Source organism: Oceanithermus profundus DSM 14977, assembly GCF_000183745.1.
In the GTDB taxonomy this organism is placed as follows: Bacteria; Deinococcota; Deinococci; order Deinococcales; family Marinithermaceae; genus Oceanithermus; species Oceanithermus profundus.
Genome location: NC_014761.1, coordinates 2,054,011 through 2,165,142, shown reverse-complemented (window position 1 = coordinate 2,165,142; position 111,132 = coordinate 2,054,011). Strand labels below are relative to the sequence as shown.

General features: G+C 70.6%; 105 protein-coding genes, 2 tRNA genes and 1 other RNA gene (2 of these 108 cut by a window edge). 40 read left to right on the top strand and 68 right to left on the bottom strand.

Going from position 1 to position 111,132, the window contains the following annotated elements; translation table 11 throughout:
- Positions 1–92, top strand: the end of a protein-coding gene (gene lspA, locus OCEPR_RS10715; RefSeq protein WP_013458745.1) for a signal peptidase II. Its footprint begins 337 nt before the window's first position; the window shows 92 of its 429 coding nt (coding positions 338–429); its start codon lies beyond the left edge, outside the window; the stop codon is at positions 90–92.
- 3 nt (positions 93–95) lie between these two features.
- On the opposite strand, the gene OCEPR_RS10710 is transcribed toward lspA, so the two are convergent.
- The 4 genes from OCEPR_RS10710 to OCEPR_RS10695 form a co-directional block, all read right to left on the bottom strand.
- Entirely contained in the window at positions 96–1,196 is a 1,101-nt protein-coding gene (locus tag OCEPR_RS10710) for a sensor histidine kinase (RefSeq protein WP_013458744.1), read from the bottom strand.
- 44 nt (positions 1,197–1,240) lie between these two features.
- Positions 1,241–1,960 (bottom strand): hypothetical protein, encoded by a 720-nt coding sequence (locus tag OCEPR_RS10705; RefSeq protein ID WP_013458743.1) that lies wholly within the window; start codon positions 1,958–1,960, stop codon positions 1,241–1,243.
- Between the two features lie 154 nt (positions 1,961–2,114).
- Positions 2,115–2,825, bottom strand: a complete 711-nt coding sequence (locus tag OCEPR_RS13065) for a ferritin-like domain-containing protein (protein WP_013458742.1) — start codon at positions 2,823–2,825, stop codon at positions 2,115–2,117.
- A gap of 137 nt (positions 2,826–2,962) precedes the next feature.
- On the bottom strand, positions 2,963–4,111 hold the full coding sequence (locus OCEPR_RS10695; RefSeq protein ID WP_013458741.1) for a pyridoxal phosphate-dependent aminotransferase: 1,149 nt from the start codon (positions 4,109–4,111) through the stop codon (positions 2,963–2,965).
- A gap of 165 nt (positions 4,112–4,276) precedes the next feature.
- On the opposite strand from OCEPR_RS10695, the gene OCEPR_RS10690 reads away from it, so the two are divergent.
- Positions 4,277–4,816: a transposase gene (locus tag OCEPR_RS10690; protein ID WP_013458740.1), complete on the top strand. Its 540-nt coding sequence runs from the start codon at positions 4,277–4,279 to the stop codon at positions 4,814–4,816.
- A 45-nt stretch (positions 4,817–4,861) separates the two neighbouring features.
- On the opposite strand, the gene OCEPR_RS10685 is transcribed toward OCEPR_RS10690, so the two are convergent.
- From OCEPR_RS10685 to OCEPR_RS10675, 3 genes are all read right to left on the bottom strand, one after another.
- Positions 4,862–5,689 (bottom strand): ABC transporter permease, encoded by an 828-nt coding sequence (locus tag OCEPR_RS10685; protein ID WP_013458739.1) that lies wholly within the window; start codon positions 5,687–5,689, stop codon positions 4,862–4,864.
- Positions 5,686–6,477 (bottom strand): ABC transporter ATP-binding protein, encoded by a 792-nt coding sequence (locus tag OCEPR_RS10680; RefSeq protein ID WP_013458738.1) that lies wholly within the window; start codon positions 6,475–6,477, stop codon positions 5,686–5,688. Before OCEPR_RS10680 ends, OCEPR_RS10685 begins: the two co-directional genes overlap by 4 nt.
- Positions 6,478–6,618: 141 nt before the next feature.
- Entirely contained in the window at positions 6,619–7,635 is a 1,017-nt protein-coding gene (locus OCEPR_RS10675) for an aldo/keto reductase (RefSeq protein WP_013458737.1), read from the bottom strand.
- A 39-nt stretch (positions 7,636–7,674) separates the two neighbouring features.
- Here OCEPR_RS10675 and ndk point away from each other — a divergent pair, with 39 nt between their 5' ends.
- Complete coding sequence (gene ndk / locus OCEPR_RS10670) at positions 7,675–8,091, top strand: nucleoside-diphosphate kinase (protein ID WP_013458736.1); 417 nt, start codon at positions 7,675–7,677, stop codon at positions 8,089–8,091.
- Between the two features lie 52 nt (positions 8,092–8,143).
- Here ndk and OCEPR_RS10665 read toward each other — a convergent pair whose 3' ends face one another.
- The 4 genes from OCEPR_RS10665 to OCEPR_RS10650 all read right to left on the bottom strand — a co-directional run bounded on the left by OCEPR_RS10665 (position 8,144) and on the right by OCEPR_RS10650 (position 14,492).
- Positions 8,144–9,646 (bottom strand): alpha-amylase family glycosyl hydrolase, encoded by a 1,503-nt coding sequence (locus OCEPR_RS10665; protein WP_013458735.1) that lies wholly within the window; start codon positions 9,644–9,646, stop codon positions 8,144–8,146.
- A gap of 436 nt (positions 9,647–10,082) precedes the next feature.
- The gene (locus OCEPR_RS10660; RefSeq protein WP_013458734.1) at positions 10,083–10,796 is read right to left on the bottom strand and encodes an ABC transporter permease; all 714 of its coding nucleotides are present in this window, start codon (positions 10,794–10,796) and stop codon (positions 10,083–10,085) included.
- A 697-nt stretch (positions 10,797–11,493) separates the two neighbouring features.
- Complete coding sequence (locus tag OCEPR_RS10655) at positions 11,494–11,865, bottom strand: endonuclease domain-containing protein (RefSeq protein ID WP_222829117.1); 372 nt, start codon at positions 11,863–11,865, stop codon at positions 11,494–11,496.
- A 452-nt stretch (positions 11,866–12,317) separates the two neighbouring features.
- Positions 12,318–14,492 (bottom strand): primosomal protein N' family DNA-binding protein, encoded by a 2,175-nt coding sequence (locus OCEPR_RS10650; RefSeq protein ID WP_013458732.1) that lies wholly within the window; start codon positions 14,490–14,492, stop codon positions 12,318–12,320.
- 33 nt (positions 14,493–14,525) lie between these two features.
- Between OCEPR_RS10650 and OCEPR_RS10645 the strand changes: the two genes are divergently transcribed.
- Positions 14,526–15,218 carry an aspartate/glutamate racemase family protein gene (locus tag OCEPR_RS10645; protein ID WP_013458731.1) on the top strand — a complete coding sequence of 231 codons (693 nt, stop codon included), beginning with the start codon at positions 14,526–14,528 and terminating at the stop codon, positions 15,216–15,218.
- Positions 15,218–16,300, top strand: coding sequence for an MFS transporter (locus OCEPR_RS10640; RefSeq protein ID WP_013458730.1), 1,083 nt, complete (start codon positions 15,218–15,220; stop codon positions 16,298–16,300). Before OCEPR_RS10645 ends, OCEPR_RS10640 begins: the two co-directional genes overlap by 1 nt.
- Here the strand turns inward: OCEPR_RS10640 and OCEPR_RS10635 are convergent.
- The 3 genes from OCEPR_RS10635 to OCEPR_RS13060 all read right to left on the bottom strand — a co-directional run bounded on the left by OCEPR_RS10635 (position 16,245) and on the right by OCEPR_RS13060 (position 17,946).
- Entirely contained in the window at positions 16,245–17,237 is a 993-nt protein-coding gene (locus OCEPR_RS10635; RefSeq protein ID WP_013458729.1) for a M23 family metallopeptidase, read from the bottom strand. The two genes, OCEPR_RS10640 and OCEPR_RS10635, sit on opposite strands and share 56 nt — an antisense overlap.
- Positions 17,234–17,701, bottom strand: a complete 468-nt coding sequence (locus OCEPR_RS10630; RefSeq protein ID WP_013458728.1) for a PaaI family thioesterase — start codon at positions 17,699–17,701, stop codon at positions 17,234–17,236. The genes OCEPR_RS10635 and OCEPR_RS10630 overlap by 4 nt, the downstream gene beginning before the upstream one ends.
- A gap of 95 nt (positions 17,702–17,796) precedes the next feature.
- Positions 17,797–17,946 carry a hypothetical protein gene (locus OCEPR_RS13060; RefSeq protein ID WP_013458727.1) on the bottom strand — a complete coding sequence of 50 codons (150 nt, stop codon included), beginning with the start codon at positions 17,944–17,946 and terminating at the stop codon, positions 17,797–17,799.
- Positions 17,947–18,114: 168 nt separating this feature from the next.
- Here OCEPR_RS13060 and OCEPR_RS10625 point away from each other — a divergent pair, with 168 nt between their 5' ends.
- Complete coding sequence (locus OCEPR_RS10625; protein ID WP_013458726.1) at positions 18,115–18,924, top strand: carboxypeptidase regulatory-like domain-containing protein; 810 nt, start codon at positions 18,115–18,117, stop codon at positions 18,922–18,924.
- Positions 18,925–19,022: 98 nt separating this feature from the next.
- Complete coding sequence (locus tag OCEPR_RS10620) at positions 19,023–20,081, top strand: MFS transporter (RefSeq protein WP_013458725.1); 1,059 nt, start codon at positions 19,023–19,025, stop codon at positions 20,079–20,081.
- On the opposite strand, the gene OCEPR_RS10615 is transcribed toward OCEPR_RS10620, so the two are convergent.
- Positions 20,078–21,148 (bottom strand): enolase C-terminal domain-like protein, encoded by a 1,071-nt coding sequence (locus OCEPR_RS10615; protein WP_013458724.1) that lies wholly within the window; start codon positions 21,146–21,148, stop codon positions 20,078–20,080. The genes OCEPR_RS10620 and OCEPR_RS10615 overlap by 4 nt on opposite strands.
- Positions 21,145–21,876: a DEAD/DEAH box helicase family protein gene (locus OCEPR_RS10610; protein WP_049773551.1), complete on the bottom strand. Its 732-nt coding sequence runs from the start codon at positions 21,874–21,876 to the stop codon at positions 21,145–21,147. Before OCEPR_RS10610 ends, OCEPR_RS10615 begins: the two co-directional genes overlap by 4 nt.
- A 96-nt stretch (positions 21,877–21,972) precedes the next feature.
- Between OCEPR_RS10610 and OCEPR_RS10605 the strand changes: the two genes are divergently transcribed.
- Both OCEPR_RS10605 and OCEPR_RS10600 read left to right on the top strand, forming a co-directional pair.
- Positions 21,973–23,064: a hypothetical protein gene (locus OCEPR_RS10605; protein WP_041554234.1), complete on the top strand. Its 1,092-nt coding sequence runs from the start codon at positions 21,973–21,975 to the stop codon at positions 23,062–23,064.
- 72 nt (positions 23,065–23,136) lie between these two features.
- A complete protein-coding gene (locus OCEPR_RS10600; protein ID WP_013458721.1) occupies positions 23,137–23,934 on the top strand; it encodes a chlorite dismutase family protein in 798 nt (265 codons plus the stop codon).
- A gap of 3 nt (positions 23,935–23,937) precedes the next feature.
- On the opposite strand, the gene OCEPR_RS10595 is transcribed toward OCEPR_RS10600, so the two are convergent.
- Genes OCEPR_RS10595 through OCEPR_RS10580 form a run of 4 tightly spaced genes read right to left on the bottom strand, consistent with a single transcriptional unit; the run spans position 23,938 to position 27,790 of the window.
- Positions 23,938–24,732, bottom strand: a complete 795-nt coding sequence (locus tag OCEPR_RS10595) for an SDR family NAD(P)-dependent oxidoreductase (RefSeq protein WP_013458720.1) — start codon at positions 24,730–24,732, stop codon at positions 23,938–23,940.
- Positions 24,725–26,203 carry an FGGY-family carbohydrate kinase gene (locus tag OCEPR_RS10590; protein ID WP_013458719.1) on the bottom strand — a complete coding sequence of 493 codons (1,479 nt, stop codon included), beginning with the start codon at positions 26,201–26,203 and terminating at the stop codon, positions 24,725–24,727. The genes OCEPR_RS10595 and OCEPR_RS10590 overlap by 8 nt, the downstream gene beginning before the upstream one ends.
- On the bottom strand, positions 26,200–27,018 hold the full coding sequence (locus tag OCEPR_RS10585; RefSeq protein ID WP_013458718.1) for a BtpA/SgcQ family protein: 819 nt from the start codon (positions 27,016–27,018) through the stop codon (positions 26,200–26,202). Before OCEPR_RS10585 ends, OCEPR_RS10590 begins: the two co-directional genes overlap by 4 nt.
- Positions 27,019–27,034: 16 nt before the next feature.
- Positions 27,035–27,790, bottom strand: a complete 756-nt coding sequence (locus OCEPR_RS10580; RefSeq protein ID WP_013458717.1) for a DeoR/GlpR family DNA-binding transcription regulator — start codon at positions 27,788–27,790, stop codon at positions 27,035–27,037.
- Positions 27,791–27,939: 149 nt separating this feature from the next.
- Here OCEPR_RS10580 and OCEPR_RS10575 point away from each other — a divergent pair.
- A tRNA-Ser gene (locus OCEPR_RS10575) sits at positions 27,940–28,030 on the top strand.
- A gap of 11 nt (positions 28,031–28,041) precedes the next feature.
- A tRNA-Ser gene (locus OCEPR_RS10570) sits at positions 28,042–28,133 on the top strand.
- 51 nt (positions 28,134–28,184) lie between these two features.
- On the opposite strand, the gene OCEPR_RS10565 is transcribed toward OCEPR_RS10570, so the two are convergent.
- Together OCEPR_RS10565 and OCEPR_RS10560 are read right to left on the bottom strand one after the other, a co-directional pair.
- On the bottom strand, positions 28,185–28,850 hold the full coding sequence (locus tag OCEPR_RS10565) for an RNA-binding protein (RefSeq protein WP_013458716.1): 666 nt from the start codon (positions 28,848–28,850) through the stop codon (positions 28,185–28,187).
- A gap of 4 nt (positions 28,851–28,854) precedes the next feature.
- Complete coding sequence (locus OCEPR_RS10560; protein ID WP_013458715.1) at positions 28,855–29,574, bottom strand: class I SAM-dependent methyltransferase; 720 nt, start codon at positions 29,572–29,574, stop codon at positions 28,855–28,857.
- A gap of 57 nt (positions 29,575–29,631) precedes the next feature.
- Here OCEPR_RS10560 and OCEPR_RS10555 point away from each other — a divergent pair, with 57 nt between their 5' ends.
- Both OCEPR_RS10555 and OCEPR_RS10550 read left to right on the top strand, forming a co-directional pair.
- Positions 29,632–30,498 carry a KaiC domain-containing protein gene (locus OCEPR_RS10555; RefSeq protein WP_013458714.1) on the top strand — a complete coding sequence of 289 codons (867 nt, stop codon included), beginning with the start codon at positions 29,632–29,634 and terminating at the stop codon, positions 30,496–30,498.
- 13 nt (positions 30,499–30,511) lie between these two features.
- Positions 30,512–31,675, top strand: coding sequence for an O-antigen ligase family protein (locus OCEPR_RS10550; protein WP_013458713.1), 1,164 nt, complete (start codon positions 30,512–30,514; stop codon positions 31,673–31,675).
- On the opposite strand, the gene OCEPR_RS10545 is transcribed toward OCEPR_RS10550, so the two are convergent.
- From OCEPR_RS10545 to OCEPR_RS10520, 6 genes are read right to left on the bottom strand one after another with little or no spacing between them, the layout of a single operon-like run.
- Entirely contained in the window at positions 31,610–32,824 is a 1,215-nt protein-coding gene (locus tag OCEPR_RS10545) for a polysaccharide deacetylase family protein (protein WP_013458712.1), read from the bottom strand. The genes OCEPR_RS10550 and OCEPR_RS10545 overlap by 66 nt on opposite strands.
- A complete protein-coding gene (locus OCEPR_RS13055) occupies positions 32,821–33,918 on the bottom strand; it encodes an MGDG synthase family glycosyltransferase (protein ID WP_013458711.1) in 1,098 nt (365 codons plus the stop codon). Before OCEPR_RS13055 ends, OCEPR_RS10545 begins: the two co-directional genes overlap by 4 nt.
- Complete coding sequence (locus OCEPR_RS10535; RefSeq protein WP_013458710.1) at positions 33,915–35,048, bottom strand: LptF/LptG family permease; 1,134 nt, start codon at positions 35,046–35,048, stop codon at positions 33,915–33,917. Before OCEPR_RS10535 ends, OCEPR_RS13055 begins: the two co-directional genes overlap by 4 nt.
- Positions 35,049–35,465 carry a 3-hydroxyacyl-ACP dehydratase FabZ gene (gene fabZ, locus OCEPR_RS10530; RefSeq protein ID WP_013458709.1) on the bottom strand — a complete coding sequence of 139 codons (417 nt, stop codon included), beginning with the start codon at positions 35,463–35,465 and terminating at the stop codon, positions 35,049–35,051.
- 9 nt (positions 35,466–35,474) lie between these two features.
- Positions 35,475–36,509 carry a rod shape-determining protein gene (mreB, locus tag OCEPR_RS10525; RefSeq protein ID WP_013458708.1) on the bottom strand — a complete coding sequence of 345 codons (1,035 nt, stop codon included), beginning with the start codon at positions 36,507–36,509 and terminating at the stop codon, positions 35,475–35,477.
- Between the two features lie 44 nt (positions 36,510–36,553).
- Positions 36,554–37,183, bottom strand: a complete 630-nt coding sequence (locus OCEPR_RS10520; RefSeq protein ID WP_013458707.1) for an MBL fold metallo-hydrolase — start codon at positions 37,181–37,183, stop codon at positions 36,554–36,556.
- An 88-nt stretch (positions 37,184–37,271) separates the two neighbouring features.
- On the opposite strand from OCEPR_RS10520, the gene OCEPR_RS10515 reads away from it, so the two are divergent.
- The gene (locus OCEPR_RS10515) at positions 37,272–37,745 is read left to right on the top strand and encodes an Hsp20/alpha crystallin family protein (protein WP_013458706.1); all 474 of its coding nucleotides are present in this window, start codon (positions 37,272–37,274) and stop codon (positions 37,743–37,745) included.
- 57 nt (positions 37,746–37,802) lie between these two features.
- Here the strand turns inward: OCEPR_RS10515 and OCEPR_RS10510 are convergent, their stop codons facing one another.
- Positions 37,803–38,564, bottom strand: coding sequence for a 3-hydroxybutyrate dehydrogenase (locus tag OCEPR_RS10510; RefSeq protein WP_013458705.1), 762 nt, complete (start codon positions 38,562–38,564; stop codon positions 37,803–37,805).
- Positions 38,565–38,605: 41 nt separating this feature from the next.
- Between OCEPR_RS10510 and OCEPR_RS10505 the strand changes: the two genes are divergently transcribed.
- The 7 genes from OCEPR_RS10505 to OCEPR_RS10475 all read left to right on the top strand — a co-directional run bounded on the left by OCEPR_RS10505 (position 38,606) and on the right by OCEPR_RS10475 (position 47,546).
- Complete coding sequence (locus tag OCEPR_RS10505; RefSeq protein ID WP_013458704.1) at positions 38,606–39,391, top strand: SDR family NAD(P)-dependent oxidoreductase; 786 nt, start codon at positions 38,606–38,608, stop codon at positions 39,389–39,391.
- Between the two features lie 131 nt (positions 39,392–39,522).
- The gene (locus OCEPR_RS10500; RefSeq protein WP_013458703.1) at positions 39,523–41,304 is read left to right on the top strand and encodes an ABC transporter substrate-binding protein; all 1,782 of its coding nucleotides are present in this window, start codon (positions 39,523–39,525) and stop codon (positions 41,302–41,304) included.
- A 120-nt stretch (positions 41,305–41,424) separates the two neighbouring features.
- Entirely contained in the window at positions 41,425–42,450 is a 1,026-nt protein-coding gene (locus OCEPR_RS10495; protein WP_013458702.1) for an ABC transporter permease, read from the top strand.
- 10 nt (positions 42,451–42,460) lie between these two features.
- Positions 42,461–43,489: an ABC transporter permease gene (locus OCEPR_RS10490; RefSeq protein WP_013458701.1), complete on the top strand. Its 1,029-nt coding sequence runs from the start codon at positions 42,461–42,463 to the stop codon at positions 43,487–43,489.
- Between the two features lie 195 nt (positions 43,490–43,684).
- The gene (locus OCEPR_RS10485) at positions 43,685–45,463 is read left to right on the top strand and encodes an ABC transporter substrate-binding protein (RefSeq protein ID WP_013458700.1); all 1,779 of its coding nucleotides are present in this window, start codon (positions 43,685–43,687) and stop codon (positions 45,461–45,463) included.
- A gap of 51 nt (positions 45,464–45,514) precedes the next feature.
- Positions 45,515–46,540 carry an ABC transporter permease gene (locus OCEPR_RS10480; protein ID WP_013458699.1) on the top strand — a complete coding sequence of 342 codons (1,026 nt, stop codon included), beginning with the start codon at positions 45,515–45,517 and terminating at the stop codon, positions 46,538–46,540.
- Entirely contained in the window at positions 46,533–47,546 is a 1,014-nt protein-coding gene (locus OCEPR_RS10475) for an ABC transporter permease (protein ID WP_013458698.1), read from the top strand. Before OCEPR_RS10480 ends, OCEPR_RS10475 begins: the two co-directional genes overlap by 8 nt.
- 30 nt (positions 47,547–47,576) lie before the next feature.
- Here the strand turns inward: OCEPR_RS10475 and OCEPR_RS10470 are convergent, their stop codons facing one another.
- Positions 47,577–48,293, bottom strand: a complete 717-nt coding sequence (locus tag OCEPR_RS10470; protein WP_013458697.1) for a gamma-glutamyl-gamma-aminobutyrate hydrolase family protein — start codon at positions 48,291–48,293, stop codon at positions 47,577–47,579.
- 34 nt (positions 48,294–48,327) lie between these two features.
- Between OCEPR_RS10470 and lysA the strand changes: the two genes are divergently transcribed.
- Entirely contained in the window at positions 48,328–49,512 is a 1,185-nt protein-coding gene (gene lysA / locus OCEPR_RS10465; protein ID WP_013458696.1) for a diaminopimelate decarboxylase, read from the top strand.
- 8 nt (positions 49,513–49,520) lie between these two features.
- Here lysA and OCEPR_RS10460 read toward each other — a convergent pair whose 3' ends face one another.
- The 5 genes from OCEPR_RS10460 to OCEPR_RS10440 all read right to left on the bottom strand — a co-directional run bounded on the left by OCEPR_RS10460 (position 49,521) and on the right by OCEPR_RS10440 (position 55,036).
- Positions 49,521–51,854 carry a penicillin acylase family protein gene (locus OCEPR_RS10460; RefSeq protein WP_013458695.1) on the bottom strand — a complete coding sequence of 778 codons (2,334 nt, stop codon included), beginning with the start codon at positions 51,852–51,854 and terminating at the stop codon, positions 49,521–49,523.
- A gap of 79 nt (positions 51,855–51,933) precedes the next feature.
- Positions 51,934–52,158: a hypothetical protein gene (locus OCEPR_RS10455; RefSeq protein WP_013458694.1), complete on the bottom strand. Its 225-nt coding sequence runs from the start codon at positions 52,156–52,158 to the stop codon at positions 51,934–51,936.
- Positions 52,155–53,348 (bottom strand): alanyl-tRNA editing protein, encoded by a 1,194-nt coding sequence (locus tag OCEPR_RS10450; protein WP_013458693.1) that lies wholly within the window; start codon positions 53,346–53,348, stop codon positions 52,155–52,157. Before OCEPR_RS10450 ends, OCEPR_RS10455 begins: the two co-directional genes overlap by 4 nt.
- A gap of 60 nt (positions 53,349–53,408) precedes the next feature.
- Positions 53,409–53,807: a type II secretion system protein gene (locus OCEPR_RS10445; protein ID WP_013458692.1), complete on the bottom strand. Its 399-nt coding sequence runs from the start codon at positions 53,805–53,807 to the stop codon at positions 53,409–53,411.
- Between the two features lie 59 nt (positions 53,808–53,866).
- A complete protein-coding gene (locus tag OCEPR_RS10440) occupies positions 53,867–55,036 on the bottom strand; it encodes an acyl-CoA dehydrogenase family protein (RefSeq protein WP_013458691.1) in 1,170 nt (389 codons plus the stop codon).
- Positions 55,037–55,212: 176 nt separating this feature from the next.
- On the opposite strand from OCEPR_RS10440, the gene OCEPR_RS10435 reads away from it, so the two are divergent.
- From OCEPR_RS10435 to OCEPR_RS10390, 10 genes are all read left to right on the top strand, one after another.
- Complete coding sequence (locus tag OCEPR_RS10435; RefSeq protein WP_013458690.1) at positions 55,213–55,593, top strand: S1 RNA-binding domain-containing protein; 381 nt, start codon at positions 55,213–55,215, stop codon at positions 55,591–55,593.
- A gap of 102 nt (positions 55,594–55,695) precedes the next feature.
- Complete coding sequence (locus OCEPR_RS10430) at positions 55,696–56,517, top strand: ABC transporter substrate-binding protein (RefSeq protein ID WP_013458689.1); 822 nt, start codon at positions 55,696–55,698, stop codon at positions 56,515–56,517.
- A complete protein-coding gene (locus OCEPR_RS10425) occupies positions 56,518–57,165 on the top strand; it encodes an ABC transporter permease (protein ID WP_013458688.1) in 648 nt (215 codons plus the stop codon).
- Complete coding sequence (locus tag OCEPR_RS10420; protein WP_013458687.1) at positions 57,162–57,836, top strand: ATP-binding cassette domain-containing protein; 675 nt, start codon at positions 57,162–57,164, stop codon at positions 57,834–57,836. The genes OCEPR_RS10425 and OCEPR_RS10420 overlap by 4 nt, the downstream gene beginning before the upstream one ends.
- A 7-nt stretch (positions 57,837–57,843) precedes the next feature.
- Entirely contained in the window at positions 57,844–58,176 is a 333-nt protein-coding gene (locus tag OCEPR_RS10415; protein ID WP_013458686.1) for a winged helix-turn-helix domain-containing protein, read from the top strand.
- Between the two features lie 193 nt (positions 58,177–58,369).
- Entirely contained in the window at positions 58,370–58,876 is a 507-nt protein-coding gene (locus OCEPR_RS10410) for a DUF11 domain-containing protein (protein WP_013458685.1), read from the top strand.
- A gap of 20 nt (positions 58,877–58,896) precedes the next feature.
- A complete protein-coding gene (locus tag OCEPR_RS10405; RefSeq protein WP_013458684.1) occupies positions 58,897–61,677 on the top strand; it encodes a DUF11 domain-containing protein in 2,781 nt (926 codons plus the stop codon).
- 62 nt (positions 61,678–61,739) lie between these two features.
- Positions 61,740–64,430: a DUF11 domain-containing protein gene (locus OCEPR_RS10400; protein WP_013458683.1), complete on the top strand. Its 2,691-nt coding sequence runs from the start codon at positions 61,740–61,742 to the stop codon at positions 64,428–64,430.
- Complete coding sequence (locus OCEPR_RS10395) at positions 64,427–69,871, top strand: hypothetical protein (RefSeq protein WP_013458682.1); 5,445 nt, start codon at positions 64,427–64,429, stop codon at positions 69,869–69,871. The genes OCEPR_RS10400 and OCEPR_RS10395 overlap by 4 nt, the downstream gene beginning before the upstream one ends.
- A gap of 8 nt (positions 69,872–69,879) precedes the next feature.
- Entirely contained in the window at positions 69,880–74,643 is a 4,764-nt protein-coding gene (locus OCEPR_RS10390) for a right-handed parallel beta-helix repeat-containing protein (RefSeq protein WP_041554227.1), read from the top strand.
- Positions 74,644–74,652: 9 nt separating this feature from the next.
- Here the strand turns inward: OCEPR_RS10390 and OCEPR_RS10385 are convergent, their stop codons facing one another.
- From OCEPR_RS10385 to OCEPR_RS10360, 6 genes are read right to left on the bottom strand one after another with little or no spacing between them, the layout of a single operon-like run.
- On the bottom strand, positions 74,653–75,444 hold the full coding sequence (locus OCEPR_RS10385) for a DUF4388 domain-containing protein (RefSeq protein ID WP_013458680.1): 792 nt from the start codon (positions 75,442–75,444) through the stop codon (positions 74,653–74,655).
- Positions 75,445–75,463: 19 nt separating this feature from the next.
- On the bottom strand, positions 75,464–76,267 hold the full coding sequence (locus OCEPR_RS10380; RefSeq protein ID WP_013458679.1) for a fructosamine kinase family protein: 804 nt from the start codon (positions 76,265–76,267) through the stop codon (positions 75,464–75,466).
- Complete coding sequence (locus OCEPR_RS10375) at positions 76,245–76,730, bottom strand: low molecular weight protein-tyrosine-phosphatase (protein ID WP_013458678.1); 486 nt, start codon at positions 76,728–76,730, stop codon at positions 76,245–76,247. The genes OCEPR_RS10380 and OCEPR_RS10375 overlap by 23 nt, the downstream gene beginning before the upstream one ends.
- Positions 76,731–76,742: 12 nt before the next feature.
- The gene (locus OCEPR_RS10370; protein WP_013458677.1) at positions 76,743–77,549 is read right to left on the bottom strand and encodes a TlpA disulfide reductase family protein; all 807 of its coding nucleotides are present in this window, start codon (positions 77,547–77,549) and stop codon (positions 76,743–76,745) included.
- A complete protein-coding gene (locus OCEPR_RS10365; RefSeq protein WP_083804321.1) occupies positions 77,549–78,055 on the bottom strand; it encodes a TlpA family protein disulfide reductase in 507 nt (168 codons plus the stop codon). The genes OCEPR_RS10370 and OCEPR_RS10365 overlap by 1 nt, the downstream gene beginning before the upstream one ends.
- A 37-nt stretch (positions 78,056–78,092) precedes the next feature.
- Positions 78,093–78,599, bottom strand: coding sequence for a TlpA family protein disulfide reductase (locus tag OCEPR_RS10360; RefSeq protein WP_013458675.1), 507 nt, complete (start codon positions 78,597–78,599; stop codon positions 78,093–78,095).
- 83 nt (positions 78,600–78,682) lie between these two features.
- Here OCEPR_RS10360 and OCEPR_RS10355 point away from each other — a divergent pair, with 83 nt between their 5' ends.
- Both OCEPR_RS10355 and OCEPR_RS10350 read left to right on the top strand, forming a co-directional pair.
- Positions 78,683–78,886 carry a CopZ family metallochaperone gene (locus OCEPR_RS10355; protein WP_013458674.1) on the top strand — a complete coding sequence of 68 codons (204 nt, stop codon included), beginning with the start codon at positions 78,683–78,685 and terminating at the stop codon, positions 78,884–78,886.
- A 9-nt stretch (positions 78,887–78,895) separates the two neighbouring features.
- The gene (locus OCEPR_RS10350; RefSeq protein WP_013458673.1) at positions 78,896–79,183 is read left to right on the top strand and encodes a metal-sensitive transcriptional regulator; all 288 of its coding nucleotides are present in this window, start codon (positions 78,896–78,898) and stop codon (positions 79,181–79,183) included.
- On the opposite strand, the gene OCEPR_RS10345 is transcribed toward OCEPR_RS10350, so the two are convergent.
- Genes OCEPR_RS10345 through dnaX form a run of 4 tightly spaced genes read right to left on the bottom strand, consistent with a single transcriptional unit; the run spans position 79,180 to position 83,890 of the window.
- Complete coding sequence (locus OCEPR_RS10345; protein WP_013458672.1) at positions 79,180–79,668, bottom strand: TlpA family protein disulfide reductase; 489 nt, start codon at positions 79,666–79,668, stop codon at positions 79,180–79,182. The two genes, OCEPR_RS10350 and OCEPR_RS10345, sit on opposite strands and share 4 nt — an antisense overlap.
- Before the next feature lie 5 nt (positions 79,669–79,673).
- Positions 79,674–81,005, bottom strand: a complete 1,332-nt coding sequence (locus OCEPR_RS10340) for an FAD-dependent oxidoreductase (RefSeq protein WP_013458671.1) — start codon at positions 81,003–81,005, stop codon at positions 79,674–79,676.
- Between the two features lie 9 nt (positions 81,006–81,014).
- A complete protein-coding gene (locus OCEPR_RS10335; RefSeq protein WP_013458670.1) occupies positions 81,015–82,001 on the bottom strand; it encodes an NAD-dependent epimerase/dehydratase family protein in 987 nt (328 codons plus the stop codon).
- Positions 82,002–82,051: 50 nt separating this feature from the next.
- Complete coding sequence (dnaX, locus tag OCEPR_RS10330) at positions 82,052–83,890, bottom strand: DNA polymerase III subunit gamma/tau (protein WP_041554225.1); 1,839 nt, start codon at positions 83,888–83,890, stop codon at positions 82,052–82,054.
- Between the two features lie 66 nt (positions 83,891–83,956).
- On the opposite strand from dnaX, the gene OCEPR_RS10325 reads away from it, so the two are divergent.
- On the top strand, positions 83,957–84,367 hold the full coding sequence (locus tag OCEPR_RS10325) for a CBS domain-containing protein (RefSeq protein ID WP_013458668.1): 411 nt from the start codon (positions 83,957–83,959) through the stop codon (positions 84,365–84,367).
- Between the two features lie 11 nt (positions 84,368–84,378).
- On the opposite strand, the gene ffs is transcribed toward OCEPR_RS10325, so the two are convergent.
- From ffs to OCEPR_RS10280, 10 genes are all read right to left on the bottom strand, one after another.
- An RNA gene (gene ffs / locus OCEPR_RS12060) (signal recognition particle sRNA small type) lies at positions 84,379–84,472 on the bottom strand.
- Between the two features lie 63 nt (positions 84,473–84,535).
- Complete coding sequence (locus tag OCEPR_RS10320) at positions 84,536–85,183, bottom strand: CPBP family intramembrane glutamic endopeptidase (protein ID WP_013458667.1); 648 nt, start codon at positions 85,181–85,183, stop codon at positions 84,536–84,538.
- 29 nt (positions 85,184–85,212) lie between these two features.
- Positions 85,213–85,407, bottom strand: coding sequence for a HepT-like ribonuclease domain-containing protein (locus tag OCEPR_RS12590; RefSeq protein WP_281004416.1), 195 nt, complete (start codon positions 85,405–85,407; stop codon positions 85,213–85,215).
- Positions 85,408–85,561: 154 nt separating this feature from the next.
- Positions 85,562–85,855 carry a nucleotidyltransferase family protein gene (locus OCEPR_RS10310; RefSeq protein WP_013458666.1) on the bottom strand — a complete coding sequence of 98 codons (294 nt, stop codon included), beginning with the start codon at positions 85,853–85,855 and terminating at the stop codon, positions 85,562–85,564.
- A gap of 95 nt (positions 85,856–85,950) precedes the next feature.
- On the bottom strand, positions 85,951–87,504 hold the full coding sequence (gene pruA, locus OCEPR_RS10305; protein WP_013458665.1) for an L-glutamate gamma-semialdehyde dehydrogenase: 1,554 nt from the start codon (positions 87,502–87,504) through the stop codon (positions 85,951–85,953).
- 16 nt (positions 87,505–87,520) lie between these two features.
- Complete coding sequence (locus tag OCEPR_RS10300) at positions 87,521–88,447, bottom strand: proline dehydrogenase family protein (RefSeq protein WP_013458664.1); 927 nt, start codon at positions 88,445–88,447, stop codon at positions 87,521–87,523.
- On the bottom strand, positions 88,438–89,094 hold the full coding sequence (locus OCEPR_RS10295) for a GntR family transcriptional regulator (RefSeq protein WP_013458663.1): 657 nt from the start codon (positions 89,092–89,094) through the stop codon (positions 88,438–88,440). Before OCEPR_RS10295 ends, OCEPR_RS10300 begins: the two co-directional genes overlap by 10 nt.
- Positions 89,095–89,169: 75 nt before the next feature.
- Positions 89,170–89,643: a cyclic pyranopterin monophosphate synthase MoaC gene (moaC, locus tag OCEPR_RS10290; RefSeq protein WP_013458662.1), complete on the bottom strand. Its 474-nt coding sequence runs from the start codon at positions 89,641–89,643 to the stop codon at positions 89,170–89,172.
- A gap of 10 nt (positions 89,644–89,653) precedes the next feature.
- Entirely contained in the window at positions 89,654–90,424 is a 771-nt protein-coding gene (locus OCEPR_RS10285) for an ABC transporter permease (RefSeq protein ID WP_013458661.1), read from the bottom strand.
- Entirely contained in the window at positions 90,417–91,325 is a 909-nt protein-coding gene (locus tag OCEPR_RS10280) for an ABC transporter ATP-binding protein (RefSeq protein ID WP_013458660.1), read from the bottom strand. The genes OCEPR_RS10285 and OCEPR_RS10280 overlap by 8 nt, the downstream gene beginning before the upstream one ends.
- A gap of 62 nt (positions 91,326–91,387) precedes the next feature.
- On the opposite strand from OCEPR_RS10280, the gene OCEPR_RS10275 reads away from it, so the two are divergent.
- The 4 genes from OCEPR_RS10275 to topA all read left to right on the top strand — a co-directional run bounded on the left by OCEPR_RS10275 (position 91,388) and on the right by topA (position 95,513).
- Entirely contained in the window at positions 91,388–91,825 is a 438-nt protein-coding gene (locus OCEPR_RS10275; protein WP_013458659.1) for a hypothetical protein, read from the top strand.
- On the top strand, positions 91,822–92,469 hold the full coding sequence (locus tag OCEPR_RS10270; RefSeq protein ID WP_013458658.1) for a DUF502 domain-containing protein: 648 nt from the start codon (positions 91,822–91,824) through the stop codon (positions 92,467–92,469). Before OCEPR_RS10275 ends, OCEPR_RS10270 begins: the two co-directional genes overlap by 4 nt.
- A 33-nt stretch (positions 92,470–92,502) precedes the next feature.
- Positions 92,503–92,958, top strand: a complete 456-nt coding sequence (locus OCEPR_RS10265) for a c-type cytochrome (protein ID WP_013458657.1) — start codon at positions 92,503–92,505, stop codon at positions 92,956–92,958.
- Positions 92,959–93,035: 77 nt separating this feature from the next.
- On the top strand, positions 93,036–95,513 hold the full coding sequence (gene topA / locus OCEPR_RS10260; protein ID WP_013458656.1) for a type I DNA topoisomerase: 2,478 nt from the start codon (positions 93,036–93,038) through the stop codon (positions 95,511–95,513).
- On the opposite strand, the gene OCEPR_RS12585 is transcribed toward topA, so the two are convergent.
- From OCEPR_RS12585 to OCEPR_RS10225, 9 genes are all read right to left on the bottom strand, one after another.
- Positions 95,514–97,268 carry an ATP-dependent nuclease gene (locus OCEPR_RS12585; RefSeq protein WP_013458655.1) on the bottom strand — a complete coding sequence of 585 codons (1,755 nt, stop codon included), beginning with the start codon at positions 97,266–97,268 and terminating at the stop codon, positions 95,514–95,516.
- Entirely contained in the window at positions 97,262–97,492 is a 231-nt protein-coding gene (locus tag OCEPR_RS12580) for a hypothetical protein (RefSeq protein ID WP_013458654.1), read from the bottom strand. Before OCEPR_RS12580 ends, OCEPR_RS12585 begins: the two co-directional genes overlap by 7 nt.
- Before the next feature lie 98 nt (positions 97,493–97,590).
- Positions 97,591–98,826: a molybdopterin molybdotransferase MoeA gene (locus tag OCEPR_RS10255; protein ID WP_013458653.1), complete on the bottom strand. Its 1,236-nt coding sequence runs from the start codon at positions 98,824–98,826 to the stop codon at positions 97,591–97,593.
- Positions 98,827–98,887: 61 nt separating this feature from the next.
- Positions 98,888–99,697 (bottom strand): enoyl-ACP reductase FabI, encoded by an 810-nt coding sequence (locus OCEPR_RS10250; protein WP_013458652.1) that lies wholly within the window; start codon positions 99,695–99,697, stop codon positions 98,888–98,890.
- A gap of 15 nt (positions 99,698–99,712) precedes the next feature.
- Entirely contained in the window at positions 99,713–101,827 is a 2,115-nt protein-coding gene (fdhF, locus tag OCEPR_RS10245) for a formate dehydrogenase subunit alpha (RefSeq protein ID WP_013458651.1), read from the bottom strand.
- A 94-nt stretch (positions 101,828–101,921) separates the two neighbouring features.
- A complete protein-coding gene (locus OCEPR_RS10240; RefSeq protein ID WP_013458650.1) occupies positions 101,922–102,575 on the bottom strand; it encodes a 2Fe-2S iron-sulfur cluster-binding protein in 654 nt (217 codons plus the stop codon).
- On the bottom strand, positions 102,572–104,110 hold the full coding sequence (locus tag OCEPR_RS10235) for an NADH-ubiquinone oxidoreductase-F iron-sulfur binding region domain-containing protein (protein ID WP_041554222.1): 1,539 nt from the start codon (positions 104,108–104,110) through the stop codon (positions 102,572–102,574). The genes OCEPR_RS10240 and OCEPR_RS10235 overlap by 4 nt, the downstream gene beginning before the upstream one ends.
- Before the next feature lie 940 nt (positions 104,111–105,050).
- The gene (locus tag OCEPR_RS10230; protein ID WP_013458648.1) at positions 105,051–106,964 is read right to left on the bottom strand and encodes a DNA gyrase/topoisomerase IV subunit B; all 1,914 of its coding nucleotides are present in this window, start codon (positions 106,962–106,964) and stop codon (positions 105,051–105,053) included.
- Positions 106,965–107,107: 143 nt separating this feature from the next.
- Entirely contained in the window at positions 107,108–107,614 is a 507-nt protein-coding gene (locus OCEPR_RS10225) for a hypothetical protein (protein ID WP_013458647.1), read from the bottom strand.
- 149 nt (positions 107,615–107,763) lie between these two features.
- Here OCEPR_RS10225 and OCEPR_RS10220 point away from each other — a divergent pair, with 149 nt between their 5' ends.
- Entirely contained in the window at positions 107,764–108,654 is an 891-nt protein-coding gene (locus tag OCEPR_RS10220; protein ID WP_013458646.1) for a hypothetical protein, read from the top strand.
- Positions 108,655–108,700: 46 nt separating this feature from the next.
- Here the strand turns inward: OCEPR_RS10220 and trpD are convergent, their stop codons facing one another.
- The 4 genes in view from trpD to trpE are tightly spaced (at most 33 nt apart) and all read right to left on the bottom strand, a layout consistent with a single transcriptional unit that may run on beyond the window.
- The gene (gene trpD, locus OCEPR_RS10215; RefSeq protein ID WP_013458645.1) at positions 108,701–109,705 is read right to left on the bottom strand and encodes an anthranilate phosphoribosyltransferase; all 1,005 of its coding nucleotides are present in this window, start codon (positions 109,703–109,705) and stop codon (positions 108,701–108,703) included.
- A complete protein-coding gene (locus OCEPR_RS10210) occupies positions 109,702–110,379 on the bottom strand; it encodes an anthranilate synthase component II (RefSeq protein ID WP_013458644.1) in 678 nt (225 codons plus the stop codon). Before OCEPR_RS10210 ends, trpD begins: the two co-directional genes overlap by 4 nt.
- Complete coding sequence (locus OCEPR_RS12575) at positions 110,376–110,777, bottom strand: four helix bundle protein (protein ID WP_013458643.1); 402 nt, start codon at positions 110,775–110,777, stop codon at positions 110,376–110,378. Before OCEPR_RS12575 ends, OCEPR_RS10210 begins: the two co-directional genes overlap by 4 nt.
- 33 nt (positions 110,778–110,810) lie before the next feature.
- Positions 110,811–111,132 carry the 3' portion of an anthranilate synthase component I gene (trpE, locus tag OCEPR_RS10205; RefSeq protein WP_013458642.1) on the bottom strand. Its footprint extends 1,082 nt past the window's final position, so only the last 322 of its 1,404 coding nucleotides appear in the window; the start codon falls outside the window, past its right edge — the gene reads right to left on this strand; it ends in the stop codon at positions 110,811–110,813.

Below are 111,132 nucleotides of genomic sequence, written 5' to 3'. Positions count from 1 at the left end.
CCGGCCTCTGGCCGGTCTTCAACCTCGCCGACAGCTTCGTGGTCGTGGGGGTCGTGCTGTTGCTGTTACCCTGGGGCCGGGCGCGGAGCTGAGGCTCAGCCCGTCTCGGCCGCCGGAACGCAGACCCGGAAGACCGCACCGCCGCCCTCGCGGCTCTCCACCGTCGCCTCGCCCCCGTGGGCCTCGGTGATGGCGCGAACGATCGCCAGCCCCAGCCCCGAACCCCCGGAGCTGCGCGAACGCGCGGGGTCCGCCCGGTAGAAGCGGTCGAAGACCCGCGGCCGGTCCGCCTCGGGGATGCCCGGGCCGTCGTCGGCCACCCAGAGGCAGGCGCGCCCGTCTTCGAGGCGGCAGCCCAGGCGCACCCGCGTGCGGGCGTGGCGCAGGGCGTTGTCGATCAGGTTGAAGACGACCTGGCGCAGGCGCGCCGGGTCGATCCGCGCGGGCGCGGGTTCGAGGTCGAGCTCGAGCGCGACCCCCCGCGCCTCGGCGCTGGCGGCGAAGGCCTCGGCGCTCTTCGCCAACAGCTCGGCCAGGTCGTAGGGCACGGGCTCGAGCGCCAGCCCTCCCGACTCGGCGAGCGAGAGCAGCCGCAGGTCGCCGACCAGCAGCGCCAGGTGGTCCACCTCCTCCACCAGGCGTTCCAGGGTCTCGGGGTCGGGGTCGAGCATGCCGTCGGCCAGAGCCTCGAGTTCGCCCTTGAGCACCTGCAGCGGCGTGCGCAGCTCGTGGGCGATGTCGGCGACGCGCCGCCGGTCCAGCTCCTCTTCGGTCTGCAGGCGCTCGGCCAGCTCGTTGAAGGCGCGGGCCAGCTCGGCCAGCTCGTCGCGCCCGCGCACCCGGGCGCGGGCGTCGCGGTCGCCCTCGGCGTAGCGGCGCGTGGCCCGGGTCAGTTCGCTGACCGGGCGGGTCATCCGCCAGGCCAGCCAGCCGCCCACGCCCAGCGCCACCACGAGCGCGATCAGCGCCGCGCGCAGGTTGGCCTCGCGCAGCTCGCGCAAGAGCCGCTGCTGTTCTTCGAAGAAGCGCGGGGGCTTCGCCGGGGGGTGCTGCCCCTCGATCGCCCGCGGCAGGTCGCGGTCGAGGAAGCGGTGCACCCGCTGCTGCTGGGCCTGCCAGACCAGGGCGGCGGTGATGCCGCTGGCGAAGAGGGCCACCAGCGCGAAGGCCAGCACCAGCCGCGAGGCCAGCTTCACGCTGCACCTCGCGGCCGGTGGGGAAAGGTGGACATGCCCTCAGTCTAGCGGCCCGGACGCTGGGGCCCCGCCCCCGGATGGGCGGGGCGTTCCTGCGGGCCGTGGGGGCGGCGCGGCTTCTGGAAGCCGTGGCCCCGGTCTCCCGGGCGCTGCGGCGCGCCGAAGCCCGCGGCGGGGTTCAGGCCCGCGGGCCGGTTCAGCATCCGCTCGACGCGCACGTCCAGGTTGGCGCGCAGGCGCTCCGCCTGCTGCGCGCTGATCACGCCCAGCTCGAGCAGCTGGTCGATGCGCGCCTCCTCCAGCGCCCGCAGCTGCGCCTTCAGCACCCCCACGTCGCCGCCGCTGCGCGCCACCAGCTCCGCCAGGGTGGGGCCTTCGAGCGCCAGCTTGCGCGCCTGCAGGCGCGCCTTCAGGCTCTCGTAGCGCAGTTCGGGCAGCTTGCCCGCGCGGTAGGCCTCCTCGAGCCGTTCGAGTTGCACCTCGAGCACCTTGCGCTGGAACTCGAGCGGCTCCATCCCGCTCGCCTCGATCAGGGCGCGCAGCCCGCCCTGCCGGTACGCGGCGCGCAGTTCCTCGGCGCTCTTGCCCAGCACCTCGGCCAGTGCCTCCAGGCGCGCCCCGCCCTGCAGCTCCGCCGCCGGGCCCACGGGCCGTTTCGCGGGCGCGCCCGCGCCGGGCGCCGCCGCCGGACCCACGGCCAGCGCCAGCCCCAGCGCCAGCCCGACGGCCATCACGGTACCTGCCTTCCTCCAGCTTCGTTTCATGACGACCTCCCTTTCTTCGGGGGCGGTGCCCCCACGTGCGCCTTTACTTTAGGCACGCGCCGGTGAAGGGGCCGCGAAGGGAGCGTGAAGGTTCGTTCACGAACCGCGGGCCCCCGTAGGGGCCCGCGCAGGAGATGCAGATCGAAGGGGCGGGTTAGTGACCGGAGCCGGCTCGGGGGCCCGCACCGCCGTGGGGGCCGTGGCCCTGACCTTGGCCCTGCTGCTGGCAGTCCTGCCCGCCGTGGTTGCCCTGACCCTGACCCCGCTGGGACGCGAAGGTGTCGTGGAGCTCCTGCATCTGCTCGGGGCTCAGGGTGCCGCCGTTCTCGGCGGCCAGCGAGAAGGCCGGCAGGTGGCGCTCCTGCGAGGCGGCGCGCAGGTGGTCGAAGACCTGCACCAGGTTGGGGTAGTCCTTCACCGCTTCCATCAGCCGGTCGTACATGGCCACGTTGGCCACCTCGCCCTCGGCCCAGGCCTTCGCCGCGTCTTCCAGGCTTTCGGGCGCGCTGACCTGGCCCAGGTAGGGGTTCTCCGCGGGGTAGTCGACGCCGTAGCGGTCGAGCTGGCGCTTCAGGGCCTCGATGTGCTTGGCCTCCGCCTTGCGGATGCTCACGTAGGGCTCGACCTCGCCGTACTTCTCGATCACCGCGGTGTACATCGCGTAGGCGGCGTACTCGCCTTCGGGACCGGTCAGCGCCTCGAGCAGCGCGTTCTTCGCCTCCTCGCTGAGCGGCTGGGTCTGCACCTGGGCGTACCCCGCCCCCGCGCCGGGGCCCTTGCCCTGACCCATCTGCGCGAAACCGAACCCGAGACCGAGGACCAAGCTGCCTGCTGCCAGTGTAAGGATCATCGTTTGTTTCTTCATCGTCTTCCTCCCTTGGGCCCTTGGGGCCCGCTTGCTACGGTCCCCAGGGTAGGGGGGTGCCCGCGAAGGTTGCGCGAAGGAAGTGTGAACGAACGAAGAAGGCGGCCCGGAGGCCGCCTGCGGTCCGCACGGAAAACTCAGAACAGCCCGGCCAGCCGCTCCAGCGCCCGCTCCAGGTTTTCGTCCGAGGTGGCGTAGCTCATGCGCACGTGCCCCGGGGCCACGAAGTCGGTGCCCGGCACGACCACCACCCGCGCCCGGTCGAGCATGATCTCGGCCGCCTTCAGCTCGTCTTCGTGGATCCGCCGCACGTCGGGCATCACGTAGAAGGCCCCGTGGGGCATGGGGGTGGGCAGGCCCAGCTCTTCGAGTCCCTTCACGAAGAAGTCGCGCCGGCGGCGGAAGGCCGCCTTGGCCTTTTCGATGAAGGCCCGGCTCTCGGGGCTTTCGAGCGCGGCGATGGTCGCCCACTGGGCGAAGGTGGTGGGGTGGGTGACCGACTGCCCCTGGATCTTGGTCATCGCGGTGATGATCTCCTTGGGCCCCGCCGCCCAGCCGATGCGCCAGCCAGTCATGGCGTAGCTCTTGGCCGCGCCGCCCACGGTGATCGTCCACTCGGGGGCGTCGCGGCCGGGCGAGTAGGCCTCGCCCTCGTAGATCAGGTGTTCGTAGATCTCGTCGGAGACCAGGAAGACGCCGCGATCGTTCGCCAGGCGGGCGAGCCCCTGCAGCAGCTCGGGCGGGTAGACCGCGCCGGTGGGGTTGGAGGGCGAGTTGACCACGATGGCCTTGGTGCGCTCCGTGACCGCCGCGGCCACGCGCTCCAGCTCGGGCACGAAGCCGGTCTCGGCCGTGCTCTTCACCACCACCGGCACGCCGCCCGCGAGCTCCACCTGGGCCGAGTAGCTGACCCAGAAGGGGGCGAGCAGGATCACCTCGTCGCCGGGGTCGAGGATGGCCTGGAAGAGGTTGTAGAGCACGCCCTTGCCGCCCGCGCCCACGGTGATCTGGTCGGGGGCGTAGGAGAGGCCGTTCTCGCGCTCGAACTTGCGCGCCAGCGCCTCGCGCAGCTCGGGGATGCCCGCGGGCGGGGTGTACTTGGTCTTGCCCTCGGCCAGGGCCTGGCAGGCGGCGTCCTTGACGTGCTGGGGGGTGTCGAAGTCGGGCTCGCCGGCGGTGAGGGCGATCACGTCCACGCCCTGGCGCCGGAGCTCGAGCGCCCGGGCGTTCATGGCCACGGTGGAGCTGGGCTTCAATGCTTGTGCGCGTTTGGACAAGCGGCTCATGCTGCAAGTATATACGAAGGCCCCGGCCGCCCGCCGGACCGGGTACAAGCGCGGGGGAGGCTCCAGGCCGTGCGGGTCCCGCTTTCCCGGCCGGCCGCACGCAGGCCAATGAATATGCACAGCCTTTTCGCTGCAAGCCCGGCCTTCTCTTTAAAATAATTGTATATGAAGCAACGCCGCAGGTCCTTGCGCTTGCCGCACCACGACTACGCGGCCCCGGGAGCGTATTTTGTGACGCTGGTGACCCACGAGCGCGCGTCGATCTTCGGCCGGATCGAAGCAGGGCGGGTAAGGCTTTGCGAGCCGGGGCGGATCGCGCGGGAGGAATGGTTCCGCACCGCGGAGCTGCGCAGCAACGTCGTGTTGTTCGCCGAAGAGTTCGTGGTCATGCCCAACCACGTGCACGGCGTCGTCCGCATCGTCGAACGCGCCGCCGTTCCGGTAGGGGCGCAGCGCGCTGCGCCCCTACCGCGGTCTGCGGTCGCGCCGGGCTCGCTCGGCGCCATCGTGCGCGCCTACAAGTCCGCGGTCACCCGGCGCATCAACCGGCTTCGCGGCACTCCCGGGGCCCCGGTGTGGCAGCGGAACTACTGGGAGCACGTCGTCCGCAGCGAGCACGCCCTGGCGGCCGTCCGGCGCTACATCGCCGAAAATCCGTTTCGCTGGCACCTCGACGTTTACAACCCCGATCGCCGCCTGGGTTAGGCGCCCTTGGCGATCGGGCCGAAGTCGGCCTACCCGCCTCTTCTTTTACCCCGTCCGCTTCAGCTTCCCCGTCCGTTTGGCCCAGAGCTCGACCAAGCCAAAGATCCACAGCCCCAGGGGCACGAGGACCACGCCCATCAGCGCCAGGACCAAAAGTTCGTGGGTCACCGCGCCGAGCGGCGCGCCCGCCAGCGTGCCCGCCTCGGTGAGCGGCCGGTCGAGGCCCATCAGCTTGCGCGCGGCCGCGAGGGCGTAGGTGGCGGGCGAGAGGACCGAGAGCGGTTGCACCCAGGCGGGCAGCACCTCGACCGGGTAGTAGATGCCGCTCACCAGCAGCAGCACCCCCTGCACGATGTTCGTGGCCTGGGCGCCGTTCTCGGGGCTGAGCACCGGCAGGATCGCCGCCACCAGCCCCAGCCCCATGAAGGCCACGCTGGCCACCAGCAGCACCACCAGCACGCCCCAGAGGTTGGCTCCAGCGAAGCTGAGGTGGACGAAGAGGAGCAGGCCCACCATGATCACGATCGTGCGCACCACGCTGTAGGCCACGGCGAAGAGGCTCACCCCCAGCAGGTGGGTGAGGCGGTGCACCGGGGCCATGAAGGTGTACTCGAGCGTCCCCTCCCAGCGCTCGTAGCTGATCGAGTTGCTGATCTCCTGGAACATCGCCGAGAGGAAGCTCCACAGCAGCACCCCCAGCACCAGCGTCAGGGTGAGCCGCTCGTCGCCGGCGGCGACGCCGATCAGCGCGATCGTCGCCGAGTTGACCAGCGCGTAGAAGGTGAAGACGACGACCCAGGAGAAGTAACGCCGGGTCAGGTGAAAGTCGCGGAAGACGAAGGCCCACAAGGGGCGCAGGAAAGCGGGAATCATACGACCTCCTCGGCTGCGGCGGGCGCGAAGCCCTCGCCGGTCAGGCGGATGAAAGCCTCCTCCAGGTCGGCCGCGTCCGCCCGTCGTTTCAGTTCGTCCGCGCTCCCCTCGGCCACCAGCCGCCCGCGCGCCAGAAAGCCGATGCGCGCCGCCAGCCGTTCGGCCTCGGCCATGTCGTGGGTGGTAAGCAGGATCGTCGTGCCACGCTCGGCGCGCAGCTCCTCGAGGAAGCGCTGCACCTCGCGCTTGCTCGCGGGGTCGAGGCCGGTGGTGGGCTCGTCCAGCAGCAACAGCGGCGGGTCGTGCAGCAGGGCGCGGGCGATGGCGATCTTCTGCTGCATGCCCCGGCTCATCTCCTCGAGCGGGTCGTGGAAGCGGCGCGGCTCGAGCCCCAGCCGCTCGAGGATCCCGCGCGCCTTCTTCTCGGCCGCCGCGGGCTCGAGGCCGTAGAGCTGGGCGGCGTAGAGCAGGTTCTCGCGGGCCGAGAGCTTCTTGTAGAAGGCGGCGTCCACGCTCACCCGGCCGATGCGGCGGCGCACCTCCGCCTCGCCGCCGGGCAGGGGGCGGCCCAGCACCCGCACCCGGCCGCCGTCGGGCAAGAGCAGGGTGGCGAGGATGCGGATCAGCGTGCTCTTGCCCGAGCCGTTGGGGCCCAGAAGGGCGTAGGTCTCGCCCTCGTCCACGTAGAAGCTCACGCCGTCCAGGGCGCGTTCGGTCTTGCGCGCGCCGAACCAGCCCTGCCGGCTGGAAAACGTCTTTTTCAAATCGTCCACTTCGATCGTCCGCACGGTTCCTCCCAAACGAAACGGCGGCCCGAAGGCCGCCGGCAGGCTCGAAAATCTACGGCGCGTACCTTTCGGGTACAGGGTGCGGTTTAAGCGCGTTGCATCCGGATCATCACGTCACCTCGAGTTCCAGCCTAGCACACCTCAGACCTCCAGCTCGGTGCGCCAGCGCTCCCAGTCGGAGACCTCGTCGAGCCGGGCCACCTCTTCGGGGGCGAGCTCGAGCTCCGCCGCGGGCAGCAGCCCGGCCAGCTGCTCGGGGGTGTTGGCCCCCACGATCGGCGCGGCCACGTAGGGCCGCGAAAGCAGCCAGGCCAGCGCCACCTGCGCCGGGGTGGCTCCGTGGGCGGCGGCCACCTCCTCGAGCGCCGCCAGGATGCGCCAGTTCTTTTCGCTGAAGAAGCGGCGGCGGATCCCCTCGGCCCGCACCGATTCGGGCGCGGGGGCGTCCGGCCGGTACTTGCCGGTAAGGAAGCCGCCCGCCAGCGGCGAGTAGGGGAAGACCCCCAGGCCGTAGGTCTCGGCCACCCGCGCCAGCTCGCGCTCGAAGTGGGCGCGCACCGGGTCGGCGATCGAGTAGTGCGGCTGCAGCGCCACCGGCGCCACCAGCCCGCGCCGGTCGGCGGCCCAGAGGGCCTGCATCGTGCGCCAGGCCGAGAAGTTGGAGACCCCCACGTAGCGCACCAGCCCCTTCTGCACCAGCTCGGTCATCGCCGCCAGGCTCTCCTCGACGGGCACCCGGTTGTCCACCCAGTGCATCCAGTAGATGTCGATCCAGTCGGTGTTCAGCCGCTCCAGGCTGGCCTCCACCGCCCGCAGGATCCAGCCCCGGCCCAGCCCCTCCTCCTGGTAGGGCGAGCCGCGCCCGCGCCGCCCCTCCTCGCCCATGGGGCCGCGCACCTTGGTGGAGATCAGCACCCGCTCGCGCACGCCCGGGTTCGCGGCCAGCCAGCGGCCGACCACCCGCTCGGCCACCCCGCCGGGGTTGCCCGCAGCCCAGTTGGAGTAGATGTCGGCGGTGTCGATGAAGTTCCCACCGGCCTCGACGTAGCGGTCGAGGATGGCGAAGCTCGTCGCTTCGTCGGCGGTCCAGCCGAACTGCATCGTGCCCAGGGCCAGGGGGTAGGTGAAGAGTCCGCTCGTTCCGGCTTGACGGTACATGGCTCCAGCCTAGCAGAGCGCATGTAGAATGGAGCCGCTATGGAACGCACCTTCGCCATGATCAAACCCGACGGCGTGCGCCGCGGCCTGACCGGAAAAATCATCCAGCGCCTCGAGGACAAGGGCTTCAAGATCGTCGCCCTCAAGAAGATGCGCATCAGCTTCGACCTCGCCGAGGAGCACTACGGCGAGCACAAGGAGAAGCCCTTCTTCAAACCGCTGGTCGAGTTCATCACCAGCGGGCCGGTGGTGGCCATGGTGCTCGAGGGGCCGGGGGTGATCGCCGAGCTGCGCAAGATGATGGGCGCCACCAACCCCGCCGACGCCCTGCCCGGCACGATCCGCGGCGACTTCGCCACCACCATCGACGAGAACGTCATCCACGGCTCGGCGAACGAGGCCGACGCCGAGCGCGAGATCGCGCTCTTCTTCCGCCCCGAAGAGTTTGTAAGCTGAGCCGCCGAACGCGGCCGCCGGGGAGGGCGCGCCCTCCCCGGTTTTCGTCGCCCTAGTCGCCGGGGCCTACGAAGTACACCTCGGCGGCGTAGGGCTCCAGGGCGAGCGCGAGCGCCGCGAGCTCGCGGCCCCGCAGCGTCCGGCGCTCCCCGGAAAGCAGCGCCCGCAGGGTGTAGACGCCGTCCGGCTCGAGCCCCAGCGGCTCCAGCGGCAGGGCCACCTCGAAGGCGGCCGGCCGCTCCGAGAAGTTGACGGCAACGAGCGCCGCGTCGCTTGGCGCGTGGCGCAGGTAGGCCAGCGCCGCGTCGCCGCTTTTCCAGACGTCGCGGATCCCGCCCCGCACGAGCGCCGCGTGCCGCCGGCGGGCGGTGAGGAGCGTGCGGTAGAAGGCCTCGAGCGCCCGGTCGCCGCCCGACCAGTCCACCCGTACGTCGCCGGCGTAGGGGTCCGTCTTCGCCCCCAGTTCCTGCCCGGCGTGGAGCACCGGCACCCCGGGCAGCGTGTACAGCAGCACCGCCAGCGCCCTGGCCCGCTGCGGGAAGGCCAGCGCCGCCCGCGGGGTGTCGTGGTTCTCCAGGAAGTTGGCCCGCAGCGCCCCGTGCTCGGTGCGCCGCGCCTGCACCCGGCGCACGAACGTGGCCGAGTCCACCGCGCCGTAGAGCGCGTCGTTGAGCGGGCTGGACACGAGCCTTCCGTTCGCCGGCGAGCCGTCGGGCACCACGTAAAAGTACCCCTCCTGCGCGTTTCCACCCAAAAAGCCGATGAAGGGGTAGCCGTAGGAAGCCTCGCAGACCTCGTCGAAGAGGGGCGGGTCGCCGGCGTCGCTCGCACCCCAGAAGAAGCCGGGCCCCGGCAGCTCGCAGACCAGCACCGCGTCGGGGTTGGCCTCGCGGACGGCGCGTTTGACCGCGCGCAGGAGCTCGAGGCGGCTGTGGTCGCCCGTCACCCGGGCCGGGTCGTAGTTGTTCTGCGGCGAGTCCACCCGCCAACCGTCGATGCCGTAGGTTTCCACGTAGTGACGGGCCACCTCCGCGAAGTAGCGGATCGCCTCGGGGTTCGTCGCGTCGATGGCCCAGCCCCAGTCGGGGAAGGGGTAGTAGCGCTGCATCGTGCCGTCGTCGCCCCGCAGGATCCAGTCGCGGTGCTCGTCCCAGACGACGCTCCCCTCGGCGGTCAGCGAGGTGACGAGGTCCAGAAGCACCCGGATTCCCTGCGCGTGGGCCGCATCGACGAGGCTTTTCAAGTCTTCCCCGCCGCCGAACCGCGGGTGGATCCGGTAGTAGTCCTTGATCAGGTAGTGGTGGTTGTCGCCCAACAGGTCTTCCCAGATCGGGGTGAGGTAGAGGACGCTCACCCCCAGCTCCGCGAGCCGCGGCAGGTCCGCCTCCAGGTCCGCGAACGCCCGGTTCGGGTAGTACTCCAGGTTGGTCTCGTAGATCACCGCGCCCGCGAGCCGGTTGCCGCCGTCCGGCCCGGGCGCCGCGTCGCCGCAGGCGACGGGAACCAGAACCAGGCCCAGCACCAGCGCCAGGCGAACCCACCGCACGGGTTGCATGTCCGCAGTCTACGCCCGCGGGCAAAGCCGCACCGCAACCTCCGGTCGGCCTTGCCTTCCTCCACGAGCGCGAACCCGAACCTGCCCCGGTAAGGCCCCGGATCACGTCCGGGACAGGGCCCGAACCTCGATCCGCGGGGCTCAGAACTTTGATCTTGGCGTTGGGGTGCTCAGCAGCACCCGCGAGACCCCGGATCGCGCGCCCTTTGGGCGCTTGTCCGGGGTGACGAACAGGAAAAATAAACTCGTCGTTCCGGACAAGGGGGCCGCAGGGCTCCCGCGATCCCGGGTCAAGCCCGGGACAGGTCCGGAACCTCGCCGCGCGCGCAAGAATACGCGACCCGCTCGGCAAACGCGGACCACGCACCACGTACTACGCACCACGTACTACGCACCACGTACTACGCACCACGTACTACTACGCACCACGCACCCCTTAGTACCCCACCTCCCCGTTCGCCGCCAGCCGCCGCACGGCCTCCAGAAACATGGCCGCCGCCAGGCCCGCGGCGGTGTAGACCATCAGCATCACCAGGATCTGGTAGCGCGCGGCAATCAGCGGGCTCACCCCGGCCAAGATCTGCCCGGTCATCAGGCCGGGAATGGAGACGATCCCCACGGCGAAGAGGCCGTTGGTGGCGGGAATGAGCGCCGCCTTGTAGGCCAGCGCCCGCGCTTGCTGTGGATCCCTGCCCTCCTTGCGCTCCGAAAAGAAGCGCTCCGCCGCCAGGCTAACCGCGTTCATGGCGTTGGAAAACGCCATCCCGCCCAGCGGAATCAGCACCGAGGGGCTGTACCAGGGGTCGGGCCTGAGCACCAGCTGGGTGGCCACCGCCAGCGCCAGCCCGCCGCCGCCGATAACGCCGATCAGGGCGTAGGGGTAGAGCCTGAGCCGCTTCTTCGTCTCGGTCCGCAGGGCGATCCAGCCCGCCGCCAGCGCCATCAGCGCCAGCACGCCCAGCACCACCGCCGCGTACTCGGTCTTGAAGATGTAGGCCAGCACGTAGCCCACCAAGAGGAGCTGCGCCAGCATGCGCGAAAGCGCCACCCACGGCGTCCTCCGGTCGCCCGACCAGCTGACGTACCACCAGGCCACCAGCAGCGCCAGCGCCAGCGGATACAAAAGCCGCACCAGCGGAATCTCGGTCATGCCCTCAGCCTACGCCCACGCCATCGGAAAAATGACCTGTCGGGTATCGATCGGCTATCTTTTGTGCCCCCGGGCAAGAGCAGTTCGTCACCCCAGCGAAAACCAGGGTCCAGACCGGGTCATCAACCTACGACCAGTTTTTATTGTCCGGCAGTTTTCTCCCTCCCCTTGGGGAGGGTTGGGGAGGGGGTTGTTGATGATGCATGGCCAAACGCCCGGTTTTTGATTCGGGGCCTGCCTGCATAATATTTCTTTGCTCTCATCCAGCTGAACAACCCCCCTCCGGCCTGCGGCCACCTCCCCCAAGGGGGAGGCTTGCCCCCTCTCAGAACCGAGCTGCTTTGCCATTACGCGGCCGTCATTCTTTTCCCTCCCCTCGGGGAGGGTTGGGGAGGGGGTTGTTGGTGATGCAAAGACTAAACGTCCTGCTCTTGTTGCGTAAACCACATCCGGTTGCTGTCAGCGACTAAGTCTTGGCTCCACCCCCGGCATGGACCCCGGATCAAGCCCGGGGCAGGCTCCCGGATCAAGTCCGGGGATACGAAATGGGGTAAACAACCCCCCTCCGGCCCGCGGCCAACTCCCCCGAGGGGGAGGCTTGTTCCTTCCCGGAGCAGAGCCACTTTGGTATTAAGCGGCCGTCTTTTTTTCCTCCCTCCCCTGGGGGAGGGCTGAGGTGGGGGTTGTCGGCGCTGAATTACACGGAAAGCCGCTCGGTTATCAGGCGGTAGATCACCTCGCAAACCCACTCCGCTTCTTTCATTACCTGCTCGTTGGTAAAGCGCACCACTTTGTAGCCGTATTCGGCCAGGGCGGCGTCGCGCTGGGCGTCTTTTGTTCGGCTTGCTTCTTCCAGGTAGTGGCTGTCGCCGTCAATCTCAACGACTATTTTGGCGTCGCGCAGCTCAAAGTCGACGATGTAATCGAGCATAGGCCTTTGCCGGTAGACCTTGACGCCCTTAAGTTGTTTCAGCCGCCTTAAGCAAGCAAACCAGAGCTTCTTCTCCGGTTCGGTCGGGTTCTTGCGCAGCTTCCGGGCCAGAGTCACAAGGTCTTTGCGGTAAGGCACGGGCACTTACTGAAGACTAACCCACCTGGGCTGAAACCAAGCGCCAGCTTTAGCGGCTTAGGTTGACTTGACGAGCCAATAACCCCCCTCCGGCCTGCGGCCACCTCCCCCAAGGGGGAGGCATGTTGCTGCCCAGAACTGAGCCGCTTTGACATTTAACGGCCATTTTTTTTGGCTTTCTTCTCTCGGGAGAATGGCGGCTTATTCACGCTGCGTTCGCGGGCGTGATGTTTCTCTCCCTCCCCCTGGGGGAGGGCCGGGGAGGGGGTTGTGGGCGATGCAAGGCCCAAACGCCCTGCTCTCGTTGTGTAACCCCCAACGGGTTGCTGTCCGCGACTAAATCCCGTCTCCGCGCCCGGCATGGACCCCGGATCAAGCCCGGGGCAGGCCCTGAATCAAGTTCAGGGATACGGAATCGTGCAGGTTGCTTTGCATCGCGAAGGGATTTGAAATCAATCCTCTAACAGCCCCACGAACCCCACCGGATCCGGGTCGAGGCGGAGACGGGCGCCTTTGGGGGGTGGTAAATCAGATAGCCAGTCGCGGAGCAAATCGGGCTCGGGGGCGCGGAGGATGAGGTGGAAGACGTAGCGGCCGCGGATGCGGGGGACCGGGGCCGGGGCGGGGCCGAGGAGGGGCGCAAAGGGTGCGGTTTCCAGGTAGTCGCCCAGGCGTTTCTGCAGAAATTCGGCCGCATCCATGGCCGCGGCGCGGGCGGTGGCCTCCTGGCGGTGGCTGAACTCGAGCACCACCATCCGCACCGCCGGCGGGTAGCCGAGCATGCGCCGGAGCACCAGTTCGGTCTCGGGCACGCCGGTCACGTCGCCTTCGATTAGGGCCTCGACCGCCGGATGGTCGGGCTCGAAGGTCTGCAGGGCGATCAGCGGGCTGCGGGTGGGGTGCAGGTCGGCGAGCTGCCACAAAAGGCGGTGGTAGCGCTCGGGGGCGCGGAAGTCGGAGGCGGGCAGGAACCCCTCGGCGTAGGGGAGCAGGATGAGCGCCAGCTCCGGGGGCGCGGGGGTACGCAGGAGGGCGGTGGTGCCCACCACCGCGCCGGGTTCGCCGCGCTGGAGGGGGGTTAGGTCGTCCTTGCGCTCGGCCGAGTACTGGTAGACGGGCAGCTCGGGCAGGCGCCGCTGGATCTCCTCGGCCACCCACTGCACCCCGGGGCCCGAGTAGCCGAAGACCTCGCCGCCGCAGGCGGGGCAGACCTCGGGGGCGGGCTCGCTGTGGCCGCACTGGTGGCAGACGAGGCGGCCGCGGCGGCCGGGCTTGTGGAAGCGCAGCGGCAGGTCGCAGTTGGGGCAGATCGGCTGCCAGTCGCAGCTCTTGCAGAAGAGGCGGCCCGAGTAGCCGCGGCGGGCGACCAGCACCAGCGCCTGGCGGCCCTTTTCGGGCACCTGGGCCAGGAGCTCGACGGCGCGGCCGCTGAGCGGCCAGCCGCGTTCGCGGCGCAGGTCGATGGGCAGCACCCGGGTGCGCGGGGGGCGCACCAGGAGGCCCGGCTTTTCCACCACCTCGACGGCGGGGGTGAGGCTCAGGTAGTAAAGCTCGGCGCCCAGCAGTTCGGCGCGCAGCTCGGCCAGGTGCACCGCGTGGGCGCGGCTGCCGGAGGCGAGCTTGTAGGAGTCGGAGCCCTCGTCCATCACCACGATGCGCCGCCAGCGGCGGGGCATGAGCAGCGCCTGGTAGCTGCCCAGGACCACCGGCGGCTTTTCGCGCCACAGGGCCCGGCGCAGCTCCGGGCTCTGGCCGCCGTGGAAGGGCAGCGCCGGCGGGGGCCAGCGGTCGTAGGCCCGCTCCAGCACGTAGCGCTCGGGGAAGAGGACCAGCGTTTCACCCTCCGAGGCGAGCCCGGCGGCGAGCTGCAGCCGCTCCGCCCAGCGGCCGCCGTTGATACGCGGCGGCGGCTCGGGCACCGGCAGCGGCTCGAGCGCCGGGCCGGCGGGGGCCGGCGGGGCGAGCTCCAGCTCCACCTCGCGCCAGCCGGCGTAGCCCTTCTCGACGAGCGCCCGCACCACCCCGGGCCCCACCCCGGCGGCGGCGGCGAGCGCGGTCTGGCTCTCGGCCTCGCCCAGAGCGCGCAGGGTCTCGAGCGCCGCTTGCTGCTTGGGGGTCAGCTTCTCCGTCGGTTCGCGCAGCGGAACCAGTGTCTTGCGCGTGGGCTTTTGCTCGCGCACCCGCTCCTCGAGCACGCCCCCCTCGCGCAGCTCGTCGAGGAGCGCGGGGTCCAGCTCGGCGGCGTCGCGCCACAGCGTCAACCCGGTCAGGTCCGGCCGCGCGGCCCCGTCCACCAGCCGCACCTCGTGGCGGAGCGGCGGCTCCAGGAAGGGGACCAGGTCGGCGAGCAGCTGCCCCGCAGGGGTGAAGTAGTGCGCGGCGGCGCGCCCCAGGAAGGCGATCCCGGCCTCGTCGAGGAAGGGTTCCTCGTCCAGGTAGCCGATCGCGTGGCGCAAGGCGAAGTCGCCTTCGGCCGCGTCCTCCACGCCCACGACCACCCCCACCCGCACCCCCTTGCGAAAGGGCACGGCCACCCGCAGGCCGGGGGCCGGGGCGCGGGCGCAGCCCTCGGGCGCCAGGTAGCTGAGCGGGCCCAGGGGCAGCGGGAGGAGTACGGAGAGGCGCATCCGCCCTCAGGATACCGGCCGTAGAATGGGCGCATGGAGATCATCGGCGTGCTGGGGGGCATGAGCTGGCCATCGACGCTCGAGTACTACCGGCTCATGAACGAGGCCGCGGCCCGGCGACTGGGGCCGGACCGCTCGGCCGAGATCTTGCTCTACTCGCTCGACTGGGCGCGGATCGAGCGCCTGCAGCACGCCGGCGACTGGGACGCGCTGGCCGAGGAGCTGATCACCGGAGCCCGGCGGCTGGTGCTGGGGGGCGCGGGCTTCTTGGTGATCGCCACCAACACCATGCACAAGGTGGCGGAGGCGGTGGGGGCGGTGAGCGGGCTCGAGGTGCTGCACATCGCCGACGCCACCGCCCGGGCGCTGCAGGCGGCGGGGGTGCGCCGCGCCGGGCTTTTGGGCACCCGCTTCACCATGGAGGAGCCCTTCCTGCGCGACAAACTCGCGGGCTGGGGGCTGGAGGTGTTGGTGCCCGGGCCCGCCGACCGCGAGGCCGTCCACCGCATCATTTACGACGAACTGGTTCAGGGAGAGATCCGCGAGGAATCGCGCCGGGTCTACCGCCGGGTGATGGCGCGGCTCGCGGAGCGCGGGGCCGAGGGGATCGTCCTCGGCTGCACCGAGATCGGCCTGCTGGTGGGGCCCGAAGACGCCCCGGTGCCCGTCTTCGACACCACCCGCATCCACGCCGAGGCGGCGGTGGCGCGGGCGCTCGGGGGCTGATGCGCGCCGCGCTGGCCCGCTGGGCGGTGGTGGGGGCGGGCTTCTTTCTCTTCGGCAACCTCTACGCCCCGCAGCCGCTCTTGCCGGCGCTCGAGCGCGGCTGGAACGCCGCGGCGGGGGCGGCGGGCCCGGGGATGAGCGCCCCCATGCTGGGCCTGGTGCTGGGCTCGTTGCTCTGGCCCCGCACCGGCCTGCGGGCGGGGGCGATGCTGGCGCTGGGCGCGCTGGGCGTCGCCCTCTTCGCGGCGCTGGGGGCCTGGGCCCCGGGCCCCTACGCCTGGGCGGCGCTGCGGCTGGGCGAGGGCCTGGCCGCGGCCGCGGTGCCCGGGGCGTCGTTCGCGCTCCTGCCCCGGCTCTTTGGGTCCCGCGCGGCGGCGGCCGCCGGCTGGCTGGTGGCCGCCAACACCGTGGGCGGGGCGCTGGGGCGGGCGGGGGCGGGCGCGCTGGCGGAGCGGTTCGGCCCCGCCGGGGCGCTGGTGCTGCTGGCGCTGCCGTTGGTGGGGCTCGCCTGGGCGGCGCTGCCGCTCGAGGGCGGCTTCACCCGCGGCGAGGCGCGCGTGCCCGCCGGCGCGGGGCCGCTGCTCGCGTTCGGGGCGGGGCTTCTTTTCGCCAACCTCTTCGTGGCCAACCTGATGCCCTACCGGCTCGAGGCCGCGGGCTACGGCCTGGCGGCGCTGGGGGCGTTCTACCTTGTCTACCTGGGCGGCACCGCGGGGGCGCTTCTGGCGGGAACGCTGGCGGGGCGGTTGGGGCCGGTGCGGGCGGGGGCGGCGGCGCTGGGGGCGGCGGCCGCGGGCACGGCGCTGCTCGCCTCCCGGCCGCTCGCGGGGTTCGCGCTGCTGCTCGCCGGCCTCTTCGGCCTGCACGCCCTCGGCGGGGCCGCGGCGGGCCGCCGGGGGGCGGGGACCAGCGGCGCCTACGTGAGCGCCTACTACCTGGGCGGGGGGCTGGCGGGCCTCGTCTACCCCTTCTTCCTGCCCCGGCCCTTCGGCTGGGCGCTGGGCTTCGTGGGGGCGCTCCTGCTGCTCACGGCCGGCCTGCTGCCGCGGGCGCTAGCGCCCGCCAGAACCCGGGACGGGTGAAGACCGCGGGGTCGGTCGTCTGGCCCAGGAGCCGCACCTCCCAGTGCAGGTGGGGGCCGGTCACCAACCCGGTCGCGCCCACGTAGCCGAGCAGGTCGCCCCGCGCCACCTCCTGGCCCGGCTCGACGAGCCGCCGGGAGAGGTGGTAGTAGCCGCTGCAGACCCCCCGGCCGTGGCGCAGAACCACGGCGTTGCCGCGCACGTAGAGCTCGTCCGAGAGCCCCACCACCCCCGCGGCGGGGGCGTAGACGGGGGTGCCCTCGCCTGCGCGCAGGTCCACGCCGCCGTGCCAGCCGCCGGGGCGGCCGTTGTAGCTGCGGCGGGTGCCGAAGGCCGAGGTCTCCTCGACCTTGTCCAGCGGCCAGCGCCAGGGCCCGTTCCAGCGCAGCTCCGGCGTCCAGGGACCGCAGGCCTCGAGCAGCCGCGCCTTCTCGGCGCGGATCTTCTCGCGGTCCAACAGGGCGTTCTTCTCCTCGCTGAGCACGATGTTCTCGCGGGCGTAGCCGCCGGCGAGGACCAGCAGCTCGCCCTTCAGGCCCGAGCCCTCGAGCACGAAGGGGTGGAGGCCCGGCCGGGCGTCGGCCGGCACCGGCACCAGCGCCCGGCCGCTCGCGGCCGGCACCTCCAGCCCGAAGACCCGCACCGCCGTCACGCCCTCGGGCAGCCGGAAGACCGCGGGCCGCCCCTGGACCGGCGGCCAGGAGGCAACCTCGAGCCCCCAGTCGGCGGGCCAGGAAGGGTCCGAGGGGATGACCAGCCGCTGGCCGGCGCGGATCCGGTTGACGTCCTCGATGCCGTTGGCGGCGGCCAGGGCCTCGAGCGGCACCCCGTAGGTCCGGGCGATGCGGTAGAGGGTCTCGCCCGGCCGGACGACGTGCACCGGGGCCGCGGCCAGCGCCAGCCCGAGCGCGAGCGGCAGCCAGGCCCAGCGCCTCATCGCCCGGCCATCGTCTCGGGCATCCGCACCAGCACCGCGTGCCCCTTGGCGACGAGCTTTTCGCCGGCGAACATCTCGGTGTCGACGACGACCTTGCGCTCCTTCACCTCGACCGCCCGCCCCACGAGCCTGAGCTCCACGCCCAGCGGCGTGGGGGCCAGGTAGTCGACCTCCAGGTGGGCGGTCACGAAGCGGGGGGCCTGTTCGCTGCCGGGTTCCTTGCCCTCGGCCCGCATTTTGAAGATCGCCGCCGAGCCGGTGGAGTGGCAGTCGATCAGGCTGGCGATCAGGCCGCCGTAGACGAAGCCGGGGATGGCGGTGTGGTAGGGCTCGGGGGTGAAGCGGCTCTCGGTGAGCTCGCCCGCGGGGTAGGTCTTGAGCTGGTAGCCGTGGGGGTTGAGGCGGCCGCAGCCGTAGCAGTGGGCCACGTCGTCGGGGTAGGTGTCCTGTATGGCGATCCGCATACGTCTAGGCTACCGCTCCCCGGGGGCGCGGGTGGCCGCGCAAAAGCTACCGGCCGCGTGCGCGGCCGGCGTAGGCATGTATGTATGAAAGCGGGTTACCACTCGAGGCTCATCAGCTCCTGATAGATGCGCTGCTTGTTTTCCTCGTCGATGCGGCGGGCGTCCTCGGAGTCGAAGTCGATCTCGAACAGCGCCTCGGCCTCCTGATGGGCGTACTCCTGGTAGGTTCCGGGTTCTTGCATCATCGTGGACCTCCTTCTTCCTTAACCTCAGGTTAAGGAGCCCTTCATCTCCGCGGTACCCCCGAATGAGGGCCCCCAAACGGGGGTAGTGCGCCCGGTACAGATGCCCCCCGCGATCCCGCTAGATTGGAGGCGTAGAACCCATGCGGCGCACTGGAGGTGAGCGAATGTATGTATAAGAAGCTTGGATTTCTTTCGGTACTTGCGGTATTGGCTCTGGCCCTCTCGGCGTGCGGCGGCGTCGCCGTGCCCCGCGGCACCGCCACCCTCAGCGGCACGGTGGTCGACGCCACGACGGGGCTGGCGCTCGCGGGCGCCAAGGCCTGCTTCGTCTACAACGGCGCCCTGACCGAGATCTGCGACGTCACCGACGCCAACGGCGCCTTCGTACTGCAGCTCCTGCCCGCCGGCGACCACGCGGTCCAGGTGAGCAAGACCGGCTACACCACGGCCCGCGAGAACGTGCAGCTGGCGGCCGGCGCCACCACCACGATCCGGGTGGCGCTCAACCCGGGGCTGAACAGCGGCGAGCTGCGCATCGTGCTCAGCTGGGGCGCCGACCCCAGCGACCTCGACTCGCACCTCTGGGTTCCCCAGGGCACCGGCTACTACGAGGTGTACTTCAACGACCAGGGCGACTGCAGCGCCGACCCCTGGGCCTGCCTGGACGTGGACGACACCACCAGCTACGGCCCCGAGACGATCACGATCGCCCAGCTGCAAAGCGGCACCTACAGCTACGCGGTGCACTGGTACGCGGGCACGGGTTCCTGGGCCGGCTCCGAAGCGGTGGTGCGCGTCTACGACTCCGGCGGATTGATCGCCACCTACACCGCGCCGAACAACGCGAACGAGCCGGGGGCGTCCGGGGCGGAGTGGTGGTACGTCTTCGACCTGACCGGCACCACCCTGACGCCGAAGAACACGCTGAGCACGAACCCGCCCCACACCTCCGCGGTGACCTCGCTCGGCGTCAAGTAGCCCCTTAGGCCCTCCGCAAGGCCCCGGCGCGCCCGGGGCCTCGTTTTGCCGCCGGCGCCGCGGACCGGTAGACTGGGAGGGCTGCACTTCTGGACGCCATGAACGCCACGACGCGCTACACCCTCGCCAGCCTGATCCTCCTCTTCGGACTTGGTTTCTTCGTGGCCACCCCGGGGGCGGTGCTTCCTTTCTGGCGCGCCGAGTTCGGGATCCTGGGCGAGATGGCCGCGTTCTTCAACCTGCAGCTCCTGGGCCTGCTGCTGGGCGTGGGCCTGGCCACGCGCCTCCGCCGCCGCCACCCCGTCGTGCCGCTCAGCGCCGCGGTGCTGGCCGCGGCCTACCTAGCCATGGGCCTCGCCCCTTCCTTCGCCTGGGTCGTGGCCGCGGCGGGGGTGGGGGGCGTGGCCCAGGGGGTGCTCAACGTGCACGCCAACGGCCTGGTGGGCGAGCTGCACCCGCGCACCCGGGTGCTGATGCTCAACCGGGTGAACGCCGCCTTCGGCGTCGGGGCCGTCGTCGCCCCGCTCTGGCTCACCTGGCTGCCCTGGCGCCTCGGCTTCGTGCTGGCGGCGCTGGGCTGGCTGGCGGCCGCGGGAATGGCCTGGGGCGCCCCCGAGGTGCGGGAGCGCGTGGGCCGGCTGTCGCTGGGACTGCTGCGCCGGGCGCTGCCGCTTTTGGGCGCGGTGGGCCTCTACGTCGCCGTCGAGGCCTCGATCTCGGCCTGGAGCGGGACCTACCTGACCGAGCTGGGCTACCCGGTGCGGCTCGCGGGGGCGCTGCTCGCCGGGTACTGGCTGCTGCTCACGGCCAGCCGCCTGGGGCTCGCCCGCTGGGTTGCGGCCGACCCGCTGGGGCGGCTCTACCGGCTGACCCTCGCGAGCCTGGCCGTCCTCCTGGCGCTGGCCTGGCCGCCGCTCGCCCCGCTCTTTCCGCTGGTGGCCGTCTTCTACGGGCCGATCTTCGGCACCAGCTTCGCGGCGCTGCAGGGCCGCTTCGGCCAGGAGCTGACCGCGGGGATGTTCTACGCCGCGGCCGTGGGAGGGACGCTCGGCCCCGCGCTCTTCGCGGCGCTGCCGGGGCCGCGCTGGATCCCACTGGGCTTCGTGGTGCTGGGGGCGCTGCTGCTGCTGGCGCTGCGGCGGGCGCGCGAGGTCTAGAGGGCCCAGCGGGCGAAGGCGGTTTCGCTGAAGCCGAAGGCGAGGTCCCGCCGCTCGAGCCACCCCTCGCGAATCGGGGGGAAGGGCGCGAAACCGCCCGTGGCGAGCAGGTGGAAGGCCAGCTCGCTGGGCCGGGTGACGGCCGCGTGGAAGGCGAGGGCCGCGGCGCGGGCGGCCCCGAAGCCGCTCATCGCCTGGGAGCCGATCATCGCCTCCTTGCCGGCGGCCCGGGCGCGGTCCAGCATCTCCAGGCTGGGGCCGAAGCCGCTGCGGGCGGGTTTGACGTTGAGGACGTCGAAGGTGTCCAGCTCGAGCTCGCGTTCCAGGTCGCGCAGGGTGAAGGCCGCGTCGTCGGCGATCAGGGGCAGGACCCCCCGCCGCCGCAGCGCCGCCCGGGCGCGGACGCGTTCGACGGGCAGGGGCTCCTCGACCATCGTCACCCCCAGCGCCCGCCAGCGCTCGAGCACCTCGGCGGCGGCCCGCGGGGCGAGGGTCTCGTTGGCGTCGACGTAGACCTCGGCGTCGGGGAAGGCCTCCACCAGGGCGCGGATGCGCGCCTCGTCCTCGGCGGCGCGGCCCGAGGTCTTGAGCTTGAAGACGCGCACCCCCCGGGCGTGGGCGAAGCCGGCGCTCGCGAGCGTCGCTTCCACGTCCCCCTGCCCCACGATGAAGCTCACCCGCACGCGCTCCCGCCCGGCGGGCAGGAGGTCCAGCGGGTCGCGGCCCAGCGCCGCGGCGCGGGCCTCGAAGAGGGCCATCTCCAGCCCCGCCTTGGCCGCGAGGTTGCCGGGGAGGCGGGCGAGGACGCGCCGCACCGCTTCGGCGCTGGAGACGTCGACCTCCCGCAGCCGGGGCTCGAGCCATTCCAGCGCGGCGCGCACGCTTCCCAGGGTCTCGCCGTAGATCGTGGGGCGCACGGTCACCTCGCCGCGGCCCACCGCGCCGCCTTCGAGCGTGACCTCGACGAGGGCGTGCTCGAGGGCGTCCATCCGCTTGCCCGCGCCCCAGCGCAGCTCCGCGGCCAGGGGGATGCGGAAGGGGCGCAGGCGCAGTTCGCGCAGCCTCACGCTTCCTCCAGCCAGGCGCGCACCCGGTCCGCGGCGGCTTCGGGGTTTAGGGCGGCGGTGTCGAGGAAAAGCGCCCGCTCCGAGCCCGCGAGCGCGCGGCGGGGACCGTCGGGGTGGTAGTGCTTTTGTTCTTCGGCAACGATCTTGAGTTTTTCGATCAGCGCCTCCAGCGGGTGGCCGCGGCCGAGCAGCCGGTCGAGCTCGCCCTGCGGCAGCACCCCCTCGGCCAGCTCGCGGAACCGCGCCGCCTCCTCGCGGCGCACCGCGACCCGGTCGAAGCCCTCGCCCCGGCCCAGCAGGCGCTCGAGCCGCACCGCGGCGGGGGCCTCGAGCACGACGAAGCGGGCTTCGGCGAAGCGTTCGCGGGCGAAGCGCACCTCGGCCTCGCCCCGGAGCCCGTCGAAGACGAGCGGCCAGACGGGCTCGGCGTAGCCGGCGGCCAGCGCCTCGGCGATCCCGCCCGGGTGTTCGGCGCGCCAGCGCGCGGTGAGCGCGAAGCGCTGGGCGCGGTCGAGCCGCGCCGGGTCGGCCCCCAGGCGGGGCAGCAGGTAGCGGTCGACCAGCTCGCGGCGGCCCGGCAGCGTCGGCCAGCCGAGGGCGCGGGTGAAGCTGGTCTTGCCCACCCCGGTCAGCCCCACGACGATCAGCAGGGGCAGCTCGGGCAGGGGGCGGGCGTTCGGGGCGGGTTCGAAGTGCAGGACCGGCGACACAGGGACATTATGCCCCATCCGTTTGAGGGTAGGCGGCGTCGCCTGGATCGCGTACACTGTAATCCGGAGGTATCGATGAGAAAATTTTCAAAATGGTGGTTAGGCAGTGCCGTATTGATCCTCGCGCTGGCGGCGTGCAGCGCCCAGATCAAGCCCCAGGCCACGCAGGCCGACTTCGACCGCTCGGTGCAGGAGTACCAGGCCGACCTGGGCACCGTCGTCGCCGCGGCCGGGCAGGATCTGGCGCTCCAGGCGCTGGGGGCCACCCCCGGCGGCGCCCCCGGGCTGCCCACCGGGGCCCTAGTCGCGAACCTGATGAACCTCGGCGCGGGGCCGGTTTCGCCCGCCGACGCCCTCAAACTCCTGGGCGGGCTGGCCCCCCTCGCCGACCAGAACCTCGAGCGCGGCAAGTGGGACTACGACCCCTCCTCGCCCGGCTGGGTCCTGGACGCGAGCTACACCGGCAACGACCTGATCCTCACCTGGCCCTTCGACGACGCCGACGGCGTGAGCCACACCGCGTCGCTGACCTTCGACTGGGACAACAACGGCACCCCCACCGTGGACGTGCGTGAGGCCAACGGCATCACCAGCGAAATGCCGCAGGACATGACGGTCACCCTCGCGGTGGACGGCAGCGCCGCGGGCAGCCTGCGCGGGCAGTTCGCCTGGTACGACTGCGGCGGCACCCCGATCGCCGAGCCCACCAGCGTGGTCGTCAGCGGCAGCGCGGGCGTGAACGACCGCGTCGAGTTCACCTTCAATCTCAGCGCCAGCGACACCCGCATCCGCACGAGCGGCAGCTTCTCGGTAACCGCCGGCGGCGACAGCGGCAGCCTTTCCTGGGACGTCTGGGCCGACGGCACCATGCAGCGCGACGCCAGCTGCTTCAGCACCGGCTTCGACACCAGCGCGGGCCACGTCAACTTCCAGACCGCCGAAACGGCGAACGGCTCCAGCTCCAGCTTCGAGTTCAACACCGACTTCGCCCTCAACTTCGACGCCGGCGGGAACCCCACCTCGGCCGTCCTCACGAACGGCTTCGTCAAGGTGGACGGCGCCGTCGCCCTCACCTTCTCGGGCACCCTCGACGACGCCAACGGCAACTGCGTGCCCGGCGAGAACGTCAGCCTCGTCTTCGCCGACGGCTCGCTGACGCTCGAGCAGTACCTGATCGCCCAGGGCGCGACCCCTGGCTGCAACTAGACCCCGGGAACGACCGCGAGCCGGCGCGAGCCGGCTCACTTTCTTTTCGGCCCCGCCCCCTAGAATGCGGGCATGGCCGAACGCCCCAAGCGACCCGAAAAGAAGCTGCGCGAGTACAGCGAGAAGACGACCCGCCGCATGACCGACCTGGACCCGGCCGGGCTGGTGCTCGACAAGCCCCCCGACCGCGCCCGCCGGCAGTTCATGAACTACGCCTTCTTCAAGCTCGACCCCGCCTTCCGCCGGCTCGAGCCCAGCGAGATCGAGGCCGCCAAGGACGAGTTCGCCGCGGTGGTGGAGCGGTGGGCCGGCCGCGAGGGCTTCATCGTGCGCACCTACTCGCTCGTGGGCCTCCGGGCCGACACCGACTTCATGATCTGGCGCATCGCCTTCGACCCCGCCGAGTTCCAGGCCATGCAGCGCGAGCTCAACCGCACCCGCCTGGCCGGTTACCTGACCCAGCCCTACAGCTACCTCTCGATGCAGAAGCGCTCGATCTACGTCGACCGCTACAACCCCGAGGGCGAGGGGGTGGAGCTGATGCCGGGCGAGGGGGCCTACCTCTTCGTCTACCCCTTCGTGAAGAAGCGCGAGTGGTACAAGCTCACGCCCCACACCCGCCAGGGGATGATGGACGAGCACATCTACGTCTCCGCCCCCTTCGAGGGCGTGCGCCTCAACACCAGCTACTCCTACGGCATCGACGACCAGGAGTTCGTCGTCGCCTTCGACGCCAACCACCCCCAGGAGTTCGTGGACCTGGTCCACCGCCTGCGCTTCACCGAGGCCAGCATGTACACCCTGCGCGACACCCCGATGTTCACCTGCAAGAAGAAGCCGGTGCGCGAGCTGCTCGACGACCTGGCCTGAGGCTCAGAAGATCCAGGCCCCGCCGTTCACCTCCACGGCCTCGCCGGTGATGAAGTCGGCGTCGGGGCCGGCCAGGAAAGCCACCACGCCGGCGACGTCCTCCGGCCTTTCCAGCCGTCCCAGCGGGGTCTGGGCCAGGTAGTCGGCGACGACCGCCTCGGGGGTGGTGCCCCGCAGCCGCGCCTCCCAGGCGATTTCGCGTTCCTGCATCGAGGTCTTGACGAAGCCCGGGTTCACCGCGTTGACGGTGATCCGGAAGGGGGCGAGCTCCTTCGCCGCCGCCTGCACCAGCCCCAGCACCGCGAACTTCGAGGCGGAGTAGTGGGCCAGCCAGGGGGCCGCCTGGCGCGCCGCCATGCTGGCCACGGCGATCAGCTTCCCCCGCAGCGAGCTTCCCGGCATCGGCGCCTGGTCCTTCATGCGCCGGGCGAAGGTCTGCAGGGTGTAGAAGGTCCCGCGGGCGTTGACGTCGAAGTTGAACGCCCAGTCCTCGTCGGTCAGCTCCAGGAAGGGGCGCATCGTGCTCACGCCGGCGTTCGCCACCACCAGGTCGACGCGCCCGTCCTCGGCGTAGGCCGCTGCGCAGGCGGCCTCGAGCTCTTCCCGGCGGGTGACGTCCACGCGCCGCGCGCGGGCGCGCCCGCCCGCCTCCCGGATGGCCGCGGCCGTCGCCTCCGCGGCGTCGAGGTCGCGGTCCGTGACCCAGACCTTGGCGCCTTCGCGCGCGAGCCGGTGGGCCACGGCGGCGCCGATGCCGCCGCCGGCGCCGGTGATCAGTGCCGTTCTTTTCTCAAGCATGGTGGCCTCCCAGTTTCGGGTAGAGGTCCCGCAGCCGCAGGTAGGCTTCCCGGTAGACCCCGTAGCGGTCGTCGTAGACGCGGGACCATTCGGGATCGGGTTCGGTCGTGCCCGCCACCCGCGCCGCCTCCTTGATGCGCGCGAACTCCCACGCGCCGCCCACCACGCCCGCGAGGAAGGCGGTGCCGAAGGCGCTGCCGGCCTCGCCGGCGGCCAGCCGGTGCACCGGCCGACCGAGGACGCTCGCGGTGATCTTGCGCCACAGGGGGCTCTTGGCCCCGCCGTCCATGACGTAGAAGCGTTCGATGGCGTGACCGTGGGCGCGCAGCACCTCGACGTGGTGGCGGAAGGCGAAGGCCACGCCTTCGAGGATCGCGCGGTAGACGTGGGCCGGGCCGTGGTGCAGCGTGAGCCCGATCACGGTGCCCCGGGCCTGCGGGTCGTGGATCGGGGTCTTCTCCCCCAGGAAGTAGGGCAGCAGGACGAGCCCCTCGCTGCCCGCGGGCACCCGTGCGGCCTCGGCGTCGAGTTCGGCGTAGGCGCGGCCGGGGGCGAAGCGGTCGCGGAACCACTTGACCAGCGAGCCCGAGGTGGCCATGCAGCCGTTGATCACGTAGCGGCCGGGCACGTCGTGGTGGTCGATGAAGAGCTCGGGCAGCGGGGCGAAGCCCGGGGTGACGTAGAGGAAGTCGCCGGCGCCCCCGAACTTGAGCACCGCCTCGCCCTCCTCGAGCAGGCCGGCGGCCAGCGCGGCGGCGATGTGGTCGGCGCTCCCCGCGGCGAGCGGCGTGCCCGGCCGCAGGGGCAGATCGGCGCCGGCCACCGCGCCCACGCGCTCGACGGGGGCGCGCACGGGGCGCAGCACCCCCGCGTCGAGTCCCAGCGGCTCCAGGTACTCGACGAGCCAGCGCCGCTCCCGCACGCTCCAAAGCCCGCTTTCGAGCGCCCAGTTGGCCTCCAGGTACTCCGGACCGCGCCCGCCCAGGAGCCAGGTCACGTACTCGTAGGAGCCGGCGATGCGGCGGATCCGCGCGAAGGTCTCGGGCTCGTGCCGCTGCAGCCAGAGCAGCTTGGGCGCGATCACCTGCGGGTTCCAGGTGGCCCCGGTGCGGCGGAAGAGTTCGTCCTCGGGAAAGCGCGCCCGGTACCAGGCGATCTCGTCGCCGTGGCGGACGTCGTTCTGCTGGATCGAGGGGCGCAGCACCGCGCCGGTTTCGTCGAGCAGCACCAGCGCCGGCACCATCCCCGAGACGGCCACCGCGGCCACCGCGTCCAGCCCCGCCTGCGCCGCCAGCGCCTCGAGCACCGCGCGGGTGCCCCGCCACCAGTCCGCGGGGTCCTCCTCGGCCCAGCCGGGGCGCGGGCTCTTCAGGTCGTGGGGGTGGGCGGCCTCGGCCACGATCCGGGCCTCCTCGTCGAGCAGCACCGCCTTGACCGCGGTGGTGCCCACGTCGACGCCCAGCGCCCTCATTCCCCGCGCGCCTCCCGCGCCCGCTCCATGAAGGCCCGCGCCCGCTCGGGGTCCACGGGGTTGAAGGTCTTCCCGTCCTCCTTCAGCGCGGTGCCCACGATGCAGCCGTCGGCGATCCGCAGCACCTCGGCGACGTTGGCGTGGTCGACCCCGGTGTTGGCCAGCACGGGCACGTCCTGCACCGCCCGTTTCACCGCGGCGAGGTGCTCGAGCGGCGCCGGCTCCCCGGTCATGGGGCCGGAGACGAGCACGGCGTCGGCGAGGCTCGAGAAGACGGCGCTGCGCGCCCGCTCGGGAAGGCTGCGCGCGTCGAGGGGGGCGGCGAACTCGGCGGAGACGTTGTAGAGCAGGAAGAGGTCGTCGCGGGCGAGCCGCCGCTGGTAGCGCCGGGCCTCGGCGGCGCGCCCCGACCACAACCCCATGTCCGACCCGTAGAGGCCGGTGAAGATCTCCCGCGCGAAGGCGGCGCCGGTGGCGGCGGCCACGGCGAGCGTCATCTTCGGGTCCCAGAGCACGTCCACGCCGAAGGGGAGGCGGAGTTCGTCCTTGAGCCGGCCCACCACGTAGGCCATGGCCGCGGCGCTGGCGGGGTCGACCTCTAGCTCGTAGGGCCGGTCGTTTTCGTTGCCGAACATCACCGCGTCCACGCCGGCCTGCTGGAGCGCGCGCAGGTCGGCGCGCGCGGCCTCCACCACCGCGTCCATGCCGCCCGCCGCGTCGAACAGGGGCGTGCCGGGCAGCGCCCGCAGGTGCACCATGGCGACGACCGGGCGCCGCACCCGAAAGATGGTCTGAAAACGTTCGAACGCCTGCATCACGGTACCGCCCTTTCTAGACCAGCTCGACGAAACCCACCTTCTCCCGCAATTCCGGTAGCTCGGCCTCGACCCCGCGCTCGCCGACGACGCCGTCCAGCGCCTCGAGCGGCAGCACCCGCGCCAGCGCCCGCCGCCCGAACTTGCTGCGGTCGGCGAGCAGGTAGGTCTTCGCCGCCGCCGCCGCGGCGGCCTGTTTGACCGCGGCCTCCTCGAAGGTGGCGTTGGTCACCGCCACCCCGTCCACCGCGTCCGCCCCCATGAAGAACGCGTCCGCGTGCACGTCCGCCAGTCCCCGCTCGGCCCAGGGGCCGACCAGGCTGAAGAGGCCGTTGCGCACCCGTCCGCCGACCAGCCAGACCTCGGCGCGGCCGCGCGCCAGGGCGTCGGCGACCTTGAGGTCCAGGGCCAGCGCGGTGATGCGGCGCTCGCGCAGGATCCGCGCCAGCGCCAGCAGGGTCGTGCCCGAGTCGAGGATCACCGTGGCCCCGTCGCGCACCAGCCGGCTGGCGGCGAGGGCGATGCGCGCCTTCGCCCGCACCCGGGCACGCGCCTTCAGCTCGTAGGGGGGTTCGACCGCGGGGCCCGGTTGCAGCGGCAGCGCACCGCCGTGCACCCGTTTCAAGCGCCCCTGGCGCTCGAGTTCGGCGAGGTCGCGGCGGACCGTGGCCTCCGAGGCGCCCAGCCTCTGCGCCAGCTCCGCGGTGCGCAGGCCGCCTTCGGCCTGCAACAGTTCCAGGAGTTTCTGCCTTCGCGCGTGCGCCAGGGTCATGATCGGTTCTGCCCTAGTCTACACGAAGATGATCGAAGCTGCGCGAAACTGTGCACCGCACCTCCGGGGGGCGGGGGCGCGGCCGCGGCCGGGGGACGGGTTTTCTTGACAAACGCCGGTGCGGGCCTCAAGATAAGCTATGCGGCCAGGGAGGGTTGGCCGAGCGGTTGAAGGCGGCGGTCTTGAAAACCGCTGTGGGCTCCGGGCCCACCGGGGGTTCGAATCCCTCACCCTCCGCCAAAACGCAACGTGGAGAGGTGGCCGAGTGGTTGAAGGCGGCACCCTGCTAAGGTGTTGTACCCCTACCGGGGTACCGCGGGTTCGAATCCCGCCCTCTCCGCCAGACCGCCCCCGCCGCGCGCGGGGGCTTCGCTTGGCCCGGCGCGGCGCCGGGCTATTTTTCGGCGGTCAGCTCGACCTTGTAGTTGCCGCGGGCGGTGCGGCCGACGACGCGCACCAGCGTGACCTGCCCCAGCCCCTCGGCGATCAGGGTGTCGCCCTCGCGCACCTCGTCCTTGGCGCCGGCCACGCGGCCGCGCAGCCGCACCTTGCCCGCCTTCACCCCCTTGGCGAAGTAGCTGCGGCTCACGCCCAGCCCCTTGGCCCCCACCACATCCACCCGCAGCGAGGGGACGACCAGGGTGCGGGTCTTGCGGCGCTCCCGCGGGCGGTGCGCTTCGGGCGGGTCCACCGCGGCGAGGCCGGCCCCCGCGAGGCGGGCCTGCGCGGCGCGGGTGGCCGCAAAGAGGACGCCCTCGGGCGTGAGGCGCACGTCGCCCAGCTCGCCCGCGTCCAGCGCCCGGCGCAGCCGCGCGGCGGCCCGTTCGGGGTCCTCGGCGGCCAGCCAGCCCACCCAGGTGGGGTCGCTCACCGCGGGCACCTCGGGCGGGTGCAGCACCCCCAGCCGCCGCTCGGCGGCGGGCAGGCCGCCGAACCAGGCGAGGCCCAGCCCCTCGCGCGCGGCCAGGGCGCGCAGCGCTTCTTGCTCTTCGGGGTTCAGGAAGCCGCTCGCCACCACCCGGCCGCCGCGGGCCTTCTTGACCAGGTCTTCGAGGTTCACGCCCCTAGCTTACCTGCCGCGCGGTCCAGACCATCACCGGGCTGGTGGCGGTGAAGGGCTCGCCCTGAAAGCCGCCCGCGAGCCGGCCGGAAAGCCCCGCGGCCGCCAGCCAGCGCTCGATTTCGTAGCGGGTGAAGTAGCGCTGGTCGAGCCGGTTGTGACGGCGTTTGAGGGCGCCGTCGGGACCGGTTTCGTCGATCACGTAGTGGGTGGTCAGCCGCTGGGTGGCGGGGTGGTGTTCCTGGCGGTAGTAGACCTCGGTTCGCCCGTAGCGCCCTTCGAGCCGCAGCGCCGCGTCCGCATCGATCTGCAGCGGGTTGTAGAGGTCGAAGGCGAAGACCCCGCCCGCGTCCAGGTGGCGGACCGCGCGGGCGAGCGCGGCGTCCTGGTCGGCCAGGGTGTAGAGGTGCATCAGGGCGTTGAAGGGGGCGATGACGAGCGGGAAGCGGGGGCCCAGCTCGAAGTCGCGCATGCCGCCCGCGATCCAGCGCACCGGCAGGCCGCGGGTCGCCGCCTCGCCGCGGCGGCGCATGGCGGCGCTGGGCTCGAGCGCCCAGACCTCGACCCCGCGCCGCGCCAGGTGGGCGGCCACCCGCCCCTGCCCCGCGCCCAGCTCGAGCACCGGCCCGCCGTGGCGCCCGGCCAGGCGGGCGTAGAAGTCCAGGTCATCTGAATAGTCTTCGTACTGGAGGGCGTAGAGGTCGGCCAGCTCGTCGTAGCTCACCCGCCCAGCCTACCGCGCTATCCTGGAAGGGGAAAGTCGAGAAAGGAGGTGAGGCGCGTGATCGGTTCGCCCAAGCCGGTGCTCGAGAGCATCCTCGGCGCGGCCGACCTGGCCCAGAAGATACCCGAGATCGAGGGGGTGCCCAGCGGCGTGGAGGGGCTGGACGAGCTCTTCTACACCGTCGTTCAGGAACGGGGGAAGCCGGTGGTCAAGCCCCTCGGGGGCCTGCCGCGGCGGGCGGCGGTGCACGTGACCGGCACCTCGGACACCGGCAAGAGCCTCTTCGCCGAGCAGTACGCGCTGGCCCAGGCGGCGCGCGGCGAGGGGGCGGTCTTCGTGACCGTGGAGACCCCGGCCCCCTTCGTGGACGCGGGGCTCGAGCAGCGGCGGCTGGCCATGGGGCTCGGGCGCGACGTGCTCGAGGGCGTCACCCTGGTGGACGCCGCCAGCCACGGCGAGCTGCGCGAGGACCTGCCCACCCTCTTCGCCACCCTCGACGCCGCCTTCGAGGCCACCGGGGCGCGCCACCTGGTGGTGGACTCGCTCACCGGCCTCTACGAGGCGCGCGAGATGACGGCGCGGCTGATCGTGCGCAAGGTCTACCTCTACGCCAAGGAAAAGGACGTGACCGCGGTTTTCACCTCGCAAAAGCGCTCGAGCCACGAGGAGCTCTCCGCCGAGGCCGCCGGCGGCTACGCGGTGAGCCACATCCTCGACGCCACCATCGTGCTCGCCAAGCGGCTGGTGATGACCCAGGCGCAGAGCAAGCTCTGGGGCGTGCCGCTGGGCGAGGTCGTGCGCTTCCTCCGCATCGACGGCTGCCGCCTCAGCGGCCACGACACCAAGACCCACTACCTCGAGCTCCTGCCCGAGGGGCTGTTGCGGGTGGGGCCGCCGATCGGCGCCTCCTCATCCGATGCCTGAGTAGAATGGCGCCGTGCGCCCCCGTCTCGCCTGGCTGATCGCCCTCGTCCCCGTCTTCCCGCCGCTCTACCTGGCGGCCTTCGCCGCGCTGCGTTCCTGGCGGGCGCTGGGGCCGCTGGCCCGGGGGGTGGTGCTCTTCTACCTGGGCACCCAGCTCGCGGCCGCGCTGCTTGCGCCCGACCCGCTGGCCTCGGTGCCGCTGGCGCTCGTGCGGGGGCTGTTCGTGGTGGCCCTGCTTCTCGCCGGGGTGCGGCTCGCCGACCCGCGCTGGCTGCACTACCTGCTCGCCGGGCTCGCCGTCGTCTACCTGCTTGCCTTCTGGACGAGCTACGACGCCTTCGGCGCGCAGTTCCTGGCGCGCCGGCTCGTCCACCCCTACTACACCACGGTCTCGATCGGGCTGGCCGGGGCGGTAGGGGTGCTGCTGGCCCTCGACTGGCGCGGTCCGGCGTGGCTGCGCCTGGGGGTGGGGTTGCTGGCGCTCGCGGCGCTGGCGTTCTCGGGGAGCCGGGGGGCGCTGGCGGTGCTGGTGGTGGGGGTGCTCGCGGCCGCGGCGGTGCGCGACCGGCGCTACCTCTGGGGGCTGGGGGCCGCCGGGGGGCTTGCGGGGCTCGGCTACTTCCTCCTCGCCTCCGGCGAGCGGGTGACCGCGCTGACGCGGCTCTTCTCGCTCAACCCCAACGGCCGCGACGTGATCTGGGAGCGGGCCTTCGCCGCCTTCGCCCAGCACCCCTGGGGCGGGGTGGGGCCCTACCAGCTGGGGCCCTGGCTGGTCGACCTCTACAAGCAGGGCTGCAACCTCTGGGTCGGGGCCCGCTACCTGGGCCTGGGCTGCCCCGACTGGCTCGAGCCCTTCTACGGCGCCTGGCTGATCGCCCACAACCTGCTGCTGCACGCCCTGGGCGAGACCGGCGTGGTGGGCACGCTGGGCTTCCTCGCCCTGCTGGCGCTGGTGGGCTACGCCGCGCTGCGCGCGCGCGAACCGTTGCTGGCCGCGATCTTCTTCGGCTACCTGGTCATGAGCCTGGTGGACAACCCCATGGCCGTGCCCAGCCTGCACCTGGCCGAGGTGTTCTGGGTCGCCGGGGGGATGGCGCTGGCGCGCTCGGGGCTAGCCGTAGCGCTCGAGCAGGGTGGCGCGGTCGATGTAGACGAGCGTCGGCCAGACCCGCTTTAGCGGCGCGCCCCCGTAGAGCCGGTGCAGGAAGTGCATGTAGGCGCCCAGGAACCTGCGGCGCGCCGGCGGCAGCTCGACCGAGCGGAAGCCCACGGGGCCCAGGACCTCGTGGAACAGCGAGACCCCCCAGAAGACCTCGACGTCGGCCAGGTGCGGCCGCTCGCGCAGCGCCCGCGCCAGGTCGGGCACCGACTTCTTGAAGAAGCGGAAGGCGGTCAGCGAGCCGGCCTCGCCCGCCCGCGCCATCCGTTCGGAGTGCAGGTGCAGCTCGGCGGCGGGGGCGCCGGGGAGGACGCGGCCGCCGCCCGCGAGTTCGAGCGCGGGGCCGGGGAAGGGCCCCTTGGCCACGCGGAAGACGCTGTGGGCGCCGTAGTTCAGCTCCTCGACGCGGTAGAGGCGGTCGAAGAAGCGGTCGACCGTCGCCGCCCAGGCGCGCCGCGGCAGGTCGCGCCATGCGCCCCGGCGCAACCCGCGCAGCTCCCCCAGCGGCTTGGGGTGGAAGCCGCGCGCCCGTAGCTCCGCGAGCAGTTCGGGCAGCGCCTCGGCGGCGGTCCGCCCGCCGGGGCCGGCGTCGTGCATCACGACGACGTCGCCGGGCAGCGCGTCCCCGGCGACGCGGCGCACGACCGCCGCGGCGTCGTGGCCGGGGTGCCAGTCGTGGGCCTCGAGCGTCCACTGCACCGGCGTGAGCCCCAGCCGCCGCGCCGCCGCCATCTGCGCCCAGGTCCAGGCGCCGTGGGGCGGGCGGAAGAAACGCGGCCGGGCGCCGCTCAGGCGCTCGAGCGCCCGCGCCCCCCGCACCGCGTCGGCGTAGGCCTCCCCGGGGGTGCGCAGCCAGCCGTGGCGGTGGCGCCAGCCGTGCAGGGCCAGCTCGTGGCCCTCGTCCTGCAGGCGCGCGATCAGCTCGGGGTGGGCCTCGGCGCGTTCGCCGAGGACGAAGAAGGTCGCCCGCACGCCGGCCTCGGCCAGCGCGTCCAGCACCCGGGGCGTTGTCTTCGGGTCGGGGCCGTCGTCGAAGGTGAGGCCCAGCTCGGCCCGGGCGCTCCCCAGCCCCCGCTGCACCACCCCCAACCCCCAGCGCTGCCAGACCAGGTAGGGCAGCCCCCAGTAGAAGCCGGCGGCGCCCAGGAGTCCGGCCCAGACGTTCACCGTGCCTCCGCTTGCAACAGCGCGCGCGCGATCGCCTGCGCGGCCTCGGGCCGGCCCAGGGCCCGCGCCGCCGCGGCCATCTCCGCGCGCCGCGCTTCGTCGGGGATGAGGCGCGCAAGGCGCGACCGCAGCTCGCGGCCCTGGCGGATCCAGACGGCCGCGCCCCGCTCCTCGAGGAACTGGGCGTTGCCCTCTTCCTGACCGGGGATGGGGTCGAAGACGACCATCGGCACCCCCAGGGCCAGGGCCTCCGACGCGGTCAGCCCCCCCGCCTTGCCGACGATCCAGTCGGCGGCGCCCATCCACTCGGGGAAGTCGTCGCGCAGGCCGGTGCGAATCCAGCGCATCCGCCCCCGCTCCTCCTCGTGGGTGCCGTTGTGGTGGGGGTTGAAGGTGACGAGCTGCATGGGCAGGTCGAGGCTCAGCAGGACGCGCAGCACCCGCTCGTAGCTGCGGTAGGCGCCGGCGCCGCCGCTGGTGAGCAGCACCACCGGCCGCTCGTCGAAGCCCAGCCTGCGGCGCAGCTCGGAACGGTCGGGCAGCGCGGCGAAGGCGGGCAGGATGGGGATGCCCGTGACCTGTACGCGCTCGGGATCCACGCCGTGGCGCACCAGGTCCTCCGCGGTTTCGGGAAAGGCCGCGAAGATCAGGTCGGCCTCGGGCCGCGCCCAGTGGCGGTGGGCGCGAAAGTCGGTGACGACGAGGCTGTTCAGGAAGGCCTGCCCCGAGGTGCGGCGGGCGCGGTGTGCCACCGCGGCCACGGTGGCGTAGGAGGCCACCACGGCGTCCGGACGCGTGCGCCCCAGGAAGCGGATCACCCCGGCGAGGCCCGCCTTGCTGAAGGTTTCCGCGATCAGCTTGGGCTCGCTGGGGCGGTTGGACCAGTGGTAGAACCAGCGGTAGGCCGCGGGCCAGTAGCGCAGCCAGAAGGCGTAGGTGAGCGTCACCGGTTCGCGCTCCCAGGCGGGGATGAAGCGCAGGTAGTCGGCCTCGACGCAGTCGCAGCCCCCCTCGGCCTCGAGCGCCGCGCGCAGCGCCCGCGCGGCCTGGCGGTGGCCGCCCCCGAACGAGGCCGAGAGCAGCACCGCCTTCACCGGCGGATCAACCTCCAGCCCACGAAGGCGAAGAGCAGGTTGGCCCCCCAGGCCGCGAGCGCCGGCGGCAGCATCCCCAGGCCGCCCATCGAGCGGGCGAGCAGGAAGACCAGGTAGTAGCCCACCGCGATCATCACGCTCATCCCCATCGAGAGGCCGGGGCTGCGCCCGTAGTAGACGGCGAAGGGGAGCGAGATGAGCACGAGCACCACGTTCGCGAGCGGCAGCGCCAGCTTCGAGTGGAAGGCCAGCCCGGCGTCGGTGCGGTCGGCCGGGGCGAGCTTGGGGTCGGTGTAGCGCTGCCAGGCCTCGCTGAGGCTCAGGGTGTCGGCCGCAAGCGGGTCGGCGAAGTTGGCCAGCGCCTCGTCGCGGCTGAGGCCGACCTTGATCGTGGTGCTGGCCTCCTCGCTGCGCGGCACGCTGACGTTCTTGAAGACCTGCTGCAGCCGCGCGGGCAGCTGGGCGTCGCTGGCGTTCAGGAGGCCGTCGATGGCCGCGTAGTCCACGGTGTAGATGCGGTAGCCGGTGAGCTTCAGGTCGCGCCCCTGGTAGACGCCGCGGTCGGCAAAGATGACCGTGACCTGGCGGTCCTTCCACAGCTGCAAGCGCACGCCGGTCATGGCCCGGTGGGCCCAGTCGTATCCGGAGAAGAAGAGCTCGATGCCGTTCCCCAGGGGCACGGTCTTGCCGCGCAGGCGGTAGAGGCCGTGGCCCGGGGTGGTGAGCTCGTCGTACCAGTAGCCGCGCACCCGGGCGTTGCTCTCGGGCACGACGTTCTCCGAGAGGTAGAGCGAGAAGCCCGCGAGCAGGAAGCCCAGCAGCAGCACCGGCCGCAGCAGCCGCACCAGCGAGACCCCGCCCGCCTGGGTGGCCAGGACGGCCCCCTCGGTGGCCATGCGCCCGAAGGGGATGACCACGGCCGAGACGACGGCCATGGGCAGCACCTGAACGAGCACCCCGGGCACGTGGTAACCCAGCCAGGTCAGCACCTTGAGCACCGGGGCGCCGTCGAGCCAGCGGCTGCCGACGTAGAAGAAGCCGAAGAGGAAGACCGCCACGTAGAGCAGCGCCGAGACCAACAGGACCGGCACCACCTCCCGCAGGATGTAGCGGTCGAGGATCGTGAACATCTAGCGGCTCCGCACGACGAAGGTCAGTTTGGCGCGCGCCACCTCTTCGCCCTCGACCCGGGCGCTCACCTCCGACTTGCCGAGGCCGCGCCGGTAGCGCAGCGTGCCCTCGAGGATCAGGGTGTCGCCGGGGGTGACGGGCTTCAGGAAGCGCGCGTCGTCCACGCCGGCCAGGTAGGCGATCTGGCCGGCCGCGAAGTCGGGGCGGGTGGCCAGGCTGGCCACGCTCGCCTGGGCCATGGCCTCGACGATGAGGACGCCGGGCATGACCGGGTGGTCGGGGAAGTGGCCGGGAAAGAAGGGTTCGTTGAAGGTGACGTTCTTGAGCACCTTGAAGCGTTCGGGGTCGGCCTCCAGGATGCGGTCGATGAGCAGGAAGGGGTAGCGGTGGGGCAGCAGCTCGAGGATCTCGTGCACGGCGGCCTCCTAGCGGCGCAGGACCGAGTCGGAGGAGATCAGGGTGTCCTTGAGCACCGGGATCATCTCCAGCGCCTTGCCGGTGCCGTAGGCCACCGCGTCGAGGGCGTTCTCGGCGACGATCACGGGCACGTTGGTGGCCTCCTGGAGCATGTGGTCGAGGTTGCGCAAAAGCGCCCCGCCGCCCGAGAGGAGGATGCCGCGGTCGACGATGTCGGAGATCAGCTCGGGGGGCGTGGCCTCGAGCACCCGCCGCACGCCCATGACCAGCTTCTCCAAGGGCTCGGCCAACGACTCGACGACCTCGTCGGTGGTGACCTCGACGGTCTTGGGCAGGCCGGTGACCACGTCGCGCCCGCGCACCTCGGCGACGAGGCGGTCCTCGTCGGAGAGCACCTTGGCGGCGCCGATCTTGATCTTGACCTCCTCGGCGGTGCGCTCGCCGATGAGCAGGTTGTGGGCGCGGCGCACGTAACGGATGATCGACTGGTCGAACTCGTTGCCGGCGATGCGCAGCGACTCGGACTGGACGATGCCGCCCAGGCTGATCACGGCGATGTCGGAGCTGCCGCCGCCGATGTCGACGACCATGCTGCCCGCGGGCGCGGCGATGTTGATGCCCGCGCCGATCGCCGCGGCCAGGGGTTCTTCGATCAGGAAGGCGCGCTTGGCCCCGGCGTCGACGACCGCGCGCACCACGGCCATGCGCTCGACCTCGGTCACGCCGCTGGGCACGCCGACCATGACCTGCGGCTTGAAGAAGCGCGCCATGGGCGAGAGCACCTTCTTGAGGAACATGGTGAGCATGCGCTCGGTCAGGGTGTAGTCGGCGATCACCCCGTCCTTGAGCGGGCGCACCGCGATGATGTTGCCCGGCGTGCGGCCCAGCATTCGGTACGCCTCGGCGCCGACGGCCTTGACGTCCTTGCTGTCGCGCACCATGGCGATGACGGAGGGTTCGCGCAGGACGATCCCTTTGCCGCGCACGTACACCAGCACGCTGGCGGTGCCCAAGTCGATTCCGATATCCTCGCCCCTAAACATATCGCCTCATTCTAAACGAAGCTGCAGTAGACGCCCATGAGGAGCTAGCCGAGCCAGTCTTGCACGAAGGGGTTGCTGCGCCGCTCGGCGGCCAGGGTGGTCGCGGGGCCGTGGCCGGGGTAGACGCGGGTGGCCTCGGGCAGCTCGAAGAGGCGCCGGATCGAGCGTTTCAGGTCGTCGAGGTTTGCGCCGGGAAGGTCCCAGCGGCCCACGCCCCCGGCGAAGAGCAGGTCCCCCGCGAAGACCGCCTCCGCCCCCGCCTGGTAGAAGGCGACGTGGCCGGGGCAGTGGCCGGGCAGGTGCCGCACCTCGAAGCCCGGCCCGTAGGTCAGCGGGCCCTCGGCCAGGTCCACCAGGGCCGCGGTGGGCGGCGGGTCGATGAACAGGCCCCAGCGCATCGCCGCAGCCGCCGCGCGCTCGTAGACCGGGCGGGCGGCGGGGTGCAGCAGTACGGGCAGGTCGTGGGCCTCCACCACCGCCCGCACCGCGCCGACGTGATCGAAGTGGGCGTGGGTCAGCAGCACGGCCTCGGGCCGCGCCCCGCTGCCCCGCACCCAGGCGAGCAGCCGCTCGGGCTCGTCGCCGGGGTCGACGAGCACCGCCCGCTCCGGATCGTCCCAGACCAGGTAGGCGTTGGCCTGCAGGGGGCCGAAGGCGCGCGTTTCGATCCGCATCCCCCGCAGCCTAGCACGCCATACTTGACACAATAAGGCTCATATGATATGCTCCGTAGTGGAGGAGATAATAGGAGGAGGTGATGGTATGGCTCTGGTGAAGCGCGAGATTCGCCCGACCGCTGAACTCACCCCCTTCCGCACCTGGGGTCCGATGAGCTTATTCGACGAGTTCAACCGGCTCTTCGAGGAGACCTTGGGCGACCTCGGCCGCGTGACCGCGCCCAGCACCTACGTGGCGCCGGTGGACCTCTACGAGACCGACGACGCGCTGGTGCTGGAGATGGCGGTCCCCGGGCTGACCGCGGAGGAGATCGACATCAGCCTCGAGGGCAACAAGCTGACGATCCGCGGTGAGCACAAGCCGGTCGAGGATCAGGGCGTGCGCCGCTACTACCTGCAGGAGATCCCGCACGGCACCTTCGTCCGCAGCTTCACCCTGCCGGTGGAGATCAGCAGCGACGAGGTGAAGGCCGAATTCAAGAACGGCATGCTCAAGCTGACCATGCCCAAGGTCGAGACCGCGCGCGCCAAGCGGATCCCCATCTCGGTCGCTCAGTAAGCACGGGAGTCGGATCCGCTCGGGCGGCCGGCCCGGCGAAAGCCGGGCCGGTTCGTTTTAGCGCGCCGTCCAGCCCAGGTCGACGGGCAGGCAGCCGCCGGTGATGGCGCCGGCCTCGTCCGAGACCAGGAAGGCCACCAGCGCGGCCACCTCCTCGGGCTCGATCAGGCGCTTGATGGCGGCGGGCTCGAGCATCACCCGCCCGACCACCTCGCCGGGGTCCAGGCCCAGGTTCGCCGCCTGGTCCGCGATCTGGCGCTCGACCAGGGGCGTTCGTACGTAGGCGGGGCAGACGGCGTTCACCGTCACCCCGGCCTCGCCGGCCTCGAGCGCCGCGGCGCGGGTGAGGCCGAGGAGCGCGTGCTTGGCCGTGACGTAGGCGGCCTTGTAGGGGCTGGCCACGGTCGAATGAATCGAGCCCATGTTGACGATCCGGCCCCAGCCGCGCTCCTTCATCTCGGGCAGAAATGAGCGGATCAGCTGGAAGGGGGCGGTCACCATCACCTGCTGCATCGCCTGCCAGACGTCCAGGGGGAAGCGCTCGAGCGGCGCGACGTGCTGGAAGCCGGCGTTGTTGACGAGGACGTCCACCCGCCCGAAGGCCCGGCGGGCCTCCACCGCCAGGCGCCAGACTTCCTTCGGGTCCGAAAGGTCGGCCTGGACGAAGGCCGCGCCGAGCCGCGCCGCCTCCTGCGCGCCGGCGGGCTCCTTGTCGCAGATCACCACGCGGTACCCCTCCGCGGCCAGCCGTTCGGCCACGGCGCGGCCGATCCCCCCGGCCGCCCCGGTCACCAGTGCGGTTCGCTCGCTTTTCGCCATGCTTCAGGATAGCGCGTGCCAGAATGGGGGCAGGAGGCCCCGTGAAGGAACCCCGGCTGGCCGAGTTGATCGCGCTTGACGGCAAGCGTGCGCTGGTGACGGGCGCCGCAGGCGGCATCGGCCGCGCGGTGGCGCTGCGCCTCGCCGAGGCGGGGGCGGAGCTCGTCCTCGTCGACCGCGACCGCGAAGGGCTCGAGCGCCTGCGCCGCAAGCTGGACGGGAGGGCCGAGGCCTACGCCCTCGACCTCGCCCAGAAGCCGGCGATCGACGCGCTGTGGCGCGACCTCGCGGGGCGGGCGCCCGAGCTCCTCGTCAACAACGCCGGCGTCTACGCCTTCCGCGACCTGCTCGAGGTGGACGAGGCCTTCTACCGCCGGCAGATGGCCGTCAATCTCGACGCCGTCTACTGGATGACCCAGGGCTTCCTGGCCGCCCGCGAGGGGCGTTCGGGCGCGCTGGTCAACGTCGGCTCGATCGAGGCCTTCCTGCCCTTCGCCCCCGGACTGGCGCACTACGACGCCGCCAAGCTGGGCGTCGTCGCCCTCACCCGCGCGGTGGCGCGCGAGTACGGCCCGCGCATCCGCGCCAACGTGGTGGTGCCCGGCGGCGTCGCCACCGAAGGGGTGCGCCGCCTGCGCAAGCAGGCCATCCTGGGCGTCGAGCTCGGGAAGGTCGGCGTGGCCTACAACTTCAACCAGCGGTTGCCCCTGCGCCGTTTCGGCCGCCCCGACGAGGTGGCGCGGGCCGTCCTCTTCCTGGTCAGCGACCTCGCGAGCTACGTGACCGGCGCGGTGCTGGCGGTGGACGGCGGCTTCCTCTCGACCTGAGCGCCGGCCGCAGCCGGCCCCCGCGGGCGCTGGGGCCGCTGCAGCATGCATTTTTCTGCACGGTATGCCCCCGGTATTCATCGGCCGGGTGTTATACTACGGAGCGACCGTAAGGTACGAAAGGAGCACATATGAAAAAACACTTGCTGAAGATTCTGGCTCTAGGTCTGGTCGGTTCCATGGCCTTCGCCGCCACCGGCCCCGACACGTACGTCCAGATGACGTTCGGTGAGGTCGACTCCCTCGACCCCGCCCAGGCGTACGACACCGCTTCGGGCGCGATCCTGGAGAACATTTACGAAACGCTCTACACCTACAAGGGCGAGAGCATCACCGAGTACCAGCCGGTGCTGGCCACCGACTACTCGATCAGCGACGACGGCAAGACCTACACCTTCAAGCTGCGTCGCGACGTGCTCTTCCACAGCGGCAACCGCATGACCTGCCGCGACGTCGAGTACTCGATCGAGCGCCTCCTGGTCACCAACCCGGGCGACTCGGCGGGCTGGTTCTACGCCGAGAGCCTGATCGGCTACGACGGCGTCAACGCCAAGGACTACTTCGGCGACAACCCCTCCCAGGCCGACCTCGACAAGTACTGGGAAGCCATCGACAACTCGGTCCAGTGCGTGGACGACTACACCGTCCAGTTCCACCTGATCAAGAAGGACCCCTCCTTCTTCGTCAAGCTGATGTACACCGCCTCCTCGATCCTCGACAGCAAGTACGCGATCGAGAACGGCGAGTGGAGCGGGACCAAGGCCGACTGGTACGACTGGGCCGGTAAGGACCTGCGCGACGGCTTCCTGCACACCCACGACGCCGGCACCGGCGCCTACAAGCTGGTCAAGTGGGACGGCAAGGACGTCATCGCCGAGCGCTTCATCGGCTACTGGGACTACGCCAACAAGCCCCAGATGAAGACGATCATCATCAAGGTCGTCGACGAGGAAGCGACCCGCATCCAGGCCCTCAAGGCCGGCGACGCCGACCGCATCACCGTCAACAACCGCGCGACCCTGGACACCCAGATCCGCGGCATGGCCAACGCCAAGGTGATCGAGTCCGACAAGTGGCTGGGCGCCGCCGCCTCGGCCGTCTTCTTCAACCAGAAGATCGCCGCCCAGGACAACCCGATGATCGGCTCCGGCCAGCTCGACGGCAACGGCATCCCCGCGGACTTCTTCAAGGACGTCAACGTCCGCAAGGCCTTCGCCTACAGCTTCGACCAGGACGCCATCATCAACGACCTCTACCTCGGTAAGGCCGTGCCCCTCACCATGGCGCTGCCGCCCTCGTTCCTCGGCTACGACCCCAACATCCCCATCTACAACCTGGACATGGACAAGGCCGAGGAGTACTTCAAGAAGGCCTACGACGGCAAGCTCTGGGAGACCGGCTTCACGATGACGATCGCCTACAACTCGGGCAACACCACCCGCCAGACGGTGGCCGAGATCCTCAAGGCGAACATCGAAGCCCTGAACCCGAAGTTCAAGATCAACGTCAAGGCCATGCCCTGGCCGCAGTTCCTGGCCGCCTACAAGAACGGCCAGCTGCCGGCGCTGGTGCTGGGCTGGGGCGCCGACTACGCCGACCCCGACAACTTCATCTACGTCTTCTACCACTCGAACGGCTACTTCGCGAAGAAGGTCGGCTACTCGAACCCCGAGATGGACAAGCTGATCGAAGAGGCCCGCTCCATCACCGACCCGGCCAAGCGCGCCGAGCTCTACAGCAAGGTTGGCTACCTGGCCTACGAGGACGTCCCCGTCCTGCCGCTGCCGCGGCCGACCGGCTGGATGGTGCTGGCCAAGAACGTCTACACCAAGGGCGCGCCCGAGGGCATGGACGTCTACAACAACCCCATGCGCTCCGGCTCCTTCCTGTGGAAGGACATCATCAAGAAGTAGCGTGAACGCCTAGAACCTTTTCCGCGGTAGAGGGTGCCTGCGCACCCTCTACCGTCTGCTGTATAACAGGGAACGTGCGCGCTCGGCGCGCTTTTGAGTCCGGTCTTTTGGAGGCTTACGTTGACCACCTTCATCGTTCGCAGGTTGCTGCAGCTCCCGATCGTGCTGCTGGCGATCTCGCTGCTCATCTTTGGGATGATGCAGTTCCTGACCCCGGAACAGCGGGCGGCGACCTATGCGAAGTCGGAGCAGCAGGCCAAGAACCTCGACCTCATCATCCGTCAGTACAACCTCGATCAGGGCTTCCTGGTGCAGTACTCGACCTGGCTCAAGCAGGTTCTGCGGGGGAACCTGGGGTACTCCAAGCAGTCGCACGAGCCGGTCGTGACCACCATTCGTAAGCGGCTGCCGGTTTCGGCCGAGCTGGCGCTGTACATGTTCTTCCCCACGCTGCTCTTCGGCGTCTGGATGGGCACGATGGCGGCGATCCACCGGGACCGGTTCGTCGATCAGGTGGTGCGCGTCTTCGCCATCATCGGTTGGTCGCTGCCCACCTTCGTGCTTGCGATCTGGATGCTGGCCGTCTTCTACGGCTACTTCAAGCTGTTCGGCATCGGACGCGCCGATGACAGCATCATGGTGGAGTTCGCCAAGGGCACCCTCAAGGCCTACACCGGGATGATCACCATCGACGGGATCCTCAACGGCCGTTGGGACGTCACCTACTCGGCGCTGAAGCGCCTGGTGATGCCGGTGGCGACCTACACCATCGTCGCCAGCGCCCAGATCATGCGCGTGCTGCGCTCGAGCATGCTCGACGTGCTCAACTCCGACTACGTGCGCACCGCGCGCGCCAAGGGGCTGCCCGAGCGCGTGGTCAACCTCAAGCACGCGCGCCGCAACGCCATCATCCCGGTGGTCACCATCGCCGGGCTGATGTTCGCCTTCATGCTCGAGGGCGTCTTCTTCATCGAGATCATCTTCAACATCCCCGGCCTGGGGCAGTGGGCCGTGCCCGCGGCGATCCAGCTCGACTTTCCCGCGGTGATCGGCATCGCCCTCCTCACCGGCCTCGTGGTCTCGATCGCCAACCTGGCCGTCGACATCCTCTACGGCATCATCGACCCCCGGATCAGCTTCCAATGAGGAGGACGTGGTGAACCCCCAAGAGATGAAACCTCAGCGCGAAGCCTGGTACCGCTCGAAGACCTTCAAGCGTTTCCGCCGCAACCCCTTGGCGATCGTAGGTTCGGTGCTCCTCCTCGGCTTCGTGATGGTCGCTTTCTTCGCGCCCGCCATCACCGCGCCCCAGCTGGCCGAACTCCGCACCGCGCGCCCCTGTTTGCGCGACCTGGGCATCAAGAAGGACGAGGCCCTGAGCGCACTGCGCAACCCCCTGAACCCCGTCTTCTGGAAGGCCACGCTGGCCCCGCCCCCGACCTGCTACGAGATCCCTCGCGACGGCTACTCCCCCCTGCCCAAGCCGCCGTCCGAAAAGCACCCGCTGGGGGTTTCCGGCGGGAGCTACGACATCCTCTACGGCCTCGCCTGGGGGACGCGGACCGCCTTCTACGTCGGTTTCCTGGTGGTGGGCATCAGCCTGGCCATCGGCATCGTGATCGGCGGACTGTCCGGATTCATCGGGGGCACGGTGGACAACCTGATCATGCGGATCACCGACGTGATGCTCTCCTTCCCCGGCCTCGTCTTCGTGATGATCGTTTCGGTCATCTTCGGAAGCGGCCTGACCACGGTAATGCTGGCCCTGGCGCTGATCCGCTGGGCCGGGTACGCCCGCTTCTTCCGCGGCGACATCCTGCGCACCAAGGCGCAGGAGTTCGTGGACGCCGCCCGCGCCATCGGGGCGAGTCCGCTGCGGGTCTTCCTCAAGCACGTCTTCCCCAACGCCATCGGCACGCTGCTGATCCTGGCCAGCATGGACGTGGGCTCGATCGTGCTCACCGCGGCCGGGTTCTCCTTCCTCGGCCTGGGCGCGCCCGTCGGCTACGCCGACTGGGGGCAGATGATCAGCTTCGCCCGCGGCTACATCCTCGGTACCGCCGAGGGCACCCCCTTCGACTTCTGGTACGTCTGGATCTACCCCAGCCTCATGCTGGTGCTCTTCGGTCTCGCCTGGAACCTCCTCGGCGACGCGGTCCGCGACGCGCTGGACCCCAAGAGCTAGAACCGACGGCGCACCACCGGACCCGGCGGACCCGCCGGGTCTTTTTCCATACAACTTTCCGGCTCCCCGCTATGGCAGGGACATTTCCAAGAGAACCAATGTTTTCCTTGGTTATCGGACATTCAGAGCTCCCGTCCTTACATGAAAGGAAGATGAATGGTAGCATGGGCCCGTATAAATTACGAAAGGAGACGCATGAAAAAGCATCTGATTGCCGCGATCGCGCTGGCCGTACTGGGCGGGGCGTTCGCGGCCACCCCCCAGGACACCTACGTCTACATGCAAAACGCCGTCTTCGATTCGCTCGATCCGGTGCAGGCCTACGACGGGGCCTCGATCGGCGTGATCGAGAACATCTACGAGACGCTCTACAGCTTCAAGCGCGACGTCCCGGGCGAGTACGAGCCCACCCTGGCGACGAGCTACGAGGTCAAGGACGGCGGCCTCACCTACGTCTACCACCTGCGCAAGGGCGTGAAGTTCCACTCGGGCAACCCGATGACCTGCCGCGACGTCGAGTACTCGATCGAACGCATCCTGGTGACGATGCCGGGCGACTCCGGCGCCTGGTTCTACGGCGACGCCCTCACCGGTTACGGCAACGACGCCCTTACCGAGGCCAAGAAGGCTCTGGGCGAGAACGCCTCGCAAGATGAAATCGACAAGTTCCTCGACGCCTACTGGGAAAAGATCGAGGGCAGCGTCGTCTGTGACGACCTCTACACCGTCCGCTTCAACCTCGCCGGCCCCGACGTGGCCTTCTTCGCCAAGATGCTCTTCACCGCCGCGGGCGTGGTCGACAGCAAGTGGGCCATCGCCCACGGCGCCTGGAGCGGCACCAAGGACGACTGGAAGGACTGGATCGGCGTGGACCTGCGCACCGGCTACCTGCACAACCACGCCTCGGGCACCGGCCCCTACATGCTGGTGAAGTGGGACGACAAGAACATCGTCGCCAAGGCCTTCGACGGCTACTGGGGCGAGGCGCCGGCGATCAAGAACGTGCTGGTGCAGGCGGTGGAGGAAGAGGCCACCCGGCTCGAGGCCCTGCGCCGCGGCGACGCCGACCGCGTGGACGTGAACGACTGGGCCACGGTCAACGCCAAGGTGAAGCAGATGGCGGGCGTCAAGGTCTGGTCCGACCCGGCCTGGTCGCCGGCGGGGGCGCACGTCGTCTTCTTCAACTTCAACGTGCAGGGGGAGAACAACCCCTACATCGGCTCGGGCAAGCTTGACGGCAACGGCATCCCGCGCGACTTCTTCGCCGACGTCAACGTCCGCAAGGCCTTCGCCTACAGCCTGGACCAGGACGCGATCTACAACGACATCTACGAGGGCAACGCCGCCTGGTACACCATGGCCCTGCCGCCCACCTGGCCCGGCTACGACCCGGACATCCCGATCCGCAAGCTCGATCTCGACAAGGCCGAGGAATACTTCAAGAAGGCCTGGGGCGGCCAAGTCTGGGAGAAGGGCTTCCGCCTCACGATCACCCACAACGCCGGCAACACCGTGCGCCAGGCGGTGGCCGAGATGCTGAAGGCCAACATCGAGAGCCTCAACCCCAAGTTCAAGATCGACGTGGTCCCGCTGCAGTGGTCCGACTACCTCAAGGCCGCGCGCGCCAAGTCGCTGCCCGTCTGGCCGCTGGGCTGGGGCGCCGACTACGCCGACCCCGACAACTTCATCCACCCCTTCTACCACTCCGAGGGCTCGCTGGCGAAGCGTCAGAACTTCAAGGATCCCGAATTCGACAAGCTCATCGAGTACGCGCGCACCCTGGTGCGCCCTGATCAGCAGGAAGAGCGTTTCGCCATCTACCGCAAGATCGGGCGCATGGCCTACGACGTGCTGCCCAACGTGCCCTACCCGCGGCAGTCGCCGTTCATCGTGACCCGCGACGACCTGCAGGGGGTCTACTACAACTCGATGATCAGCGGCGCCTTCTACTGGAAGGACCTCAGCAAGAAGTAACCCGTCCGGGCGCCGGGCCGTGCGGCCCGGCGCCCCTAAAAAAGAGACGCCATGTTCAACTACATCGCCCGCCGCCTGTTGCAGATCCCGGTCGTGCTCTTCGTGCTCTCGCTGATCATCATGGGGCTGATGCAGCTCCTCTCGCCGGAGCAGCGGGCGGCGGCTTTCGTGACCTCGGACAAACAAATCGAAAACCTGGACCTCATCATCGAGAAGTACCACCTGCGGGAGGGCTTCGCCGTTCAGTACAAGCTGTGGGCGGGGGAGGTGCTGCGGGGCAATCTGGGTTTCTCGCGCATCTCCAAGGAGCCCGTGCTCACCACGATCCGCAAGCGCTTTCCCGCCTCGATGGAGCTGGCGCTGGCCGCCTTCGTCCCCATCGTGCTCGTGGGCGTCTGGCTGGGCACCCAGGCCGCCACCCACCGCGACAGCCTGCTCGATCAGGCGCTCCGGGTCGTGGCCATCGTGGGCTGGTCGCTGCCGACCTTCGTGGTGGCCATCTGGTTGGTCGCCTGGGTCTACGGGGGCCTGGGCTGGTTCGGCATCGGCCGCCTGCCCAGCTCGCTGCTGATCGAGCTGGCCGGGGGCGACTTCCGCAGGTACACCGGCCTCTTCACGATCGACGGCCTGCTCAACGGCCGCCCGGACATCGCCCTCGAAGCCCTGAAGCGGCTCGTCCTGCCCGCGACGGCGCTGGTCATCGTCGTCAGCGCCGGCATCATGCGGGTGATGCGGTCCTCGATGCTCGACGAGCTGGGCAAGGACTACGTGCGCACCGCCCGCGCCAAGGGACTGGCCGAAAAAACCGTGGTCTACAAGCACGCGCGCCGCAACGCGCTGATCCCCGTGATCACCATGGCCGGGCCCATGCTGGGGCGGATGATCGGCGGCATCGTGGTGATCGAGCTGATCTTCAACTTCCCCGGTCTGGGCGAGTGGGCGGCCAAGGCGGCGCTGCAACTCGACGTGACCACCTTGCTCGCCTTCGTAATGCTGATCGGCCTCATCATGGCCACGGCCAACCTGCTGGTGGACGTGGCCTACGTGATCGTCGATCCGAGGATCCGCTATGAGTAGCCCCGTCGCGCCCGGGCCCAAGCGGGAACGCTGGTTCGAGGGCAAGCGATTCCGCCGTTTCCGCCGCAACCCGCTGGCGCTCGCCGGCCTGGTGATCCTGCTCTTCTTCGCGGGAATGGCCGTTCTGGCGCCGGTGCTGACCGCCGACCGGCTGCCCCGGGGGTGCGTGCGTGAGTTGGGATTGGGGCGCAGCGAGGCGCGGACGGCGCTGCGCAGCCCGGCGCACCCCGCCTTCTGGCGGGCCACCTTCGCCCCGCCGGAGAGTTGCTACAAGATCCCCCGGGTCAGCTACTCGCCGGTGCCCAAGCCGCCCAGCGCCAAGTACCCCCTCGGCATCGCCAGCGGGGGTTACGACATCTACTACGGCATCGTCTGGGGGGCGCGCACCTCGTTCTACATCGGCGTGCTGGTGGTGGGCATCGTGCTCGTCATCGCCACCGTCGTCGGGGGGCTCGCGGGGCTCTTCGGCGGCTGGCTCGACAACCTGCTGATGCGGCTCGTCGACGTCGTCTACTCGATCCCCGGCCTGGTGCTGGCCATGGTCTTCGCCTCGATCTTCGGCCGCGGGTTGATCAAGACGATGATCGCCATCGCCCTGGTGGCCTGGCCCATCTACGCGCGCATGCTGCGCGGGAACATCCTCCAGGTCAAGGCCCAGGACTACATCTCCGCCGCCCACGCGGTGGGCGCGGGTTCCGGCCGGCTCTTCTTCAAGCACATCCTGCCCAACGCCATCGGACCGATGATCATCCTGGCCAGCCTCGACATCGGCGCGATCGTAATCACCGCCTCGACGCTCGCCTTCCTGGGGCTGGGGGCCGACGTGGGCTACGCCGACTGGGGGCAGATGATCAGCTTCGCCCGCAGCTGGATCTCCAACCCCGGAGGCGAGCCGCTGAAGTACTGGTTCGTCTGGTTCTGGCCGAGCATGGCCATCGCGCTCTTCGTGCTGGGCTGGAACCTGCTGGGCGACGCGGTGCGCGACGCGCTGGACCCGCGGAGCTAGCCCGGAAGAACCCCGCGGGCCGGGCGCGCTTCAGTCGGCCGCCGAGGCGCGGCGGCCCGCGGCGGCTTCCACGAGCAGGCCGAACAGCCCCCAGTGGTCGGGCAGCAGCTCGGGGTGCCACTGAACGAGCAGGAAGAAGGGGTGGTCGGGCAGGTCGGCGGCCTCGATGACGCCGTCGGCCGCGCGCGCCAGGACGCGGAAGGGCCCCGGGTCGCGGATGGCCTGGTGGTGGTAGCTGTTGGTGCGGAAGCGGCGGCCGAAGAGCGGGGCGAGCCAGCGGTCCTCCTCCAGCTCGACGGTGTGCCAGAGCGCCGGGGCGGGGGCCGTTTGGTCGTGGCCGATCCGGGTGAAGCCGGCGCTTTCCAGGTCCTGGTAGAGGCTGCCGCCGAGGGCGACCGCCCCCACCTGGGCCCCGCGGCAGACGCCCAGGGTGGGCAGCCCGTGCTCGGCGGCCCAGCGGGCGGCGAAGAGTTCGAGTTCGTCGCGCGCGGGGTCCACCGGACCCAGCCGCGGGTGTGGGTCCTCGCCGAAGTGGCGCGGGTCGAGGTCGGCCCCGCCGGGCAGGAGCAGGCCGTCGAGGCGCGCGAGGACGCCCTCGAGCCGCGGCTCCGGCTGCGGCGGCAGCACCACCACGCCGGCGCCCTGGGCCTCGAGGGCGGCCCGGTAGGGCTCGCGCACGCCCCACAACGGCGTCACGTTCACCCGGCCGGTGCGGCCGGTCTGGCTGGTCACCCCGATGAGCGGCATGGGATCAGGATACAACGGCGGGGTATCGTAAGGCATGCCCTACGAGCCCCCCGAGGACTTCATGCGCGCGCTGCACGACCTCCTCGGGCGCGTGCCCACCCCCTTCTACGCCTACGACCTGCGCCGCATCGAGGAGCGGACCCGCCGCTACCTGGAGGCCTTTCCGACGGCCCGCGTCTTCTACGCGCTCAAGGCCAACCCGCGGCTGCGCCTGCTCGAGCGCCTGCGGTCGCAGGGCCTGGGTGCGGAGGCGGTGAGCCTGGGCGAGGTCGTGCGCGCCTACGTGGCCGGCTTCATGCCCGACGAGGTGGTGCTGAACGGCCCGGTCAAGCCACCGGAGGTGCTGGGGGAGCTGGCGCGCTCGGGGGTGCCCACGCTGGTCGCCGACTCCCGGGCCGACCTGGAGCGGATCGCGCAGCGTCTGCCGGAGGCGCGGGTGCTGCTGCGGCTCAACCCCGACCTGCCCGTGGACACCCACCCCCACCTGGCCACCGGCCGCGGCGACAGCCAGTTCGGGGTGCTGCCCGAGGACTGGCCCGACGTCTTCGCGCGCGGACGCGAACTCGGTCTGGAGATGCGCGGCCTGCACGTGCACCTGGGTTCCAACCTGCACAACCCCGCGGACTTCGCCGCCCGGCTCGAGGTGCTCCAGCGGCTGCGCGAGCGGGTGGGTCCCCTGGAGGTGCTCGACCTGGGGGGCGGCTTCGGCCTCGACCTGGACCCGCGGGACCTGGCCCCGGGGATGTTCGCGCTGGCGCGGGCCTACGGGGCGGAGCTGTGGATCGAGCCCGGCCGCGCCCTGGTCGCCGACGCCGGCGTGCTGGTCGCGCGCGTCTGGGCCGAAAAGCGGACGCGCCGGCGCTACCTGCTGCTGGACGCCGGGATGACCGCCTTCCTGCGGCCGCTGCTCTACGGCGCCCGCCACCCGGTGCGGCCGCTCTACGCCTCCGAGCGCACCGCGGTCTACGACCTGGCGGGCCCCGCCTGCGAGTCGGGCGACGTGCTGGCGCGCGACGTGGAGCTGCCGGTGCCCCGCGAGGGCGACGCCGTGGCCTTCCTCGAGGCGGGGGCCTACGGGGAGGCGATGCACCTCGACTACCTCGACCATCCTCGGCCCGGCGCCTACGCCTGGGACGGGGCGCGCTGGGAGGTCTGGCGCCGCCCCGGCCGGCTGCCCGCGCTCTGGGAAGACGAGCCCGACCGGGCGGAGTACCTCTAGCGTCGGCGCTAGGGTTCGAGCACCAGCCGCGCCACCGGTTCCCCCGTACCCATCGGCAGGTACTCGACGTTCGCCCAAAGCGGCAGCAGGTCGGCGTAGTGGCGGCTGAGGACGTTGCCCGACTGGCCCATCGGGTGGATCCAGTAGCTCTGTTCGGGGAGGCCCAGGGCCACGATCTCGCGGTAGCTGGGTCCGTGGTTCATCCGGAAGGTGGCGAAGTCGTAGGCCCCCATGTTGACGGTGAAGCGGTCCCCGCCGTGGGCGATCTCGCGGTCGAAGAAGCGGCGCAGCTGGGGCTGGTGGGTCATCACCCCGTGATCGAAGACCGCGGGGTGGAGCTGCCCCCAGGGGACGATCCCGCCCAGGGCGTCGAGGCGCGCCAGGGCGCGCTCCAGCGCCTGGGCGGCGAAGTCCAGGCAGCTCACGCCGCGGGCGTCGCAGGCGGGATCGCCTTCGAGCAGCGCGCGTTTCAGATAGAGGGGTTCGTTCCAGTAGGCCTGGCCCACCTCGGCTTCGGGCAGCCGCGCCAGCTCCGCGTACCAGGCCTGGAAGACGGTGGCCTCGGTGCTGGAGGCGGTTTCGTTCGCGTCCCAGGCGAGCAGCTTCCTGTGCCACTCGGCGGCGCGTTCGCTCTGGGGGCGCAGGCGCTCGAGCACCGGGCGGAAGCTCCGGGCCATCAGGCTGACCTCGTCGCCTTGGATGCGCGCGAAGTCCTCGGGGCTCAGCTTGGGTCTCGCGCGGATCAGCTGCTCGATGCGCGCGGCCCGAAAGCCCGGGGCCCAGTCGTGGGTGAAGGTGTAGGGCCAGCCCTCGGGGGTCGAGCGGTTGTTCGCGGTGACGATGTACCCTTCGGGCGGGTTGTAGGTCCGGGGCAGGGCCTCCGCGGGCACGAAGCCCACCCAGTCCCATTCGCCGGTGCCGGGCACCGGGTACTTGCCCGAGTGGCCGGGTTTGCGCACCGGGATCTTGCCCGGGGCGAGGTAGCCGATGTTGCCCTCCACGTCGGCGTAGACGAAGTTCTGGCTCGGGGCCTTCAGGCGCAAAAGCGCGGCGGTGAACTCCTCCCAGTTCGCCGCCTTGCCGATGCCGTAGAAGGCGGCCATCGTCTCGTCGCTAGGCTCGAGGCTGACCCAGCGGAGCGCCAGCGCCTGTCCTTCGGGGGCGCCCACGACGTCGGAGATCACCGGACCGTAGACGGTCTCGCGCACCTCGAGCACCACCGGGTCGGCGTCCTTGACCGCGATCGTCTCGCGCCGGAGGTGGTAGGGGCGCACCTCGCCCCGGTAGCGGTAGCCGCCCTCCGCCTCCTCGAGCACGTAGAGGTCCTGCACGTCGGCGGCGTGGTTCGTCACCCCCCAGGCGATGCGCTCGTTCTTGCCGATGACGATCGTGGGCAGCCCCGGGAAGGTGGCGCCGGTGGCGCGGTAGGTGGGGGCCTCGAGCTCCATCAGCATCCAGATCGAGGGGGCCGAGAGCCCCAGGTGGGGGTCGTTGGCGAGCAGCGGCTTGCCGGTGGTGCTGCGCTCGGGGCCCACCACCCAGTTGTTCGAGGCCTCGAGGCTGCTGGGGAGGGTGCGTGCCAGCGCCAGCAGCTCCTCCACCCAGGCCGCGCCCTGGGGCGCGGGGGCCGGGGCCGTTTCGCGGACAGGCCGCGGGCGCAGCCGCTCGGGAATGCGCCGCACGATCGTGGGGGCCGCGGCCGGATAGCCGGGGATGAGCGCCTCGATGCGCGCCTTGCTGAGCCCGCGGGCCAGCAGCCGGTAGCGCTGCAGCTCTTCCTCGTAGTTGCCGCTGAGGTCGTAGCTCATCATCTTCTGCCACACCAGCACGTCGGCCGGCGTCCAGGGCTCGGGCTCGAAGCCGAGCAGCTTGAACTCGAGCGGCAGCGGCGGGTTCGTGGCCAGGTAGGCGTTGACCCCGTCCACGTAGGCGTCGACGATGGCCTTCAGGTCGTCCGGCAGGTTTTCGTAGGCCTGCTCGGCGGCGCGGTAGACCCCGAGGGTGCGCAGGAACTTGTCGGTGGGCACGGCCGCCTCGCCCAGCACCTCGGCGAGCCGGCCGGCGCCGATGCGCCGCTGGAACTCCATCTGCCACAGCCGCTCCTGGGCGTGGGCCACCGCCTGACCGAAGAAGAGGTCGTGCTCGTTCGCGGCCTTGACGTGGACGATGCCGTTGGCGTCGCGGAGGATCTCCACCGGCGCCGAGAGGCCGGGGGTGACGAGCCGGCCGTTGGTCTGGGGCAGGGTGGCGTTCTTCAGGTAGTAGTAGCCGCCCACGGCGAGCAGCAGGACCAGGACGATCAGGCCCGCGAGGACCCGACCAAGGATTGTGAGCACGCGCATGCCGCCTCCTTTGTCATGCGCCATTGTACCGGGTGAAAAAAGGGCGGGCCGTGGCCCGCCTTACCGTGGCGCCCTCGCTTCAGAGCTTTTCCCAGCGGCTGATGGCCAGCCCCTGCAGCACTACGTGGGTGCCGTCTTCGGCGATGAGGTCGAAGTAGGTGTCGAGCATGCCGTGGTCGTAGTCGTCGTAGATGCGGATGCCGTAGATCAGGTAGCCCCTGTGGGCCTGGGGATCGAAGAGGCGGTCGCCGGGCTTCAGGTCCAAGACGGCGTCGCCGAGGGGTTTGGGGTGCGTCGTGCTCATGGGTTCTCCTTTGCCGCGCCCGAGAACGCTTCGAGCGCAAGCTGCAGTTTACCCGCCGCGAGCCGCCCCTGTATGTGACCGCGGCCCCCGCCCCTGGCCCCCAGGGGCTCGAGCCGCTCCCGCCACAGCGACCGCAGCTCGGCTTCGCGGTCGGGGTGGGCCACCAGCAGCAGCCGCGCGTGTTCGCCGCCGGGCTCGAGCGCGGCCAGAAGCGCCAGCGCCCCCGGCCACTCGGCGACCCGCCGCCCCGTCTCCGCCAGCGCCGCCAGCGGCACCTGGCGCGCCGCCGGGAAGCCCGCCTGCGCCAGCTCGCGGGCATAGTGCTCCGCCAGCTCCGCGGCCAGCGCCTGCGCCTCGCCGCGCGCGGCGTAGAGCTCGTCCTCGAGCTTCTGCACCCGTTCGGGCACGTCGAAGACCCCCGCCGAGAAGCGCCCGGCCAGCGCCTTCAGGGTGCGGTGCTTGGCGGCGTAGTCCTCCAGCGCCTCCCAGCCGGTGCGGGCGTAGACCCGAATCGTCTTCTTCTTGCCCTTCTCGAAGCCCAGCAGCTTGATCGGCCCCGCCTCGGCGGTGCTGCGCAGGTGGGTGCCGCCGCAGGGGGCGAGGTCCCAGTCCTCGATCTGGACCACCCGCACCGAACCGCGCACCTTGGGCATGCGCCGGAGCGGCAACAGCGGCACCTGCGCCTCGGGCACCTCGCGCGCGCTCACCGCCAGGTTGGCGTAGACGGCCCAGTTCGCCAGCGCCTCGGCCTCGGCGAGCACCTCTTCGGCCGCCCCGGGGCCCGGCCAGACGTCGAAGTCGATGTGGATCTCCGGCCCCGCCAGGCTCACCGCGATGGTGTTCCACTGCGCCGCGCGCAGGAAGGCCTGGCTGAGGACGTGTTGGCCGGTGTGGCGCTGCATGTGGCGGTAGCGGCGGGTCCAGTCGATCTTCCCCTCCACCGCGGCGCCTTCCTCGAGCGGCGCCTCCAGCACGTGCACGATGCGCTGGCCGTGTTTCTCGGGTTCGAAGACGTCCAGCACCCGCACCCCGCCCAGGGTGCCGGTGTCGTGGGGCTGGCCGCCCGAGGTGGGGTAGAAGAGGGTGCGGTCGAGCTCGACCAGAAAGCGGCCGCCCTCCTCCCGGACGCGCGTGACCGTGGCCGTGAAGGCGGTGGCGTAGGGGTCCTGCCAGAAAAGTCGTTCGCTCACGCCGTCAGTCTATGCGACGTGGGGGGCGGAAGCCTAGCCGGGCGGCGCGCGCCGCCCGGCCTAGAAGCGGTAGGTGTTGCCGTAGCGGTCCTGCACCTCCACCTCGGGCACGCCGTTGCCGTCGGCGTCGGTCACCCGACAGGCCGCGACCATGGGCCCGGCTGCGGCGACGTGGTAGCCACCGGCGGTGTAACCGTCGCGGCAGTCGCCGTCGGTGACCACGGCCAAATCGGACGAGGCGGCCACGTAGGCGAACGAGGCCTTGTAGACGTTGTGGGCGAAGGCGTTTGCGGCCTGCTGGTTGGCCAGCACCCGGGCGCGGACGAGCGAGGGCAGCAGGACGGCGGCCAGGACGCCGACGATGGCGAGGACGATGAGCAGCTCGATGAGCGTGAAGCCGCCGCGCCGTGCGGCTCCGCCGCGGCGCGCGCCCGCACCGCGGCCCTTCGCGCCTTTCATGCCCTCAGGGTAGCCGAGTCCGCCGGGTCGGCGTACCCCCAACTGGGGGAAGGCCGCGTTCAGGCCGAGTAGCGCTCGAGCACCCGCTTGGCGATCACCAGCTTGAGGATCTCGCTCGTGCCCTCGCCGATGCGCATCAGCCGCACGTCGCGCCAGTAACGCTCCACCGGGTAGTCCTTGATGTAGCCGTAGCCCCCCAGGATCTGGATGGCCGCGTCGGCGGCGCGGGTGGCCACCTCGCTGGCGAAGAGCTTGGCCTGGGCCGCGGCCAGGGTGTAGTCGCGCCCGGCGTCCTTCAGCTCGGCCGCCTTCAGGTACAGCATCCGCGCGGCCTCCAGGTCGGTGCTCATCTGGGCGAGCTGGAAGCCCACGCCTTCGAAGCGCCCGATGGGGCGGCCGAACTGCCGGCGCTCGCCGGCGTAGCGGGCGGCGAACTCGAGCGCCGCGCGGCCGAGGCCCACGCTCAGCGCCGCGATGCCCACACGCCCCCCGTCGAGCACACGCAGCACGGTGTAGAACCCGCGGCCCCGCTCGCCCACCAGGGCGTCCGCGGGCAGGCGCAGGTCCTCGAAGATCAGCTGCGCGGTGTCCGAGCTGCGCAGCCCCAGCTTGTCCTCCTTGCGGCCGATCGTGAGCCCCGGCGTGCCCGCGGGGAAGACGAAGGTGCTGATGCCGCGGTGGGGCTTGCCCTCGGGCGCGGGGTCGGTTCGGGCGTTGATCACGTAGACCCCGGCCACCGAACCCTGGGTGATGAACTGCTTGGTCCCGTTCAGCACCCAGCCGCCGTCCGCCTCCTCGGCCCGGGTCGAAAGCGCCGCGGCGTCCGAGCCCGCGCCGGGTTCGGTCAGCCCCCAGGCGCCCAGCCACTCGCCGCTCGCCATCTTCGGCAGGTACCGCTCCTTCTGCTCCTCGCTGGCATCGAGGAGCAGGTGCCCCGTGGCCAGCGAGTTGTGGCTGGCGACGGTCAGCCCCAGGCTGCCGTCGGCCCAGGCGATCTCCTCGAGGATGCGGGCGGCCGTGCGGGTGGGCAGGCCCAGCCCGCCGTAGGCCTCGGGCACCTGCAGGCCGAAGACGCCCAGCTCGCCCAGCTCGCGGACGAGGTCGTGGGGAAAGGCGCCCGAGGCGTCGCGCTCGGCGGCGGTGGGCACCACGCGGTCGGTCAGGAAGCTTCCCAGCGCGCCCAGCAGCGCGCGTTCGTCGGGGGTTGGTTCGAACCACAACTCGGACACGGCGACCTCCGTACCGCCAATATATCACTTCAGGGACTGCCGCATGAAAAGCGTTATATAGACGGGCTTGCCTGCCGGGGGCGATGTGCTATAGTGGCCCCATCGTGAGCGCGAAAAGCCTTGCCTTAGGTCCCTGCCGCCAGCGTGCGGGTCGCGCCCCATGGAGGAAGAACTGAATGAAGTACGAAGCAGGCAGCATCGTGGAAGGCCGCGTTACGCGGGTCATGGACTTCGGCGCCTTTGTGGAGCTTCCCGGAGGCGAATCGGGACTCGTGCACATCTCCGAGATCGCGCACGAGTTCGTCAAGAACGTGCGCGACTTCTTGAACGAGGGCGACATCGTCGAGGTCTTCGTCCTTGGGCGCGACGACAAGGGGCGGCTCGACCTCTCCATCAAGGAGCTCATGGAGAAGCCCGTCGACCCGCCCAAGCCCCGGAGGCTGCCGCGGCAGGCCCCCGAGTTCGAGCACAAGCTCAAGAGCTTCATGCGCGGCTCCGACTCCGGAGGGGACGCCGGAGGCGGCAAGAAGCGCGGCCGCGGCCGCAAGAAACGCTAACCGGACCGTCCGTTGCACGCCCCGCCGCCAGGCGGGGCGTTTGCCGGGGGCGCGGGCGCTAGAATGGGGGTGTTGCAACGTCGTGCAATACGGAGGTGACCGATGAAGAAGCTCATCGCGTTGGGTCTGCTCCTGGGGGCGGCGCTGGCGGCCGCGCCGCTGCGCCTGGCCACCACCACCAGCGTCAACGATTCGGGCCTGCTCGAGGCGATCCTCCCCGGCTTCACCCGCGAGACCGGGGTGCCGGTGCAGGTGATCGCGGTGGGCACCGGCCAGGCGCTGGCCATCGCCGGGCGCGGCGACGCCGACGCCGTGCTGGTGCACGCCCCCGACCTGGAGGCCCGGTTCCTGCGCGAGGGCAAGGGCGTGGCCCACGCCTGCATCGCCTACAACAACTTCGTGATCGCCGGCCCCGCCGCCGACCCTGCGGGCGTGGGCGCGGCCGCGGACGCCCTGGACGCCATGCGCCGCATCTTCGCGGCGGAGGCCGCCTTTGTCAGCCGCGGCGACAACTCCGGCACCTACCACCGCGAACAGGCGTTGTGGCGCGCCGCCGGGCTCGACCCCGCGGGCCGCCCCTGGTACCTGGAGTCGGGCAGCGGCATGGGGGCGACGCTCACCCTGGCCGCCGAGAAGCGCGCCTACACCCTCACCGACCTCGGCACCTTCCTCTTCATGCGCGACAAGGTGGACCTCGAAGGCCTCTTCGACCGCCCCGATCCGCGCATGCTCAACCAGTACGGCTACATGGTGGTGAACCCCGAGCGCTTCCCCGGGGCGAACCGCGAGGCGGCCTACGCCTTGCGCGCCTACCTGCTGCGTCCGGACGTGCAGCAGCAAATCGGCGCCTACCTGAAGGACCGCTTCGGGAAGAGCCTCTTCAACCCCCTCTACGGCCGCTGCAAGGTGGAGGTGAACCCTTAGTTGACCCTCGCCTGGGCCGAGGTCGGGGAGATCGCCGCCCGCAGCCTGGGGGTGGCGGGGGCCGCCACGCTGCTCGCCGCCCTCTTCGGCCTCCCCCTCGGGGTGTGGCTGGGTTCGCGGCCGCGGCGGGGGCGCATGGGCGCCCAGGTCGTCCTCTACGCGGGGATGGGGCTGCCGCCGGTGGTCGTCGGGCTGCTCTTCTACTTCCTGCTCTCGCGCAGCGGGCCGCTGGGCGGGCTGGGGCTGCTCTTCACCCCGCTGGCCATGGTGCTGGCGGAGGCGGTGCTGGCCTTTCCCATGATCGCCGGCTTCACCCTGGCGGCGGTGCGGGTGCGCGCCGAGGGGGTGCGGCGCTTGGTGCGCGGCCTCGGCGGCACGGAGCGGCAGGTGCTCGCCACCCTGCTCTGGGAGAGCCGCCGGCCGATCGTCGCGGCGCTCGCCGCCGGCTTCGGCGCGGCGATCAGCGAGGTGGGGGCGGCCACGATCGTCGGCGGGGACATCCGCTTTCACACCCGGGTGCTCACCACCGCGGTCGTGCTGGAGACCCGCAAGGGCGAGCTGGAGAGCGCGCTGGCGCTGGGGGCGGTGCTGCTGGGGGTGACGCTGGTCGTCACCGCCGTCCTGGTGGTCTGGGGGGAGCGGCGGTGATCCGGAGCAAGGGGCTGGTGCGGCGCTACCCGGGCTTCGAGCTCACGGTGGAAGCGCTCGAAGTGCCCCCGGGCCGCTTCGTGACCGTGATCGGGCCCAGCGGTGCGGGGAAGAGCACGCTCCTGCGCCTGCTCGCGGGACTCGAGCGCCCCGACCGCGGCCGCGTGGAGCTGCAGGGGCGGGCGGTCTTCCTCGATCAGGACCGCACGGTGCTCGATCGCAGCGTGCTCGCCAACGCCACCTTCGGGCTCGAGCTGCGCGGCGTGCGCCGGCGCGAGGCGGCGCGACGGGTGCGGCCGTGGCTCGAGCGGGTGGGGCTCGCCGACAAGCTGGCCCAGCCCGCGGTCTCGCTGTCGGGGGGCGAGCGCGCCCGCCTGGCGCTGGTGCGGGCGCTCGCCATCGAGCCCGACGTCCTCTTCCTGGACGAGCCCACCCAGGCCCTCGATCCGGGCAACGTCGACCGCGTCGAGGGGCTGCTGCGCGAGGCCCACGGGCAGGGCCGCACGATCGTCCTGGTCACCCACAACCTCTACCAGGCGCGGCGGCTGGGGCAGGAGACCTGGTTCCTCCTGGGGGGACGGATCGTGGAGCGCGCCCCCAGCGAGCGGCTCTTCGTCCGTCCTCGTGAGGCGCTGACCCGGGCCTACGTGGCCGGGGAGATGGTTTACTGAGGGGACCATGCGACCGCGCGCCAAGTTCTGGCTGGAGACCGAAACGGGCGAGTACCTGATGGGTCCGCGCACCCTGCGGCTCTTGGAGGCGGTGCACGCCAGCGGCAGCCTCAAGGCGGGGGCGCGGGCGGCGGGGTTCAGCTACCGCGCCGCCTGGGCCCGGGTGCGCCGCGTCGAGGCGGCCCTGGGCTTCCGGCTCATCGAGTCGCACTCGGGGGGCGAGGGCGGAGGGCGGAGCCGCCTGACCCCGGAGGCCCTGGCGTTCGTGCGGCGCTACCGCGCCTTCCTGGAGCGCAGCGAGGCGCTCGTGGAGCAGGCCTTCCGCGAGAGCCTGGGCTGAAGCGGTTTCCTTGTACCCGGTTCAAACCCGGGGAGGTGCGCCCGCGGGGGCGCTTTTTTGACATGCGTTTAACGGCCGGGCGGTATACTCCTCCTTTAGAGAGGTAAAACACCCCCAAATAGGGGTAGTAGGTTAACGAAAGTTGTTTCTATACTGCTCTGGGAGGTTATTGGAATATGAAGGAAGTGTATCGATGAATTTGCGCCGTGCTGTATGGACGGCGGTTTTTTTCGCCCTGGCCGTCGCGGCGGTGCCGCCGTTGTGGCTCGAGCTCGCCTCCTTCCGCGTGCTCCAGGTGACGAACGCCGAGGGGGAGCGCCTAGAGGTGTTCGAGCGCGCCGCGAGCGCGGCGCCGGGCGAGACGCTCGAGTGGCGGCTCGCGGCGACCAACCGCTCCGACCGGGCGCTCGAGGACGTGGTCCTGGTGATTCCCGTACCCCCGGGCACCCGCTACCTGGCGGGCTCGGCCGAGCCGCTCGACCTGGGCGGCGTTGCGGTGCGGCCCGAGTTCAGTTTCGACGGCGGCGCGCGGTACGCGCGCCCGCCGCTCTACAGGAAGGTCGTCGTCGTGACCGACGGCGTCGAGCAGGAACGGGAAGTCGAAGTGAAACCCGAAGCGTACACCCACGTGCGCTGGGTGCTGCCCGCGCTGGACGCCGGGCAGACCGTTACCGTCCGTCTTCGCACCGTCGTGCGATGAACGAGGGAGGCATCGATTTCATGAAGCTAGCCAGCGTAGGTTCCAAGTTCGTCTTCGTCCTCTTCTTCGCCCTGGGTCTGGCCCTGGCCGCGGGCACGCCCGCGGGCACGGAGATCCGCAACCAGGCTTCGGCCAAGTACACGGACTCCTCCGGCCAGCCCCAGACCACGACCTCCAACGAGGTCGTCACCGTGGTGCAGCCCGTCTACGGCTTCACCATCACCCCCGACGGCACCGAGGCCGCGCCCGGCCAGATCAAGACCGGCCTTCAGGGAGCGCCCGTCTACTTCAACTACGTGGTCACCAACACCGGCAACATCGCCGACACCATCCAGCTGACCGCGCCCCAGGGCACGGCCGACGCCTTCGACTTCAGCAGCGTCAAGATCTACCACGACGCCAACTGCAACGGCACGGTCGACCCCGGCGAGGTCGAGGTCACCAGCGTCCGCCTCGACGCCGACGCCTCGACCTGCGTGATCGTGGAGGCCGTGATCCCCGCCGGCGAGGCCGACGGCAACACCGGCCACGCCAACCTCAGCGGCGCCTCGACCGGCGACCCGTCCCAGACCGACACCGCCAACTGGGCGCGCGCGGTGGTGACCAGCCAGGCGGTGCTCGACGCCGCCAAGGGCTCGAGCCCCAGCGGCACCGTCGTCCCCGGCGCCACCATCGACTACGCGGTGCACGGCTCCAACAAGGGCGGCCGCGCCGCCGGTGCGGTGACCGGCGTGGCCGTGGTGGACGGCACCCCCACCGACGGCATCCTCATCGCCGACGCGATCCCCGCCGACACCACCTACGTCCTCGGCAGCGCCAGCGGCACCGCCGGCGCGGGCAGCGTGAGCGTGATCTACAAGGTGGGCGGCGCCTGGACGGCGACCGAGCCCGCCAGCGGCTCCGACGTGAGCGAGGTGGCGCTGCTCATCGCCGGCGCGGGCGCCTTCTTCCCGCAGGGCGCGCAGTACCGGCTCGGCTTCCAGGTGACCGTCGACGCCGGCACCCCCGCGGGCACCACCATCGAGAACACCGCCACCGTCAACTTCGACGCCAGCGGCGACGGCGACGGCGGCGACACCGGCGAACAGGTCGAGTCGAACACCACCCGCACCCCGGTCGGCGCCAGCCGCGCGGTCCTGAACGGCCCCGCCGGCGACCCCGACTCCGACGGCGCGGGCTTCTCCGCCAGCTACACCGACCCCAGCGGCACCACCTGGACCTACGCCGAGACGACCGACACCAGCGACCCGCGCAACGACGACGCCCAGCGCATCAACGAAGCGGTTCACGGCGGCGACGTCGTCTACTTCAAGAACACCCTGACGAACGGTGGCAACGTCGAAGACAGCTACACCCTCGACGTGGGCGGCGTGCCCGCCGGCTGGACCTGCCAGATCATGGCCGCCGACGGCACCACCCCGCTGGCGAACCCGGTCGGCCCCCTCGCCGCCGGCGCCGCCCTCGACTACGTCGTCAAGTGCACGATTCCCGCGGACGTCACCACCGCCAGCGACACCGACCTGACGGTGCGCGCCACCTCCGAAGGCGACCCGGCGGTCTGGAACGAGACCCACGACGTCGTTCCGCCGGTGCAGTCGGGCTACGCCCTCGACCTGGCCAAGGACGGCGCTTCCGGCGACGGCGACCCCGCCAACGACAACCCCGCCCCCGCCGCGGTGGATCCGGGCGCGACCGCCTACTACGGCTTCGAGGTCAGCAACACCGGCCAGAACCCCGACACCTACGACCTCGGCGTCACGGTGCCGTCGGGCATGACCCCCACGATCTACCCCGACCCCGACTGCGACGGCGTCCTCGACAGCCCCGCCCCCGCGCCCGTGACCGACACCGGGCTGCTCGACCCGGGCGAGAAGGCCTGCTTCGTCCTCGCCGTCGAGGTTCCGGCCGGCGCCCCGCCGCTCACCCAGGACCCGAACGACCCCGCCGACGACAACGTCACCATCACCGCGACGAGCAACGCCAACCCCGCGATCAGCGACACGATCACCACCGACCTGATCGTCAACCCCGTTGCCGACCTGCGCTTCACCCCCGACCGCAACGGCACCGTCACCAGCCCGGGAACGATCGTCTACACCCACACCGTGAGCAACCTGGGCAACGAGGCCGCCAGCGTCACCTTCGCCGAGTCCGGCTCCACGCACCCGACCTGGACCTACCAGATCTCCACCGACGGCGGCGCCACCTGGACCGACGTGGCCTCGGCCGCGGCGATCAACCTGGCGCCCGGCGCCAGCCAGGAGGTGCAGGTGCGCGTCATCGTGCCCGACGGCGAGCCCATCGGCGCGATCGACACCAACCGGATCACCGCCAACGCCGACTACCCCACCGCGACCGACGACAGCGCCGGCGTGACCGACACCACCACCGTGGTGGGCGGTGACCTGCGCATCGAGAAGCGCGGCGAGACCTGCGCCGACGCGGCCTGCGCCACGATCACCAGCGCCGACGCCAGCCAGGCCAAGCCCGGCGAGTACATCCGCTACACGGTGACCGCCAGCAACATCGGCACCGCGGACCTCAAGAAGGTGATCGTCTCCGATCCGCTGCCCGGTTACACCGACTTCGCAAGCGTCTCCGCCAGCACCACCGTGGCCGGTGCGCAGCTGCTCTTCTCGACCGACGGCACGACCTGGTCGCCCACCGCGCCCACGACGCTCGCCACCGGTCAGGCCGTCTTCGTCGGCCTGGACAGCAACGCCGACGGCGCGGTCGACGAAAACGACCTGCTCGCCCCGGGCGCGTCGCTCACCCTGATCTTCACCGTCCAGGTCCAATAGCCCTTCCGCCCCGCGCGGCCTCGGGCCGCGCGGGGGAACCCTGAACGGGAGACACGAACCGCATGAAACGAACCTTCCGTACCTGGTTACCCCTGGGGCTGCTGGCCTGGATCGTGGCGATCGCCATGGCGGCCACGCCCGCGGGTACCGTGATCCGAAACCAGGCCGCGGCCCTGGTGGAGAACGAGACGTACTACTCCAACACCGTCGAAACGACGGTGTTGCCCGTCTGCGTTCCCGCCCTGGGCCCCGACGGCACCGTGGCCCGGCCCGGTCAGGTGAGCAACGCCACCGTGGGCGGCACCGCCTACCTGACCTACGTGCTGAGCAACGAGGGCAACGACGCCTTCACCTTCGACCTGGCGGTCCAGGCCGACCCCGCCTCCGCCTGGACGCCGACCTCGCTGGCGATCTACCTCGACGCCAACCGCAACGCCCAGGTGGATCCGGGCGAGCAGGCGGTCACGCAGGTGACCCTCGCCGCCGGCGAGTCTGCCTGGCTGGTGCTCGAGCTGGGCGTGCCCAACCCGGCGAGCGGCTCGGCGTGGGCTTCCGTGAGCGCCACCTGCCTGGGCGGCGAGCAGGACGCCGAGAACTACGGCGAGGTCCGCGCGGTCAGCGGCCCCGCCCTGCAGGTCGAAAAGACCTTCGCCCCCACCGAAGCCCGCCCCGGCGAGCAGGTCAACGTGTCGCTGCGGGTGCGCAACGTCGGCGACGCCGCCACCGGTGGCGCGGTCACGCTCGGCGACGACCTGCAGCCGCTCACCGGTCTGCAATTCGTTCCCGGAAGCGCCACCGCCCCCAAGGGGCAGGTCGAGTACTTCGACGGCGCGACCTGGACGGCCAGCGAGCCCGCGAACGTGCAGGGCTTGCGGTTGCAGCTCGCCGGCCTGGCCCTGGGCGAGGAGGCCGTGCTCGACTTCCGCATGGAGGTCCAGCCCGGCGCGGCGCCGCAGGTGATCGAGAACCGCGTGCGCGCCAGCGGCCCCGGCGGCCCCGCCGAGGCCACCGCCTCGCTGCGGATCTTGCCCGCCTACGGGCTCCACCTGGGTCCCGTGGGCAACCCGCGGGCGCTGCCCGGGGGCGAAGGCAGCGCCGACGACCGCCAGCAGGCGGACCTGATCGTCGACCAGACCTACTGCTTCGCGCACACCCTGGAGAACGCCTCGACCGCGCCCGACGGCTTCGACCTCCGCGTTTCGGGGTTGCCGGCCGGGGTGGACGGCACCTTCAACGTGACCCCGACGGTGCCCCTCTCGCTGCCGGTGCACCTGGAACCGGGCGAGCGCGTGGACTTCCTCTTCTGCGTGACCGCCAGCCAGGTGGTTCCGCCGTTCACCGTCACCCTCGTCGCCGAGTCGGCGGCGACCGGCGACACCAACCGCACCTACGACGAGGCCGTGCGGGTGCTGGCTCCGGGCGAGGTCGTTCTGGAAAAGACGGTGGACCCGCAGGGCACGGTGACCGCGGGAACCGAGCTTACCTACACCCTGCGCTTCGAGAACCGCTACCCCATCGCTCTCACCAACGCGGTGGTGGACGACTGGCTCGACCCCAACCTGGAGTACCTGGGCAGCACGCCCGCGGGCGCCTACGACCCCGTGCGGCACCGCGTGCGCTGGCAGCCGGCCGACGTGCCCGCCGGCGGCAGCTGGCGGGCCGAGTTGCGGGTGCGCGTGAAGGACGGCGTGCCCGACGATACCCTGATCGAGAACGCCTTCACCCTGCAGAGCGACGAGACCCCCAACACCCTGGTCTCGCCCACGACCCGCACTCCGGTGTGGAGCAGCGCGCTGCTGCTCGAGAAGCGGGTCTCGCCGCGCGAGGTGCGCCTGGGCGACGCGGTGCACTACACCCTGCGGGTCCACAACCCCGGCACGGCCGCGCTTGCCCTGGCCCTTACCGACACCCCCGACCCCGCGCTGCGCTACATCGCCGGTTCGGCGCGCCCGAGCGAGCCGACCGCGAGCGGCGGGAAGCTCGTCTGGACCGGCCTGACCGTGGGTCCGGGCGAGACGCTGGAGGTGACCTACGACCTGCGCGTCGTCGCCGGCGCTTCGGGCACGCTCCACAACGTGGCCCTGGCCGAGGGCGAGGGCCGCAGCGGCGCCGCGGTGGCCAGCGGTGAGGCGCGGGCGCGGGTGCGCGTGGCCGAGGAGGTCTTCCTCTCGCGGCGCGCGACGATCCTGGGCCGCGTCTTCCTGGACGTGGGGCGCGACGGCCGCTACGACCCCGGCGTGGACGTGGCGCTTCCGGGCGCGCGGGTGGTGCTCGCCGACGGCCGCCAGGCGGTCACCGACGCGGAAGGCCGCTACGCCTTCCGGGATCTGGAGGGCGGCGTCTGGCTCGTGGCCCTCGACGCGGCCTCCGCGCCCTTCCCGCCGCTGCCGCACCCCGAGGCCCTGGGCGACGGTTACCGGCACCGGGTGGCGGCGTACGGCCTGACGGTGAGCGACTTCCCGCTGGCCGGCCCGCGCGGCGCGATCGACGCGGTGCGCGAGACCCAGGTCTTCTACGGACCGCTGACGTTGAGCAAGAAGGTCGTTCCCCTCGGCGAGGGGCGGTTCCGGGTGGTGCTGCACCTCGTGAGCGGCGAGCCCATGCCGGGCCTCGTCGTGCGGGACCCGCTGCCCGGCGGAGGTGAAAGGGTGTTCGAACTGGACGACTTCGAGGGTGAGCGCACCCTCACCTACGATCTGGAAGGCGCGCCGGTGTTGACCGATCCGGACGTGCGTTGGGGAGGCGGGCGATGATGGGCGTCCGGCGGTTCTGGATCGCGGTCTTCTTCGCCGTGCTCTCGGCGCTGGCCGTGGGGCAGGTGGGGAACCACCCGCTCGTCGTGCCCGGCACCGAGCTGGGCTGGGAGTCGGCGCGGCTCGAGCTGGTGCTGCGCGTCACCGAGCGCACCCCGCTCAAGCTTTCGGTCTACTCGCCCGGCTTCGACCCCGGCGACTACCGCGCCCCCAACGAGCTGGGCGACGAGCGCTACGACGGGGGGAAGGGCGAGCTCAAGACCCTGCTGGAGATCTTCGACGCCGCGGGCGCGGTGCGCCTGCGCAAGGAATGGGGCGTCGAGCCGCACCGCTGGTACAAGCTCGTCGACGGCGTGCTCTCGCCGGGGGACTACCTGATCACGGTCAAGTTCTTCGGCAACGGCAAGAACGCCCTTGCCTTCAAGCTGGACGGCGACCCCGCCAAGGTGACCCTGCAGGTCGCCCCCGGCTCGATGCAGACCTACAACGTCCACGGGCCCAAGTGGGTCTACCCCTTCGCGCTCGAAAAGCGCGGCTGGACGGCGCCGCTGGTCGTGGGCATCTACGACGGCGACGGGCCCGAGGAGCTCGAGGTGCGCGCCCGTAAGCCCGACGGCACCGAGGAGGCGCTGCCCTCCCCGCCCAACGGCGGCTGGGTGCGCTACCCCATCGACGAGGCGGGCACCTACCGCTTCGGTTTCCGGCAGCCCGAAGGGGCGAAGCAGTTCACCAACACCGTAGGCTTCGAGATCTTCCTGGGCGACGTCGCCGTCGAGGTCGTCGACGAGGAGGGGCGGCCCGTCGCGGGCGCCACCTACGCGACGAGCGGCTACTACGACCGCACCGTCCGGCTCACGAAGGTCCCCGAAGGCTGGACCCACGTGGCCACCGCCGCGACCTACGGCAAGAAGCTGGCCGAGGACCGGGTCCTCTTCGGACCCGGCGGCGGGCGGGTGCGCTTCGTGCTGCGCCCGCAGACGGGCACGGTCGCGCTCGAGGGCGCGGCGGTCTGCGCCGCCGAGCGCCTTCCGGCGCCGCTGGTCGTGAAGCTGGGCGCCCGCCGCGTCGAGCTCGACGCGGCGGGCGAGGCCCGGGTGGAGCTGCCCGCGGGCCGCTACCCGGTTGCCGTCGAGGTTCCCGGGGCCCGCGTGCAGGCCCCGGCCGAGGTCGTCGTGCGCGCCGGGGAACGCACCCAGGTCGCGCTGAACGTCGTGCCCGTGCTCGAGCTGGGGCTCGAGGTCACGCCCGCCGTGGCCGGCGCCGGAGACCGCGTGCGCGTCGTCGCCAGGTTGCAGACCGCCTACCCCTACCCGCTCCCCGCCGAGCTGCGCCTCGACGCCCCCGCGGGGTTGCGCTTCGAGGGCAACCCGGCGATCCGCGGCACCGTGCAGGCCGGCCGGCCGCTCGAGCTCGTGGCTTCGGCCCGCGCCGAGGCCCCCGGCGTCTACGAGGTGAAGGCGACGAGCCGCCCCTGCGCGGCCGCGCGGACCGCCCGACTCGAGGTGCGCCGCCCCGCTTCCTTCACGATCGAGAAGGAGGCGCTGACGCCCGAGGTGCCCCTCGGCGGCGAGGCGCGCTTCGCGGTGCGCGTCGCCAACGTGGGTGAGCGCGCGGGCGCCGTCCGCGTGCGCGACGTGCTCCCCGCCGGCCTGAGCGGCGAGGGGCTGGACGAGCGCCTGACCCTCGAGCCCGGCGCCGTACGCCGCTTCGAGGTTGCCGCGCGGGTGACCGAGGCCGCCGCCGCCGAGCGGGTGAACACCGCCGTCCTCTTCGACGAGGCCGGCCGCGAGCTGGCCCGCGCGAGCGCCGCCGTGCGCGTGCTCACGCCCGACGTGCGGCTCACGCGCAGCCTCGACAAGCGCGTCGTCGTCCCCGGCGAGGCGGTCGAGGTCTGCCTGCAGGTCGCCAACACCGGTCCCGCGCCGCTGAGCTACACCCTGACGGACCGAGCCCCCGACTGGCTCGAGCCCGAAGCGGCGCCGCGCTTCGAGGGCAGCCTCGACCCCGGCGCCGACGCCGAGCACTGCTACCCCGCGCGGGTGCGCTTCGGTCCCGCGGCCGAGGGGCGCTTCCACGCGCGTCTGGACTCCAATGCTGGTGAGCGCACCGCGCCCGACGCGATCCGCCGCGTTCCCCTGGGGCTCGAGAAGCGGGTGGCCCCGCAGCGGGTGGTCCTCGGTGGGGAAGCCGAGTTCACCGTGACCGTCACCAACCCCACCGACCACGAGCTCACCGTGCGCCTCCAGGAGGCGCCCGACGCCGAGCTCGGCATGGAGGCCGCCCGCGAGACGATCACGCTGGCGCCGGGCGAGCGCCGTGAGCTGCGCTACCCCGCCCGGCCCACCGCCGCCGGCCGCTTCGCGAACCAGGCCTCCGCCTACGTGGGCGGCGTCCCCGCGGCCTTCCCGGCGCGGGCGGAGCTCGAGGTGCGCCCCGAGCTGACCGCCCGGCGCGTCTCCGAGGTGCGCCTGCCCTTCCAGGTCGAGGGTCGGGGCGACGGCCTGCTCGTCGCCCACCGGCCGCCCGAAGGGGCGCGCTACCGCCTGGGCAGCAGCCGCCTGGACGGTCTGCCCACGGCCGAACCGCGCCGCGCCGCAGACGGCCGCCTGATCTGGAAGCTGCCCTTCGCGCACGAAGGCGTGCTCAGCTACACCCTCGAGCACGAGGGGCCGCTGCCCGAGCTGTCCGAGCCCGCGCTCACGCTGCTGGCGGGCGACCGCGAGCTGCCGCTCGAGGGCCAGCTGAGCCTCGACGACTACGAACGCGCCCGGCCGCTCGAGATCAACGAGCGTGAGGGCATGATCCGCGAGCCCGCGCCGGGCAGCGTGCTGCGCGACGCCGACGCGCTCAAGATCTTCGTCGAAGCGCCCTACGGGGAGGACGTGCAGGTGCTCGTGAACGGCGAGCCCGTCGGCTCCAACCGCCTCGGCGAGGCCACCTACGACGCCGCCCGCGGCGTCCAGGAGCTGCGCTACTACGGCGTGCCCCTCGCCGTCGGCGCCAACCGCGTCGAGGTGCGCGCCGGCGACCTGCGCGACGTCGTCGAGGTCTTCCGCGCCGGCCGCCCCGTCGAGCTGGTGGCGCGGCCGCTCGGCGCCGTCGCCGACGGCCGCAGCCCGGTGCGCGTGCGCATCGAGGCGCGCGACGCGGCCGGCCTGACCGCGGGTTCGGGATTCGTTACCGTGATGAGCGACCCCGAACCCCTCACCCCGGACGCCAACCCCGCCGAGTCGGGTTACCAGGCGCTGCTGCGTGACGGCGCGGCCGAGATCGAGCTGGCGCCGATGGTGCGCCCTGGCGAGGTGCGGGTACGCATGGCCAAGGACGCGATCGAGTCCGAGAGCCGCTTCTACGTCGCCGGGACCGAACGCCCCTTCTGGTTGGCCCAGGGCAGCGTCACCGCGCGTTACGGCGGCGGCTTCGAGCTGGGTGGTCTGGGCCGGGCCTACGGCGAGCTGCCCCTGGCGGGCGGCACCCTGCAGGCGGCGCTGGGCGCGAACGCGGCCGTCGACGCCGGGGGCGCGCACTACCGCCCCGACCTCGCGGACCGCGAGGACCCGAACGACCGTTTCCCGCTCACCGGCGCCGGCGCCGAAGCCGAGCTGCCCCTCGCCTCCGAAGACGGCGTGGCCCTGCGCTACGACCGCGAGGACTTCACCGCCGGATACCACCGCACCGCGCTCGCCCTGCCCGGCGTCCGCGGCCTGCCGAGCGCCACGGCGCTCTACGCCAAGACGCGCGGGCCGCTCGAGGCGGGCGGCTTCCTCGCCCTGCTGCCGGCCGGTGAGGTGAGCGAGGTCATCGTGCCCGACGGCACCCGCACCTACCTGCTCAGCCAGCCCGCCGAACCCGGCAGCGAAACCGTGGAGCTGATCACCGGCGCCCGGACGACGCGCCTCGTGCCGCTGCGCGACTACGTCCTCGACGCCCCCAGCGGCGTGCTCACGCTGGCGCGGCCGCTCTGGTCCAGCGAGCGCAACCTCGAGCCCGTTCGTTTGCGCGTGACCTACGCGCCCGCGAGCACCGCGCGCAGCGTCCTGGCCTTCGGGGCCGGAGGCCGCTACCGCAGCGGACCCTTCAGCTTCGGCGCGGGCGTGGCCAGCCTCGACCGCGGCGCCACCTGGAAGTTCGGCGCCGAGGCCGCCTACAAGGACGCCGACGTTTCCGCCGCGATCGGCTACGGCCTCGACGCGGGCCGCTCGGTCTTCACCCTGCGCGCGAGCGGCCGCCGGGGCCGCGTGGAGGCCGCGGGCGACCTGCGCTACGACGGCGCCCTGCAAGGCCGCTTGCGCCTGGCCGGTCACCTTTCCGAGCGCGACGCGGTCGTCTTCGAACACCGGGCTGCGACCGGCGACCAGCGCAGCGACGTCCTCTACGAGCGCCGCTTCGATCGGATCACCGGCGGGCTCGGTCTCGGGTACGACTGGAGCCGCGCCGCGCTCGAAGGCGTGGGCCGCGTCGGATACCGCACCGAGCGCGCCGAGGCGTCGCTGACCCACCGCCAGAGCTTCTCCGCCGCCCCCTCGCTCAGCGTGCTGGCGGCCCGCTACCTCGTCGACGCCAACCTCGAGGCCGAGGCCGAGCTGGCCCACACCTGGGGCGTGGGCACGAGCGGCACCGTGGGCCTCAAGCAGCGCCTCGGGCCCGCCAACCTGGGCCTCAGCTACCAGCTGCCTGGCGCCAGCGGCGACGGCAACCGGGCCCGCTTCGGCGTCGACGTTCCGCTGCCCCTTGGCGAGCGCACCACCCTCGACCTCAGCGCCGGTTACGAGAAGAGCTTCGCCGGCGGCGACCAGCAGCTCGCCGCCGGCGTCGGCGTGCGCTACCGCACCGACCGGATCGCGGCCACCGCGGGCGTCGAGGGCGCCGCCGGCACCCACGGCGGCAAGCTGACGCTGCGCAGCGGCGCCACCGGCCAGCTCGACGCGCGCCAGACCGTCTCCTTCGACGCCAACTACGTGTTGGCGAGCGAGACCCGCGGCCGTTTCACCCTGGCCTACGCCTTCCGCGGCGCGGCGCTGCAGTTCCTCACCTACCACCGCCTGGTGCACGCGGCGGCCACGACGCTCGAAGGTGAGTTCGCGCCGGTCTGGCACCCGAACCTCAACTTCCAGCTCCGCCCCAGCGCCGCCTACCGCGTGGCCCTCGGCGACCCCGGCGGCAGCCTCTATCAGCTGGGCCTGGGCGCCAACTACTACTTCACGCCGCGCTTCGGCCTGGGCGCCGGGCTGCTGGCGCTGTGGCAGCCGGGCGCGGGCGTGTCGCGCACCGCTTTCAACCTCGAGGGCAGCTTCCGCGTGGCCGACCCCGTATGGGTCAACCTGGGCTACACCTTCGGCGGTTTCCAGGGGCTGACCCCGGAAGCCCGCCCGGGCGTCTACCTCAGGCTCGATCTCTTCGGCGGATCCGAGGATCCGCAGCCTCAGGGGGGTAACCAATGAGTCGGACCATGAACAGCCGCGTCCTGGCCCGCTTGGGGTGGATCCTGATGGTGTTCGTCCTCTGGATCCATACGGGGGTCGTGGAGGCGCAGACGATCCGCAACTTCCAGCGGGAGTACACCAACGCGGGCAGCGAGTTCCGCGGCAACCTGCTCACGATCGGTAACGCGCTGGTCACCTGCACGAGCTGCGACCCCAACAGCTCGGGCATCCAGAACGGCAACCGGTCCATGGGCTTCATCGACGTCGACAGCGACGCCGCCACGACCAGCTCCTCGCGGGCGACGCTTAGCCTGCCCGCCGGCAGCCAGGTCGAGTACGCCGCGCTCGTCTGGGGCGCGCGCACCACGACGGCCTCGGGCAACAAGACGCTCAAGTTCAAGCTGCCCGGCGGCACCGGCTACACCACGGTGACCTCCGACTGGACCGAGTACATCACCGGCCAGTACAACAACGGGGATCCCTACGCCGCCTACGCCGACGTCACGGCGCTGCTGCAGGGCCTCGCCGACCCGAGCGGCGACTACTGGGCCGCCGACATCGACGCCGTCGTCGGCAACAGCGACGGCCTGGGCTTCTACGGCGGCTGGGCGTTGCTCGTCGTCTACTCGAGCGCCGGCGAGACCTACCGCACGATCACCGTGGACGCCGGTTACGCCAAGCTGGCCGGCGGCGGCTCGATCGACATCGACATCACCAACCTCGACACCCCCGTGACGGGTAGCTACCTCTTCCGCCTCTCGGCGATCGTCTGGGAGGGCGACGACGGCATCAGCGGCGACCAGCTGCTCGTAGGCCCGCTGCCCGGAACGCTGAGCAACGTCTCCGACGCCCAGAACCCCCAGGACAACTTCTGGAACTCGAGCATCAGCCACCTGGGCGCGCAGTTCACGGCCAAGGACCCCAACTACAAGAACCAGCTGGGCTTCGACGCCGACACCGTCGAGCTCGGCAACCTGCCCCCCGGCATCGACGCCATCCGCACCCGCTACCTCACCAACGGCGATCACTTCTTTCCCCAGGTGTTGGGCACCTCGGTGGGGCTTGCGATCATCAAAGGCACGGTCTACGAGGACGTGAACGGCGACGGCGACCTCGCCGACGCCGTGGCCGTGCCGAACGTCACCATCACCCTCTACCAGGACGACGGCGACGGCGTGCCCGACGCCGGCGACACCCCGGTCGCGGGGCAGACCGCGACCACCACAGCCCAGGGCGAGTACTCCTTCCAGAACATCCCCGACGGGGACTACTGGGTGGTCGTCGACTCGCGCACGGTGGCCCCCGCCGCCGGGTTCAACGCCGGGTTCGGCCAGGGCGACGTCTGGGCCGAGCAGACCTACGGCGCCGGCGGCGCCTGGGGCGGTGCGCTCTGCGACGCCGACGCCGACGGCGCCACCGCCGCCGCGCCGCGCAGCTCGGACGGCGTCTGCTTCGGCGGCCGCCGCGGCGGCGTATCCGACGACGCCTCCGCGCTCACCGGCGCCGAGCACGTGGCCAAGGTGGGCGTGCACGACGGCATCGTCACCGGCGTCGACTTCGGCTTTTCCTTCAACGTCGTCACCAACACGAGCGACCAGGACGACGACGCCGCGGCGAACCGCACCGCCCAGGGCGGCCTGCGCCAGTTCCTCCAGAACGCCAACGCGATCTCCGGCGGCAACGCCATGCGCTTCACCCCCGCGGTGCCCCTGCCCGCGGGCCGGAGCTGGTGGACCGTGGCCGTGACCCCGAACGATCCGCTGCCCGCGATCACCGACGGCGACACCACCGTCAGCGGCGCCGCCTTCGACTACGCCAGCGGCACCGCCGCACGCAACCCCAACGCCGGCAGCGCCCCGCGCAGCTGCAGCGCCGTGGGGGTGGACCAGGTCCCCTTCGCCGCCGTGGACCTGCCCGAGCTGGAAGTCAAGGCCGACGCCACCCACGACTGGGTCTTCAAGGTCGACACCCCGGGCCCCAACGTGCTGATCGAGCGCGTGGCCGCCTTTGGCTCGGGCTCGCAGGCGCGCACCGATCCCGCGGACGCGGGCTACGACCCCGACCCCACCGGCGACGTCTTCGTCGTGCAGGCGGGCGCCGGCTTCACCGTGCGTTACAGCCTGGTGGGCCTGCACGCCGACGCGAGCGTTCCCGCCGCCGCCGAGCGCACCCGCGGCAACGGCGTGCACCTCTACGGCCAGCTGGGAACCTCCGTGGCCTCCGGTTGGACGATCGCGCACAACGTGGTCGCCCATATCGGCCACCAGGGCATCTTCGTCTACGGGGCCAACTCGGGCAGCGGAACGATCCAGCAAAACGAGGTGCGCCGCGCGAACTGGCTGGGCCGCTGGAACGCCGACGGGATCTCCGTCGAGGACGATACGGGCGGCTCGCAGGTCCTGGAGAACTGCGTGGTGTCCAACAACGGTCCGGGCCTGGACTCCTGGCAGGGGACCGGGGGCAACGTCTGGCGCAACAACACGGTGCGCGACAACGGCCACAACCCCGACAACAACCCCTACTTCAACGGCGCCGACAACGTCGAACGCTACGGCGCGCGCATCATGGCCTCGGGGAACACCTTCGAGAAGAACGTCGTTTCCGGAAACTTCGCCGCCGGCGTGGTGGTGACCCGAAACCACGATCCCAACCGGGTCTTCGTCAGCACCCGAAACCGCATTTCCCAGAACAGCTTCTACGGCAACGGCTCGATCGCCATCGACCTGGACCAGACCCACGGAAACGCCTGGAACGACAACCCCACCGGCGACGGCGTAAGCGCCAACGACGGGGTCACGAGCAGTCAGGAGCAAAACGCCGGCCTGGACTACCCGGTCCTCACCAAGGCGGAGCTCGACGGCGCCAACCTGACCCTCGAGGGCTTCATCGGCACCCCCGCGACGCAGCTGCAGCCCGCGGGCGGGGCGACCTGGACGCTCGAGCTCTACATCGCCGACGACGACGGCAACAACGCCGGCGAGGTCTTCCTGAACGACGGCGCCAGCGAGCCCCACGGCGAGGGCCGGACCTACGTGATCGGCGTTCCGCTGCAAAGCGGCGACTTCACGAACGGCCGCTTCTCCAAGACGCTGAGCGTGAGCGGGCTCACCACGGGCGCGGTGGTGACCGCGATCGTCATCGACGACCAGAACAACACCTCGGAGTTCAGCGCCAACGCCCGGGTGGTGCCGCCGGGCATCCCGGTCTCGGGCGGGCTCTACCACGACCTCGACCCCAACGGCCAGCGCGACGGTGCGGATCCGGCCGTCGGGCCGACGGACCTCGATTCGGCGAACCCGCCCACGCTCTACGTCAAGCGCTTCGCGGATCCCGACGGCGACTGCACGAACGGCTTCCCTGTCCCTGCCGAAGAAGTGGCGACCGTCGACGGGACGGGCGGCTACGGTTTCACGGCCGTGCGCGCCGGAAGTTACTGCCTGGTGCTTTCGGAGAACAACGACCCGAACGACGCCACGCCCTACGACCCGCAGGCCGACGGCTGGCTCTACGTCAACCCGCCGGCGGGCGTCCGGCCGCTCGTCGTCACCCCGGGGCAGGTCGAGGCGCAGACCCCTTCGGGCGGTCACGACTTCGGCCTCTTCCACGGCGCGCTCGTGACCGGCACCGTCTTCTACGACACCGGCAACGCCGCCGGCACCCCCAACAACGCCGTGCAGGACGGCAGCGAGCCGGGCGTGCCCTCGGTGCCCGTCACCGTCGGCGACGGCACCCGCCGACGCACCGTGCTTACCGGAGCCGACGGCCGCTACGCCGTCTACGTGCCCGCCGACTGGGGCAGCGTTCGCCTCTTCCACGACGAGCGCCCCGCCAGCGGCTACAACTTCCCCGGCACCGTCCAGCCCGCCGGTGACTGGACCGACGCGACCGCAGCGACCGACCCCGACCACACCGCTTCTGCCCAGCTCCTGGGCGACGCCGCGGGCCTCGCAGGTCGGCAGCTGGCCGACCGCAACTTCGGGGTCGTGCGCGACGGCGCCTTCCGCTCCGACCAGCAGGGCACGGCCACCAGCCCCGGCGCGGTGACCTACGTGCACACCTACAAGCCCGGCACCCAGGGGGTCGTGACCTTCAAACGCACCGGCGGCGACTACGTCTACCAGGTGCGGGTGGACGCCGACTGCAGCGGCGGCTTCGACGCCTCAGAGCCCTGGCGGACCCTTTCGGCCACCGAGCAGCCCGGCTTCGGCGTCACCGACGCCTGGCCGCGCGACCCCGACGGTTCGTTCCGTGCCTGCGCCGTCGAGGTGCGCGTCCTCGTGCCCGACGGCGAGCCCGAGGGGGCCGTGGACCTGGCGCAGCTGACGGCCGAGCTGGCCTGGGACCAGAACCCCGGCGTCGTCGAGGTGGACGCGGTGGTCGACACCACCACCGTGCGCGTTCAGGGCGGTTTAAGCCTGGAGAAGGTCGTGCGCAACGTCACCCAGAACGTGCCCGCGTCCGGTTACGCCACCGCGGTGGCGGCGCGCCCGGGCGACGTGCTCGAGTACTGCATCCGCTACCTCAACGACGGCACCGAAGACGTGACCGACGTGACGATTCACGATCCGGTGCCCTACTTCGCCGACGTGGTGACCGACGCCTACGACAGCGACCCCGCGGCCGACGAGACCCTGCTCTGGACCGACGCCTCGGGTACGGCGCACCGCCTCAGCGCGGCGGCCGACGCCGACGCCGGCGCGTGGGCTTACGGGTTGGTGACGCTCAGGGCGGAGCCCCTGCTGCGCGCCGGTGCCGGCGGCACGGTCTGCTACCGGGTGCGGGTGCGTTAGCGAACGCGATCAGGCCCCACCGGCGTGGGGCAGGGCCGGCCAGACCATCAGGGTCTGGCCGGCTTGCAGTTCGTGCATGATCAGCTGACCGGTGCCGAGGAGGAGGAGGCCGCCGAGGTTCTCGGCGCCCCGCACCGGGAGGCTGAGGGTGCGGTTGTCCACCCGCACGTGCACGTGGTCGAAACGGCCGTAGTGCAACCGCCAGGTCGAGAGCAGCAACTCGTCGACGTGGGCGTAGGGGGGCAGCGGGTCCTTGATGGCGAGCGTGAGGCGGGCGGTGTGGGGGGCGCGGTGCTCCACCTCGATCACGCCGAGGCGGGCGAGGTGGCCCAGCGTGGTCATGACCGTGCGCAGCGGCTTCTCGCTGGCCACGGCTAGGTCGAGGACCGAGATGGGTTTGCTCAGGTGGGTGAAGAGGGCCAGCTCGTCGGGGTTGAGGGTCAGGTGCCCCACGCGGCCGCCCTGGCCGAACTTGACCCGGTCGAAGGGGCTGACCTCGACGCGGTCGTCGAGGCGGCGGATGGCCTGGAGCAGGTAGTGGTCCAGGTCGCGCTCGAGCGTGACCTCGTCGGCCTCGGCGCCCTCGATGAAACGAAAACGGCCCTCCTTGAGCAGGAGGACCCGCATCATCGCCTCCTCGCCCACGACCCCGCCCCAGTGGGCGTGGGTGACGCGGCTCCCGTGCAGGTAGACGGCCCCCTTACCCGAGGGGGCGAGGGTCTGGAACACCCCTTTCTTCCCGCCGCGGGCGAGGAGCTGCAGCAGGTCGAGCGGTCCGAGCAGGGCGAAGGTGCCTTCCATGGCGCCCGTTCATTTTACGCTATAGGAAACCGTAGTGCTGCAGCACCCGGCGCACCCCGGAAAGGTAGCCCGAGCCGAAGAAGTGCACGTGCACCAGCAGAAAGTAGAGCTGGTAGGCGGGCAGCGCCTCGCGCACCTCCGGCGGAACGGGCCGCGCCGCTTCGTAGCTCGACCAGAAGACCTCGGGAAACCCGCCGAAGAGCCGCATCATCGCCAGATCCACGGCGCGCTCGCCGTACCAGGCCGAGGGGTCGATCAGCGCCGGGCCCTCGGCGCTCATCAGTACGTTGCCGCTCCACAGGTCGCCGTGCACGAGGACCGGACCCTCGGCCGGCCAGTCGAAGGCGCGCGCGAAACGCTCCAGCGGCCCGGCCAGTTCCCCCAGGGCGCTGCGGGTTGCCTGCAGGAGCGGCAGCAGCCGCCGCTCCACCCAGAAGCCGGTCCAGTCCGTCCGCGTTCCCGCGGGCAGTTCGAACCGCCCCAGGAAGACGGGGTCGTCGGTTCCGTAGCGCGCGCTGCTGTGCGCGTGCAGACGGGCGATCGTTTGCCCCAACCCCGCCCAGTCCGCCGGTCCGGGGGGCAGGTAGTCGAGCACGATCCCCTCCTCGCCCACCCAGTGCACCCGGGGCACGCGCACGCCCGCCGCGGCCAGCGCGCCGAGGCCCCGGGCCTCGGCGGGGAAGAGGCCCCGCGGCGGGTTCGGATGGGTCTTGACGACGTAGGGCCCCAGCCGCCAGACGCGCCCCATGTCGCCGCCGGCCAGCGGTTCGGCCCGGCCCTCGGGGGGCAGCCCGGCGCGGTTAAGCAGTTCCCTCGGGTCCATCTTCGCCGTTCGACCAGCGCTCGAGCCAGCGGCCCACCAGGTCCTCGAGTTCGAGGTAGGTCTGCTCACAGGCCCAATCGCTCTCGTAGTAGGGGTCGGTGACCCGGCCGCCGCCCCAGGGCTCGGTGACGAGCGCGATGCGCGCCGAGGCACCCGGCGGGGCCATGCGCCGGAGGTCGCGCAGGTTTTCCTCGTCCATGCCCAGGATCCAGTCGAAGGCGCGGTAGTCCTCCGCCGTGATGCGGCGGGCGGTGTGCGGGAAGAGCGCGTCGTGGGCCGCGAGCACCTTCCGCACGCGCGGGTCGTAGGGCTCGCCCTCGTGGTAGCCGGCGGTGCCCGCGGAGTCGAAGCGGAAGCGGTCCTCCAGTCCGCGCTCGCGCACGAGCTTGCGCGCCGCGCCCTCGGCGAGGGGGCTGCGGCAGATGTTGCCCAGGCAGACGAAAAGGACGCGGGTCGGTGGCATGGGTTCTCCGGTTCAGCGGATGCGCTTCAGGAAGTCCTCCAGGGCGGCGCGGCTGAGCTCCCCGGTCTTGCGCGCCACCAGCATCCCGTCGCGGTCGAAGAAGAAGGTCGTGGGGTAGCCGATCACGTTCAGGCGGGGGATCAGCCGCTGGCCCGGGTCCAGGAGCATGTGGTTGAAGAACAACCCTTCTTCGTCGAGGAAGGCGCGCACCTGGGCCTCGGTTTCGCCGCTGTTGACGAAGACGAAGGCGACCCCGGGGTTCTCCGTCTCGGCCTGGGCCAGCATCGGCATCTCGCGGCGGCAGGGGGGGCACCAGGTCGCCCAGACGTTGATCACCACGGGCTGGCCGCGGTAGTCGGCGAGGTTGCGCGGCGCGCCCGCGAGGGTCGTCAGGGTCAGGTCGGGCAGCTCGGCCTGTTCGGGCACCTTGACCGCGGCGATGCCGAAGAGCGCCGCGGCGACGAGGGCGCCGCCCGCCGCCGGCCAGAGGACGAGGTGCAGCTCCCCCAGGCGTCCGCGGAACGCCGCGAGGGTGTAGGCGAGGCCGCCCAGCAGGCCCCACAGCGGGGCGAAGCCGCCCTGCCAGAAGTAGAGCACGCTGAGCAGGTCCTCGCGGTAGATGGGCCAGTGGCCGGCGACGTAGCCCAGCCGCGCGGCGACCAGGCCGGCGAAGACGGCGTTCCAGGCCCAGTTGGAAAGGAAGGGGCGCTTGAGCCTGCGCGCCATCAGTTCGGCGGTGGCGAGGAAGCCGGCGAGGGCCAGCAGGGTGAAGAGGCGGTCCAGCGGCATCACGAAGGGGCCCAGCGAAACGGCGTCCATCAGCGTTCTCCTCCGGGTTCGAGCAGGCGCTCGAGGTAGCGGGCGAGCTGCTCGGCCAGCAGCGGCCCCTGGTGCACGAAACGGATGCGGCCGTCGACGTCGATGAAGAAGGTCGTGGGCAGGCCGGTGACCCGGTAGGCCCAGGCCACGTCGGCGCCGCCGTCCTGCACCACCGGGAAGCTGAGCCCGTAGCGTTCCACGAAGGCGCGGGCGCTCTCGCTCGGATCCTGGACGTTGACGCTCACGAAGGCGACGCGGCCGGCGAACTCGCGAAAGAAGCGCTCCAGCACCTCGGCCTCCCGGTGGCAGGGGCCGCACCAGCTGGCCCAGAAGTTGAGCACCAGCGGGGTCTGCCCCAGGTAGGCTTTGAGGTCGAACCGGCCGCCGCCGAGCAGCGGACCGCTAAAGGGGATCGCCTCGCTGGGCGGGCGGTACGGGGGAACGGGCGTGGCCAAGGCCGCGCCGACGAGCAACAACCCCACCCCCAGGAGTCCGATTCGCCTCATTCCGGACTTGATGATACCAGCGTCAAGATGGGACACGTTAACCCTCCGGCGTCCCGATGAGAGCGCGCAAAAAGGCCTCGAGCCGCTCGGGGTCGAGGGGGCCCGTCCACACCCGCACGACCCGCCCCCCGGCGTCGATGAAGACGGTGGTGGGGATGCCGCCGACGCGGTAGCGCCGCGCCACGGCGCCCCGGGGGTCGCGAACGTTGGGGAAGGTCCAGAAGAACGTCTCCATGAAGGCCCGCGCGCCTTTCCGGGTGTCCTGCAGGTTGACCCCCACGAAGAGCACGCGCCCCCGGTAGCGCCGCTCCGCGTCGCGCAGCACCGGGGCCTCGATCCGGCAGGGCACGCACCAGCTGGCCCAGAAGTTGAGCACGATCGGCCGCCGCCCCAGCGTTTCGGCGAGGTCCAGCACCGCCCCCGGCCGGTCCAGCCGCTCGGCGGCGAACGGCGGGGCGGGCCACGACGTGGGGCCGGGCACGGCGGCCACGGCCAGGCCGAACAGGGCGAGAACGAGCGGCAGAAGGAGGCGGCCGGACGGCATGCTTTACCCTAGGCCGGAGTCATGAGAAATGAACCAACCCACCCCACCCGGGGTGGGTTATACTGGACGCGGGAGGACGAACGATGATCAAACTCAAGGTCGAAGGCATGACGTGCAACCACTGCGTAATGGCGGTCAAGAAGGCGCTCGCGAGGGTGGGCGGCGTGGAGGAAGTGGTCGAGGTCAGCCTCGAGCGCGGCGAGGCGCTGGTCCGGGGTCAGGCCGATCCCGCCCAGCTGGTGGCCGCGATCGAGGAGGAAGGCTACCGGGCCCAGCCGCTCGGGTAGGCTGGGGGCATGAAGACCCGCGTGCACCTGCACCTGGACCCCGACACCCGCGCCGAGGCACAGCGGCGGCTCAAGAGCGTGCGCGGCCACGTCGAAGGCATCCTGCGCATGCTCGACGAGGAGGGCGTCTACTGCGTGGACGTGCTCAAGCAGATCAAGGCCGTCGAGGGCGCGCTCGACAAGGTGGGCGAGCTCATCCTCAGGAGCCACCTGCGCGACCACGTGGTCACCGCCGCCCAGCGCGGCGACACCGACCAGATCGTCGACGAGCTGATGGAAGTCCTGAAGTACCGCTAGGGCCGCCAGCGGATCAGCCGCAGCAGGTCGCGCTCGAAGGCCGCGGCGTTCCCGTAGGGGCCTGGGTGGTAGCCCACCACGGTGCCGTCGATGCCGACGAAGACCGTGGTGGGCTTTCCCGTTATCCGGTAGGCCGCGGCCACGGCGGCGGTGCCGTCTTGCACGTTGGGGAAGCTCCAGCCGTAGCGGGCCACGAACTCCCGCGCCATCGCAGGGAGGTCCTGCACGTCCACGCCGACGATGAGCAGCCGGTCGCCGTAGGCCTGCTGGGCCTGCGCCCAGTAGGGGGCCTCGGCGCGGCAGGGCGGGCAGTTGCTCGCCCAGAAGTGCAGCACGATCGGCCGCCGCCCCAGGTGCTCGGACAGATCGAAGCGCGCCCCGTCCAGGGTCACGCCCGCAAAGGGCGGGGCCGGACGGCCGAGGGGCCCGGCGGCCCAGGCCGCGAGCTGCAGCAACGCCAGCGCGAGGACGAGCCCGCGTTTCATCGGCGTTACTTGGCCTGGTTGGCGGCGACGAGCAGCGGGTCCCAGACCGGGCTGAAGGGCGGCGCGTAGGCCAGGTCGAGGGCCCGCAGGTCCTCGACGGTGCCGCCCCGGTGCAGCAGGGCCGCCACCACGTCGACGCGCAGGGCGTCGTTCCTGTGCCCCACCAGCTGCGCCCCCAGAAGCCGGCCCGAGCCGCGCTCGTAGACGAGCTTGACGTGGAGGGGGTGGGGGTCCGGATAGTAGTGGGCGCGGTCGGCCGACCGGATCCAGACGCTTCCCGCGTCGAAGCCGGCCTTGCGGGCGTCCTCTTCGCTGAGGCCGGTGAAGGCGACGGCGAGGTCGAAGATCTTGGTGATGGCGCTGCCGACGACGCCTTTGAAGCGCGCGCGGCCGCCGGCGATCACGGTGCCGGCGGTGCGGCCGTGCTTGTTGGCCACGTCGCCGAGCGGCAGCCAGTAGGGCTCGCCGGTGACGAGGTGCACGCTCTCGGCCACGTCGCCCGCGGCCCAGACGTCGGGCAGGTTCGTGCGCAGCTGCTCGTCCACGGCGATCGCGCCCGTGGGTCCGGTCTGCACCCCGAACGAGGTGGCCAGCCCCACGTTGGGGCGGATGCCCACGGCCAGCAGCACCAGGTCGGCGGGGATCTCGAAGGCGCTGGTCTGCACCGCCTGCACCCGGCCCAGGCCGGTGAGGCTTTCCACCTCGGTGCCGGTGACGACCTGGACGCCGTTCTTGGTCAGCTCCTCGTGCACGAGGGCGCTCACCTCGGGGTCGGCGGCGGGCAGCACGCGCTCGGCGAGCTCGACGACCGTGACCTGCTTGCCGCGGGCGCGGAAGGCTTCGGCCACCTCGAGCCCCACGTAGCCGGCGCCCACGATGACCGTGCGCTGGGCCCGGTGCAGCGCGCTCATGATGGTCTCGCCGTCCTCGAGCTGGCGCAGGGTGAAGACGCCGGGGAGGTGCACCCCCTCGATCGGGGGCAGCACCGGCCGCGCCCCGGTGCTAACGACCAGGTAGTCGAAGGGTTCCCAGAACTCGCGGCCGCCGTCCAGGTCGGCCACCTTGACGCGCCGGCCCTCGTAGTCGACCTCGACGACCTCGTGCCGCACCAGGGCCTTCACCCCTTGCTTGGCGAACTTCTCGGGCGTGCGCGCCACGAGCTTCTCCACGTCGTCGATCCAGCCGGCCAGGTAGTAGGGCAGCCCGCAGGCGCCGTAGGAAACGTACCGCGACTTTTCGAAGGCGACGACCTCGAGGTCGGGGTTGCTGCGCTTGGCCTTGGCCGCGGCGCTCATGCCCGCGGCCACGCCACCGATGACGACGAGACGCTTGCTCATGCCCTCAGTCTACCGAGTGGCGCAGCGCGTTTCGTCCCGCAGGGCTTCCAGGGTCGGCGGCAACCCCTCGCGCAGCGGCCGCGGGGCGTACCCCAGCTCGGCGCGCGCCTTGGCGTGGTCGGCCGTGTAGCTCACCGTGGCGACCCGCAGGCCTTCGGAGGTGTAGACCGGGGGCATCCGGGCGTCGAACGGGCGGGCGAGGCGGCTCAGCAGCCTCAGGGCCGCGTGCGGCAGTGGCAGAATGCGCGAGGAGGAGCCGATCCAGCGGCGGGCCTGGCGCAGGACGGCCACGAGCCTGCGGGGTTCGCCGGCCACGATGTACTCTTCGCCCGGGTGGCCGCGCTCCATCGCCAGCACGTGGGCATGGGCCGCGTCGTCGACGTGGGACCAGCAGTAGACCGTCTCGGCCGGCACCGCCAGCGTGCGGCCGCAGACGAGCCGGCGCAGCAGGTCCCCGATCAGGCTGCGGTCGCCGGGGCCGTAGACCAACCCCGGCAGGACGGTGACCAGGGGCAGCCCGGCCTCGGCCAGGGGGCGCGCCACCTCGTAGTGGGCGAGCCACTTCGTGCGGTCGTAGGCGCTGGCCCAGCCGAGCCGGCGCCCGTCGTAGCGGTACCCCTCGTCCACGAGCCGCCCGCGGGTGTCGCCGTAGACGGCGATCGTGGAGGTGTACACCACCTTGGGCACCCCCAGCTCGAGTGCGGCCTCGAGCACGTGCCGGGTTCCCTGAACGTTCGTGGCTTCCGCCGCCGCGGCGGGGGCACCGATGGCGTACCAGGCGGCGACGTGAAAGACGCCGTCCACGCCGTCCATGGCCGGCTGCAGGGTTTCGGGCCGGGTGAGGTCGCCGCGGTGGACCCGGGCGCCGGCGGCTTCCAGGGAGGCCGCGGCCTCCGGGCGGCGGGCGAGGACGCGCACGCTGTGGCCGGCGGCGAGCAGCCGGCGGGCCAGGCGGCCACCGATGAACCCGGTGGCCCCGGTGACGAGGTAGGTCATGCCTCAGTGTCGCACGTTCGCGGGGGCGGCGGCGTCGCCCCCGCCGACGTTCAGGCCTCGCCGGCGGCCTCGTCTTCGACTTCCTCCCCCTCCGCGGGCTCGCGCCAGACCTGGCGCAGGCGCGCCTTGAACAGGCTCTGCAGCTTCTTGAAGCGGGGGTCGTCGAGCAGCTCGATCTTGTCGAAGCGGGGCTCCGCGGCCTCGCGCGTTTTGCGCTCCCGGCGCGACCGCGGGGACGCCGACCCGCGGCCCCCGCGCTGCGGGCGCGGCTTGGCTGGAGGCGGTTCGGGTTCCGGCGCGGGCGGTTCTTCCGCCGGGGACGCTTCCGCCGCGGGCGGGGCTTCTTCGGGGGGCGCCGCCGGCGCTTCCGCCGGCTCGGGCGCTTCCTGCGCCGGCGGGGGCGCGGCGGGCGGGCGCGTCGGCGGGCCGGGGCTAGGCGCTACCGAGTTTTTTTTACCCAGTTCGAAGCGCACCCCGCGGCCCAGCACCGCCCGCACGACCTCTTCCACGACGGCCTGCTGCTCGCGGGCGCGGTCGTGGTGGAAGCGGTGCCCCTCGTCGTAGACGAGCACCAGCGCGTCGTCCTCGAGGTGGGGGGTGGCCTCGATCAGGAAGGCCCGCACCTTGATGCCCACCTCGCCCAGCACCCGGCGCCAGGCCGCGGTCAGGTCGACCTCTCCGGCCGCCGGGGGCGCGGCGTCTTCTGCTTCCGCGGGTTTTTCGGCTGCGGGCGCCGGCTCCGGGTTCGCCGCCCGCGGCGCAGGCCCGGCCGCCTTGGCGGGGGCGGCCCGGGGTGCGGTCTTCCTGGGGGGCGGGGGTTCGGGCGCCCGGGCCGCCGGGGCCGCGGGTGCGGCGTGCAGCGCGGCGTAGACGCGCAAGAGCCCCAGCTCGAGCGTGAACGGGTCCTCGCGTCGGATCAGCTTCTCGGTGTGCTCGTCCAGCGCCGTGAGCGCCGCGATCAGCCGTTCGGGGTCGGACGCGAGCTCGGGCCCTTCGCCCAGCCCCAGCCGGGCGTAGAGGCCCGCCTGCAGCGCCTGGGCGAGCTGCTCGGTGAGCGTCCGCGCCGAATAGCCCTCCGAAAACAGCCGCTGGGCTTCCGCCACCGCCCGGTCCACCTCGCCGGAGTCGAGCGCCGCGGCCACCGCGGCCACGCGCTCGGCCGGGGGCAGCCCCAGGGCCTCTTCCGCGGCCTGGCGGGTGATCGGGTCGACGTCGAGCGCCAGCAACCGGTCGAGGATGCTCTCGGCGTCGCGCATCGCGCCGCCGCTCATGCGCGCGATCAGGCGCAGGGCCTCGGGCTCGGCGCGGCGCCCCTCGGCCTCGAGCACCGCGGCCAGCTTCCCGGCGATCTCCTCCTCGCTGAGGCGGCGGAAGCGGAAGTGCTGGGTGCGCGAGAGGATGGTCGCGGGCATGCGCTCGGGCTCGGTGGTGGCGAAGATGAAGATCACGTGCTCGGGCGGCTCCTCGAGCGTCTTGAGCAGGGCGTTGAAGGCGCTCTTCGACATCATGTGCGCCTCGTCGAGGATGATCACCTTCCTGGGCGCGACCAGCGGGGCGAGCAGGATCCGCTCGCGCAGCTCGCGCACGTCCTCCACCGAGTTGTTGCTGGCCGCGTCGATCTCCACCACGTCGGGGTGGCGGTCCTCGCGCACCATGCGGCAGTTCTCGCACTCGCCGCAGGGCCGGTTTTCGGGTTCGGCCGCGCAGCCCACGCTCATCGCGATCAGGCGCGCGGTCGTGGTCTTGCCCACGCCGCGCGGACCCGAGAACAGGTAGGCGTGCGCCAGCCGGTCCTTCTGGATCGCGCTCTTCAGCACGTCCTTGACGTGTTCCTGGCCCACCACGGCGTCGAAGGTGGCGGGCCGGGCGCGGCGGTAGAGGGCTCCCACGGGCCCCATCTTACCCCGCGGGATGTCCCCCTTCCGGGGCGGTATCATGGGGCCAAGGAGGCCACCATGGGACTCATGGAGTTCGCGCGGGCTGACGTGATCACCCTGCCGCCGACGGCGACCGTGACCGACGCGGCGGCGCTGATGGCCGACATGAACGTGGGCAGCGTGGTGGTCGCCGAGGGCCTGAAGCCGGTGGGCATCCTCACCGACCGCGACATCGTGGTGCGGGTGGTGCGTCCGGGGCTGGACCCCGACGAGACGCCGGTCTTCCGGGTGATGACGCCGGAACCGCTGGTGCTCGAGGAGCAGATGAGCCTCTTCGAGGCGCTCGAGGAGGTCAAGCACAAGGGGGTTCGCCGTTACCCGATCGTCGACTACGAAGGCAACCTCGTGGGCATCTTCACCCTCGACGACGTGCTGCAGCTTTTGGGTTTGGAGATGTCCGCCGTGGCGCGGGTGGTGGAGGGAAGATAAAAAAAGCGCCCCCGGCACCCCGACGGCACCCGACCCTGACCGCTTAGGGCTGCTCCCTTCCGGGCCTGACCCGGTTCACGGCGGGTCGCCGCGTCGGACCGGGGGCAGAGGGCAGTATACCGCGCACGGGCCCGAACGCCAAACCGCAGCGCAGCCCCCAGCTCGATTTCAAAGCGAGCTTACCCGGCCGCCGATGAAGACGAAGATCAGCGTGTTCATCGCAGCGTGCGCGATCACCGCACCGGCGAGGTTGCCGCGGCGCAGCGTCATCGCCGCGGCGATGACGCCGAAGGCAGCGACGAGGGTAAAGGTGAGGGGGTCGCCGCGCAGCAGGTAGCGCACGTGCTGGGCGGCGAAGAGGGCCGAGGTCACGGCGACCTGGGCCCAGGCGGGCGCCTCCAGGCGCGCCAACGTGCCGAGGAAGAGGCCGCGGTAGGCCAGCTCCTCGGGCAGCGCGGCGAGCAGCAGCGCCGCCGCCAGGGTGGCCGGAAGCTCGGCCAGGGGAAGCCAGTAGACGCCCCCGAGCGTCAGCCGGGCGTAGGCCCAGGCGACGGGCACGAAGGCCAGCGCGAAGACGAGGCCGTCGGTGAGGGCGGCCCGCAGGTTCCTGCGGGTCAGGAAGAACGCGGCCCCGCACCCGCGCTCGCGAGCCAGCGCGGCCCCGAGCAGCAGGTAGCGCAGCAGCACGAGGGCCAGGTAGCGCGGCCCCGGCCCCAGGTCGGCGGGCAGCAGCGCTGCGGGCAGGCCCCAGAGCGCCAGGAGCAACGACCCCTGGAGCGCCAGGGAAAGCGGATCGAAAGCGCGGGCGCGCGGCATGGCCTAGGCGGGGCGGCGGCTTTCCAGCCTCACCGCTCTTCCAACAACGGTTCTATCCGGGAAACCAGCTCGGGTAGGCTTTCCTTTACGGTTGCCCAGACCACCGAGGCGTCCACGCCCAGGTAGTCGTGGATCAGCTTGTCGCGCAAGCCCGCCATCTCGCGCCACGGAATTTCGGGGTGGCGCGCGGTATTCGGCGGGCACGCGCCTCGCCGTCTCCTCAATCACCGCGAGGGCGCGAACGATCGCGCAGGTCCGCCGCTCGTCGCGCTCGAGCGCCTCGGGTCCCCCGAGGTCGCCGAGGAACCGCCGCGTCTTTTTAGCCTTCTCGTAGACGTCCTCGAGGTAGGTGCGGACGGGTTTGCCGCCGTTCAGGGCTCACACCTCCACGAGGTCGCGTTCCACGGCGGGTCTAAGCGGCGGTTTGATCGCGCCGGGCGTGACCACCTGCACCCGAACCCCCAGGTCGTCCGCGAGTTCCCGCTCGAGCCGCACGAGGTCAAAGAGGGTGGGAACCCGCTCGAACTCGACCAGCAGGTCGAGGTCGCTTTCCGCGCGCGCGTCGCCGCGGGCGCGCGACCCGAAAAGGAAGAGCCGCTTCACGCCGTAGCGCGCGCGAAGTTCGGGGAGCCGACTTCTGAGCTCCTGGCGGTAGTCCACCTTGACGGCCACGTCTTCATTATGCCAGAGCCCTTGCCGCCGCGGCGGACCCGCCTTGCACGGTCACCGGGCGGCGCACGCCGCCCGGTGGGGTGGTTCGGCCCGGTTTAGAACCGCTCGGTGACCGACTTCATCTGCACGAAGTGGTGCAGGTAGTCGGGGCCGCCGGCTTTGGAGTCGGTGCCCGAGAGGTTGAAGCCGCCGAAGGGCTGGACGCCCACCAGCGCGCCGGTGATCTTGCGGTTGAAGTAGAGGTTGCCCACGTGGAACTCGTACCGGGCGCGCTCGAGCCGCTCGCGGCTCTTGCTGAAGACGCCGCCGGTGAGGCCGTAGCGGGTGGCGTTGGCCACCTCCAGCCCCTCGTCGAAGTCCTTGACCCGGATGGTCGAGAGGACCGGCCCGAAGATCTCCTCCTGGGCGATGCGGGCGTGCGGGTCCACGCCGGTGAAGACCGTCGGGGCGATGAAGAAGCCCGGCCCCTCCAGCTTCTCGCCGCCGAGGACGAGCTGGCCCTCGTTCTTGCCGATCTCGATGTACTTGAGTACCTTGGCCTCCTGCTCGGCGTTGATGACCGGGCCCAGGTCGGGGTTCTCCTCGGCGGGGCCGACGACCAGCTTCTCGCTGCGCTCGGTCACCTTCTCCATGAGCAGGTCGTGGACCTTGTCCACCACGATCAGGCGGCTTGCCGCCGAGCACTTCTGGCCCGAGAAGCCGTAGGCGCTGGCGACGATGTGCTGCGCCGCCAGGTCCAAATCGGCGGTCTCGTCCACCAGGATGGCGTCCTTGCCGCCCAGCTCGGTGACGACGCGCTTGATCCACTTCTGGTTTGGGATGCGTTTGGCGGCGGTCTCGGTGATGATCAGGCCGACCTCGAGCGAGCCGGTGAAGGTGATGAAGCGGGTGTCGGGGTGGGCCACCAGGTGGGCGCCCACCTCCTCGCCGATGCCGGGGAGCAGGTTGGCCACGCCCGGGGGCAGCCCCGCCTCCTCGAGCACCTCGAAAACCTTGTAGGCCACCACCACCGCGTCCTCGGCGGGCTTGGCCACGACGGTGTTGCCCACCGCGATGGGCCCGGCGAGCATGCCGGTGAAGATGGCGATGGGGAAGTTCCAGGGGCTGATCGAGACCCCGGCGCCCAGCGGAATGTAGAAGGCCTCGTTGTCCTCACCCGGGTAGGGGTGGAGGGGCACCGCCTCGGGCCCCTTGAGGTTCAGGGCGATGCGGCCGTAGTAGTCGAGGAAGTCGATGGCCTCGGCCACGTCGGCGATGGCCTCGACCCAGTTCTTGCCCACCTCGTAGACCATCCAGGCGGCCAGCTCGAACTTGCGCCGGCGCATGATGGCCGCGGCCTTCCACAGCACCCGCGAGCGGTGCTCCTGGGGCCAGCGCTTCCAGGTCTCGAAGGCCTTCCAGGCCGCCTCGAGCGCCGCGTCGGCCTCTGCGGGGCCGGCCTTGGCCGCCCGCCCCACCAGCCGGGCGGGGTCGGAGGGGTCGTGCGAGGGCAGCCAGTCGCCGGTGACCACCTTGTCGCCGCCGATGATGAGCGGGTAGTCGCGGCCCAGCTGGGCCTTCACCTCGGCCAGCGCCGCCTGCATGGCCTTGCGCTCCGCCTCGTCCTGAAACAGCAGAATGGGCTCGTTCTTGAAGGGTTCAACCGTCATAGCCGCCTCCTTTTCCCTAGCCCTGCGCCATGCCGCGCAGGACGAAGAGCAAGTTCTCGGGCCGCTCGGCGAGCCGGCGCGAGAAGTAGGGGTACCAGTCCTCGCCGTAGGGCAGGTAGTCGCGCACGGTGTAGCCCTGCAGGGCGAGGCCCTGCTTCAGCTCACGGCGGATGCCGTAGAGGAACTGGAACTCATAGCGTTCGCGCGGGATCCCCTCGGCCTCGGCCCAGGCGCGCACCTCCTCCACCAGCGCCGCCTCGTGGGTGCCGGTGGCGGTGTGGCCGCCGGCGGCCAGGTTGGTGCGCACGAGCTCGAGGAACTGCTCGCGGATCTTCCCCCGGTCTTGCCAGGCCACCTCGGCGGGCTCCTTGTAGGCGCCCTTGACCACCCGCAGGTTGGGCTTGAGGTGCAGGATCGCCTGCAGGTCGGCGGGGCTGCGCTTCAGGTAGCTTTGCAGCACGATGCCGACGTTCTCGTAGCCCTCTTCCTCGCGCAGCGTGCGCCAGACCCAGAGGGTGGCGTCGGTGCGGGGGCTGTCTTCCATGTCCACCTGGACGACCCCGTCCACCTTGCGGGCGGCGTCGAGGATCCGGCGCAGGTGGTCCCGGGCGAGTTCGCGGTCCAGGTCGAGGCCCAGCTGGGTCAGCTTGACCGAGATCCAGCGGGGGTAGGGCAGTGTGCCCAGCGCTTGCACCAGCCGCACGATCTCGCCGGTGAAGGCCGCGGCCTCCTCCTCGCTCGTCACCATTTCGCCGAGCAGGTCCACCAGGGCGTGGATGCCCTGGTCTTCGAGCCGCTTCACGACGTCCAGGGCTTCTTCGAGGGTGTGGCCGGCCACGTAGCGGCGGGCGAAGCGCCAGCCGTGGGTGCGCACCAGGCGCTCGAGCCACTTCTGGTTCGCGACGCCCAGCACCAACGAACGGTAGAGGGGGTTTAGGTCCACGGGGCCTCCTGGATGCGCCGGGCCACGGTGGCCTTGAAAGCCTGCACGTGGGCCTCGGCGGCCGCGCGCGCGGCCGCGGCGTCGCCGGCGCGGATGGCGGCGACGATGGCGCGGTGCTGCGCACGGGTCTCGGGGGTCTGGTTGAGGTCGCGCGAGAACTGGCGGGTGAGGGCCAGCGCGGTGTCGAGGTCGTGGAAGACCTGCTCGAGCACGCGGTTGCCGCCCGCGGCCACCAGCATCGCGTGGAAGCGTTCGTCGGCGGCGATCTGGGCGGCGTAGTCGGCGGGGTCGGCCGCCTCGAGCGCGTCCAGCACGGCCTCGAGCCGGCGCACGCCCGCTTCGTCGCAGCGCTCCGCGGCGCGGGCCGCGGCCTCGCCCTCGATGAGCGCCCGCACCTCGTAGACCTCCTCGACCTCGCGGGGGCTGAGCACCCGCACCCGCGCCCCCTTGCCCGGCCGCAGCTCCACCAGGCCTTCCTGCGCGAGGCGCTGCAGCGCCTCGCGCACCGGGGTGCGGCTCACGCCCAGCGCCCCGGCGAGCGCGGGCTCGCTGAGCCGCGCCCCCGGCCGCAGCACGCCTTCGAGGATGCGGCGCTTCAGCCGTTCGTAGGCGGCTTCCCGGACCAGGTTGGGGCGTTCGATGCGCACGGGCGACCTCCTGAGATGTATACAGTATACACCCCAGGCCCGCAGGAGGCGGCCGCGGCCCCGGGGGTTCGGAGGTCAGCCGCGTTCCCAGGTGCCGGACTTACCGCCCGACTTGTAGAGCAGGCGCACGTGCTCGATCTCCAGGCCCTTGCTGGCCGCCTTGAGCATGTCGTAGACGGTCAGCGCCGCCACGCTGGCGGCGGTGAGCGCCTCCATTTCCACGCCGGTCTCGGCCTTGGTCTTGGCCTCGGCGAGGATGCGCACCTTTGCTGCGGCCTCGTCGAAGGCCACCTCGACGGCGACCTTGGAAAGGGGCAGGGGGTGGCAGAGCGGGATCAGGTCGCTCGTCTTCTTGGCGGCCATGATGCCCGCCAGCTGGGCCACCACGAGCGGGTCGCCCTTGCCGACCCCGCCTTCCTTCAGGGCCGCCGCGGCCTCGGGGGTCAGCTTCACCGCGGCCTCGGCGCGCGCGACGCGCACCGTGGCCCGCTTGTCGGAAACGTCGACCATCCGGGGTTTTCCGTCTTCGAAATGGGTCAGCTTGCCCACGGTTCCTCCCTCACACGTCCTTGCGTTCGAAGAGCAGCACCGCCAGCAGCCCGAAGCCGACGGTGTAGATGAAGAGCAGGCTGAGCCCCATGGCCCAGTCCGCGGGGTGCAGGTAGAGGTCGAGGTAGGTGGTCAGCAAGAGCGGCTTCAAGCCGGGGAAGGCGATGAGCAGCCGCATCAGCAGCACCGTGGCGATCGCCCCCAGCGCCGCGGCGGTGGTGGAGCTGAACCAGACCGCGAACATCAGGCTCAGCGCGGCGATGGGCAGCAGCGTGAGCGCGGCGAAGACGTAGGCCCGGAGCACCTCGGCGAAGGCCGCGCCCGCGCTCAAAAACCCCACCCCGGCGAAGCCGCCCTCGCCCAGGCCGGTGCCCCCGAAGAAGCCGCCCAGGCCGTGGGGCAGGCCCGCGAGGATCGAGGCGAGCAGGCTCGCCGCCAGCACCATGAAGGGGTAGGCGAGCGCGGCGATCAGCTTGGCGGCGATGAAGCGGGTGCGCGAGAGCGGCCTGAGCAGCAGGGGTTTGAGCGTGCCCATGCTGATCTCGGAGCCCAGCACCTCGGCCGCGGCCATGGCGATGAGGAAGGGGTAGAGGAACTCCATTCCCGCGAGCAGGGCCAGCGAGGGCACCTGCCAGCCCGAGACCAGGACCAGGCCGTAGACCTGCTTGAGCCCCGGCGCCAGCGTCCAGATGATGGGCAGCACGAAGGCGGCCGCCAGCCCCAGCCGCACCGAGCGCAGGTGCAGCATCTTGACGATCTCCCAGCCGACGAACCTAAACATGCTTGATCCGCTCCCGGTAGTACTCGTAGAGGTCGAAGTAGTCGGCCGTCACCTCGTAGACGCGGTGGCCGTCGTCCACCAGCGCCTTTACGATGGCGTCCACCGGCCCGCGCGCCACCAGCACCTCGCCCTTGCGCTCGACGCCGTCCACGAAGGGCAGGGTCTGCAGCACCGCCAGCGCCCGGTCGGGCTCGCTGACGCGCAGGCGGTGGCGCTCGGAGGCGCCTTCCATCACCACCTCGTCGATGAGGCGGCCGCCGCCGAGGATGCCCACGCGGTCGGTGTAGGCCGAGACCTCGCGCAGGTGGTGGGTGGAGAGCAGCACCGAGACGCCGCTGGCGGCCTGTTCCCGCAGGATCTCGTGCACCTTCTGGATCCCGTCGGGGTCGAGGCCGCTCGTGGGTTCGTCGAGGACGAGCACCTTGGGCCGGGCCAGGATGGCCGCGGCCAGCCCCAGGCGCTGCCGCTGGCCCAGGGAGTAGCCGGCCACCGGCTGGTCGGCCACGGCGACCAGCTCGAGCGCGAAGAGGACGTCGCGGATGCGCTCGGCGGCGCCCGCGAGCCCCGAGAGCCAGGCCAGCCGCTCCAGGTTGGCCCGCCCCGTCAGGTAGGGGTAGAAGGCCGCCGGCGCCTCGACGACCGCGCCCAGGTGGCGGCGGACGGCGAAGCCGCCCTCGTGAATGTTCTCGCCCAGCATCAGCACCCGTCCGCTCGTGGGGAAGGCGAGGCCGGTAACCATGCGGATCAGCGTCGTCTTCCCCGAGCCGTTGGGCCCCGCCAGGGCGTAGACCTCCCCGGGCGCCAGGGAAAAGCTCACCCCCTCGAGCACGGGCTTGCGCCCGTAGCGTTTGCTAACGTTTTCCACCACCAGGTGGGCGGCGGCTTCCCCGGTCTCGGACATGGCCCCAGTATACGGTCTGGTTCCCGGAGCTTTTCATCCGCGCCTGGGGTAACGTAAGCGTGATGCGAAGCCTCGTCTGGTTTTCCGCGCTGGTGCTGCTCGTGTCCGGCTGCGCCCCCGTGCTGCAGGGTGGGGAGCGGGCGCTGCCCCCCGCCGAAGCCGCCCCCGGGGTGCTGGTGATCGCTGGCGCCGGCGGCGTGCCGCTCCTCAGCGCCTACCTGCCGCTGGCCGCGCCGCCGGGCAGCGTGATCTACGAGCAGAGCTACACCGGCAAGCTCAGCTTCAGCCGCTTCAAGAACCCGCAGGACTTCGACGCGCTGCGCCGCTACCTGCTCGCGGCGCTCGAGGACGCGGGCTGGCGCGTGCTCGAGGCCGCCACCTGGGAGAAGCCCCCCAGCCTCTTCCAGACGACGCTGCGTGTGGAGAAGGACGGGGAACAGAAGGTCGTGGTGCTGCGCTACGAAAACGGCAGCTACAGCGTGGAGGTTCGCGAAGGGTGATCCGCAGGCTCGAACGTTACTTCCTCACCGGTGTCGTCGTGCTCCTGCCCCTGGTGGTGGTCCTCTACCTGGGGGTTTGGATCTGGAACACCTCGGACGTCTTCTTCCTGGCGCTGCTGCGCCTCTTTGGGGTCACGCCCCCCGACTGGCTGCATCCGATCCTGCCGGTGCTGGGGCTCTTGTCCACCGCCGCGGTCATCCTCTTTGTGGGGATGATCGCCGGGCACTGGGTGGGGCGGCAGCTGCTCACCGCCTTCGATCAGCTGGTGAACCTGGTTCCGCTGGTGCGGGACGTGTACAACGCGGTCAAACAGATCTCCACCAACTTCTTCACCCGCCCCGAGGTGCACTTCTCGCGCGCGGCCCTGGTGGAGTACCCGCGCCGCGGCAGCTACGCGCTGTGCTTCGTGGTGCAGAAGGTGGAGGAGCGCCTGAAGCCCCTGCCCCCGGGGCACACCGTCGTCGTCGTGCCCACCAGCCCGGTGCCCGCCTCGGGGTTCGTGATCATCGTGCCCGAGGACGAGCTGATCCCGCTCGACATCAAGGTCGAGGACGCCCTGCGTTTCGTGGTCTCGGCTGGCTTCCTGCTCCCGGGTCACCCGACGAACGACAACGGCACCGTCGCCGCGCGCCGGGGGGAGTAAAATCGTACCGGCTTTGCCGGAAGGAGGGAAACGATGAAGAAAGTTGCGATGCTCGTTGGGGTTCTGGCGCTGGGCGCACTCGGCCTGGCCGCCAGCGGGGAGCAGGTCTACGCGCAGTGCGCCGGCTGCCACCAGGCCACCGGCCAGGGGGTGCCCGGGGCGTTCCCGCCGCTCGCCAAGGAGCTGCCGCTGATCGTCGCCAAGGGCGACGCCGGCCGCCAGTTCCTGATACAGGTGGTGCTCTTCGGCCTCCAGGGCCCGATCGTCGCCCAGGGGAAGACCTACAACGGCGCCATGCCGCCCTACGGCCACCTCTCCGACGCCGACGTGGCGGCGGTGCTCAACTACACCCTGACCGCTTGGGGCAACGACAAGCTGCTGCCCAAGGGGTTCCAGCCGCTCACGGCCGAAGAGGTGAAGGCGCTGCGCAGTGGCAAGCTCAGCCCCCAGCAGGTCTTCGAGAACTGGAAGAAGCTGGGCCTGAAGTAGGTTTTCCGCTCGCCCCGACCCCGCGCCGCGGCGCGGGGTTTTCATCCTCTTAACCGGGTGTGTTTATACTGGGCCTCATGTCGGGAAAGACCCTGGTCGTGGTCGAGTCGCCCGCGAAGGCCAAGACCATCAAGAAAATTCTGGGCCCGAACTACGAGGTCAAGGCCAGCGTCGGCCACGTGGCCGACCTGCCGCAGCGCGATCTGGGCGTGGACCTCGAGCACGACTTCGAGCCCAAGTACGTGGTCAAGAAGGAAAAGCAAAAGGTCGTGAGCGACCTCAAGAAGGCCGCGGGGAAGGCCGAGCGGGTGTTGCTCGCCACCGACCCCGACCGCGAGGGCGAGGCGATCAGCTGGCACGTGGCCCGGCTTCTGGACCTCGACCCGCAAAAGCCCCTCAGGGTGCACTTTCACGAGATCACCCCGCGGGTGATCAAGGAAGCGGTCAAGAAGCCCACCCCCATCGACCAGAACCTGGTCGACGCCCAGCAGGCGCGGCGGGTGCTCGACCGGCTGGTGGGCTACAACCTCAGCCCGGTCCTCTCGGCGCAGTTCCGTCAGCGGGCGCTCTCGGCCGGCCGGGTGCAGTCGGTGGCGCTGCGGCTCGTTACCGAGCGCGAGGCCGAGATCGAGGCCTTCGTGCCGAAGGAGTACTGGACCCTCACCGGTACCTTCGACGCGGGGGCGCGCTTCGCCGCCGAGCTTTACGAGATCGACGGCAAACGCGTGCTCGACAAGAAGAAAGAGAACTTCCTGATCACTTCCGAGGCGCAGGCGCGGGCGGTGGAGGCCGAGGTCAGGGCGGTGCCCGCCTGGCAGGTGGCCGCGGTGGAGCGCAAGGAGAAGCGCCGTCACGCGCTGCCCCCCTTCACCACCTCGACGCTGCAGCAGGCGGCCTCGAGCCGCCTGGGCTGGGGCGCGGGCCGCACCATGCGCGTCGCTCAGCGGCTCTACGAGGGCGTCAACCTGGGCCCCGAGGGGCCGGTGGGCCTGATCACCTACATGCGCACCGACTCGGTGCGCATCGCCCCCGAGGCGATCGCCGAGGCGCGCGCCTTCATTCCCGAGCAGTACGGGCCCGACTACCTGCCCCCAAAGCCCAACTACTACCGGGGCAAGAAGCAGGGCGTTCAGGACGCCCACGAGGCGATCCGCCCCACCTCGGTGCAGCGCCGCCCCGAGCAGGTGAAGCCCTTCCTCTCGGACGAGGAGTTCAAGCTCTACGACCTGATCTGGCGCCGCTTCGTGGCCAGCCAGATGACGCCGGCGGTCTACGACCAGACGGCGATCACCGTTGAGGGTGGAAAGTTTACCTTCCGCGCCGCCGGTTCGATCCTCAAGTTCGACGGCTTCCTGCGGGTCTGGGGCCGCGACCAGCAAGAGGAACAACCCCTGCCCGAGGTGGACGCCGGCGCGCCGGCGCGGCTGGTCGAGCTCGCCAGCGAGCAGCACTTCACCCAGCCGCCGCCCCGCTACACCGACGCCAGCCTGGTCAAGAAGATGGAGGAGCTGGGCATCGGCCGCCCCTCGACCTACGCCCCCACGATCGACACCCTCGAGCGCCGGGCCTACGTGGAGCGCCAGGGGCGGGCGCTGAAGCCGACCGAGCTGGGCAAGCGCGTGATCGGCTTCCTGGTCGAGCACTTCCCGCGGGTGGTGGCCTACGAGTTCACCGCCCAGGTGGAGGACCGCCTCGACGAGGTCGAGGAGGGCAAGCAGGCCTGGCCCGCGGTGGTGCGCGAGTTCTACGAACCCTTCACCGAGGAGCTTTCGCGGGTGCCGCGCAAGACCTGCCCGGTCTGCGGGCGGCCGCTGGAGATCAAGGTGAGCCGCTACGGCCAGTTCCTCGGCTGCACCGGCTACCCCGAATGCACCTACACCGAGCCCCTGGAGGAGAAGAAGGAGGCCGAGCCGATCGGCGAGGACTGCCCCAAGTGCGGCGCGCCGCTGGTGCGCAAGTGGGGCCGCTACGGCTCCTTCATCGCCTGCAGCGCCTACCCGAAGTGCGACTACACCCGCGACGAGGCGCCCTCCACCGGCATCACCTGCCCCAAGTGCAAGGAGGGCGAGATCGTCCAGAAGACGAGCCGCCGCGGCAAGCCCTACTGGCGCTGCAACAAGCAGGGGTGTGACTTCCTGGTCTTCGACCCCCCCACCGAGCAGACCTGCCCCAAGTGCGGCTGGATCATGGTCAAGAAGGGCAAGCGCGAGGTCCTGAAGTGTTCCAACCCCGACTGCGAGGACTACGCCTACCCCAACTTCAAGAACCGTCCGCCGCGCGGCAAGGCGGGCGGCGGGCGCAAGAAGACCCGCAAAAAGGGCGCGGCGAAGAAGAAGGCCGGCCCCAAGGCCACCTGGGCCGACCTGGAACCCTTCACCGCCGGGCTCGAGGAGGCCGAACGGCGGCTGGTGGTCCAGGTCGAGGGCGAGGGGGTGCCGCTCGAGCAGGCCGCGGCCAACCTGGGCGTGACCGCCGAGGAGGCCGCCAAGCTGCACAAGCGGGCGATGTTCAAACTGCGGATGGCCTACGGCCGGGCGAAAATCAAACCGAGGTAGTCAACCTTCACACAAAGTATTAATAATAAGTTGTTTCAAGACAATGGGCAAATCTTCTGGGGTGCAATATTCGGCTAATGCTTGTGCTAAAGAAGGTTTAGTAAGCTTAGCCGCTCCACCAGCGTTAAGGGTGCGCAATAGCTTACTAAACTTCTGCCCTGATGAAGTCGCTTGGCTTCTTATTTCGGAAATGCTTTCTATCGTCCATGAACTAGGAACTGGCAGTTGACGCGACTCTAAATACTGTTTCCAACTATTATAAATCACTTCGTCAGAAAAGGCATCTTCAAATTCATTTGTACCTATAAAAAAAACATTTTCAGAAGGAATACTTAGTGCGTTAATCAAGTTTTCCAATTCCGCGCTCGCATCGTTGTCTGTTAGAATATAAATTATCTCAGGACGGACGATATCAGACAAAATTTCCGCAAAGCGTGGAATATCTGTGTTCCCCGGACGTCGCATCACGCGAATGAACCGCGACTGTATGCTCGTGCCACAAAGCTTATCAAATAAAATGTGTATGAATATTTCCTCAGTTTGCCCTTCGACGAGCAGGAACACGCGCGAGAACAAAATATCGACATTTGCTACACCGAGTACCGACATAAGTGACGCAGAAGCACTGGCAGATGTTAGCTTAGATACGATGGAATGGTTATCTTTCTTTTTCAATAAATATATTTGTTGTGGTTTTGTTGCGTTAATAATAAACGGTGAGTGAGTCGAAAGTAATACTTGCGCGCCTGACTCTGTAAATTGATATAAAATATTAAGTAGTTGCAATTGTGCTTTAGCGTGTAAGTGCGTGTCGGGCTCATCAAATATATATACACGCTCACGCTCTGATGCTATAGTAGCATTGGCCTCCAGGAGTGCGAGGGTCACGCGCCGCTTCGTTCCATCGCCCATCTTATCGATATCGATTTTCGATCCAGATGCATCTACGAATAATACACTTAACAATGGATTGATTCTTGGAAGAGATGGGAGCTTTGCATCCAATTCAATGTCGTTAACGTTTGGAAGATACATAGCAATCTTTTCAACTACACCAGTATCCAGAATTTTACTTTTTGCCTCAGCTATTAATTTATCTACATTATCCTGTATCAGGTCACTCAAGTTACCTTGTTCTGTGTCGATATACCATACGTCTGACAAGCGCTCTTGTAGCGCCATTTGAAAAATAAAATTAGTAATGTCGTGAAAACTGCGACCATCAAGATAGACGATATCTACTGGAGCGTTGCTAATTTCAATATCTTGTGGAGTAGACAAGTATTCAGCAATGAGTTCTTTAAGCTTATCGTGCAAAGTAGATAGGGACGCATTTCCCCCCGCTTTTCCGCCAAGTAGTTTAATATTCTCTCGTAAAAAAAATTTTTTCTCGGCATTGCCTAGCGAAATGTATTCATCCGAATCAAGATAAATAGCAATATTATTTACAAAATCGTTTGAGTATCGTATCACACGCTTAGTATCAACATTATCGTTACTGCCTCTTGAAAAATGCGCATCTAAAGTAAAATCGCTAAATTTCAATGAAATAAAAATATATTCTTTACTATCATCAGGCGTAACTGTAAAATCATTAACATCTACTTCCCTTTTCCCCGTAGCGGCTAATATTGCGTGAAAAATGGCGGATTTCCCACTATCGTTTTCTCCTACAATTACTGTGGATGCTGTTTCGAAAGTTAGCATAATGTCATGCAATGATCTAAAATTTTTTATTATAACGCGCGTTAACATTTTACCTTATTTGCATATTTATATTTAACATAACGATTAATATAGGAATTTAGTCCCTCGCCAGCCTCAGCAAGTGCTTTCATTTTTTCTATTGCATCGATACCGGCTGAAGCATAGGTGTATGTATAGCATGTGGAGTCTCTAAACTTAACTATAATATAATCCACTCCGATAGAGTAGGCTATAACTCCAGAGTCTCCCCCGAGATTCATGTAGCGCTTCATAATTCCCTCCTTCTACTTAAATATTAGCATATATAAAAAATATAATTTGTTCATTCCAACTTCATAGGCCAATCAGCTGGAGTAAAGAAGCATCCGAATCATGCAAGTTGTAAGGTGAAATTGAACGGAATGACCTCCACCACCTCGCCCGCCTCGACGTGGGTGTGCGGCGGGACGACGACGAGCGCGTTGCCAAACGCCATGCTGCGCAGCACCCCGGACGACTGGCTGTCCACGCTGGCCGCGCGGTGACCGCCGGGGGCCTCGGGGTCGTAGCGCAGCACCGCGCGGCGGAAGGCGGTCTTCTTGCCGGCGCCCTTGAAGAAGTCCTCGGCCACGGCCCGCACCCTGCGGTAGGGCGGGTCGGTGCGCCCCAACATCTTGAAGAGCATGGGGCGGCCGTAGAGGAAGAAGGTGACCATCGCGCTCACCGGGTTGCCGGGCAGGCCGAAGAGCGGCGTGCCGGCGAACTCGGCGAAGATGGGGGGGCCGCCGGGCCGCTGCAGGATCTTCCAGAAGTGGATGGTGCCCTCCCGCTCGAGCAGGTGGCGGACGATGTCGTAGTCGCCCATGCTGACGCCGCCGGTCGTGAGGACGAGGTCGAGCGACCCCACGGCGGCGAGCTGCTCCTTGACGGCCTCTACCCGGTCGCTGGCCTTGCCCAGCAGCACCGGTTCGCCGCCGGCCTCGCGCACCAGCGCGGCCACCGAGTAGGCGTTGGAGTTGTAGACCCCTCCGGGGGGCAGCGGCGTGCCGGGTTCGACGACCTCGTCGCCGGTCGAGAGCACGCCGACGCGCGGCCGGCGCACCACCGGCAGGGTGCGGTGGCCCATCCCCGCGGCCAGCCCCACGCGGCCCGGGGTGAGCCAGTCGCCGCGCTTCAGGTAGACCCGGCCCTTCTGCAGGTCCTGGGCCTTCGGGCGGATGTCCTTGGGCGTGGCCGGTTTGTAGAGCACGACGAACTCGCCGTCGCGCTCGGTGTCCTCGACGGCCACCACCGCGTCCGCCCCCTCGGGCAGGGGCGCGCCGGTGTAGACGCTCACGGCTTCGCCGGGGCCGAGCCGGCCGGGGAAGGGTCGCCCCGCGGGCGACTCGCCGATCCAGCGCAGCCGCACCGGGTTTTCGGGGCCGGCGCCGGCGGTGTCCTCGGCGCGGGCGGCGTAGCCGTCCACGGCGGTGTTGTCCACGTCGGGGTGGTCGGCCAGGGCTTCGAGGTCGCGCGCGAGCACGCGGCCGAGGGCCTCTTCGAGGGGCACGTCTTCGACGTCCGTGAGCGGACGGGTGTGTTCCAGTACCGCAGCAAGCGCTTCTTCGACGGTCAGGGAGGTGCGCATGGCTCTAGTCTACCGCCCAAGAAAAGCGCGGGCCCGCGGGCCCGCGCGGCGTCCGCAAAGGTCAGGTGTGGTTGCCGGGCACGTCCTTGTCCGCGAGGCCGATGCCCACGATGTGGTAACCGGCGTCTACGTAGAGCGTCTCGCCGGTGATGCCGCTGGCCAGCGGGCTGAGCAGGAAGACGCTCGCCTGGGCCACCTCCTCGTGGGTCACCGGCCGCTTCAGCGGCGCGACCGCGTTGACGTGGTCCCAAAGCAAGGTGAAGCCGGGGATGCCGCGGGCCGAGAGGGTGCGCAGCGCGCCGGCGGAGACGGCGTTGACGCGCCGGCCCCCCGGGCCCAGCTCGTAGGCGAGCATGCGCACGCTGGCCTCGAGCGCGCTCTTGGCGATGCCCATGACGTTGTACTTGGGCACCACCTTCTCGGCGGCGTAGTAGCTGAAGGTGACCATGCTGCCGCCGGCGTTCCAGTAGGGCTCGGCCTCGCGCGCGACCGCGACCAGGCTGTAGGCGGAGATCTCCATGGCCAGCAGCCAGTCTTCCTTGGTCGTCTCGATGTAGCGCCCCTCCATGGCCCGGCGCGGCGCGAAGGCGATGGAGTGGACGATGTAGTCGATGCCGCCCCAGCTCTCGCCCAGGTCGGCCATGACCTCTTTCAGGCGGGCCTCGTCGGTCACGTCGAGTTCGTAGAGGCGAATGTTGGGCATGTGCCGCGTGGCCTTTTCCACCAGGGGACGCACGCGGTCGCCTTGATAGGTGATGGCCAGCTCGCAGCCGGCCTCGTGGAGTTTTTGGGCGGTGGCGAAGGCGATGGAGCGTTCGTTGGCCACGCCCATGACCAGCGCCTTCTTGCCCGATAGGTCGATGGCTAACATACGCTCCGCATTCTACTACCCCGGCTCCGCGGCCTCCGGGGTACCCGCGGGCTCGAGCCGGACGGCCGCGAACTTGTACTCGGGGATCTTCGAGGTGGGGTCGTAGGCGTCGAGGGTGAGCCGGTTGGCGGGCTGCTCGGCGAAGTGGAAGGGGGCGAAGACGACGCCCTCGGGGGTGCGGTCGGTGACCCAGGCGGTCGCCTGGATGCGGCCGCGGCGGCTCACCACCCAGACGGGTTCGCCGTCTTCGACGCCGTAACGCTCGGCGTCGGCAGGGTGGACCTCCACCTTCATCTCCGGGTAGGCCCGTTCCAGGTCGCTGCGCCGGCTCAGGGTGCCGCCGTGCCAGTGGTAGAGGACGCGGCCGGTGGAGAGGACGAGCGGGTAGTCGCCGCCCGGCCGCTCGGCCGGCGGCCGCCAGGGAGCGGGCAGCAGCCGCGCCTTGCCGCTGGGCGTGTAGAAGCCGTCCGTGAAGAGCACGCTCACGCCCGGCGAGCGCTCGTGGGGGCAGGGCCAGCGCAGGGGCTCGCGCTCGAGCCGCTCGTAGCCGAGGCCGCCGAACATCTGCGGCAGCGCGAGCCGCACCTCCTCCCACACCGCCTCGGGGCCCGCGTAGTTCCAGGCCTCGCTCCAGCCGCGTTTGAACAACTGGGCGAGGCGCCGGCCCATCTGGGCGGTGATCCACCAGTCCGGCCGCGCCTCGCCGGGCGGCTCGAAGACGGGCCGGATGCGCTGCACCCTCCGGTCGGTATTGGTGAAGGTGCCGTGCTTCTCGGCGAACGAGGCCGCGGGCAGCACCACGTCGGCGTAGGGGAAGGTTTCGTTCTTCAGGATGTCCTGGACGATCAGCAGGTCAAGCTTCTCGAGCGCGGCGCGCACGTGGTCCTGGTAGGGCTCGGAGGTGATCGGGTCCTCGCCCATCAGGTAGACGGCCCGCACGCCTTCCGCATCCCCAATCGACTCGAAGGCCTCGGTCATGGTGCGGCCCGGGTTCTCCGGCTGGGGCACGTGCCACAGCGCCTTCCAGCGCTTGCGCACCTGCCGGTCGGCGACGGGCTGGTAGCCGGGGTAGACGTTCGGCAACGCCCCCATGTCGCCCGCGCCCTGGACGTTGTTCTGGCCGCGCAGCGGGTTGAGCCCGGATCCGGGCTTGCCCAGCTGCCCGGCGAGGAGGGCCAGGTTGATGAGGGCCTGGGCGTTGTCGGTGCCGTGAGCGTGCTGGGTGATGCCCATGGCCCAGTAGATGGCGGCGGCGCGCGCGCCGGCGTAGCGCTCGGCGGCCTCGCGGATGCGCCCGGCCGGAACCCCGGTGGTTTCCTCGGCAAACTCGAGGGTGTAGGCCTCTACGCTTGGCCACCATTCCTCGAACCCTTCGGTACGCCGTTCCACGAAGCCGCGGTCGAAGCGGCCCGAGGCCACCAGGTGGCGCGCCATCGCCCCGAAGAGGACCGCGTCGGTGCCGGGCCGGAGCCGCAGCCACAGGTCCGCGGCCTCGGCCAGGCCGATGCGCCGCGGGTCGGCGACGATCAGGAAGGCCCCTTCCCGGGCGGCCTTCTTGATCCGCGCGCCGATGACCGGGTGGGTCTCGGTGGTGTTGGACCCGGTAACGAGGATCACGTCCGAGAGGCCGATCTCCTCGAGGGTGTTGCTCATCGCCGCCGAGCCCAGCGAGCGCGAGAGCGCGGCGGTGGAGCTGGAGTGGCACAGCCGCGCGCAGTGGTCGACGTTGTGGGTGCCCACGGCGGCGCGGGCCAGCTTTTGCATCAGGTAGCTTTCCTCGTTGGTCGCCTTGGCGCTGGAGACGAAGTAGAGGGCGTCGGGGCCCGACTCGGCGGCGATGCGGGCGAGGCGGCCCGCAGCGAAGTCGAGGGCCTCGTCCCAGGAGACGGGCTCGAGCTCGGCCCCCTTGCGGCGGCGGATGAGCGGCGTCTTCAGGCGGTCGGGGTGGTGCAAGAAGCCCAGACCGAACCGCCCCTTGACGCAGAGCGCCCCGTAGTTTGGCGGGCCCTCCTGCGCCATCACCCGGTAGATTTGCTCGTCCTTGACGTAGAGGTCCACCCGGCAGCCGACGCCGCAGTAGGGGCAGACGGTGGGCACCACCCGGTCGGGCTGGAGGCGGAGGGGGGTCATGGGTGCCTCCCGGCAGGAAGTGGGGGGTGGGGTGTGGGGCGTGGGTCTTCCCACTTCCTACCTCCTACCTCCCACAACCTGAATGCGCGAAGTTTCATGGCGCCCCTCCTTCGGCAAGGGTGAGTTCCGATAACGGCACCAACGCCCCCGTCGGGCAGACCTGCACGCAGTTGCCGCAGAAGACGCAGGGGGTCGCGGGCAGCGGCAGGTCCAGCGGGGTGCCGGGAACCGCGGCGTGGCCGCGGCCGGTCGTGCTGTAGGCCCAGACGCCCTGGACGCCCTCTCCGCAGGCGTCGATGCATCGCCGGCAGGTGTAGCACTTGGCATAGTCGCGCACGAAGAAGGGGTTGTCCTGCACGGGTTCGCGTTCGCGCCGGCCGGCCAGGGGGGCGCCCCAGCGCTCGGGATGCGCCGCGTAGCGCTCGAGCAGGGCCTGGGTGCCCGCGTCGTGGCTCAGGTCGGTCTCGAGCGCCAGCAGCTCGAGCACCACCCGCCGCAACGCGGCGAGCGCCTCGGTCTCGGTGCGCACCACCAGGTTCGGTTGCACCTCGGTGGCGCAGGCGGGCACCGGCCGCCCCCAGCCCTCCACCTCGACGACGCAGAGCCGGCAAAGGCCGCGGGTGCCGGTGCGCTCGTGATGGCAGAGCGTGGGCACCTCCACCCCGGCGCGGCGCGCCGCGTCGAGCAGCGTCTCGCCCGGCTCGGCCTGGACCAGGTAACCGTCGACGACGAGCGGTACCTTGCTCACGACCTCACCCCCTCGAAGCGCCGGATCAGGCTGCGTACCGCCCAGGGGGCGGCCTGCCCCAGGCCGCAGAGGCTGCCCTGCTCGAGCGCCAGAAAGAGCTCCTCCAGCTGCGGGCCCCGTTCGCGCCGGGCCACGGCCGCGTGCAGGTGGGGCGTGCCCAGGCTGCAGGAGAAGCACTTGCCGCACGACTCGTGGGCGAAGAAGGCGGCGATGCCCTCGGCCACCGCCCAGAGGTCGCGGCCCCCACCGAAGGCCACCAGCGCCCCCGGCCCCACCGCGTCGCCCGAGAGCCGCGGGGCTTCGAAGTCGAGCGGCAGTTCGGCGGCGTCGGGCAGGCGCAAAAAGGTTCCCGCGGCCCCGCCCATCAGCACCGCCTGCAGGTCTTCCGGCGCGCCCCCGGCCGCCTCCAGAGCGCCGGCGAGCGGCGTGCCCAGCGGCAGCTCGTAGACCCCGGGCCGGGCCACGTCGCCCGAGATCGAGAACAGCTTGGGCCGCCGCGCGCGGTAGGCCTCCGCGCCGTGGGCGGCGATCCAGGCCAGGTGCGCCAGCGTCTCCACGTTGTTCACCAGCGTGGGCCGGCCGAACAGGCCCGCCTGGGCCGGGTAGGGCGGCTTGAGCCGGGGCTCGGCGCGGCGGCCCTCGATGCTTTCGAGCAGGGCGCTCTCCTCGCCGCAGATGTAGAGCCCGCCGCCGCGGAAGGTCTGCGTTTTCAGCCCTTCGAAATAGCCCGACGCCTCCAGCTCCGCCCGCGCCGCCTCCACGCGCGCGTGCGCCGCGGCGTACTCGCCGCGGACGTAGAAGACGATCTCGCCCGCGCCCACCGCCCGCGCCGCCAGCGCCGCCCCCGCCCAGACGAGGCGGGGGTTGTGCTCCATCAGCCAGCGGTCCTTGAAGTTCCCGGGCTCGGACTCGTCGCCGTTGACGACCACGTACTTCGCGTCTGCGGCCTCGGCGCGCACGGCCTCGAGCTTGCGCGCGGTGGGGAAGAGCGCGCCGCCCAGCCCCCGCAGGCCGGCCTCGCGCACCGCGCCGATGAGGGCGTCGGCGCCGGGAAACTCGGGGAGCGGGTCGGGCGGCTCGAAGAGGACTCCGCCTGCGCGGGCCAGCTCGGCGGGCAGGGCCTCCAGCTCGTGCGGGGGCAGCTTGCCCACGGCCAGCGCCCGCAGGTCGGCGACCTGCACCGGGGCGAAGACGCGCCAGCGGGCCCGCTCCTCGATCACCAGCGCCGGACCCACGGCCTCGAGCCCCTGGCTGTAGACCGTGCCGGCGCGCGCCTCGGCGCGCGGCGCGGCGTCCTCAAGTTCGGCCCAGAGCCGGGCGAAGTCGCGGCCGCGGACCACCGGGTCGTCCACCAGCAGGAAGCGCTTCTCGGGGGGTTCGGTGCGGTAACGGGGGTAGAAGCGCACCGCCTCCCAGGCCTGAGCCAGGGGCACGCGCGCCTCGCGCGCGGCGGCCTCGACGTCGGCGGGCTCGAGGTGGCCGCGGGCCGCGAGCGCCGCGTCGAGCAGGGGAAGCAGCAGAGGGGCTGAGTCCACGGAGCACCGTCCCTTCGGTCGTGCTTTGGGTCCATTGTATGCGAAGAAGTTGCCTCCGTACCGTTCGGGCGGACACATAGGCCCGCCCCACAGGTACGTCGGGGATACGGCGCAACGCCCGCTTCCTCAGGGGCAGGCCACGAACCGGCGTCGAACGCTGGACCCGGTCAGCGCCCACAACCCCTCCCCGGGCCCTCACCAGGGGGGAGGTTTATTTCGCGGCGAGTAATTCGTCATTCCAGCCAAGCGGGCCCTTGGCCTGCGCGAGCTGGAATCCAGAGCTTAAAGCATGGTGAACGCTGCGGTTTGTTTGACGGCCGACCTTAAAGCCTCCCCCTTGGGGGAGATGGCGGCGTAGCCGCCAGAGGGGGGTTGTTTGCTGGAATGCTGGATGTGGGGTGTGGGCCGGCCATGCACCAGCGACCAGCTTTTGGCCCAAGCATCACCAACAACCCCCACCCCAGGGGAGGGAGTATTATTTCGCGGCAACCAAACCGTGGAGCAATGACGCGCATGGGCCCGATGGGTCGGCTTCGCCGGGATGTGGGGTGTAGGGGGTAGGTGGTAGGAAAACCCAACATCGTGTTCTGATGCGTCGCGCCCAAGCCCGTTCGTGTGCTTCTGAAAAACAAGCCCCACCTCCCACATCCCACCCCCTACATCCTGCCTTTCCTGTATCCCCGGACGACCGAGCCTGATGGCCGAGGGAGATCCGGGAGCCTGCCCTGAACTTGATTCAGGGCAGGCTCCCGCGAAAGCAGGGGTCCATGCTGCGCGATAAGCCGACGTTTCGTTGTCGTTGAAGGACCACCAGAGGCCACGGGCTACCCGCTACAGGCGATGCAGTTACCAAGAACTGCGCACCACGAACTAAGTACTGATTGGGCGGGCCCACGGGCCCGCCCCTACGACGTACTGCGAACCACGCACCACGTACCAATTACACATCCAGCTCGGCGAACTTGGCGTTCTCCTCGATGAACTCGCGCCGCGGCTGCACGTCGGCGCCCATCAGGTCCTCGAAGATCTCGCTGGCGTAGAGGGCGTCCTCGATGGTCACCTGCTTGAGGACCCGGGTCTCGGGGTTCATCGTGGTCTCCCACAGCTGCTCGGGGTTCATCTCACCCAGACCCTTGAAGCGCTGGATCTCGTACTTCTTGTCGCCCACCTTCTTGAGCGCGGCCTTCAGGGCCTCGTCGTCGAAGATGTACTCGCTCCTGCGCCCCACCTTGAGCTTGTAGAGCGGCGGCTGGGCGATGTAGAGGTAGCCGCGGTCGATGATCGGGCGCATGAAGCGGTAGAAGAAGGTGAGCAGCAGCGTGCGGATGTGCGAGCCGTCCACGTCGGCGTCGGTCATGAGGATGATCTTGTGGTAGCGCACGCTGTCGACATCGAAGTGGGCCTCGTCGCCGGTTCCCTGGATGCCGGCGCCGATGGCGGCGATCATCGCCCGCACCTCGTTGTTCTTGAGCGCCTTTTGCAGGTTGGCCTTCTCGACGTTCAGGATCTTGCCTCGGAGCGGCAGGATGGCCTGGAAACGGCGGTCGCGCCCCTGCTTCGCCGAGCCGCCCGCCGAGTCGCCCTCGACGATGAAGAGCTCGGCCTCGTCGGGCTCCTCGGTCTGGCAGTCGGCCAGCTTGCCCGGCAGGTCGTCGGACTCGAGCGGGTTCTGCCGGCGCACCAGCTCGCGCGCCTTGCGGGCGGCTTCGCGGGCCTGGGCGGCGCGCTGGGCCTTGTCGTAGATCGTCTTGGCGATGCGCGGGTTGGACTCGAGGAAGTCCATCAGCTTCTCGTAGACCACGCTGCTCACCGCGCGCTCGGCCTCGGGGTTGAGGAGCTTGCCCTTGGTCTGCCCCTCGAACTGCGGCTGCGGGATCTTGACCGAGATGACCGCGAACAGCCCCTCGAGCAGGTCGTCGCCCGAAGGCTTGGGCTGGCCGTTCTTCTGCAGCCCCGCCTTCTTGGCGTACTGGTTCATGGCTCGGGTGTAGGCGCCGCGGAAGCCCGAGAGGTGCACCCCGCCGTCGCGGGTGGGAATCATGTTGGCGTAGCTCAGCAGCTGGGTGGTGTAGCCCTTGGTATGGATGAAGCCGACGTCCACCTCCACGTCGTCCACCTGGCCGCTGAGGCGGCCGGGCTTGTCGTAGAGCAAGTCCTCGCCCTCGGCCAGGGCCTTGGCGAAGCTCGCCACCCCGCCCTTGTCGTGGAAGACCTCCTGCTTGCCGCTGCGCTCGTCGGCCAGCTCGATGCGCAGGCCGCCGGCCAGGTAGCTGACCTCGCGCACGCGCCGGCGCACCCGGCGGTAGTCGAACTCGAGCCCCTCCTCGAAGATCGTGGCGTCGGGCATGAAGTGCACCCGGGTGCCGGTCTTGCCTTTGGGGGCCTTGCCCACGACCTCGAGCGGCTTCTTGACCTCGCCGCGGGCGAACTCGATGCGGTAGTGCTTGCCGCCGCGCCACACCTCGACGACCATCCAGTCGGTGAGCGCGTTGACCACGCTGGCGCCCACGCCGTGGAGGCCGCCCGAGACCTTGTAGGCGCCCTCTTCGAACTTGCCCCCGGCATGCAGCTCGGTGTAGATCACCTCGACCGCGGGCTTGCCCTCGCCGGCCATCACGTCCACGGGAATGCCGCGGCCGTTGTCCTCCACGCTGGCGGAGCCGTCCTTGTGGAGGGTGACCTTGATGGTGTCGGCGTAACCCGCCAGGGCCTCGTCGACGGAGTTGTCCAGAATTTCGGTGAGGAGCTGGTGGTAACCGTCCGTGCCGGTGCCGGCGATGTACATCGCCGGGCGCTTGCGCACGCCCTCCAGCCCCTTGAGCACCTTGATGCTCGAGGCGTCGTACTTGCTCATTGTCCTCCCTTTGTGCTTGTCAACGTCGTGCCTACCTCACTCGTTTCATTATACCACCCGGGCGCGATTCCGTCGACATGAGGACGCAGTGAGCCACGCAATTCTTTAGCAATGCAAAGCCCGTTTGTCGGGAACCCGTCCACTCAGAAGGCGAAGCCGAAGGCCACCGCCGCGCCCAGCCCTTCGGGCCAGCCCGCGCTCAGGCTGACGTCGCCCACCACGTTGGGGAAGACCCGGTACTGCAGGCTCGCCACGCCCTCGACCAGCGGCCGGAATTGGCGGAGCTCCGTTCCGTGGACGTCGCGCAACCGGCAGAGCTGGGCCCCGCCGCCGGCGCCGTAGCGGATGCGGTAGGTCGTTTCGTTCACCAGGGTCCAGCCCAGGTAGTCGAGGGCCGCGGTGTAGCACAGGCCCGCGGCCGGGATGGGGCTCGACACCGAAACCGCGCTCATCGCGAAACGGCCGCGGTAGGCCCAGAGGTCCAGGAAGCCGCCCGCGCGGGCGGCGGGATCGAGGCCGAAGTCGAGCGCGCCCGCCCCCTGCATGGCGAAGACGCCCTGCACCCGGTCCATGGGGATGGGCGTGTGGAAGACGTGGGTCTGGGCCAGGGCGGGCAGGCCGAGGAGCAGTACGAAGACCAGGGGTCGCATGGGTCCAGTCTATTCCAGGACCGCGGAAGGGCGGGCCCCATGGGGTTCGCTTCCGGGGAGTGATAAAATTGGAGTGAACAGCGAACATCCTGCGCATCCGTGCTTCCGTCGCGCGCCGATCCGGATCGAACAGCGGAGGAGGTGAAGCGATGAAGAAGCGGTGGATCTTCGTTGGCGCGGTCCTGACGGTGCTGTTGGCGGCTTGCGGAACCCAGGCTCCGAGCGGTGGAGGGGGGACCTCCTCCATCGATCCGCGCGAGGTGGCCGGGACCTTGAGCACCGCCAACGAACAGCTCTACGACGTATCGGCGCCCTTGGGGCGCGTGGGCATCCCCGTACCCCTGTTGCTGCTGCCCTTCTCCTCGGGGACGGCGCCGCTGGACGTGGCGAGCTGGGACTGCGGCTCCGTAACGGTGACGGGCACCCTCACCGACACCGACGGTGACGGCATCCCGGTGAACGCCACCTACGACGGCCGCTGCAGCTGGAGCTACAGCGGCACCGAGGGGTCGTTCAGCGGCTACTGGGAGTACCGGAACCTCAAGGTTCAGGACCCCGACGACGCCGACCCCGCGGCGGGCATCAAGGTGAACGGCGTCGTCGAGTGGGGCTACAGCGGCGGGGGGCAGTCCCTGACCTGGACCTGGACCCTCACCCAGCACGACTTCGTCAAGCAGAGCGGCGGTTACGGCTTCACCTACGTGGGCAACTGGAGGATCGTCGTCAACGACACCGATAATTACGCCTTCGATTACAACCTCAGCGGTACCTGGGCGCCCGACACCGCGACCGACCCCTGGGGCAACGGCACCCTGAACGCCTCCGGCGACTTCAGCGGCAGCGGTCCCGCCTGCACGGGCTGGAGCCTGCAGGCGACGCTGAGCGGCGTGCACTTCAACGGCGGAATGATCGACGGCGGCAGCGCCACCTACACGGGCACCGACTGCGACGGGACCAGCGTCACGTTCGACGTGACGTGGACGCCCACACAGGTCTGCATCACGGCGGGCGGCAACACGATCTGCGTCCCGAACGGCTGACCTTTGGCGCCGCCGGACCTCCGCGCCGCCCGGGGAACCGGGCGGCCTATTCGTGGGCGCGCGTGGCCTCCACCAGCCGCTCGAGCACCCGGGCGGCCTCCCCCTCGTCGAGGATCCGCCCCGCGGCCTCGAGCCCCTCTTCCAGGCTGTCCGCCCGGCCCGCAGCCACCAGGCCGGCCGCGGCGTTGAGCGCCACCACGTCCCGCTTTGGGCCCCGTTCCTCGCCCGCGAGGATGCGGCGGGTGAGCGCGGCGTTCTCCTCCGGCGCGCCCCCGGCCAGGGCCGCGAGCGGGGCCTCCTCCAGCCCGTAGTCGGCGGCGCGGAAGGTGAAGCGCCGCAGGCGGCCGTTCCTCAGCTCCACCACCTCGTTTTCCCCCAGTGTCAGCTCGTCGGTGCCGCGCGAGTGGACCACCCAGGCCCCCAGGGCGCCAAGCTCGCTTAGGGCGTAGGCCATGGGCTCGAGCAGCTCCGGACTGTAGACGCCGAGCAGGAAGTACTGCGCCCGCGCCGGGTTGGTGAGCGGCCCCAGGACGTTGAAGACGGTCCGGGTCTTCAGTTCGGCCCGCACCGGGGCGACGTGGCGCATGGCCGGGTGGTGGGTGCGGGCGAAGAGGAAGCCGATGCCCACCTCTTCGATCACCCGGGCCACCCGCTCCGGCTCCAGCTCGATGTTGACCCCGAGGGCCTCGAGCAGGTCGGCCGAGCCGCTACGCGAACTCGCCGCCCGGTTGCCGTGCTTGGCGACCTTGAGGCCGGCCGCCGCCAGCACGAAGGCGACGGTGGTCGAGATGTTGAAGGTGCCGGCGCCGTCGCCGCCGGTCCCCACCACGTCCATCAGCTCGCCGGCCACCCGCACCGGCCGAGCCGCTTCGCGCATGGCGTGGGCGAAGCCGGCGATCTCGTCGGGCGTCTCCCCGCGCACCTTGAGCGCCGCCAGCAGCGCCGCCGTCTGCACCGGGCTCAGCTCGCCGGCCATCATCCGCTCCATCAGCGCCCGGGCCTCGTCCTGGGTCATCGGCTTGCCGTCCAGCACCTTGTGCAACGTGTTCATCGCTCCTCCTCCCGTGGGTGGGTCTTCCAGTAGAGCCCGACCTCGCCGAGCCAGTTGACCAGAAGCTGCAGCCCCAGCTCGGTAAGGATGCTCTCGGGGTGGAACTGCACGCCGACCGTGGGAAAGCGCACGTGCCGCACCGCCTGCACGGTCTGCTGCCCCTCTTCGGGCGTCCAGGCCAGCACCTCCAGCTTGCCCGGCAGCTCGTCGATCACGAGCGAGTGGTAGCGGGTGGCGGTGAGGGGGTTGGGCAGGCCCATGAAGATGCCCTGACCCGAGTGTTCGATGGGGCTGGTCTTGCCGTGCATGATGCGCGGAGCCGGCACCACCTTGGCGCCGAAGGCGGCGCCGATGGCCTGGTGGCCCAGGCAGACGCCGAGGATGGGCAACCTGGGGGCGTACTCCTTGACGAGCGGGATCGAGAGGCCGGCCTCTTCGGGCGTGCCCGGCCCCGGCGAGATGACCACGGCGTCGGGAGCCAGCCTGTCCACGTCCTCGAGCCGGAACTTGTCGTTGCGCCAGACGGTCAGCCGCGCCCCCAGCTGGCCCAGGTAGTCGGCAAGGTTGTAGGTGAAGGAGTCGTAGTTGTCGACGAGGAGGATGTGGGGGGTGGGGAGTGGGGGGTGGGAGGTAGGAGGTGGGAGGTGGGAGGTGGGTTTATTCGATTGGCTCATTTTTGTTCCTCCTGATGGCGGATGTAGGCGTTCAGTCTCTTTGCCAATCTGGCAAGGTCGGCGCGCAAACCAGCAGTCTCCTCGGGGTTTGCGAAACCTAACCTCACTGCGATTTGCAACAGGGTATCGAGCTCGTAAAGCGAGCCGAGGGCGATCCGGCCGTAGCGCGACTTTTCTTTTCGAGTTCCCCTACCCGCTCCCTCGGCAAGGTTGGCGGGAATGGAAACGACTGCACGCCGGGTTTGCGAGGTCAGGCCGTATTTTTCGGCTTCAGGCCAGGTTTGGGTCAAGGCGTAGGCCAGCTCCACGGCGTCCATGGCTTCGGACCAGATTTCCAGATTCCCCACGCTCAGGCCGGCCGTGTGTTCATCTCCGCGGTTGTTAGACGGTGTTCCCATAACCCACCTCCTACCTCCCACATCCTGCGCGGGCTACAACCCCTGCTCCGCCAGCTCCACCGCCCGCATGAGCGCCTTCGCCTTGTTCACGCACTCCTGGTACTCGCGCTCGGGGTCGCTGTCGGCCACCACGCCGGCGCCGGCCTGGACGTGTACCTGGCCGCCCGCGATCACGAAGGTGCGCAGCGTCAGCGCCACGTCCATGGCGCCGTCGTAGGCGATGTAGCCGAAGGCGCCGCCGTAGGGGCCGCGGCGGGTGGGCTCGAGCTCGTCGATGATCTCCATCGCCCGGATCTTGGGCGCGCCGCTGACCGTGCCCATGGGGATCACGCTGGCCAGCGCGTCGAGCGGCGTC

Excerpts from the sequence above, each read along its gene's own strand:
- OCEPR_RS10705 (WP_013458743.1), bottom strand. The coding sequence starts at position 1,960 with ATGAAACGAAGCTGGAGGAAGGCAGGTACCGTGATGGCCGTCGGGCTG.
- OCEPR_RS13065 (WP_013458742.1), bottom strand. The coding sequence starts at position 2,825 with ATGAAGAAACAAACGATGATCCTTACACTGGCAGCAGGCAGCTTGGTC.
- OCEPR_RS10695 (WP_013458741.1), bottom strand. The coding sequence starts at position 4,111 with ATGAGCCGCTTGTCCAAACGCGCACAAGCATTGAAGCCCAGCTCCACC.
- OCEPR_RS10690 (WP_013458740.1), top strand. The coding sequence starts at position 4,277 with ATGAAGCAACGCCGCAGGTCCTTGCGCTTGCCGCACCACGACTACGCG.
- OCEPR_RS10685 (WP_013458739.1), bottom strand. The coding sequence starts at position 5,689 with ATGATTCCCGCTTTCCTGCGCCCCTTGTGGGCCTTCGTCTTCCGCGAC.
- OCEPR_RS10675 (WP_013458737.1), bottom strand. The coding sequence starts at position 7,635 with ATGTACCGTCAAGCCGGAACGAGCGGACTCTTCACCTACCCCCTGGCC.
- ndk (WP_013458736.1), top strand. The coding sequence starts at position 7,675 with ATGGAACGCACCTTCGCCATGATCAAACCCGACGGCGTGCGCCGCGGC.
- OCEPR_RS10665 (WP_013458735.1), bottom strand. The coding sequence starts at position 9,646 with ATGCAACCCGTGCGGTGGGTTCGCCTGGCGCTGGTGCTGGGCCTGGTT.
- OCEPR_RS10660 (WP_013458734.1), bottom strand. The coding sequence starts at position 10,796 with ATGACCGAGATTCCGCTGGTGCGGCTTTTGTATCCGCTGGCGCTGGCG.
- OCEPR_RS10650 (WP_013458732.1), bottom strand. The coding sequence starts at position 14,492 with ATGCGCCTCTCCGTACTCCTCCCGCTGCCCCTGGGCCCGCTCAGCTAC.
- OCEPR_RS10645 (WP_013458731.1), top strand. The coding sequence starts at position 14,526 with ATGGAGATCATCGGCGTGCTGGGGGGCATGAGCTGGCCATCGACGCTC.
- OCEPR_RS10640 (WP_013458730.1), top strand. The coding sequence starts at position 15,218 with ATGCGCGCCGCGCTGGCCCGCTGGGCGGTGGTGGGGGCGGGCTTCTTT.
- OCEPR_RS10635 (WP_013458729.1), bottom strand. The coding sequence starts at position 17,237 with ATGAGGCGCTGGGCCTGGCTGCCGCTCGCGCTCGGGCTGGCGCTGGCC.
- OCEPR_RS10630 (WP_013458728.1), bottom strand. The coding sequence starts at position 17,701 with ATGCGGATCGCCATACAGGACACCTACCCCGACGACGTGGCCCACTGC.
- OCEPR_RS13060 (WP_013458727.1), bottom strand. The coding sequence starts at position 17,946 with ATGATGCAAGAACCCGGAACCTACCAGGAGTACGCCCATCAGGAGGCC.
- OCEPR_RS10625 (WP_013458726.1), top strand. The coding sequence starts at position 18,115 with ATGTATAAGAAGCTTGGATTTCTTTCGGTACTTGCGGTATTGGCTCTG.
- OCEPR_RS10620 (WP_013458725.1), top strand. The coding sequence starts at position 19,023 with ATGAACGCCACGACGCGCTACACCCTCGCCAGCCTGATCCTCCTCTTC.
- OCEPR_RS10610 (WP_049773551.1), bottom strand. The coding sequence starts at position 21,876 with ATGGGGCATAATGTCCCTGTGTCGCCGGTCCTGCACTTCGAACCCGCC.
- OCEPR_RS10600 (WP_013458721.1), top strand. The coding sequence starts at position 23,137 with ATGGCCGAACGCCCCAAGCGACCCGAAAAGAAGCTGCGCGAGTACAGC.
- OCEPR_RS10595 (WP_013458720.1), bottom strand. The coding sequence starts at position 24,732 with ATGCTTGAGAAAAGAACGGCACTGATCACCGGCGCCGGCGGCGGCATC.
- OCEPR_RS10590 (WP_013458719.1), bottom strand. The coding sequence starts at position 26,203 with ATGAGGGCGCTGGGCGTCGACGTGGGCACCACCGCGGTCAAGGCGGTG.
- OCEPR_RS10585 (WP_013458718.1), bottom strand. The coding sequence starts at position 27,018 with ATGCAGGCGTTCGAACGTTTTCAGACCATCTTTCGGGTGCGGCGCCCG.
- OCEPR_RS10580 (WP_013458717.1), bottom strand. The coding sequence starts at position 27,790 with ATGACCCTGGCGCACGCGCGAAGGCAGAAACTCCTGGAACTGTTGCAG.
- OCEPR_RS10535 (WP_013458710.1), bottom strand. The coding sequence starts at position 35,048 with ATGTTCACGATCCTCGACCGCTACATCCTGCGGGAGGTGGTGCCGGTC.
- mreB (WP_013458708.1), bottom strand. The coding sequence starts at position 36,509 with ATGTTTAGGGGCGAGGATATCGGAATCGACTTGGGCACCGCCAGCGTG.
- OCEPR_RS10520 (WP_013458707.1), bottom strand. The coding sequence starts at position 37,183 with ATGCGGATCGAAACGCGCGCCTTCGGCCCCCTGCAGGCCAACGCCTAC.
- OCEPR_RS10515 (WP_013458706.1), top strand. The coding sequence starts at position 37,272 with ATGGCTCTGGTGAAGCGCGAGATTCGCCCGACCGCTGAACTCACCCCC.
- OCEPR_RS10510 (WP_013458705.1), bottom strand. The coding sequence starts at position 38,564 with ATGGCGAAAAGCGAGCGAACCGCACTGGTGACCGGGGCGGCCGGGGGG.
- OCEPR_RS10500 (WP_013458703.1), top strand. The coding sequence starts at position 39,523 with ATGAAAAAACACTTGCTGAAGATTCTGGCTCTAGGTCTGGTCGGTTCC.
- OCEPR_RS10485 (WP_013458700.1), top strand. The coding sequence starts at position 43,685 with ATGAAAAAGCATCTGATTGCCGCGATCGCGCTGGCCGTACTGGGCGGG.
- OCEPR_RS10480 (WP_013458699.1), top strand. The coding sequence starts at position 45,515 with ATGTTCAACTACATCGCCCGCCGCCTGTTGCAGATCCCGGTCGTGCTC.
- OCEPR_RS10475 (WP_013458698.1), top strand. The coding sequence starts at position 46,533 with ATGAGTAGCCCCGTCGCGCCCGGGCCCAAGCGGGAACGCTGGTTCGAG.
- OCEPR_RS10470 (WP_013458697.1), bottom strand. The coding sequence starts at position 48,293 with ATGCCGCTCATCGGGGTGACCAGCCAGACCGGCCGCACCGGCCGGGTG.
- lysA (WP_013458696.1), top strand. The coding sequence starts at position 48,328 with ATGCCCTACGAGCCCCCCGAGGACTTCATGCGCGCGCTGCACGACCTC.
- OCEPR_RS10460 (WP_013458695.1), bottom strand. The coding sequence starts at position 51,854 with ATGCGCGTGCTCACAATCCTTGGTCGGGTCCTCGCGGGCCTGATCGTC.
- OCEPR_RS10455 (WP_013458694.1), bottom strand. The coding sequence starts at position 52,158 with ATGAGCACGACGCACCCCAAACCCCTCGGCGACGCCGTCTTGGACCTG.
- OCEPR_RS10445 (WP_013458692.1), bottom strand. The coding sequence starts at position 53,807 with ATGAAAGGCGCGAAGGGCCGCGGTGCGGGCGCGCGCCGCGGCGGAGCC.
- OCEPR_RS10435 (WP_013458690.1), top strand. The coding sequence starts at position 55,213 with ATGAAGTACGAAGCAGGCAGCATCGTGGAAGGCCGCGTTACGCGGGTC.
- OCEPR_RS10430 (WP_013458689.1), top strand. The coding sequence starts at position 55,696 with ATGAAGAAGCTCATCGCGTTGGGTCTGCTCCTGGGGGCGGCGCTGGCG.
- OCEPR_RS10415 (WP_013458686.1), top strand. The coding sequence starts at position 57,844 with ATGCGACCGCGCGCCAAGTTCTGGCTGGAGACCGAAACGGGCGAGTAC.
- OCEPR_RS10410 (WP_013458685.1), top strand. The coding sequence starts at position 58,370 with ATGAATTTGCGCCGTGCTGTATGGACGGCGGTTTTTTTCGCCCTGGCC.
- OCEPR_RS10405 (WP_013458684.1), top strand. The coding sequence starts at position 58,897 with ATGAAGCTAGCCAGCGTAGGTTCCAAGTTCGTCTTCGTCCTCTTCTTC.
- OCEPR_RS10400 (WP_013458683.1), top strand. The coding sequence starts at position 61,740 with ATGAAACGAACCTTCCGTACCTGGTTACCCCTGGGGCTGCTGGCCTGG.
- OCEPR_RS10395 (WP_013458682.1), top strand. The coding sequence starts at position 64,427 with ATGATGGGCGTCCGGCGGTTCTGGATCGCGGTCTTCTTCGCCGTGCTC.
- OCEPR_RS10390 (WP_041554227.1), top strand. The coding sequence starts at position 69,880 with ATGAACAGCCGCGTCCTGGCCCGCTTGGGGTGGATCCTGATGGTGTTC.
- OCEPR_RS10385 (WP_013458680.1), bottom strand. The coding sequence starts at position 75,444 with ATGGAAGGCACCTTCGCCCTGCTCGGACCGCTCGACCTGCTGCAGCTC.
- OCEPR_RS10380 (WP_013458679.1), bottom strand. The coding sequence starts at position 76,267 with ATGGACCCGAGGGAACTGCTTAACCGCGCCGGGCTGCCCCCCGAGGGC.
- OCEPR_RS10375 (WP_013458678.1), bottom strand. The coding sequence starts at position 76,730 with ATGCCACCGACCCGCGTCCTTTTCGTCTGCCTGGGCAACATCTGCCGC.
- OCEPR_RS10370 (WP_013458677.1), bottom strand. The coding sequence starts at position 77,549 with ATGGACGCCGTTTCGCTGGGCCCCTTCGTGATGCCGCTGGACCGCCTC.
- OCEPR_RS10365 (WP_083804321.1), bottom strand. The coding sequence starts at position 78,055 with ATGAGGCGAATCGGACTCCTGGGGGTGGGGTTGTTGCTCGTCGGCGCG.
- OCEPR_RS10360 (WP_013458675.1), bottom strand. The coding sequence starts at position 78,599 with ATGCCGTCCGGCCGCCTCCTTCTGCCGCTCGTTCTCGCCCTGTTCGGC.
- OCEPR_RS10355 (WP_013458674.1), top strand. The coding sequence starts at position 78,683 with ATGATCAAACTCAAGGTCGAAGGCATGACGTGCAACCACTGCGTAATG.
- OCEPR_RS10350 (WP_013458673.1), top strand. The coding sequence starts at position 78,896 with ATGAAGACCCGCGTGCACCTGCACCTGGACCCCGACACCCGCGCCGAG.
- OCEPR_RS10345 (WP_013458672.1), bottom strand. The coding sequence starts at position 79,668 with ATGAAACGCGGGCTCGTCCTCGCGCTGGCGTTGCTGCAGCTCGCGGCC.
- OCEPR_RS10340 (WP_013458671.1), bottom strand. The coding sequence starts at position 81,005 with ATGAGCAAGCGTCTCGTCGTCATCGGTGGCGTGGCCGCGGGCATGAGC.
- OCEPR_RS10335 (WP_013458670.1), bottom strand. The coding sequence starts at position 82,001 with ATGACCTACCTCGTCACCGGGGCCACCGGGTTCATCGGTGGCCGCCTG.
- OCEPR_RS10325 (WP_013458668.1), top strand. The coding sequence starts at position 83,957 with ATGGGACTCATGGAGTTCGCGCGGGCTGACGTGATCACCCTGCCGCCG.
- OCEPR_RS10320 (WP_013458667.1), bottom strand. The coding sequence starts at position 85,183 with ATGCCGCGCGCCCGCGCTTTCGATCCGCTTTCCCTGGCGCTCCAGGGG.
- pruA (WP_013458665.1), bottom strand. The coding sequence starts at position 87,504 with ATGACGGTTGAACCCTTCAAGAACGAGCCCATTCTGCTGTTTCAGGAC.
- OCEPR_RS10285 (WP_013458661.1), bottom strand. The coding sequence starts at position 90,424 with ATGTTTAGGTTCGTCGGCTGGGAGATCGTCAAGATGCTGCACCTGCGC.
- OCEPR_RS10280 (WP_013458660.1), bottom strand. The coding sequence starts at position 91,325 with ATGTCCGAGACCGGGGAAGCCGCCGCCCACCTGGTGGTGGAAAACGTT.
- OCEPR_RS10275 (WP_013458659.1), top strand. The coding sequence starts at position 91,388 with ATGCGAAGCCTCGTCTGGTTTTCCGCGCTGGTGCTGCTCGTGTCCGGC.
- OCEPR_RS10265 (WP_013458657.1), top strand. The coding sequence starts at position 92,503 with ATGAAGAAAGTTGCGATGCTCGTTGGGGTTCTGGCGCTGGGCGCACTC.
- topA (WP_013458656.1), top strand. The coding sequence starts at position 93,036 with ATGTCGGGAAAGACCCTGGTCGTGGTCGAGTCGCCCGCGAAGGCCAAG.
- OCEPR_RS12585 (WP_013458655.1), bottom strand. The coding sequence starts at position 97,268 with ATGTTAACGCGCGTTATAATAAAAAATTTTAGATCATTGCATGACATT.
- OCEPR_RS12580 (WP_013458654.1), bottom strand. The coding sequence starts at position 97,492 with ATGAAGCGCTACATGAATCTCGGGGGAGACTCTGGAGTTATAGCCTAC.
- OCEPR_RS10255 (WP_013458653.1), bottom strand. The coding sequence starts at position 98,826 with ATGCGCACCTCCCTGACCGTCGAAGAAGCGCTTGCTGCGGTACTGGAA.
- OCEPR_RS10250 (WP_013458652.1), bottom strand. The coding sequence starts at position 99,697 with ATGTTAGCCATCGACCTATCGGGCAAGAAGGCGCTGGTCATGGGCGTG.
- fdhF (WP_013458651.1), bottom strand. The coding sequence starts at position 101,827 with ATGACCCCCCTCCGCCTCCAGCCCGACCGGGTGGTGCCCACCGTCTGC.
- OCEPR_RS10230 (WP_013458648.1), bottom strand. The coding sequence starts at position 106,964 with ATGAGCAAGTACGACGCCTCGAGCATCAAGGTGCTCAAGGGGCTGGAG.
- OCEPR_RS10225 (WP_013458647.1), bottom strand. The coding sequence starts at position 107,614 with ATGCGACCCCTGGTCTTCGTACTGCTCCTCGGCCTGCCCGCCCTGGCC.
- OCEPR_RS10220 (WP_013458646.1), top strand. The coding sequence starts at position 107,764 with ATGAAGAAGCGGTGGATCTTCGTTGGCGCGGTCCTGACGGTGCTGTTG.
- trpD (WP_013458645.1), bottom strand. The coding sequence starts at position 109,705 with ATGAACACGTTGCACAAGGTGCTGGACGGCAAGCCGATGACCCAGGAC.
- OCEPR_RS10210 (WP_013458644.1), bottom strand. The coding sequence starts at position 110,379 with ATGAGCCAATCGAATAAACCCACCTCCCACCTCCCACCTCCTACCTCC.
- OCEPR_RS12575 (WP_013458643.1), bottom strand. The coding sequence starts at position 110,777 with ATGGGAACACCGTCTAACAACCGCGGAGATGAACACACGGCCGGCCTG.